This window comes from Nitrosopumilus sp. S4 (genome assembly GCF_054515835.1).
In genome coordinates this window covers 1,077,895-1,190,951 of the sequence record NZ_CM137258.1, presented here as the reverse complement: position 1 = coordinate 1,190,951, position 113,057 = coordinate 1,077,895, and the positions used below count along the sequence as shown (strand labels likewise).

Here is a 113,057-nt window from a genome sequence, read left to right as displayed (position 1 = left end):
GAAATTTGTTTAGAATTTATAAGAACAAAAAAGACAGAATTAGTGCAAAAAAACTCAAACCCTTCTGAAATTATTCCTTCTGAATGGATGTTGATAAACCAATTTTTATATGAATTAAAACAAATTGATTCTCAATGCGTATCTGTTTACTATCCCTATGGAAAAGGAATTGAAACAATATCTTTACTTCAAGAAACAAAGAGAAATGAATTACTTGAAAAGATTGAATCAAAAATTGAAAAACGAATATCTGAACTCAAAGAAAAACCCCCATCAGCAGGAAAATTCACAAAAACTCTTTGTATTTTTGGATGGATAAAAAATGGCAAAGTAATCATCAAAGAAATTGGAACTTCAAAAAAATTACCATATGTCTACATGGCAAGTAAGAAACCTTTCGTTAAACCTTTTCGTGACATTCTGAAAATCAATCATGATGTTTTGCTGATTACACTGGATCAAAAAACTGCAAGAATACAAAAATTTCATGGGAATCAGATTATCCAAGAATCTAAACTACGAATCGATCTGCAGGGAAGACACCGAAAAGGAGGACAAAGTCAAGGGAGGTTCTTAAGAGCAAGACAGACAAAAATTCATGTTTTCTTTAAAAAAGTTGCAAACAAAGTAAGAATGATGGATTCAAATTCTGAGTTGATATTGTTAGGTGGCTCTGGGCATGCAAAAACTGAATTCTATAGTGAACTTGATTCGGAATTAATAAAAAAATGTAGGTTTGTAGAAAACTTGTCTTTTTCAACTCATCAAAAAGATATTGAAAAGAAGATAATTCATCATTTGTATCAACACCGGAAAAAATTTGTTGAAGATATTGTTGCAAAATATGAAAAACTTGTCAAAGAAGGATTGACTGCTAAAAGAAATGATGTAATTTACAAGGCATTGAAAATGGGTGCAGTAGACACGCTGATTGTTTCAACTGATTATCACTCTGATCCTAAATTCAAAAATATAATTAAAATGCTGGAGATTGCAAAAAATACTTCATCTAAAATTGAATTTGCAGCGTCTCAAAAAATTATCAAAAAACTGGAAATTGATGATTCAGTTTTAGCTATTCTTCGATATAAGATAAAATAAAAATAACTTGAAATTTTGGGAACTTTTTGTGGTTATCTGCTGGACCATTTAACTCCTTTTCATTTTGGAGAATTTACCGACATTATTTTTTATTACTTTCTTTACTATAAGATATGCATTGTAATAGTTCTTGTAAAAAATACATCGCCAAGAGTAATAGTGTGGAAGGTGGCAGATATGAGCAGGGTCAAAAACGATGTCCACAATGTGAAGTGTTTTTGAAATGGGAAGGGCTGTGGTGCCCTTGCTGTGGTAGATTATTAAGAACAAAGCCTCGGGCTAAAAAATCAAAAAATAAAATAGTATTGAGTCGTGTGAGATAATTTTCTTATTTTCTAGATTTTTGTTTTTTCTTTGGAACTGTGGTTTTTCCATGTTCTGCAATCACATTGACAATATCTGACTTTGTGATTATCCCCACTAATTTTTTTCCACTAACCACCGGAAGCCCACTAATACCGTGTCTTATCATAATTATTGCAGCAGTATACACGACATCATTTGGAGATGCAAAAAATGGTTGTTTTGACATAATGTCTTTAGCTAAAAATGTGAGCAGGTAACTCAGGTTGTTAACATTGAATTCGTTTAGCTGTGGATTCCAAACAACTTCGGTTCTTTCCTCAGGATCTGTAAATTCCTTATACAAATCAAAAGTCTTTGCAGGAATAAAATCACGATAAGTAATCATTCCTACAGGTGTTTTACCTTTAGTAACAACTACTCGCCTGATTTTGTTATTTAGAAGAATACTTTGCACTTCAAATATTGAATCACTGGGAGATACTGTGATTACTTTTTTTGTCATGATTTTTGATATTGGCAATGATGCAGTACTTTGAACAAGAAAAGTCGATACAAGATCTGTTTTTGTTACAACCCCTACCAAATGGCCCCTTGAATTCTTTACAATTACCGAGCTAATTCCGTTACTTTTCATCAATTTTGCACAATCATAAATTGATGCCTCTGACTGTACGGTTACAAGGTTCTTTGACATTATATCTCCAACAAGAATTTTTGCAATTGGTCTTCCACTAAAAACTGAAATGCTTTTTGAAATGTCCTTTTCTGTAATAATTCCGATTGGTTTTTTATTAAATTCAATAATTAATCGGCCTATTCTGTGCCTGATCAAAATATCTCTTGCATCTAGGATATTGGTATTTGGGGGAATTGAGATAGGGTGTTTGATAATTGATTTTAACTCAACTGGAATATTTACAAGAATTTCTGATTTCCTAGACTTCATTGGAAAATTTTGGTTTTTTTGTTATATCAACATCTTACAAAATATCAATCTTGAGAATATTATTGCTCCTTAAATTCAAAAACCCTTTTTTCATGCATGTTTTGACAAAAATCCCTATTTTTCATGTATTAATGTCAAAATACCTTCGGTAAAAGATCTTAAATCCCATTTAGTGATTATAACATCATGAAGCCTCAATCATGCAGAAATTGTGGTCAGGAATTATGGCAAAATCAGCGTATATGCCCCAAATGTGGAAAGGATAGTGGATATGATGACACTGATTAACTGATGCCAAGTGGGCATGAAAAAGTATAAAATTATTTTCTTGTTTCTTAAGAATTTTTTATTTTGATATTACTAAAATTGATTTTAATCAATACGCTTAATTTTACAATAGTTGTAGGAGATTTGTGATACATCCTGAATTAATGAAATTACTGGAGGCTAATGATGTATTGGAAATACTACATGATTCAGTCCAATACCAACTACAGAAAATTAATAATGTTCAAAAAACTAATGATGGGAAAGATTGGTATCAGGATCTACCTTTGATTGTAAAGCAAAAATTTGATAATTATAAAGTTGATTATGAAACGCTTTCTAGAATTTTAAAATTAGATCATGATCAAATCAAAAGTGAGATGAGTAAGGGTTACTATTATTGGCGACTCCTTAGATCCGCATGCAATACATACAGAAATGATTTGATAGAATATGATCAACAATTAAATCAAGAATTTAATTTACAAGAAACAGAAGCAATCTCTGATAATTCTGTACTAAATGAATGCATTGTTGTTTTAAATCAGCATGAAATTGAAAAATAAAATTATTTTAAAAATGCCATAGCTTTTACAATATCTGATTTGCTAATTATTCCAATGATGTTTCCATTACCCGATAGTACTCCAGCTCCGTTGATGTTTTTCTCTAGTAGTACTGTTCCTGCCTTTGCCAAATCTTCATCATAATCTACTGAAACAATGTTTTTACTCATTATATCACTAGCCTTTACACTCCCTCCAAATCCTGATTCAGAAATGAACCCTTTTCTAGGAAATATTACTGAAATTACTGGATCTGTGTTATCTAAAACATCCTCAAATTTTCCTTGTTTTAATGCTAATTCAAACAAATCTCTGAAAGTCACTATTCCTACTGGAATCTCTTCATGATCACGCAGTATTACTCTGGAAATCTTCTCATCAATCATTTTTGTAACTACTTTGTATAATGGAGTATCAGCATATTGCCAGGCATAATATGGTGACATGTATTCTCCTACTATTTTCTCACCGCCATGCGTTTTGGTAAAATATCTCACAAGGTCTGTCTTTGTGAGAATACCTACCACCTCATTGTCAGATTTTACAACTAGAGAACCAATTACTTTTTTTAGCATTATTTCTGCACATTCATCAAGACTGGCATTTTCATCAACTGAAATAATTTTTTTAACAATTTTTGATAATGGTATTTCATCTAGTTTTTGTTCTGTTTTTTCTGTTAATAGAAAAAATCCCAAATCTTTCTCAGATACTATTCCTGTAACTTTATCATTTTCAGTAACAAGTATTCTGCTCTTTTTTTCATCAATGATTTTTTTTAAGACATCAGCTAGACTTGAATCATGTTTAATTGTTCTAGGATTATTTTTGTAATCTTTGGCGTATTTCACAATTTTACAACTTCATTGTATAATAAATAAGACCAGATAATTACCATTAATGAAAATCAATACTTCAGATAATATCACTTGTGAAAATAACTTTCTCACTTAATATTGAAGAGATATTGAATTTTTTCATGGATTTAAATCGAATTTTAGTACCTATTGATGGTTCAAAAAAATCATTTGAGGCATTGGATAGGGCAATTACTCTTGCAGGATTCACTCATGGACAAGTAACTGCAATTCATGTGATTCCACATGTTTTGGAAGGTGGCACGAGAACCAAAGCTTTTGATAAACAACTTCAAGATGAAGGGAAAATCTTATTGCAAAAAGCATCTAAACGAGCAGGAAATAAGAATGTAAAATTTACCAGCAAGCTTCTGAGAGGCTCTCCAAGTCATGTTACATTACATACTGCAAAATCTGGAAAATTTGATCATATTGTGATGAGTAGCACTGGCGCTGGTTCTGCATCAAATGATATGATTGGAAGTGTTTCAAATTACATTTTACACAAATCAAAAATTCCAGTTTACCTGATAAGATAATTAGCACTAGTAAGAAAACTTACCCCTAGATTATATATCAAAAAAGCGTAATATCTGTGAGGAGAAATGCAACAAACAACTCAAAAACAAACACCACGGCTAAAATTTATAGCAATTTTGGCTGCTGCAACTTCAGTAATACTAGTACTTACACTGACTCCTTGGAATATAGTTCCAACTCTAGTAACTGAGGATGTGACAGTAATTGCTGTAACTAATGACGGCTGTGTTGCAGAATCTATTTTGGGACTCTCTGTTGTCGTTCCTGATTGTGGAGCAAGTGTTGGAGATGAAATATCTGCATCATTTTATGTTCCTGCAATGGAAGTCAACGGATACTATGATAGAATTCAGGATAAACTGGCAACAGTAAATCCCTAATCTATTTTTTTAAGATCCTTTAAATTTTGATTTACTCATTGATATTTAATGCAAAATAATTTTTATTTGCTCTCGTTGATTGCTTTACTATCTCTAGGATTTGCATCATTTTCAATGATTGATGCAGAACAAGGTTCTGGAAAACCTGCTTGGAATGTAATGTCTGATAAAGTATGTGGAGATAAACTGTGCTCTGAGACAGTACCTACAATGTCTGAAGATCCAACTATTGCTTATTTTCCACCCCCATTAAAACAAATTTCCCAAGGTACTGATCCAAATAACATCACATGTACAGAAGGCAAAGAACTAGTTTTGAAAAAATCAAATGGATTCCCAGCTTGCATTAATCATACAAGTGTTGAAAAATTAATTTCACGTGGATGGGCAATTCACATTCTTCCAGATTACACAAATAATGATAATAATTCTAAAATTTTTACAAAAGGAAACTATGATACTGCTTCAGAAATAGTGGTTTACTTTGATAACACTAGTGGATATTTGGCAAAACCTACAACTGATGGTGACTATCCTGGCATTGTGATGATTCATGAATGGTGGGGGTTAAATGATAATATCAAAGAGATGGCTGATAATCTTGCATCTCATGGATATGTTGTGTTAGCCGTTGACCTCTATGATGGTAAAGTTGGTACAACATCTGAACAAGCCAGAATGTTGGTAGGCAGTTATAATTTGGATGATGGACTTGATAATATGAATTCTGCAGTCTCATTTTTGACTAATAATTATTTCACTGATAAGATTGGTTCAATTGGTTGGTGTTTTGGGGGAGGACAATCTCTCAATCTTGCTTTGGGTAATGAAAACATGGATGCAACTGTGATTTATTATGGAAGTCTGATCACTGATTCTGAAAAATTATCTTCAATTAACTGGCCAGTACTTGGAATTTTTGCAGAACTTGATCAAGGAATTACGGTTGAAACCGTAAATAACTTTGAAAAAACACTTGATGATTTACAAATTCAAAATGAAATTCAAATTTATCCTGGAGTAAATCATGCCTTTGCAAATCCCTCAGGTGACCGATATGCCCCTGAAGAATCAAAGGATGCATGGTCTAAAACTATCTCATTTCTTGATTCTACCTTGAAGTAAAAAAGAATAATTTTTACTTTTATGGTAAGTTCTTAAATAATACTTTCACAAAAATTAGTGATGAGTCGTGAAGATTTCAATTCATCAGGTATTCTTGTAGAAGATATTATGGCCAAGGCCTTAATCACTGTAAATACTTCTACTACTTTATTGCAAATTGCAAAAATGATGGAACAGGGTGGGATTGGAGCAATAATTATCAAAAAAGATGATAACCCGATTGGAATAGTAACTGATAGAGATTTTGCAACAAAGGTTGCTGCAAACAAACTATCATTAGATACTCCCGTTGAAAAAATAATGTCCTCTCCACTAATTACCATTAACCATGATGAGCCAATTTCAGCAGCAGCTGATAGAATGACTGATAAAAAAATTAGAAAACTTGCAGTAACCAATAATGGAAAAATTGTAGGAATTATCACCTCTACTGATCTTGTAACGCAATTAGCAAAAAGCTAAAACGTTTTTGTTTTTCTGAGAAAAAGTGTCACTGCTGCCATATAGCATGCAGTAGCAATCACTTCAGAAACTAGTGATGCAATATATGGCTCTATTCCGATCTCTAAAAAATAATACAAAGATGGCCATCTGATTCCAAGATAAATTATTTCTCCTACGCCAAATGATGAAACTAACGCAATCAATTCCCTTTTGATAAGTTCACCTTTCATGGACTTGTATCGTGACTTGTTATCGTAATAGAATAAACATGAAAAAATTCCAAAGTAAATTACATACCCTATGATTATTGTAAATGTTGTATTGAGATAATTTTCTTGATCTGATAGTAGTTGGGCTGCCACTGCTGAAAGTGATGCTGATATTACAAAGCATATGAGAAAATTTCTGTTAATCTGAAGTAATTGCTGGTTTAGTTTCATATTTTGTCTTTGGTAACTAATATTTTGTATTGCTTGATAAACCAAACTATGAAGAACAGATGCGATTGGGCTAAAGAAGAACCAAACGTCTCTTATCATGATAATGAATGGGGGAGACCTGTTCATGACGATCAAAAATTATTTGAATTTTTAATCTTAGAGGGTGCACAAGCTGGGCTTTCTTGGACTACGATTCTGAAGCGAAGAGATGGCTATCGTAAGGCTTTTTCGAATTTTAAGCCTGAACTAGTTTCAAAATTTACTCAAAAAGATGTAAAAAAACTGTTGAATGACCCATCTATTATTAGAAATACACTCAAAATTAATTCAGCAATAAATAATGCCAGACAGTTTTTACAAATTCAAAAAGAATTTGGCTCTTTTGATTCTTACTTGTGGGGATTTGTAAATCATAAACCTATTAAAAATAATTTCAAAAAAATATCTGAACTTCCTGCATCCACTGAAATCTCAACTAAATTAAGTAATGATCTAAAACAACGGGGATTTACATTTGTTGGACCGACCATATGTTATGCCCTCATGCAGGCAGTTGGTTTGGTAAATGATCATATGTCTTATTGTTATTTGTTCAAAAAATGATTAGCTTGACTGGAATTTTTTCAGTGTGTCACTATACAAGTTCATAGGAACAATTTTCACTGTGCTTATTGCTGAAATCCCGACATCTATGCAAAGCTTCTCAATATCATGTGCATTAACTGCATCTATGATGATGGTCCATTCATGTTCTAATACGGACATGTAAAATTCTTTTATTTTGACATTTTCATATTTTTGACTTTCCGATTCTAATTTTTCCCCTAACTTCATGAATATTTTTCTACTGTTTTCATTGTTAATTGGACATGATTCAGGACTGTGAATTGCAGATACTCCAAAAAGCATAAAGGAATTATTTCCCACTGATATTTAAATCTGAATTTATTTTCAAACAGATGTTTTTCCAAATTTAGGTTATAAGCAAGATTTTTGAATATCCAAATTGTAATGAATAAAAAAATTTCAAGGTTCTCAAAAACTGCAGGACCTGGAATATTATTTGCAAGTACTGCAATTGGTGTGTCTCATCTAATCCAATCTACCAGAGCTGGTGCTGACTATGGTTTGTTAATACTTGGATTTGTAATTCTAGTTACATTGTTAAAATATCCTTTCTTTGAATATGGTTCTCGTTATGCAAACTCTACACAAACAAGTATAATTGACGGATACAAAAAACTTGGAAGACCTGCTTTATGGTTGTATTTTCTCTTAACTATCTCCTCGATGTTTTTTGTAACTGGTGCAGTAGGGTTTGTTACGGCTGGATTTTTTGAGAATCTTTTTGGAATTAATATTCTTGGTGATTGGACAGTTGTTATTCTGTTTGCCATGTGTGTTACAATTTTAGCAATTGGAAGATACAGTGCTTTGGATAGTTTGATTAAGATCATTGCTATTGTACTATTGATTTCAACAGTCTCTGCATTCTTGCTAACATTATGGAATGGACCCGTGGAATCAGTAGATCATTTTGAGCCTAAAGAATTGTTTGATATGGCTGGGATTTTTTTCCTACTGGCATTGATGGGATGGATGCCAACTGCACTTGATCTTTCTAGTTGGAACAGCTTGTGGACTTTGGAAAGAATTAGACAGACAAACTACAAACCAAAATTACAAGAGACGTTATTTGAATTCAGATTAGCATATCTTGTCACTGGAATTCTTGCAATTATGTTTGTAATCTTGGGAACCTTCATTTTCTTTGGATCTGGAGTTGAACTTCCAAACAATAATTCCCAATTTGCACACCATGTTGTAACGCTATATACTCATACTATTGGCAATTGGAGCTATATCCTAATTGCAGCTTCTGCATTTACCGTGATGTTTGGTACAATTATTGCTGTTTTTGATGGATACTCTAGATCCATGCAAAGGACAGTAGAATTAATTTTCTCTAAAAATGAATTTACAAAATACCCAAAATTCCGAAAATTCTATACTGTTTTTCTATTTATTTTGGCTATAGGTGCACTTTTAGTGATTTTCCAATTCCAAAGCAATTTCAAAGAATTAGTTGATTTTGCAACTGTTTTGTCCTTTGTTATAGCTCCTATTATTGCGATTTTTAATTTTAGACTAGTCACAGGTAAATTTCTTACAAAAGAACATCATCCGTCAGTACTACTAAAAATTCTAAGCTATATTGGAATTGTTTTTCTGAGTGGATTTGCTGTTTTCTTTTTAATAACTAAATTTATTCTATGAATGATTTGCTGCGTTTAAACTACTAGTTTTCGCAAGTTTTTTTAATAGAAAAGAACCAGTAACAATGAAAGCAATGAAACTCTCACCAAAAATAAAAAAGGCACTCAATGATCAAATCCTTCTAGAAGCTTCTGCATCGAATAGTTATCTTGCAATGGCTACATGGTGTGAAGTAACGGGATATCAAGGCGCTGCAAACTATTTTTACGCACAATCTGATGAAGAAAGAACTCATATGCTCAAAATAGTTCATTTTCTAAATGATCTTGGAGCCACTGCAACAATTCCTGCAATCAAAGCACCAGTCAGTTCTTACAAGTCACTAGAAAATTTAATCAAGACTGCATTAAAAAATGAACAAGCAGTTACACAAGCAATTCACAAAATTGTTGAGATGACTCAAAAAGAAAAAGATCATTCAACATATGCATTTCTAGAATGGTTTGTAAACGAGCAAGTACAAGAAGAAACAAAATTTGAAACCATATTACAAAAGTTTGATCTTCTTGGTAGAGACAAACTTGGAATCAATGAAATTGACAAGTATCTTGCATCAGAAGCTACAACACCGGATCAACCTGCAGCATAGATCTCTAAAATAATTAATACTCCCTCATTTTCTATTTTTTCATGACTGTTACAGTAACACGAAAACCCGGAGGTGTGACACAACTATTCAATACTGAAACCGGTAGAGTTACTTACAAATGCAAAGCAGATTCTGCCTATATGCTAATTGAGGCCTTTGGTGGAATTGTAAAGTTTAACAAAAAAGGTGCAATGGCCACAGTAACTGGCCACATCACATCACTTGATTCCTGTGATGTTCTCAAAAAAGGGCATCCAGAGTATAAAGACGCGTTATCTTCAATAATATCTTCACATAAAGAATTTGTAAAACAGGTCTCTGAATCTTACCAAAATGAAATTAATGATCTTGAAAATAAATTGTCTGGACTTTAACTCTGAAATTTTTCACATTTACATCCTTTAACAATACATTTGTCTTTTCCATTCAAGTGAATGGAGTTATCATGATAGCAACCGACTTTTTTATTATTGCATTTCATTTTTTAAGAAATTCTTTTTTATTCTACTCTCTGGGCATATCGTGAACTTTGCCAATATGGAGAGCCAACTCTACAACATCTTCTCCGAAATCTTGTCCACAAAACTTACAATGAAATGTATATTGATTTGACACGATCAACTAATAATATCATATAATATTAAAAACTACTGATCTATGCTTTTATTCAACCATAAATCATACAGTGCTCGCACTCACATACTTCTTGCTGTTTTGCTTTCTTCAAACATTTTTTGTGTTGACCAGCTTGACATTGTACACAAATCTCATCTAGATTATCAACACTTGTATATTTTTTAGATTGATCAAATCCAAACCCTCCATCTTTTGGTCCTACCATGTATTTAGATTATTGATGTAGTATTTTTACTTCTCTAATTGATTGATGATCTGATTGAATCTAATAATTCGTTTTTGTGTGTCTCTATGATTCCTCTAATTTCAAAAGTATCAACATATCCTCCAGCTGATGCACGAGTTGCTTTCAGCAGATAATGTAATGAACCTTCTTCAATTTTTCCAACATAATATCCGTAAAGAAAGTCTAATTCATTATCACACTTCCAAATTTTTTTAATGTTTGGAAAAGTTTGTTTTATTTCTGTTGGAATTTCTTGTATTCTTCGTTTAATGTATTGGTCTAGTGATTTTCTAATTGAAGAATTTTGAAGCATTACGATAATTATTCAAAACTTGCTTTTTAGTTCTTATCTTTTTTGTCCTTTTTTTCATCATCTGGATTATCCCACATGTGCATGGTCCCTCGAATCATAAAAGAGCCAACAATAATTGCAACTAATCCCCCAACAATAAACACAAAAAATTTACCAATATCTTTGATACTTGCCACTATTACTAGATCTATTGTCAGTCTAATTATAATTGTCTGGGAAAATTCAATTAGATTCAATAGTAAGATTGGATTTTTCTCATCAAATGTCTAAAATTAAACAGATACTAGCATGGATTGCAATAATTGGTGGCGGAATCGGATTCTTCTTTTTCTCTCAATTTATGGCAGAAGTCATGAGATAATTCTAAAAAGTAAATACATTGTAGTAATTTGTAGTAACATTAGATATGATCTCTGAAGAAATTAAAGAATTTTTGGGTCAACAGCGACTTGGATATGTTGCTACAGTAACTCCTGATGGCAAACCAAACCTGTCTCCAAAGGGAACGATCATTGGTTGGAACAATACCAGCTTGACTTTTGCAGACATTAGATCTCCTGACACCATTGCCAATTTAAAAAATAATTCTAATGTTGAGATTAATGTAATTGATCCTCTATTACGCAAGGGATATCTCTTCCAAGGTGAGGCTAGAATCATTACTGACGCTAATCTTTATGCTGAAATTCTTGCGCATTATAGAAGCATAGGAGTGAAAAGCCCAATTAATTCAATTGTGATGGTAAGTGTTTCTAATGTATCTGAGGTTACTTCCCCCCTATATGACCTAGGTATATCTGAGCAAGAAATAAAATCAAAGTGGAAAAAACATTTTGCTAATCTATAATGTTGATTTCTTTAGTTTTTCAAGTTCTTGTTTAGTTATTTCGTGTTCTTCTCTTTCTCTTTCTAATAATCCTTGTATAGTTTCTAATTCTTTTTGTGTCATGTTGAGTTTTGATTTTAAAGAACCTACTACTGCACTTGCAGCTTCAATAATGCCTGCTGAACTCTTTTGATTTGAATCGTGTCCTTGAATGAATTCTTTTTCTTTAGGTGTTAGTACACTTGTATCTTCGAATTGATCTTTTTTATCCAACTCTTCTTTAGCATTGTATAATCTAGCATTTGCCTCGTCTAATTCTTTTTGTGATTCTGCTTGTTGTTTTCTTATACTGCTAAGTGTTGCTTGTTCATTCGATATCTCTTCTTTTAATTCCTCATGTTTTTTTGTAATCTCCTCTAACTCTTCTTTCATTTTTGAAAGGTTTTCTTCTGTCTTGTTAAATTCACTAATTGTTTTTGAATCATTAATTTTTTGAGAGTTTTTAATTTTCTCTAGAAGTCCTCTGTGTTCTCGTTGAATTACGTCTAACTCCATCTTCTTTTGATTTAATTCTTTTTTAACTAACATCAAATTACTAACTGTGGTAGAATATTCTTCTTTTACAGTCTGAATTTTTTGTGTTACGTTTGTAATTTCTTCTTGTTTTTCTCTAAATTCTTTTTGTAAACTCTCTACTTCTGATTCTAATTGTTCTTTGAGAATGTATTCTTCACTCTTTTCAGAAATTTTTTCCTCTTCAACTTTCTTTTTACCAAAAAATCCCATATCTCTAAGCGTTATTCTCCAAAAGATGAACCTTTCTTATTATTGCTTTACCCGATTCCTAAAAAATTTCAGGTAGAATCCAATTGAGCCAATTATTAGTCCTCCAACCAAGGAAGTTGTGCCTAATTCAGGCATGGTTGGATAGATATTTGGAGCAAGAAATAGCAATAGTGCTCCAAAAATTATTAATGCAAATCCCCCACTGTTTCTTGTTTTATTGTGCTCTCCGTGAACCATACTTACACATACTCTGATAGTGTTTTTGATACTTGCTTTCTTCCAATGTCTGATATGAAAGGACCAATTTTTGGTCCTCTTGATGTTCCAAGAATTATTTGGTATAATACTTTAAAGAAATCTTTTGGTTGTACATCATTTGATTTTGCTATTTGATAAATTGTATTTTGAATGTCTTCAGGTTCCTCTTCAGCTCCCAATACCTCTACTAAAATTTTTAGTGCTTTTTTAGTTGTGTCATCAATTTCTACCTGAATTTTTTCTTGCTGATCAAACTCATCTGAAAAATTACCTGCAATTTTGATGATATTTTCAATTTCTGGTTCTGGATTTTTAATTACTCCGTAATCTAACAGCTTTTTCATTACTCTTTCTTCTCTATTTTCTTTGAAGATTTTTGCTAATTCAATTAAGAGTCTGTAATTAACATGAGTGCTAGATTGTTTTGGTGGATTTAGTAAATTTACATATTCATAAAGTCCTCTCATCTTGGTTAGTTTTGCAGGATTGTCTACTTTGATTTTTCCAAAGTAAATATCTTCCAACTCATTGTATTCGTTCATCAATGATGGTATGTCATCTAATCCGAGTTCTCTTGCACCTGTAATTCTCTTGTAAAGTAATAACAGAATTGATTTTGGGCTTCCAAACTCTAACCATCTTTGTGCAGTTAATACATTTCCTAATGACTTTGAAATCTTTTTTCCTCCTTTATCTAAAAACATCTCGTATTTTACATGGTGAGGATGTGGAAAATCTAAAATCTCATCGGCCACCCAATCATTCACTTTTACTGAATCCATTATGTCTTTTCCATATGCTTCAAATCTGATATCAAATGCTGACCACCTTGCCGCAAATTCTACTTTCCAGGCTAGCTTTCCAAGATCTTTTGCAATGTCTGCTTCTCCTTCATGATTGCATCCCTTGACAATCTTTCCACCAATTTCTGCATCATGGCATAGATACTTTACTTTCTTCTCATCTGCAATGTATTCTGTAGCCTCAGCAGTATACAATCGATTACAATTTGCACAAACTGGAAAATATGGTAGATATTTCTGATATTTCTCCTGTCCAACCAGTTCTGATATTTTTTCGCCTATCTTTGAACTATTTTGCAGGATTGTGTGAATCTGTTCTTTTAGTAATCCCTGCTTGTACGTGTCTTTTGCTCTTCTAAATTCATATTTTATTCCAACACTGTCTAGTCCATCAAGAAGAATACTGCTCATATGCATTCCATATGAGTCATGACAACCGAAAGGATCAGGTATCAGTGATACTGGTTTTGCCAGATGTTCTTCAAGTGAATCTGGAAACCCTGCTGGAATCTTTCTTAATCCATCAAGATCATCTGAATAAGCAATTAATTCAGATTTGTATCCAAAATTCTCTAATGCCAATTTAACACCATAAGCTCTCACTGCATCTCCCAAACTTCCAATATGTGGAACTCCTGATGCCCCAAGTCCACTTTCAACTCTTAAAATATCTAAATTTCTTCCAAGAGCTTTCTCTCTTTCAAGTAACTCTGAAGCTAATTTATCAATCCAAGTACCTTTACCGATAACTTCTTGCTCTGACATTTTTTCACTATCTCAACTGTTTGGACATGTATGGCCCATATAACGAATACCCAAGCTTTTGATAATACTCTCTAGTTCCTATTGCACTAATTACTAGGAGTTTCTTTGAATCAAATTCTTCTCTTGCAATTTTTTCTGCTTCTCTCATCAAATTCTTTCCTAGTCCTGAATGCTGAATTTCATTATCTTCTTTCTCACCTAGTTTCAATGATTTTCCATAAACATGGATTTCTCTTACAATGCATGAATCATTTCCTACTTCGTCTCTGTGTGCATCAGCACTTGGTTTTCTTAATCTTAAAAATCCATAAATTGATTCATTTTTATCTTCATATGACAGAAATACCTCTTTACCGCCTGAAGATTCATAATTGATTCTATTCATTTTGATATCCATACTTTCTGATTTTTTTTGAGATAATCCTGCCTCTCTGCATCTAATACATTTACATGATAATCCTTGTTTTGCTAAATTTTGGTGCACGATTTGTCTTAGATTTCCAGATTTTGGGCCAGCTAAGATCTCACTTGGGGATATCTCTCTCTGTATTCTCATAATTCTTACCCATTTTGGAATGTTCTTTTTTACCTCAGTTAGAACTTTGATCATATCTTCATCTGAGTATGGTTGGTATTTTCCTTGTTTGTATTCCTCATAGAGTGGTGTGTTCTCTATTACAAGAGATGGGTAAATCTTTAACATGTCTGGACGTAAAGCCGAATCTGAAAACAATTTTTTAAAATCTGCAATATCTCCTTCAGGTGTCATTGTTGGTAAACCTGGCATCATATGAGCAACTATTTTGTAACCCGCGTCTTTTGAAATTTGGAAAGATTCTATGACATCATTATAATCGTGACCTCTATTGACAATCTGGTATACTCTTTCTTGTAGAGATTGAACCCCAATCTCAATTCTTGTGATTCCATAGTTTAACATTAAATCAACATGTTCTTTTTTACAATAGTCTGGTTTTGTTTCAATTGTAAACCCGACATTTCTAATTGATGCATGTTCATTGTTTGATTTTGCTTCCTCTAGATTTTTTGATTCTGTTCCATTTAGTGCATCATAACATGATTTGATGAAATTTTCCTGATAATCTTTTGGCATAAATAGAAAAGTTCCTCCAACAATTACAATCTCCATTTTTGATGGATCATGGCCAAATGCTATCAGCTTATCAATTTTTGATGTGATTTGTAATTTTGGATCATATTCATTTTCAATTGCATTTAATGTGGATGGCTCTTTTCCTGTGTAGCTATTAGGCGAATTTGATTCAATACCTCCAGGACAATAGGTGCATCTACCATGTGGGCAAGCATATGGTTTAGGCATTAATGCTACAACAGATACTCCTGATGCTGTTTTTGTAGGTTTTTTTAACAATACTTTTCTTAATTTCTTAAAATCTGACTCATTTGCCATGGATAAAATTTCATAGTTTCTAGGAATTCTATCTAGAGAATATTTTAAGCAAATTTTTTTTATTTCTTCTTTGACTTGGCTCTTGTTAGGTTCAGAAATTGTTAGAAGATTCTGTGTAATTTCACTACATGCTTTAGAAAAATTTGAACTCATTTTATGCATGTTTATTCAAGTTCTTATTGACATAAATTCGTTAAATAATTTGGTTTTCTCTTATTTTACTTTCATCTTCTGATTTTTCTTTTTGGAGCTGGTTTTCTCTTGACTGTCTTTTTCTTGGCTGCAGTCTTTCTAGCTGGTTTTCTCTTGACTGTCTTTTTCTTGGCTGCAGTCTTTCTAGCTGGTTTTCTCTTGACTGTCTTTTTCTTGGCTGCAGTCTTTCTAGCTGGTTTTCTCTTGACTGTCTTTTTCTTGGCTGCAGTCTTTCTAGCTGGTTTTCTCTTGACTATCTTTTTCTTAATTTGTTTGAGGTTTTTTAATTTAGCAATTTCTTCTTGAATTGACTTGATTTCTTCACGAATATGATTTTTAGAATCTATCTTTGAGTAAACAAAATTAACAATTTTCATATAATCTACTCCTGTATGTGTTCTGATTAAAAATAATTCATTAGAGTTTAATGGAATGCTAATCAGTGCTGCTTTTTCAAATTCTGTAATGGCTGACCTTTCTTTTCCTATTTTATATGCCAAATTTGTATAAAGTTCTCTTTTCTGTATTGCGTAATGCATTGACATTTTTGATTCATCTTTAGTTAGTATTTGCTCAACGTTGTTTTTTGGTCCACCTGCAACCAATTCCCCTTTGATGTTTACCACTCCTGCAAATTTTACTTGAGGGTAAAGATTGAGAACTTGTTTTGATAATTCACTATAGTCTGTCAATTCATTTCTCCAGTTAATTTAATCTCTAAGAACATGATTCATCATTTGAAATTTTCTATATAATTTAACACTATTTGCTGATTTATTCTGGTTTTTGCTCAATACTCTGTTCCGTAGAACCCGTGCCCTTTTTTTGCTCTTTTCTATATTCCATTTTCAACCAAATTGGAGTGATGATAGTTGTTACTGCAACCATGATGACAATTGTGGAATACACTTCTGATGTTAGAATTCCTGCACCCACACCCACTCCTGCAACTATCAATCCTACTTCTCCTCTTGATATCATTCCAATTCCTACTCTCATTCCCTGAGCTCTGTTTTTCAAAAACAACATTGCTGGCAATCCACAACCCAACAATTTTGTTACAACTGCTACAGCGATTACCACTGAACTAATAAACAAAATATTCAAATCAACTGCTCTGAGATCTACTTGCGCTCCAATTATTGCAAAGAATAACGGTGCAAAGATTAACCCAATCTTTCCTATGTAATTTTCAACTTTTTCAAATACCTTGGTGGTTGATAATGCCATTCCGACTGCAAATGCTCCCACAATTGGCGACAATCCTATGGATCCTGCAAGTGCTGCTGCGCCAAAAAACGACGCTGTTGCAATTCCCTCCACACTGCCTTTGGCCTTCCATAATCTTGGGGTAATGATTCTTGGAATCACTACTACTGCAACAATTAACATTACTGCAAAGAATCCTAGTACTTGTAAAATTGTAATTACTACTTCTGTAATATCGATATTGTCTACTCCTCCTTCAGCACCTGCAATAGATGATACGACTGATAACACTGCAATGGCCAAAATATCGTCAACCACTGCAGCTCCTATGATTAATCTGGCTTCGGGAGTTTTTATTTTACCAAATTCGCTTAAGACTTGAATTGAAATAGCAATACTTGTTGCTGTAAGTGCCGTAGCGATTAACATTGATTGTAATGCATCAAAACCAAACATCTGAAAAACTGCTAGACCTGCAAAAAATGGAACGACTACTCCTAGTGTTCCTACCGTAAATGATGCTTTACCTCCTTTTAGAAATTCCTTGGGTGTCATCTCAAGTCCTGCCATAAACAATATGACAATAGCTCCCATTTCTCCTAGAATTTTTATTTCATCGTTAATCTGTAACAATTGTTTTCCATCTATTACGAAAAGTCCTCCTAATGCAAATGGGCCAACTATCATTCCTGCCAAAAGCTCTCCAAGAACAATTGGAAGTTTTAATCTAAGGAAAAGCTCTGCCATTAGTTTGGCTGCAAATAGCAGTATTCCTACGCCGATGATTGTTTGAATAAAATGTGCCTCTGCTGCCATCTCTATAATTGCTTTAGAAATGTGTCATATAAGGTGATACTGTCTGAAAAATTATTTTTTGCTTTATTATGCAATTTTTTTAGAATTTACAAACACTCCCTTCTTTGAAATAATTTCTCCTATTTCTTGACTTGAGATCTTATATTTTTTAAAAATTGATCTGATTATTGTAGAATTTTCTTTTGGTGCAATTACACAAAACCCTACGCCCATGTTGAAAGTCTTGTACATTTCCTCTGGTTTTACCCCCTGTTCCTCCACTAATCCCATTATTGGTGGTATTTTTGGCAGTGAGTCTATCTGATAACCTGTCTTTTTTAGGCGTAATAATTTGATAAACGCTCCTCCTGTAATGTGAGCCAATCCATTGACTTTGGTTTTTTGAATTATATCTAAAACTGGTTTTGTGTATATCTCAGTTGGTTTTAGTAAGGCCTCCCCTATCTTCCCCACTCCTTTGACTTTATCATTTATTGAATATTTTTTTAGTAATGCTTTTCTTGCAAGTGAATAGCCATTTGAATGAATTCCACTACTGCTTGCTCCTATGATCACATCTCCTGGTTTTATTTTGTTTCCAAGAACCATCTCTTTTTTTTCTACTAGTCCCACTACCATTCCTGCTAAATCAAATGCAAATCCTTTCCCTTCAATAACGTCTGGCATTATTGCAGTTTCTCCTCCAACTATTGGCATTGCCGATTTTTTTGCTCCTGTAACTAACCCTTCAACTATTTTTTTGAATATTTGTTGATCATTTTTGTTTGCTGCAATATAATCTACAAATGAAATTGGTGTTGCACCTATGCATATTATGTCATTTACATTCATTGCAACACAATCAATTCCTATTGTATTGTATTTTTTCATCATGTTCGCAATGACTACTTTGGTTCCTACTCCATCTGTATGCGTTGCCAAAAGCTTTCCTCCTGGAATTTCTACAATTCCTGCATAATGACCAAACCCGTGTGCTATCTTTGCTTTTTTCTGTAATTTGTGGGTTGATGAAATTAGTTTTCCGATTGCTAATTGACTCTGTTTTATTTTAGAAATATCTACACCTGCTTTCTTGTAAGTCAGAGTCATAGTTTGTTGCGCATCTGCTTTGAATAAAAGAATTTGCCTGCTATCTAGATCACATATACATTCCAGCTATCTCTTCTCTATGCTTTACATATTTTTGAGATAATTCACTGAATTCTGAGTTTATTCTATCTCTGTCTTCTTGAAGTTCTTTTGTATCTATGTTCATTTCATAAAACCTGTTTAGTGCCTCAATTAACGTAGCAGCAGCCGCAGAATCTGGTGCTGTGTTGTTTGCTTTTACTAGTAGAGTTACTCCTTGAATCTCCCTCATGAGGCATTCATTTAGTATGCCTCCTGGTATTCCCGTTATGAATCCCTGTGGAATCATGTTGATGTCTTTATCGGCCATTGTTCTAACTAGATCTTCTTCAGCTGCACAATATGCTTTTTTATCGTGTTCCTCACTTGCAACTCCATCTAAAATCACAATCTCTTTTGATCCTTTCACTGCTGCCCAATCTAAAATTGATGATACCAGAGAATAAAGTCCCTCCATTCTCAATGTTATCTCACAAATTATTGCACAAACGGTGCCTTTCTGATTTGCATAGAATCTGAATGGATGACGCAGTCTTCCCTTCATGAACACTGTTGATGGTGGAAGGTATTTTGATCTCATTAATCCAATTTCAACCATTTCTAATTTTTCTATGATGTGATTAATTGCAACTGGTCCTACTAATCCCGCACCTACAAACCCTGCAAATATTATTGGGCTTTTTAGTTCTACCTTCTTAATCTCATATACTTCTGCTTCTGGAAATTCACTTTGCACTGTTTACGTCGATTTCTTCTATCTAATTACTTTGCTGAGCGAGTATTTTGCACTCTTTTGGTTAGGTTGTTTTCAGTAATTTTTTCTGCTATGGTATTTTAATTACCTGCCTTGCTTTTCTTTCACTAGTTATCTTTTTGCATAAATAAACTCAGCATTACTCGCCCCTTGTCTGTAATTGTATAAATCACATTTGCTCCTACTGGCTCTTTTTTTATGAAGTTGTAATCTACACATAGATGTAGATAATTCAAAAATGATTTTTTCATTCTGATCTTTGATTTTGAATATAGATCTGAGAATGTCATTGGATTTCCTCTGAGTTGATATAGTAATTTCAAGAGCGATAGTGTACTGTAATCCTTTGTCCTTGCTTTTACTGCATCGAGAATTTGTTCATCTCTTTTTATGATAAAATCCCCAAATTGGTCTGCCACTTCTAGTGGTACATATGTTAATCTTGCTCGCATTATACCGTATAGTACGGTACATTACCTTATTAGTCTTTAACTTGAGCTTTGTTGATCTTCCTAGCTGATTTTTTTACACCTAAATTATGTATCTAGTATGAATTGAGCGATCAAATAATGGTGATTTTTGATTTAATATTTGATAACAAACAATTCTGATAAATAGCCCTCTAATGTGAAATTTTTCATGAAAAAAATTGAGGCTGTAATTAAACGAAAAAATTTTCCATCAATTAAGACAGTCTTGAGTACTGTTGGAACTTACATTATTGATAAACGAAATTTAGATGATAACCAAATTTATGATGAATCAAAAGGATCTCGAATTGGTTCTAGTGGATTACAGTCAATACCATTGGCAAAAATTGAGATGGTTGTATCCGATAAAGATGCAAGAAAAGTAGTTGAGATGATTTCCAAAAATTCTGGGTTGTCATCTAATCATGGAGGAAAAATCTTTGTTTCTGAAATGGAAGAAGTCGTGGATATGGATACTCTTGATGGAAACCAAGACCTTGAAATTGCTGAATTACCAAAAACTAAATCTCGTACATTGCCTAAACGTAGTAGGTTTGTCCCATTACAAAAATTTACTTTACATAAACTACAAGTAATCTATGAGGAAAATAAAGAAAAACTTAGAGATGATTATAGAATAAAATCATTTAGCGACTTTACAAATTATTGCATTATGAAATCTCTTCCTACATTAGAAAAACAATTGAAAAACCCTACGATGCTTTACGAAAATAATTTTGGTGATTTTTAACAATCACATTACTGGTAAAAATAAATACAATCCAATTAACGTCATACCTACTACGGCAAGTGATAATTTTGCTATGAAAATTTTTGATACTTTCATACTGCTAGGCCAACAAGTAAGGGTATGACAATGATTCCGATTATTGCTGCAACTTTAACATAGTCTCTAGAGTTAAGTGGTTTCATCTCTGCTCTTTGAAACAATTTGCTTTTGCGCAAAAAATCCATATTCATCTAGATTGTCACTTCGCCTTCATCATCTGTGACGATGTCTACTGCTCTTAGAATTTGTGATATGAAGATCTTGCCCATTCTGGAATTCTTTTTAATGATGCTGACCACTTCATCTTCTTTGGAATCTGGAATGATTACTTCGAGCTTGTATTTGTCACTGAATTGGGGAACAAAAATTTCACTTCCTTTTGAGGCATGAATTTCAGGACCGGGATTCTTTCCTCTACCTCTGACTTTGGAGACTGTTAGTCCTCCGACATTGATCTCTTTGAGACCCTCACTAATGTTCATGACATCATTATTTCCTAAAATTACTTCTACTTTGAGCATTTAGTAATAGATATGATAATTACACAAATATAATTTCTGATTTTGATGTCCAAATGATAATCAATTGAGCATCAATTTTAGACATTGTTATTAATTTTAAGATAATTTTTTCATTATGGTTTTGGACTCTGGGGATACAGCGTGGATGCTTGTTGCTGGAAGTCTTGTTCTACTAATGATCCCTGCATTGGGTCTTTTTGAATCTGGTTTACTTAGAAAAAAGAATGCTGCCTCAATTTTCATGCAGATCTTCTTTGGTTTGGCATTGTTAAGTGTGATGTGGTTTGTGTTTGGATTTAGTTTGTCATTTGGTCCTTCATCTCAAGGATTAGTTGGAAATATGGATTGGGTATTTTTGAAAGGTGTTCCGTCTGATGCGCCATTAGAACAATATGCTCCAACAATTCCAGGCGTACTCTTTGTTAAATTCCAATTAATGTTTGCTGCAATCACTCCTCTATTACTTACAGGAACTATTGCAGAGAGAATGAAATTTAGTTCATTTATCATATTTATTGCTGCATGGTCAATGCTGATCTATTATCCATTAGTTCATTGGGTTTGGGGTGGTGGTTGGTTAGCTCAACTTGGCGTGGTTGATTTTGCAGGTGGTATAGTAATTCACACTAGTGTGGGTATGGCAGCCTTAGCTGCTGCACTGGTACTTGGAAAGAGAAGACACTATGGTCCTGCTATAATGATTCCACATAGCATTCCACTTGCAGTTCTTGGCTCGTCATTGCTATGGCTTGGGTGGTTTGGTTTCAATGCAGGCAGTGCATTGTCTGCTTCAGGTGGAGTTGCTGGAAACACTGTAATTGTAACTCATATGGCATCTTCAGTTTCTGCTTTAATTTGGGCTGGACTTTCTTGGGTTCGAACAGGAAAACCTTCTGTTGTGGCAACAATTAATGGTGCAATTGCAGGATTGGCAGGAATTACCCCAGCTTCTGGATTTGTTAGTGCTGAGCATGCATTTGTAATTGGAATTGCAATCGGTGTGATATCTTACTCTGGTGTGGTACTGTTTAAAGAAAAATTAAAAATTGATGATGCACTTGATGTTAGCTCCGTTCACGGTGTTGCAGGAATAGTTGGTGCATTGGCAATTGGAATCTTTGCAAGTACTGCAATAAATCCTGGTGGTGTGGATGGATTGCTATTTGGAAATCCAGATCAATTATGGATTCAAGCTGTTGGAGTAGGCGTTGCAGCTGCCATGGGATTTGGTGGAACTTGGGTGATATTACAAGTGCTTAAACATCTAATCGGAATTAGAGTTTCACCTGAAGTAGAAGATATCGGATTAGATATTAGCGAGCATGCAGAATCTGCGTATTCAGAGGAAGAAGAATTCATGCTTGATATGGATACATATACTGACAATTTGAAAGAGAAAGATGAAATATTTAGAAAGAAAAAAACATCTGGGACAAAAAATTGACAATCAATTATGACGAGTTAACTAAACAAGTCCTTGATTTAGATACTAATGTAAGATTTGCAGGAATTGCAAATATCAAAGGAGAGATAGTAGCAGGTGGGCCAAAAGAAAATGTTGAGCAAATGCTATCTGGAGATCAAGTGAGCATGTCGATTCACTATGCAATCCAAAAAAGAGAACTTTATACAAATTTGGCATATAAAATAGGTAAAGAAAGATCATCAATTACTGAATATGAAAAAGTAACCATGATTACTATTCCAATAAATTCAAACGAGTTGTTTTTGATAAGTACTGAACCACGTTCTGATTATTTTAAAATCATTGATTACGTGCACTCAAAATTGAATATTGAGACTAAAACTGAATAGATAGATTTTTACAAATTTACTTGATATTTGTACCTAAATCTGCTCTTTATCCTTAATTGGAATTGCTAAAATTGTGAATTTTTAGTAAATCATCTCATTTAAACAATCATTATGTGAAATTATATTGTGGAAATTGTTCTTAATGCAATTCTGACAATTGTTGGATTAGTAATGTTGTGTTTTGGTGGTAATTGGTTAGTCAGTGGTGGTGTTGCAATTGCCAAAAAATTCCGAATTAGTAATTTGGTAATTGGGATGACTATTGTGGCTTACGGGACATCTACTCCTGAACTTGCAGCCAGTGTTGCAGCAGCAGGTGAACACAGTGCAATAATTTTAGGAAATATTATTGGAAGTAATATTGCTAATGTTGGGATGGTTATTGGTGTTGCAGCAATGATTGTACCTGTTGTGGTGAACAAATCTCTTTTACGAAAAGAAATTCCAATAATGTTAGCTGTCTCATTTTTACTTGTTTTGATTTCAATTGATGGTGAACTTTCTCAATATGATGGTATTTTACTATTGGCAGTATTGGGAATTTTTTCATATTATACAATTAAGGATGCACTAAAACATAGAGATGAAAAGGATGAAAATTCAGTTGAAGGAAAAAATAATGTATATCTCAAATCAATTGGACTGATTGGACTTGGTATTGCTTTGTTGTATGTTGGTGCAATTCTAACAGTTGACAATGCTGTCATTTTAGCAAAAGAATTTGGATTATCTGAAAAAATTATAGGATTAACTGTAATTGCTATTGGAACTTCTCTTCCAGAGTTAATCACTTCTTTGATAGCCATCAGAAAAGGTCACTCTGACATTGGAATTGGAAATATCATTGGAAGTAATATTTACAATATTTTGATGATTATGGGAGTTGGTGCTGCTCTTGGTGGGGTGATTATTAGTTCTGATGTCTATCTGGATTATGCAGTAATGATAATTTTTAGTGCATCATTACTTATTGCTATTAAGACTGGAATTGTCAATAGGGTTATGGGAGTTGGTCTTGCTATGGGGTATGTTGCCTATCTTGTCATCACTTTTTTCAAATAATTTGTGCCTAAATTTTGTATTAAATTGAATTTACTTCAATACTTTGAACTCTAATTGATGGAGTGATTGATGGAAGAGATGCCCATTGTATCACCCTGGTTTGATTATTTCCAATTCCAGAAATATTTTTTAACATTCTTGGAAGATTGTGAATTATTCTAACTGATTTTCCAGCACTTTTGATTTCTCCATTTTCAATTACTCGTATTCCGCTTCTTGCAGTGCAAGAAAAATCACCTTTAATTGGATTTACAGCATATGTATACCACAATCTTCCAACTACCAATCCATGTTTAGTATCTTTGATTAATTCATTTTGAGAAAAATCTCCCTTGGATACTGTAAGATTATGTGGTGCAGATATTGTAATTGGATCTGAACTTCTTCCCATAGGTGATCCTAACCTACATGCATTTCCTGTTGATTTCCTCCCTTCTTTGTAACTATCAAACAAATTAGAAAAAGTATTTTTAAAAACTCCCTTTTCAATGAAATTATTCTTTTCGGTCATCACACCTTCATCATCAGTACTCTTTGTTCCAACTCCCTCTGGAATATGAGGATCATCGCTTAGTGTTAATTCGTTAATTGCTATTTGATCATCATAATTATTTGAAAAACAACTTTTCTTTTCTGAAAATGTTTTTAAGTTAAAATTTGTTGCAACAACAAATGCTAACAGTTCACCTACAGAGTACGGTTCAAAAATAATATCGTATTTACCAGTATCTATTTTTTTAGGATTGATTGATTCAATGCACATAGATTTTGCTTCTTCGCCTATTTTTTCAGCAAAAAAATTTGCTAAGGTTCTACAACAATCATGTCCAATCCCTGATACTGGAGTTGTGCCTAATTCTGATTCAGCATTAATTATTCCTGAGATATATGTTGCTTTATCTTTAAAATTTAACTCATTAGAATTTTCTAATTCAAAATCTTCATAAACGATATTGAGTGATCCTGTAATAGTTTTAATTTTACTATTGCAGGCAGAATTTATCATATTTTGTGCTATGTCCGTAGCTGTTTTACCTGAAATATCTTCAAGTTTTTTATCATAGATGCCGTTGATTTTTTTTGTAGTTGTTTTGTGAGGTAACCCATTCCAAAAACCTCTTGGTTTTAAACTTGAAATTGTGAAAATTGCTTCATCGATTGATTTCTCAATTTCTTCTTGATTTGTCGTTTGAACAGATATTATTTTTTTATTTTGAATTAACCTTATTCCATAATTTTCATCAAAATTCTGTTTGATTTCTGCAATTTCAGAATCTGTAATTCTAACAGTGGTGATCTTTTTTTTAATCACAACTATTTCTGCTTCATCAATCCCTATTTTTTTAGAATGATTTAATGCCTTTTCTAAGGCAGACAATTACTCTCTCCTAGGATTTGTATATTTGAATTTGTTAATTTTGATTAATTCAATATATGATCCAAATTGTGATGTGTCTGTAACTTTATCTAATTCTTCTTCAAATTCATTTTCATTATCGAATTTTTTTAGAATTTCATATTGGGTATTTCTTTCAGCAGGAATTCTTCCGATTTCTTTAACCATTCTTCTAATCTCTTTTGGTTTTAGTAGTTGTCCATGTTCTGATCCAGCCGATGTAGAAATACTTTCGTTGATTAATGTACCGCCAAAGTCATTTGCTCCCCACATTAGTAATAACTGAGACATTTTTTGACCTTCTTTTACCCACGACATTTGTATGTTGTTGATAAAATTGTTTAACATTATTCTAGCAATGGCATGTGTTAACAATACATCATTACCGCTACCTCCTTTTCTAATTCCTTCATGTAACTGATGCTTATACATTGGAGCTTCAGTGTGAATGAAATTTAATGGTACAAATTCTGTAAAGCCTTTTGTTTCTTTTTGAATGTCTCTTAATTTTTCAATATGTTTGACTCTTTCTTCTAGAGTTTCTAAATGCCCAAACATCATTGTGGATGTGGTGTTTATTCCTAAATTATGAGCGGCTTTGATAACTTTCTCCCATTCTTTAACAGTGATTCTTCCTGGAGATATTTTGTCTCTTAATTTTTGATCAAGTATTTCAGCTGATGTACCTGGAAGTGTATTTACTCCTGCCTCTTTCATTCTTTTTAGAAATTCCTCAATTGATACTCCCGATCTTTTTGAACCGTATAGGATTTCTTCAGGCGAAAATCCATGAATATGGATATCTGGTATCTCTTTTTTTATCTCTTTGCAGATATTTTCATACAAACCTCCTTCCATATCTGGAGGCAAGCCAGCTTGAATGCAAACTTCTGTTGCTCCTAATTGATGTGCTTCCTTTGCTCTTCTTACAATTTCCTCTGTTGGAAGAAAATATCCTTCCTCTTCTCTAAAATCTCTGCTAAATGCACAAAAACCACATTGTTTTATGCAGACATTTGTAAAATTGATATTTCTATTAACTACATATGATACAATATCTCCTACTCTTCTCTTTCGTAATTCATTAGCTACAAATCCAACTAAATGAAAATCCACACCTTGTGTTTTGTAAAGTTCTAGTCCTTCCTCTGCCGATATCTCCTTTTCTGATAGCGCATTGTTTAGAATCTCTGCCACTATTGGGTCAGCATTTTTAAAAAGTGAGTCCATGTTTGTCATTTCCAATAATCCTCTCTTACCAACCCATCCTCATCTTCAATCAACGACATCTTATCTCTTAACTCTTTGCTAATAAGAGAAAAGAATTCTGGATATACTGGAAATCTACATTTTAGTTCAAATCCTGATTTCTTTGAATTTTTTTCTACCTTGTTGATTTCTGGCCATGCAAATTCTGGATTTACAAAATCTGGTGTTAAAGGAGATATCCCTCCCCAATCGTTTATTCCTACTGAAAGAAAACTTTGATAAGATTTTGGTGATAGGTTTGGGGGAATTTGTATATTCATTTTGGGCATTATAATTCTGGTTAATGCAACCACGGTTTTGAAATATTTTTCATCAGTTGATGGTGTGTTGCTCATGATTGTATCTGGTTTTGGTTGAAAATTTTGCAAAATTATTTCTTGAATATTCTCATATTTCTGATGTAGTTCTTTTATTGCAATTATTGAATCAATAATTTCTTCAATAGTTTCACCAATTCCTACAAGAATCCCAGTTGTCATTGGAATGCCTAGTCTACCAGAATTCTCCAAAACTTTCAATCTTTCTTTTGGTTTTTTACTTGATGCCAAATAATGTGGCATTCCTTTTTTTGTCAATCTGTCACTGACATTTTCAAGCATTATTCCCATTGAAACATTTGTTTTTTTCAATTCTTTCATTTCCTCAAAAGTTAGATTCCCTGCATTTGTATGTGGAAATAATCCTGCTTCTAATGCCTGCTCTGAAGAATGAATCAGATATTCACTTGTTGATTTGAATCCATTTTCTCTTAACCACTCACGTGCTTCTTGATATCTTTGCTCTGGTTTTTCTCCAGTAACAAAGAGTGCCTCAACACAATTGTATTTTTTTGCTAATTGTAAGAGCTCAGAAATTTGGTGTTTTGACATTAATGATAATTTTTCTTCTCCAGGTTCAGACTTGTATGTGCAATATGAACAAGTATCTTTACACAGATTTACAATATTGAAAAAAGCTTTTTTTGAGAATGTCACTGTGTTTTTTTTATATTTTGTTCTAAGTTTTTGTGCAGCAAAAAATAATTCCTCAGATTCGATTTTAGATTTTTCATAAATACTTAGAATATCTTGACGATTTATTGTCTTATTCTCTAATACGTTGTTTAAACTCTCAGAGTTTAAGACAAGATTATTCAACAGAAAGAATTCTTGTCTAGCTGTATTTATGCTTGTATTGGATTAATTCCCATTTGGTCTTTCTTGAAGTGTTATTGTGACATTAGTTGTTCTTCCATCTCTGAGTATTTCTAAAACCATTTCATCGCCTACTGATTTTGCTCTTTGAAGATGTATTAAAATATCATCAATTTTTCTTACTTCAATCCCATCTACTGATAAAATAATATCTCCACCAACTGGAAAATTAATTCCATCAACTTCAATTGTTTTATCTGAACCAATCAACCCTGCTTTTTCTGCAGGACTGTCTTTTACAACCGTAATTACCAAAAATCCCACTGCCTCAGTTAATTCTAAAACATTTGCTAAATCTGGATCAATATCGCGGCCTGCAATTCCAATCCAAGGATGTTTGTATTCTCCTTTTTCAATTAATGTTGGAACTATTTTTGCAACTGTCTGTGATGGAATGGCAAATCCTACACCTGTAAATTCTCCAGTTGTGGATTGAATTGCTGTGTTAATTCCTACAACACCTCCTCTCATGTTGATTAGTGGGCCTCCTGAATTCCCTGGATTTATAGCTGCATCTGTTTGAATTACATCTGGTATTGAATACCCTGCACCCGATGGGAGTAATCTTCCTAATTGACTTACTATGCCTGATGTCATTGAACCTGATAGCCCAAATGGGTTTCCAATTGCGGCAATTTGTTCTCCGACTTTGAGATTTGATGAATCTCCAAGAGATAAAGGATGTAATAATACTAAATCTGAATTTACTTTGATAACTGCAATGTCTGTAAATTTATCCACTCCGATTATTTCTGCATTATAAGAGCGACCATCAAGAAAAGTCACAATAACTTTTTTTGCATTATCCACTACGTGGGCATTTGTGATAATGTGTCCTTTTTTATCAAAAACAAAACCCGAACCCACTCCTCCTCTTTCGGATTCTTCTCCTCTTTGAACATTAACTCTTACGACTCCTGGTTCTGATTTTTCAAAAATTTCAACTAGAGATAATTTTTTTGAAAAAACATCTGTGGACTCTCCTATTGCATTTGGAATATGATTTTCATCTACTATGATTTCTGGATCAATTGATTCTGGTACTGTTGTAAAAACTACTAGAAAAATTCCAATTACTACAGCTGCTCCAATTCCCCCACCTACAAACAAACCTGACTTGTCCATGAGATTTTTTATTCTCTGTTTTCTATCTAAAAGGATTACTATACACTTAAGGAACTTTGAGTATGATCTTTCATAGAGTAACTCCTTCCTCTCCAAGATACTGAAGATGAACTCTTTGCCTGAAGTAAACCACTCAAAAATCCTAACACTACAACTAAACTACCAAGTGGTGCAAAAAATGCATATTTTAATTTCAACTTTAGACCCACTTTAATTTCCATAATTGCTCCTGTGTAAATCAATAATGATGCTATGGTAGATGATATGCATAATGCTTTTGATGATAATGATTCTACTGGTGATAACACTGAAATTGTAAATATTGGGAATGGAATAAATAACAAAAATACTATTGCAATAAAAATCCCAATTGCTATTTTTCCACTTTGAAGATATAATGGAATCATTAATCTTTTCAAGGCATTCCATAGTGTTTCTTTGTCTCTAGCCCAAACTGCTTGGATTAGATGCTCTCCTCTGACTAGTTTTATTTTGTATCCTAACTCTTTTACTTTTTTTCCTAGTGCTCCATCTTCTATAATTTCATGTTTTACGCCTTCATGCATGCCGACTTGTTCATATGCAGTTCTTTTAATTATGAAAAAACTTCCAAAAAAATAACCTGTTTTTTTTGCTGGATTATTGACATTTAATGCTGAGAATCTAGAATGAAGAAATGTTGATATCATTGGCAGTGTTACATTTGTCCAAAAATCAAATGTGAGCATTTTTGGAATTGCAGATAATGCATCCAAACTAGATGATGTTAAATGTGAAACTGCAAGACTCATTGTATTTTTTGCATGTGTGGTGTCTGCATCTGTAAATAACAAAAGTTCTCCTGTTGATTTTTTATAACCTTCCATGCATGCCCAATTCTTCCCCATCCATCCCTCAGGTTTGGGTCTTGCAATAACTGGAATTATTTTTGGATACTTTTTTGCATATTCTGAAATTATTTTACCTGTGTTATCATCTGATGAGTCATCTATTACAATAATTTCATAGTTTTGGTATTCTTGATTAATTAATGAATCCAAACACTTTCCAATAAATTCCTCTTCGTTTCTTGCTGGCAAAATTACAGAAACTTTTGGTGATGATTCTGAAATATTTTCAAATCTGTCTAAATATGGTGTAAGAGTAAATGAATTTGCCATTGATTTTATTAGAAAAACCCATGCCCCACAAATTCCTATTAGTATTCCAGTTAGTGAGTAATTGAAAAAATCTAGAATTATTTCCATAAATTCTATCTCTCAATTTCTAATTTGATACTCTGCATTGCCTGCTCTGTACCGCTTTTGATATGCTTTTTAATCATTCCAGTAAACATGCCCATCATACCTGTTAATTTTATATCCCAAAACGTTTTGAGAATTGTTTTATTCTCAGCGGGTCTTAATGATATTATTTTTACCCCGTCAATTATTCCCTTGGTAAATTTTGCCTCTATTCTCTCTTTAGGATACAACTTCACTTCTTGAAGACATTTTTGATCTCTGAAAGCAATTGTGACTTCTCTAATAACCTTGCTTTCTTCTTTTGATATGTTTTTGATCTCTTTTGTGCCCTTCCAAAATTTTGGTTCATTGTCAATATCAGATACGATATCCCAAACCTTGTCAATTGTCGAATTAATTTCAAGTTCTACCTCAATTGTAGCCATGCTCTATACTGAACATTCCGCATTAAATATATTAGAATCCTCTTACATGACAAATAGACTGTGATGGGCAACATGCCTAAAATCCAGAACAGTAACTCCAGTTCTAATGGCATTTGCCATTCTTCCGTCACAGTCAACTTAAACTTGAAAAAAATGAAACCCTCAAAATATATGCCAAAAATTGGAACGCTAGATGGATCTAGCTTTTGGAAAAATGCATATGCGCATCAACGTGGACAATTATTGAAAAAAGTTAATGTTCCCGAAGATCAAATTGTTATTCTGGTTAACAAAAAATACATGGAATTACCAGCTGCTCTTCGATATGAGATAGAAACTAGTGGAATTGACAAAAAGGAATTACTGTGATTTCGAAATTCATTTTAACCGGATAAATTATGATTTGTTATGACCAATATCACATATGATGATTTTGCAAAATTAGACATTAGAGTTGCAAAGATTATTTCAACAGCGCCTATTGAGGGAAAATCCAGAATAATAAAAGGTAGGATAGATTTAGGCCAAGATGATCAACGTGATGTGATTATTGGCGGTGCTCAATATTATGATCCTGGAGATATTGTTGGTAAAACTGTAATTGTCATTGCAAATCTTGAACCAAAAAAAATGGCAGGAGTTGAATCTAATGCAATGTTACTTGCAGCTGACGTTGATGATAAACCGTATTGGTTAACAGTAAATGAAGAAGTTCCATTGGGAAGTCCTATAAAATAGATATTTTGAAAGGGAGTCCAAGTTATCTCCCCCTCATCCCAATTTTTAATGTAGGTTCTTTGGGAACCATATTTTCTGAATCGGATGCTTTATGTTACAAAATTTGTATAAAAATTTGATTGTCTTTATAAGTAAAAATTAAAGAAATTAATGAAAATAAGTTTGATCTATGACTAGTCATAAATCATAAGATCTTTTTCTTCTAGTAATGCATGCAAGTTGTTAACCGACCTGTATACATCTGGCTCTTGCTTTGCACCCGTACAGACAAGTTTTCCTGAGGAAAATAACAATATGACTGTTTTAGGGTCTAACATTCTATGGATAAGTCCTGGAAATTGTTCTGGTTCATACATGCTTCTTGGAAGAGTTCTTGCTGCTTGTTCTAAATGGATTTTTCCACCCAAGTTAATTGAAGCAACAATATTTTGAATTGTAACTGTTGCATCTTTTTTTACTTTGATTCCTCCTTTACGAAGTTTTTGTACAACAGTCTTAACGGCTTTTCTTGCCATCTCTTCTGATTTAGAACCTGTACATACCATTTTACCTGAAGTGAAAATCAATGTTGCAGTTTTTGGAACCTTTAATCTAAATACCAATCCTGGAAATTGATCTGGATGGTATTCTACATCTGGAAATGTTCTAGTGATTTCATTCAAGTCCATTTTTTGCCCAACATCTGCTGAGGCTACAACGTTTTCCACACTTACGATAGGTTTTGTTTGTGGCATATTCAGATTTTTTTGTATTTTAACTATAATAAAAGGACTCGCCAAATTTTTGTGCTTCTGTGCGTGATATTTGCAAATTTTTAAGTAAAATTGGCTACAGATAATACGAATGATTTAATTTAGATCCGACGATCGCAGAGTCTAGTGAATTTTACAAATTTTGATTTTAATCAATTATTCTCAATGGGTGATGATACTAATCCATTAATGATGCTTATTTGGATTATCCCGATCATTCTCTTTGTATTCTATGGTCAGAGAATTCAACTATACGTTACTTCTGGAGAAATAAAAAAAGGCATTGGTAAACTTGATGAGTATAGAAACGAATCTAAAAAAGAGTTAATTGATTACATTAACAAAAATCTAAATCCAAAAGAAGAACCTAGCAAAAAAATTGATAGATTTTTGGATTACTTTACTATAATGCCTGTAGATATGGATCCTAATGGAATTGTGGATAAAATCCAACACATGGTTAGACTACGAGAAGATTATACTAGGAATCACATCAAATCTCTTTCTCCTGAAATTTCTGAATTAGAATTAAACAAAGTACAAACTTTACTTGAAATTGCCTCATCACTACAGATGATTTACAAAATAATTAATCACATGTTCTTGACTGCAAAAAAGCAAAATAACTATCCCTTGATATTACCACTACAAATGATTCTTCCATTTATCATGGAACAAGCAGGGGCGATGAAAGATGCAATTCCTGCATTTAAAGCAGGCCAACCAGTTGGAGATGGTATTGGACCTATGATTGTAGGAAAGATGATGCTTGATTGTGATAAAGAGACAGTTGCATTTCAAACTGTTCTTGCAAAAACAGAATATAAAGAACGAAATCTATTTCTGTTAAAAGCTGAAGGACCTGGTTCTACTGTTGGACGACCTGCAGATGCATTAAAGGAAATCATCTCTAAAAATAAAATTAATACAATAATAATGATTGACGCTGCATTGAAGATGGAGGGAGAAGACTCGGCAACAATTGCACAAGGTTTTGGTGCAGCAATTGGTGGGATTGGAACAGAAAAATTCCATATTGAAGAAATTGCAACCACTAACAACATCCCATTATTTTCTATAGTCATTAAACAATCAGTAAAAGAGGCAATCACTTTGATGACTAAAGAAATTTCAGATCAAGCAGATAATGTTATGTCACAAGTTTATGAGATGATTGATGAAAATACAAATTCTGGTGATTCAGTATTGATTATAGGTGTTGGAAATACTTCTGGGGTGCCTCAATAATGTTTTCAAAGAAAAAAACCACTGTTGCTTATTCTGTTGAAAAATGTCAACAATGCAGTATGCTACGAAAAAGAAAATTCACTGAAGGAGATGTTTTATTTCAAACATCCTCAAAATGTTCATCATGCAATGGGTCAACTAGAATTGAAAAAATATTTGCTGAGACTCTAGAACAATAATTTTTTTATTTTGTTCTGAATTTTATATTGCACTTTGGACAAAACCATGATGCACTTTCACCATGTTCTTTAAACATAAAACCTGCACATTTTGGACAAGGGCTTATCTCATCACTCATTTTTACTCTAGTTAAATTGCCTTTGTAGTAATTGTTACTCCACTCTCATTTGGAATGAATGTGTGCTCTGCTTGGGCAACTCTTTGTTCATTTACTTCAATTAATACTGGATATGCCTGAACAGCTTTTTTCTTTATTAGAATTTCCAATAACTCTCTTGCTTTTTTCTCATCCCATTCTTTTGTTAACCATCTTAATGCAAATGGCAACATGTTAAAATTATTCCATATAAAATCCAGTAATTTATCTGCCTCATCATTTTTTGTTTTCTTTCTTGAGTTTAATGCAAAAATATTTTTTATTTGTCCATTTCTAACAAATCCTCCTCCCTGTTCTGTTGTAACAAAAGGCTCACAAGCATATGCTGAATTTGATGAGAGAGTGAAACCTCCAATTGACCAAATATTTGGAATTGATTTTCCTGCATGTATTGTGTATTGTTCTAATGAATGCCCACTAAGATTTGCAATTGGTTTGTATCCCATTTGTTTTATTGTAGTTTCAATAGTTCTTCCAACATCGCTAGCTTTTACCCCTTCTTTTATCATAGCCATTGCATTTCTTAATGCTTCTTCTGCAGCTTGTACCAAGCCGTCATATTGTGTATCATAACAAACAGTAACAGCTGTATCTGCAATGTATCCGTTAATTTGTGCACCTAGATCAATTTTTACTAAATCTGTATCTTTTATTGTAATTGGGTCGTTTGGTTCTGCAGTATAATGTGCTGCAATTTCATTAATACTTGCATTTACTGGAAATGCACATTTGGCTCCTCTTTTTTTAATTTCATTTTCTACTTCTTCACAAATATCATAAACTGATTTTCCAATCCAGTCTTTGACTCTGACGTTCTCTCTGACCTCTGCTGCAATTTTTCCTGCTTTGATATAGTCTTCAGATTGCACGTTTTTGATCCTTTGACTGCCTTTAAAATGATTATCTGTGAAGCTTAAATTGGGCGAGTTTCTGGGCTTACTGGGATTGTGGTCTAGCTTGGTATGATTCTGCGTTTGGGACGCAGAGATCGAGTGTTCAAATCACTCCAATCCCACCACTAATTATTTTATAAATAAAATCAATCTAAACTAATTGCCGAGCAATGAAGATGAGTTAGAGAATTGACTTTGATATGAAGTAAACTAATGGCACTGAGCTCCGGCATCTTTTTATCAATTCTTAGATTTCTTGATTTTATTGAAATTTGAAAAACGAGATATTGTATTGATTGTTGGATTGTTTCTTTTTATGATTGGGTTGATGCCATTTATGGCTCCCATTTATGCTGCCATTATTGTTACTCTGATGTATTTTGGTATCAAATTCTATGTAGGCAAGAGAAAGCAATCTATAACTCGTGAAATTGGTGAAGGTATCTGTCTGGAATGTGGTGCTAAAATTATTGAAAAGAAATGCCCCAACTGTGACTATGTTAAGGAATAATTCCTACGTATGCCTTAATACTGAAAAAATAGATATTTTTTCATGGTTTTAAGATATATCACTTTAACAACTAGCTCAACTTTTCCTCAATTTCATTCTAAAATGAGGCCTTTGGTCAATCAAATTAGGAAAATCCTATGAAAAGTGCCCTGTTGATTCTATTTTCAGTAGTCTTACTTGCTGGAGTGCTAATTCCCGTATATGCTCAAACAAGTCCTGATCATGTTGTGATAAATGAAGTTGAGATTAATCCTCCTGGAAATGATGCAACATCTGTTTCCGAGTGGGTAGAACTTTACAATCCTACAAACTCTGATGTGGATTTGAGCGGTTGGAAGATTGCATCTACTACCGTTTTGAAAAAAACTATGACTATTCCATCTGGAACAATAATTAAGCCAGGACAATTTTTAACATATTCATATCAAAGTTTGTGGTTCACTGATTCAAATGAATCTGTAGAACTTCGAGATGCAAGTGGCACTGTAGTTGATAAAACCCCTATACTATCTGACATCTTTAATGATTTAAAATCCTGGCAGAGAATCTATGATGGATATGATTTAGATAGTTCTGATGATTGGAAATTTACAACGTCTACTGCAGGTTCTTCTAATGGTAAACTTGTAGTAAATCAAGCCACAAACGAAGTAACAGTAACTGTTTCATCTGATAAACCCTCATATCTTTTTGGTGAAACTGCTGTCATAAAGGGAACTGTTTCTAAAGAAGTCTTTATTGTGAAACCCACATTTCAACCTGAACCAATTTTAGTTAAAATCTCTGGTCCTAATTATGATAAAACTGTGAGTTTGTATCCTGATCTTAATAGAAATTATAAAACAACAATTAGCCTGCATCAAGTTCTTGGAATTAATGAAGGTGTTTATAATGTCTCAGTAAGCTATGCTGGTGCAGAAGCAAAAACAAATTTTTCAGTTGGACATAAAATCATTGAACAGACTTTGAAGACTGATGCAGAACTCAGTATTTTTTCCGATAAATCCCAATACCTGCCAGGTCAACTAGTATCAATAACTGGTTTCACATCAAAAGTAATTCCATTTGAGGGAATGAAATTAACTGTAAAAGATTCTGAAGGCAATCTGGTGTCTGAAGGAAACCTATATCCTACTAAAGACAAATTTGCAACAAGTGTTTATCTAACTACTGTTAAACCTGTATATGGAACTTACCAAATTATTGCTGAATACTCTGGCAAATCGGCGGTTTCCACTTTTGATGTTGTTAAGGATATCAAAGAAGATGTCCCAATTTCATTGTGGACCGATAAAAAAGCATATGGTCTTGGGGAGCAAGTAAATATTTCAGGTAGAATAAACCACGTTTGGATTAGTACCTTAGATTTGGAAATAGTTCAGACTAAACAAACCACAATAACATCTGGAAGTGATTCGGGATTCAAAATTTTAGATAGTGCTCGAATAATGGGTGATGGCTCTTTTACATACACGTTCACTATTCCTGATAATAAGATTCGATTAGGTGATTACAAAATCAGTGTATCTAAATCAATTGGTTCAGCTACTACCATAATTCATGCCGTAACAAATCCTGGTGAATTTATTGCAACAAATGAATCTCTAACTGTTAATTCTGATAAAGAAGTTTATTCTTTTGGTGATAGCATAAAACTGAATGGATTCATTCGAGATCCTACTGCTAATTCAAGTTATGTTGCAGGTACTCCTGTAAAAATTTCAATTTCACATGAAGATGGATCTCCTCTTGAAATAATAGCATTAGCTCCTGGTGCAAAAACTAGAACAAACAATGGAGTTGTTGTAGCCTATGATTTCACTGCAATTCCTTCAGTTTCGGGTAGTTATTCGCTGGATATTACCGTCTCAAAAAATATTTTTACTGTTGGTAACTATGTTGTAAAATCTCAATATGCTGGACATACTGCAACCAAAACCTTCTCTATTATAGATCCTCTTTCTTTCAAAGATGGTCCTCAAATATCTCTAGACAAAGAGGTTTATGGTTTATCTCAAACAGTCACACTTTCTGGAGTTTTTCCTCCAACTGGAGATAATTCTGTTAAAATCACCTTGACTAAACCTGATGGTACTAAGGTATTATCTGGTGCAACAATAAACGCTCAAAAATTTGTATGGACATGGAATACTCCAATTGTAGACAAAGTTCAAAGCATAAAAGATGAAAGTTCTAAAAATACAATAAAAACAAATTATGGTGTCTATAAAATCAAAGTAGCTACCAATAGTTACAGCAAAGATCTTTTCTTCAAAGTTTCAGCAGATCCTGCAAATGATTCGTTATCTAATACTCCTCTGTTTGTAACTACTGAAAAATCACTTTACAAAGCAGGTGAAAAACTCAAAGTTCTTGGAAATGTGATAAAGCGTGTACAAGGCGATGAAGGATTAGTGGTTCCTGATAGAGTTACTATTAAAATCATTGATGGTGTTTTTCCTTTCAAACAAATTCTAGAATCTGCAGTTTACCCTAGTCAAGGTGGAGACTTTAGTAGTTTCTTTGATTTACCAATTACTGTATTTACTGAAGGGACATATTCTGTAAAGGCTGTTTACAATAATGCAAAAGCTGAATCTACATTTAGTGTAGCTAACGACTTTTCCTTTGGAAGTGATGCATCATTGACTCTCTTGTTGGAGAAAGACAAGTCAGAATACTATCCAGGTGATACTGTAGTTATTAATGGCAAACCTAACAAATTGATCTATCTTGAAAAATATGATGTAAGTGTGATTAAAAAATCTGCAACAGAGATTACGTGTGGGACATTTTATTGTGGTAAACATACAGGTCCGATAACTACAATTCGTCCAAGCCCATCTGGTTCATTTACCTATGAATACACAATACCTAACAAAGAATCCTCTCTTGGTTCCTATGAGGTTACAGTTGATGCTGACTTTGAAACAAAATCCCTCAAATTCAATGTAGTAGAAAAACCACTTGCACCAAAATTAGATACTGTTATTGAAAAAGAAAACCGAATATCTGAAAAAATGATATCTGTTGTTACTGCCACAAAAACTGTTGATAGTCAAATTTTGTCCCCTAGAGTCCTTTCAGGTTCTCTACTAACTCCAGCTATTGGAGATGAATCAAGTGTTAATCTACAAATAATGTCTTCAGATGGGACATGTATTATTGGGCAATTAGAGGAATGTCTAGTAAAAGAATCAACTCGAAAACAAGGCCAAATTTATGATGTTGTAGAAATTGACGGAATAAATTACAACGTCAGATACAGTGGCTCAGATGTCCGACTAGAAAAATTCACAATATTGCCTGAATCTTCAGATGGGTTCTTGCCTGATACTAATTGGAATATTGAGATTCTCAAAGATGATCAAATATCTAGATTTTACTACAAGATTACATACAAATCTGTAGAGTAAATACAAAATACCCTTTCATTATAACAATTAAAATGAAATTACAGGTTTTGATGTTTTATCAGGATGATCCAAAAAAATGTACAGCAGCTAAGATGGTCAAATTTGGATTAGCTCAAAGTATCAAAAAAATTGCTAACAAGGGAATGGTATTGGATCCTTTTTCAGAAAAATTTCTTTTACCTAAGGATAAGACTGTAATTAATTCTATAGTTGGAATTGATTGTTCATGGAATTTAGCTGATAAGGCTTTCTCTAAAAATTTCAATGGAATTAAAAGAAAACTTCCTCCACTATTTGCTGGAAATCCATTAAATTATTCAAAACTTAGTAAACTAACAACCGTTGAAGCACTTTCCGCTTCATTATTTATTTTGGGTTTTCAGGGTCAAGCTATGGAGTTGCTTGATAAATTCAAATGGGGACATACATTCTATGAACTAAATCAAAATCTCTTAAATGACTACTCGAAATTAGAATCAGAGGAACAAATAGAACAAATTCTAAAAGATTATCGTTTGATGTAATTTCTTTTTTTAAGAATAATAACAACTGCAAAAATTATAATTGGAATTATTAGAAATTCTAACCCTACTTTATCTTCTTCAAATTTCACACTATCTAATTCACTTGATGGTAATTCTTGACTGCTTTTAGTTACAAAAAAACTTGATTCAAAAAAATCAGGCTGCAAAATTGAATTTGAAATTGCAAATATTTTGATATTGTTTGCCCCAAGTCCTAATTTTTCAGAGTCTTCTGAAATAATTGTAATCAAAGTATTATTATCATCTATTTTGATGTTTTTTGATAAAATCCTGTTTCCTTCATTGTTAGTTAAGAAGAATAGAATTGAATCTGTATTTTCTGTTTGTATTTTTATTTCAAATTCTTTTCCCTGTTGAATTGAATTTTTAATATCTACATTATTTATGGTTGGAAATTCAACATTTTCAAATTCTGACCACTTTCCAATTTTAAATGGATATGATTCATCTACAAATGATTTCACAGTGATAGTTCTAGATTCGGGTGCATATGATTCTAAATAAAACGGTCCATTGCTAATTACTGCATGATTTTTACTTTCAATCCAATTAATTGATGATACATATCTTTGATTGAAACTTTCATTAGGTTGATTTCTGTCAATTAAGGAAATTGGAATAAAATCAGATTCTCTAAAACTACTTAGATATTCTTTGATCATTTTTGCATCATTTGGAATAATCAGAGATAACCAGCTGATATTTTTGCTTGTTGCCCCTGATCTTGAAAAAGATGCTTTTCCATCCAATACTGCCTGTTCCATTGCAGCAGTAATCTCCCATGGCATAGTATTCCATAAAATTGCCCAATCTGCAATTTCACCATCATCAAAATGCCAATAATCTACATATACTTCAATTGAATCTCGATCTACTTGTTTTACTCCTTTTATTGATTGAATACTTTGAGCAGCTCTTGGTGTAAATTCTGTATCAAAAGTTTTATCATTATCATCTGTTTTTGTTCCCCACTCTATCATAAAATAAAGAGAATGAAAAATATCATTCATATCCATTGGCTGACCATTATGCCAATTACTAAATTCAAAATCAAATGTAACCTTACTTGTCGCAACTACATCAGATCCTACCACCTCCCATTTCTGTAAATATGGATTCCAAAGAATCGCTTCTTGTGGAATCTGTATTTTGTTGTCTGGTCCTGCTGATTCTACCTTCCATGAAGCTCTAACGGGAAATGTCTCTCCCGTAAATGGATGCTTGAAGGCCCCTGGATCTGAAATTATTCCCCAAATTTGTCTACTATAACTATCTGTTAACCCCATAATGGGATTCCATGCTCCTTGGTAAATTTGCTTAACCCCGATTACTAGTTCATTATTTTCTCCTTTGGAATTAATTGGAGTAAACCTACTTGGTACTCCTGCCCCAAAATCATTTACCACCCCACTGATCTTCTCATTTGTTACATACTGATCAATTTTACTAGCTAGAAAAATTCTTACAGATTCATTGACTCCTTCAACGACTGCATCTTGAATTAGTTTTGATCTTTCTTCATAGGATTCAAAACTTCCTGTGTATATTTTCTGAGTTAAATCATCTATCTTTTCGTTTTTGTAATTCCAATATGAGGGATCATTGAATCCTGGCATGTTTGAAAACCATGGTGAATACATTTGTCCTAATCCCACAGAATCATATTTTACAAATGCTGAACGATTCCACCCCTCAGTGTATAAACTCCATTTCAAATCAGATGGGTTTGAACCATAAACAACCACAAATGCTTTATTCAAATCCCCAAAATCTTTTTTGACAATAAATCCCATTTTCTGCAATTCTACTGCCAAAATTTCTCCAATTGATTTTCTTACAGGATCATCGCTTCTAATGAATATTGTAATTTTAATTGGCTTTGCATCCATCTCCCATTTCCCCTCCTTCTTTACTGCTCCTTGATTCATCATCTCTTCAGAAATGATTTGCTCGGCAAGTGTTGGATTGTATTTGAAATTAAATCCTTCAAGCTGCTCAATTACTGTTAGATACTCTGGGTCTGTGGGACTATAGTATGAAATAATTGGGGCTCCATACCCTCCCATTAACTCATTTACAATTAATTTTCTATCCACTAAATAATTTAGTGCAAATCTAACTTCTTTTATTGAAAATGGGTTAAACTCTTCAGATTCAGCTGGATTTACAAGGATACTATAAGAGCCACCTGTAGAATCAAAAACTCTCAATCCTTCTCTGTCTTGAACATTCTCCAACCTGTCCGATGAAATTCTGAAATAGTATAGATCCAGATTTCCATTTCTTATTTCTTCTAAAGCTGTATTCTCATCAAGATACTGGATGAATTTCACCGATTCAAAAAATGTATTTTTTTCTGCAAATGATTCACTATACATCAAAGATACAATTGAAAGAGCTAGCATGAAAACTAGCAATTTTTTCATACTCATAATTTTAGATGGTTGTAATAAAACCTATATCATAATACCCTGATGTTATTAATTCTTAAAACCTATAATGACACAATGATTCAAGAAATTCATATGAAAATTCATCCAGGCATGATTGGTGGACTACAAGGAATTATCCAAGGTGGAGTATCAGTTGAGGATTTTTCTGCTGTCACTAAATTGTCTACATCTGAATCTGAGATAATTTTAGATGAATTAATTAAAAATAATATTGGTACAAAACAAGAAAATTTTTATTATTTTGAAGATGGTGATAAATTAAAAATTGCAATCTCTTTAATTGAGAAAGGATTTCCTATAGATGAAATCTCTATTGCATTAGATTGGAGAGACTTTGAGGGATTAACTGCAGAGATTCTTACTTCAAAAAATTTTGCTGTAATGAAAAATATGATGTTAGCAAAGCCTAGAATGGAGATAGATGTTGTAGGTATTCGTTTAGGGATTGCAATGCTAATTGACTGTAAACACTGGAAACGATATAGTAGATCTTCTCTAACTAGTGCTGTAAATAAACAGATTGAGAGAACAAAACAATATGTTGCAAAAACCCCTGGGGCCATTTCTGTGCCTGTAATTGTAACATTATATCAGGATAAAATTGATTTTATTGACAATGTTCCCATTGTACCTATCTTTCAATTTTCTTCTTTTGTAGATGAATTTTATGGCAATATTGAACAGATGAAAACTATAGAAACAGACTAGTGCTGAAAAAAATCACTCCGCCAATAACGAATCCCTTTGTAATTTTTAGTGAATTGTCTAATGCTTTGGAATAATCTTCATAGATTCCTGTTCCCATCACTTTTACTTTGGTTTCATTTTCAAGTATCTCAAATTTTGCTGAAGAAATATCTGATTCAGATTTTTTGGCTATCTCCAAAAACCAAGATGATAACTTGTCTGCACTAGTGATTAAACCTAATTGATAATACCCATTCCTGTTTCTAGCCTTAACTGGAGCAAAATGTGTATCTGATGTACATATCTCAAGTAACTGATAATCTCTTTTTGAAAAATTGTCTATTATTTTCTCTCTTACCCCATTTTCCATGTTGTTGGCATCGGCCCATCCTAGAAAATATTTCTTATCATTGATTTTCAAACAAACAATTCCTAGTCCGCCCATTCCAAGATCTTCTGTCCATACATCCATATCATCAGAATTTGCATATCCGAATTCTATTGGGTGACTCTCTTTTGTTATTAGAGTATCTAAACATGATTTTGCTGCCTTTAGCATATCTTCACCGTCTTCTTTTGAAATTTCTTCACCCATTGCATTATGGCAATCAACAATCATTGTTCTAGCATAATTTCGATTTTTTGCATATTGCTCAATCTCTGTTTTCATGTAACTTGGAATATCCTCCATACCATGTGGTGATAATGATAAAAACAATAATGGATTGTTTCCAAATAATAACCCGATAACTCTTGCTTTGTTAATTTGAACTGTTACTGGTTCTGTACAGTGAACTCCTTCTTCTTTTACCTCACTATTCTCTAAATTTTTTAGATAATTTTCCACCTCATTTCTTGATGGTAAATTTAATGCATGATCTGAAATGCTATGCATTACCATTGCTGAAGATGATAGGTTTTTGTAAATGAGATATGGGATGTTACTCCCACCTACGGGATGATATGGTCCTGGATGGATTTCAGGCAAAACCATTCTGAATTCTTTCTGTCCATTCGATGATGATAATCTAATTTGTGATGTCGATACTTTAGTTTCATTCGAGCGCTGCTCCATAATCTCTTCAGCCTCTCTGAAATCATTTCCTTGTGATGCAAGATATGCTTGAATTGTTTTATGTGTGCTCTCCATCCCTGGTCTTCCTGCTCTGTCTGTAAGATATGACCAAACACTTGCAATAATCATAAATGATACTCCATAGCCTAATGATAATGGATCAGTTAGCATTGGAATCCACAAATCTTGAGGGATTAAAACCAAAAACATTGCTAATGGCTGAACAAAACAAATTGCCCATGCTTTTCTAAGACTTACTCCAAGTGTTGTAGTGTATATCCCTATTCTAAAACTTGCAAATAGAAACATTCCAAATGTAACAAAAAACAACGAAGTTTCTTTTGATAATACAATACTTGCAAGTAATCCCATAAGAAGTGTAACAATCCAAAGCATTATTCCAAATAGTGACGAATGAAGAGACTTTGAGTACTCTTTCTTTTTTGAAAATCTTGTATCTAGTAATTGTGTAATTGCAAGCACCCCAATAATTATTGGAAGTCTGTACCATACATCTTCAGAGAAAATATCATTTAGATATCCAAAATATGTTGCAAGAAAAATCACAGCTGAAATTGATAGTGATCCGACTAGGGAAAAATAATGCGATGCTGGATTGATTAGAGTAAGGGAGAACCTGTTGTGTATGTTTGAAACATCATCTGAGGCTTTTTCCATTATTTTCTCACGTAGCTAGGAATATGTCAATTGCCCAAGATACAGCAATTAAACCAATAGGAATTGAAATGACAATTCTAGGATCCATCTTGAATCCCTTTGTCTCATCTTCAAAAAATCTCATGAGACCTCCACTTGATGCTGGAAGTGGAGCTGATTTCTTTTTACTACTCATTATAACTCGACATCGAGGATTTTAACATAAAAACTTTATTCATCAAGAGAAAACAATAAAATCCAAATTTTCATGCCTAAAGTGATGCATTTTTAACGATCAAATGGAATTTTAATTTAAGTTTTAATTTTTTCTAGAGCCTCTAAAATTGAATTAATTGATTTTAGAATTTCTTGTTGTTTCTCATGGTTTTTTTCATTTTCTAGTTCTTTGGAGAGTACCTCTAACTTATCATCCAAAGTCTGTTTCAATGATGATTTGAATGATTTTGGTGCTTTTTCAGTTGGGATGTCTTTTTTCTCAGGTTTTCTGCCACAATTAATACACAAAGCAAATCCGTCTTTCAATACTCTAACTCCTGCACAATATGGACAAGGTGCACTAAGCAAAGTGGCACCATTTAGTAACATTTCAGCTGCTTTTTTAGTTAGATCTTCTGTCATGGTTAATTCATTAATTTTCTATTTAAAAAATCCAATTATTCTAAATATTTTATAATTCAAACAAGGCTTAATAGTGCGTATAATAGAATTTACTTCGAACGAATGGCAGTAATTTGTAATACTTGTGGTCTCCCAGAAGATTTATGCGCATGTGGTGAACTGGCCAAAGATAGTACCAAAATTATTATTCGATTAGAAACTCGCCGTTTTAAGAAAAAGGGCACTATGATTGAAGGACTGGATCCAAAATTAAACAATTTGGAGACTGTTGCAAAAGAACTCAAAAACAAATATGCTTGTGGGGGTACTGCAAAAGAAGGCTACATCTTTTTACAAGGAGATCATAGAGATACCATTAAAGATACATTGATTCATTTGGGTTTTCCTGAAGAAAGTATTGAATTGCATTAGACAAATTGCCAAGCTCAAATAAACTTCTCCAAGCTTTTGGAATTCCATATACTGCTTTACTATCTGTGATTTTTGGATTACTGTTAGTTTCATTCCCTATTGGTATCTTTGTTGTTTTTGAAAGCGACATTGGCGCTGATATCAATTATGAATTTCCTGTAACTCATTTAGATTTATTTGAAAATACTTCCATTTACCAAGCTCCCATTGATCTTAGTATTGGCGATGTGTTTGTTGTACTGTGGTCATTTTATGCAATAATTTTCACTATAGCTATGCTTGGTCCAAAACAGGGATTTTTCAAATCAATCTCTCCATTGATTTCTTTTGGAAAATATGATCCTAAATCTAACTATATGATTGGTGTTACAAAATGGATTTCAATTTTAATTCTTATTTCAGCTTTGATAACTTTCACACAAGAAATATTTGGAATAGTTACAGTTCCTCCGCTTGGAGAAAACGATCTTACCCAATTTTTTTATGTAACATTGGCTCCATTAATTGAGGAAGTAGGATTTCGTTTAATATTATTGGGAATTCCATTGTTTGCACTTTATTCAAGAAAATCATCTGTAAAATACTTCATCAAATGTCTGTGGACTCCAAATTCTTTGGATATGTTTGATTCAAAGAAAGCAATTTTTCTAATAGTATTTGTTGGAATACTCTTTGGTTTTTCTCATATTGCATTTGGAGATTCTTGGAGTGAAGGTAAATTTGCACAAGCTACAGCAGGGGGAATTATTCTAGGTTGGGTTTATCTGAAATATGGTTTTGTTGCATCTCTTTTAATTCATTGGGCAACAAATTATTTTGTATTCTCGTATGGAAATTTTCTATCACAAATTAATTACATATCTCTTGAAGACGCTTTTTCACATTCTCTAATGTCTACATTGGAAATTTTGTTTTTAGTTGCAGGATTATTATCAATTTCTGTTTTATTTTTGACTAGATATTATTCAAAAAAAGAATCTACATTAAAGATTTAGGGCAACCTTTAACCCTTTGTATCTATTTCTAATTGTTACCTCAGTTACACCTGCGGCTTCTGCTACGTCTCTTTGAGTTTTATTTTCTCCATTTGTAACACACGCTACATAAAGTGCAGCAGCTGCTAACCCCATTGGATCTTTTCCAGCTGAAATTTTATTTTCTTCTGCAGTTTGTAAAATCTGACTTGCTTTACGTTTAGTTTTCTCTGAAAGCCCTGCTTTACTTGCAATCCTTGAGATACACTTGATTGGGTCAACAACTGGCATCTTCAAATTTAATTCTCTTAATAACAATCTATAGCATCTTGCAATATCTTTTCGTTTGATGTTGCTTGCTTGTCCTATATCTTTTAGAGTTCTTGGTGTTTCAGTGTCGCGACATGCAGCATAAAGTGCAGATGCTATTAATGCTGAAATGGAACGTCCTCTTACTAGTCCTTTCTCTAATGCTTTTCTGTAAATGTATGCAGCTTTTTCAATAACTGCATCACCTACTGCAAGCTTGTCTTTTAATCTATCAAGCTCACTGAATGCTTGTCTAAAGTTTCTATCCACTGGTTCATGAACTTGACTTCTACTATCCCAAGTTCTTAATCTTTCAATGGTACTTTTCATTGAAGCAGTTAGTGGCTTTCCTGTTGCATCTCTGTTTTGAGGATTGATTACGGTTGCTAATCCCATATCATGCATTGCAAGAGATGTTGGAACTCCTGCTCTGCTTTTATTTTCACCCTCATTAGAAAATGATCTCCATTCAGGACCTGATTCTTCTACCTTATCTGTAATAACAAATCCACATTTGCCACAAAAATTCTCTCCAGTATTTGCATCTGTTACTAGAGTACCTTGTCCACATCTTGGACATTTGTCCTTTGGATTTACTGTTTTAACCATTTTAATATCTCCCAAAACCTTTTATGATGATATTTAACATTTTCTGATTCATCATTAATAAGTCTGTTGTTGATCGAAACTACTTTTTTAGAGATAATTCATTTTTGACAAATTTCAGACGTATTTTCTGCTTATATGATGGTATGATGTTAAGTGGTTATGGCTAATCAAACCATAATTCGTGGTGGGATTAGTTTGATTTTCTTTGCGGGAATATTGATGATTTTAAATGATGTATCTCAGATTATTTCAGATTATATTCACATCTCTCTTGACTTATTTTACAACTTATTATGGGTCGCTGTTTTTTCTGGTGTTGCATTAATCCTTGTTGGTGCTAGGTCTAGAGAAAAATACTGATAACTTCTGTCACCTCTTTCTGAATCAGTTGATCATAAAGAAATTAAATCAAAAATATTATTTGTTTGAATAATATCTATTTTCACTCTAAGATTTTCTTGATTTTCTCAGCAATGTGTGGCTTTTCATTTTGTTCTAAAAGAAATTTCAAATCTTCTGTGTTATCTACATCCCACATAATTCTCTTGACAAAAACCATTGCCACATTTAATGTGTGCTCTTTTGCTGTATTCATATGAATTTTGTAACTATCTTCATCATAATGTGTTTTCATCAAATCTATTGGCATTCTGACAAGTGCATTTGTTCCATCAAACCTTCTTGATGGTACAATTATCGCAAAATTTGGATGAGTCTTGTATTGAAGCATAAAATCAATATCTTGTGTTTTGATATATGGTATGTCTTGAGGAAATACAATTGATGCATCAAATCCATTTTCTAAAAGGTATTTGTCTGCTAATGCAACTGCCCCATTTACACTCTCTTCATTCTCATCAATTATTACGGTAGCTTTGAATTTCTCTGCAATTTGAATCGCCTTCTCCTCTTTTGTTACTAGGATAATTTTATCAATTTGTGGTGATATTGATATTGTTTGCAAAATCTCTTCTAGCATTACTTTGCATAATCCTTCTATTTTTTGTGGAGATAAATCTAAACGTGTTTTTGCTTTAGAGAAAGTCTTTACAGGAATAATAACGGCTATTTTCAAATTATACGTGAACTTGTTTTAGTATAAAATTGGCTAATGCATCTTCAGCAATTTTGTTTTTCATGGTAATCTTTGTCTCAAATACTTTCATATCTAAACTCTGAATTTTCTTAATCAATAATCTGTCTTTGGTATCTACAATGATGTTAGAGCATACGTCTGAATACATCTTTGCCAAGCCATATGCGTTTGATTCTATTCCTGCAGCTTGCATGTATTTTGCCGCCGGGCCGCTAATTGCATTATCTCCAATCAATGGACTAACTGCAACAACTTTTTTCTTTATTTTTGATAATTCTTTTCTTATTCCTTTGATTTGTAGCATAGGTCCAATTGATGTTAATGGATTTCCAGGAGCCAAAATTATCATGTCTGCATCATGTATTGCATTAACTGCTTCTGGGTTTGGACGAGCTTTGTCTGCACCAATATACTGAATTCCTTCCACAGGATCTTTTCCTCTATGTTTTACCCAGTATTCTTGTAAATGTAATTCTCCTTTATCTGTGATGATTCTTGTTTCAATACTGTTATCTGTAACTGGAATAACATTTGCTCTTACAGCAAATTTATCACACATCCATTTTGTGATGTCGCTTAGATTTTTTCCATTCTTTAGCATATTGGTTCTAATCAAATGTGTTGCAGCATCTCTGTCTCCTACTCTAAACCATGTTTCTTCTCCAAACACTTCCATTTGACGTAAAAAATTGAATGTGTCTTTTTTAATTCCCCATCCTCTTTCTTGGTCAAGTAAATCTGCCAGTCCGTAAACTATGGTATCAATATCTGGACATACATAGAGTCCGTAGAGCCAATAATTATCACCCACATTGCTAATTACATTGACTTTGGATTCTTGAGAAACCAAACCTCGAACCAGCTTGACTGATCCTGTTCCACCTGCTAAGACTGTTATCATACCATTTTCCCCTAAAACTGCAAAGTCTACATTTGATACTACATATTACTTTTTCAAAAAATACCGATCCAGTTTATTGGGATAAGTTTATTACCTTAATTTCATGGATTTTACTCGTGTCTAGGGCTGTAATTCTCACCGTCTTACTTGCTGGCCTCATTGTTATGGGTACTAGTGCTCCTGCATGGGCTGCTCAATTAGATGCTAGAATTAATCCAAATAATGATTCATCTCCATTTAAGATGAGTTATCTCAAAACTGTGTTTTTAGAATATCCAAATGGTGGTGAACTATTTGATGTATTGCGTGACAAAGAATGGGTAGTATCTGGAACTGCTGATTCCTCAGATCCTGGTGTGGTTCAACTCATCAAAAAACTCAATGAGGGCATTAAAGCCGATGGTAGCCAAGCAAGAATTTCTGATATGACTGTGACTTATAATTTTCATCTTAATGCTAGAAACATAAACACATCAATTGATTATCGAGTAATATTAGAAGGTGAATTAACTGATTATGTAATTACTAAAGATTCTCAGAGAACTCTTGTTGATTTAGGATGGAGAGGACTTTCTGCAGATGGTGAAGTTGTCGTTGATGGAATTGATATTAACTTACCACTAAACATCTTAAGAGAGAAAGAACCAGCAGCTTTTGCAATTATTGATACACCTGAGGCTGAAAATGTGTTAAAGAAACCTCTAATCAACGCAGATTTTATTTTAGAACAACCAATTACAAACTGGCACTTTTTGTTTGACCCAACCGGAATCAATGTTGATGCTGGAACTTTTGGATTAGACCAAGAGATTGCAGGATTTGTAGTTTCTAGTTGGACTATGGGTGAGAGTAGTTTAAGAGAAGGAAGACAAGTAGAACGTGTCTTTGAAGCTGAGATTAATGCAGATCAAAAGTATGTTGTTAGAAGTGTACAGTCTGCAGATCAAGGTAACTTGTATACCATTGGATTTGGTGCTTTAGATAAATTAGATGGAGTTGAAATTGCTGGGGTTACACCAAAACCACCAGAGGGTTATGCAACAACATCTACTGGTGACTTTCCAATTATGATAGTTTATGGAATGGCAGGAGTTGCAGCCATTGCAGGAATTGCATTTTTCTTTGTAAGTAGCAGATCACTCAAAAATGAAAAAGTTGGACAACAGGGAATTGATCCAAGTAGATTGGTTGGTTATCAGACTAGTGCCTCATCTGGTGGTTATCAGACTAACAGGGGAGAAGCCCAACTAAAAGATGATGCTAATTATCAGCAAACTAGAAGTGTTTATGAAAATACTGTTCCTCAGGAAACCGTCACACCCCCTCCAACCACTGCAAATCGAGAAGAAGCAGCATGTGGATGTGCAGCCTCTGCTGAAATGGGTTCTGAATGTGACTGTGCAATGCAAGGTTCTTGTCTATGTGATGCAACTTGTCAGTGTACTGCAGACTTGTGCAAAGAACAAGCTCATTCGATGAGTTAGACATTTAAAAAATATTAAAAAATTATGTGTGCTGGGAGTAACCCTCCTTCTGTTTTCACGATATTACGCTTTGCAGCCTACCTGAACTTAGTACAGGATCTTTGAGTTCTGTTTGGCTTTACTCCATGTGGGTCGGCCTTTTTCATTCCTTCAATGGAAACCTCAGGTTTTCACCATCATAGTACGCCATATTGGATTCATTTCTGCTCCGTTGCCAATCATCTCTGATTATACATCTCCGTATCACATTTCCTGTATGGAGGGAGGAGTTTCCTCTGCCGTAGCAGCGTGTCGTGCTCCAGCTCACATAATTCTACTAGATCTTTATTGAATTTGAATATTACTTTGGCTTTGTGCCTATGATAAAGAGAGTTCCAAACTCTCTCTTCCATTTCTTTTTACTTTGTGAATCTTTGATGTGTTTTGTTTTAACAATAAATCCTGCATTTGTAAAAAACTCTTTCCATTCTTTTTCTGAATGCAAATGCATCTGAATCTTCATTATGCCTTTCCATCTTGCAGTTGCTTTGTTGTCTGAATAAAAGTCTGTACCACAATAAAATATTCCTCCTGGCGATAACAGATTATAGATTTTTTTCAATGATTTTTCTATAGAATCAACATAGTATAATGACTCCATTGAAAAGATATAATTGAATTTCCCTGAATACTTCCATGAATCAATGTCTGTATGAAAATACTTTTCCTTGTTACTAGTGATTTTCTTTTTTGCTTGGATGATCATCTTTTTACTTTTATCAATTCCAATTGCTTTTTTGCAATTTGTCTCTTCTGAAATCTTTCTTACTATCCAACCATTACCACAACCAAAATCTAAGAAAGTAAATGGTTTCTCAAACGAAATTTTATCTAAAAATTTGGAGACATTTTTTCCATGCTCAATTTCCATTAATTCTGCTCTTCCATTTTGTGCCCATTCATCAAATGTTTTTCTGACTCCATCAATTTTTTGTTGTTTTTTGTTTTGCAATTTAATAATCTCACTGATCTTTTGTATGAACGACTTCTACGTTCTGCTTATATCTATTTTTGATTTACTCCAATTGAATAGAATTGCCAGATGAATCATGTCGAAAATGTGGTGGAAAAATAAGAGAGAATACAAAATGTTCTCATTGTATGCAACCTAATAGCATGATTTGTTTGTCTTGTGCACATAGCACAACAGAGCAATTCCATTTCCTTTGCAAGTATAAATCGACCAACCAAACCAACGCTGTGCCAAAAGTCAAGTCTGGCAACTATCGTATGGTAGTTGCCATGGCTTGATTTTAATAAAAAAGGAGTAGTTTTAGGATCTTAGCTGCCTAAATTTTATTAAAGATGAACCGAGGCTTTGATCTCTATGGGGAAAATTCTGCTTGTTTTTAGCCTGATCGTGCTCCTCTTTATGCCTGTTTATGCTTCTGCTCAAAGTTCTGACAGAATTACAATTCTTGATAATTTTGGCACCTATGATAATGGTGAACCTTTATTCATTTTCGGAAAAGTCGCCAAAGTCTCAGATGATGCATTTCTGATAATGCAGATAATAAATCCCCAAGGAGACATGTGTCAAATTCAGCAACTTATTCCATTACCTGATGGAGATTTTATTACTGACATAATTCCCCTAAAGGGCCGAATCTGTGGAATTCCTGGAAACTATGAGGTAAAATTATTCTATGGTGATAATTCTAAAACTACCACTTTTCAAGTCTCTAACAACTCATTCACTGAACTTTCTGAAGGCCAAAAAATCATTCTAGCAAAACAATTACTAGAAAAACAATCCACAATTATTAATGATGTATTTGATTTGTCAAATCCTATAACAAACTCAACCGCAAATACTTTGCATGATTTAGAAAAAGAATATGTTGCTTTTTGGGATGAATTTTTCACAGATGAATTAATCTTTGAAATTAGTCCTATAATTAGACCCGCGGCCTCATCTTCGTTGGATGCAGTTGAGAAATTATTAGAACAGAGTGAAATATCATTTGATGTTGCAAAATCAATTGATAGAACTATCTTTACTGCAATATTTTATTATGAAATTGGTGATAAATCTAAAGCAATTGATTTACTAACTGACGCATTTGTTGATATCAGAAATGTAAATCCAGAAAAAATTACTCAAAGAACTGCAACATTTGATGAATTAGAAGACACACTTCTCAATTTAATGACAAAATCTGACACTGTAATGAGTAAACAAGTAAAGACTGAGGTTGGTTTTATCTTTGCAAGGGGAACTGCCCCTGTTTATGCCGATGAGATTTCACAACTTATTGATTTGCTTTCAAAGTCTAGATATCTAGATGTGATATCCAGAAAGCAAAGTGATCTTTATAGATTCATTCAAAACGATTGGGAATCTCTAAAGAATTCTATGATGGGCAAAGAATCCATTGAGAAGTTATTAGAGTCTCATTCTTTTGTATCTGAACTACATTCAGCATCACTGTTATTGCGAGAACTGGATACTGTTGAACGCTTTATTTCATCCAATTCCACTGATAATAGCGAATTAGCTAACATAATCATGCCTGACTGGCAGGACTTGGAAAATAATTTGGCATTGGCAACATCAGTTAATGATATTCTGGATGCAGAATCTGAAATCAATGTAATGTCTCAAGTAATTGATATTTCTGATAGAATAAACAAAAGCGTAGAGATTTCACAATCCACTGGTGTAAACTCTAGTCTTGTCTCTGATTGGAAGGAGTTGCTTGACAGAATAAAGAATGCTGATTCTATAGATGAGATTTTGGTTATTGTTTCTGAATTTGATAAATCAATGACAGAATTGAGAGAAAAACGTAATCCACTGATCGTTTTAGAGTATCAATATCAAGCAATGAAGGAAAAAGCTGAACTTCAAGCAGATTATCAAAACTTGTATTTGATTGATAATGCCCTTCAAATTCTTGACACTGCAAAACAAATGGAATCTGGAAATCCCTCAATTACTAGAATAGATAGAATTGAAGTTTTACTAACATGGGTTAGTGAGAAAGCCCCCGAAATAAAATCTGATCTTGACTCGTATGATAAGGATGCATTCAAAATACGTGCTAGCGATATTTTGCAAAGAGCAAAATCAATTGAGAACCTGGTAGAACTAAGTATTACAAAAAATAGATTCCTGCCAAATTATCTAGAATTTACAGAAACATTTAACGAAAAAATTGACAAAGTTAGAGATCTTGTAATCCAAAATGAATTAGAAGATGCTGATGATCTTGTTAGACAACTATTTGATGAATGGACTCAGGTTTCTGATGCATATGCAAAGGATCCATATGGCTCTGATGTAGGATATACTCCTGATGAAATAAAACGAATTGAATTCCGCAAGAAACTAGATGGATTCTCAAATATGGTCTCCACATTTTATAACGCTGAATTTTCCGAACATGTTGATGAGTATAATCGATTAATTGATGAGGCCTATCGATTAATTGAGATTGCAAATTTTGTTGATGCTGAGGCCAAAATTACACAAATCGGCAAATTTTTGAGTGAATATCTGGTGTTACGTAATCCTAGCATCATATATGATATATCGTTTGCACCTGAGAAAAATATCTGGGTGATAACTGGGGCAACTGAAAAATCTCTCTTTGATAGAAGAGAGAATCTTTATGTCACTGTTTACAACATGGATGGTTCAAAACATAGTAGTTTGGAATTTACTGATACTAGACAAGGTGACTTTTTCACACAGTGGATTGCGCCAACAGATCCTGGATTATATGTTGTAATGTTGCAGTACAAAAACTCAAAGGCCACACAAATTGTTCATATTGAAGAAAAATTTGACTTCAAATATGACAAAGATAATTTGAATATGGTAGATTTAGCTCGTGAATTTGAGGAGCTTGAATCCTTTGCAAAAAGATTTGGTGGTGAAAACCTAGATGAAAATCCTAGATTTGCAGATGTGATAAATGACATTGAGTCAGGATTTGCAAATAGAAATGCTGAAAATGTTGATGAAAAACTTGATGATCTAAAACATCTAATTGACAGATATCTTCCAATACGCTCTCGTGTTGGAGTAATTGAAGCAACCTATGATGATGATAAATTGTTGTTATCTGGAGCAGTTCAAAAGACCATTGCGTTTAGAGAGGATCTCTTTGTTGATGTTTATAATCAAAAAGGCGAACATGTAGAGGAAATTGCACTAAAGGATAATTCTTCGGGATTATTCAACGAAGTTTTACCTCGTTCATTTGATTCAGGCATGTATGTTGTACAATTGCAATACCATGATGTTATAGTAACTGACTTTTTTATTGTAAACTAGTTTTTTAAAACCTGGTTTCGTTTAACTGCACTACTTTCCTTTAACTAGATTGAACAACTGTCTCACTGCAAGCTTGGGATGATGCGTTGCCAGTTTTAACATATTCGATAACCCAAAATCTGCTTTTATAAAATCAAGAAATTCTTCTGGCTTTAGTTCTTTGATTATATCTAATTCCTTATCCCATTCTTTGTCTGATAACCCAATCCATCTGTTTTGAACTTTGCCTGCAGAATTTATTTTTGATTCAATGGCTTTTCTCCAATAATCTTCGTATGGATAAAGCGATTTTTCATCTGTGTTGTTGTTTTTTATTGCCTCTGATGCAACTTTACCTGCAATTCTTCCAAATCTGATTGCATATCTAATTCCTTCTAATACTAGTGGATTTGCTTGTCCTGCAGAATCCCCCACCAACATCAAATTGTTAAAAACTGTCTTTCTTGACAGCCCGTCATTTGGTATTAATCCATAATGAAACTCTATTGGTGTTATCTCTCCTAGTTTTTTTATTGGACCTAATTTTTTCTCTATGATTTTTTTTAATCTCTGTGTAGGATCTACATTTGATTCTGGTTTTCCAACACCAACCCCCACTCTTACAATGTTATTACCTAGTGGAAATATCCATGCATAACCTGCAGGAGAATACTCTTGTCCTACCATTAGCCACCATGTATCTGCATCAACACTTTCCACTTTGGCTTCGTATTCAGCACCTGCCCCGAATCTTTTCCACTGTGTTGCAAAACCCATTGATTTGCAAACAGTAGAAGGAAATCCACTTGCATCAATTACCACTTTGGAGTGAAAATTTACTTTTCCTTCCGGTGATACCCCGCTAACTCCTACAATGTCGCCGTGTTCATTTTTTATTACATCATTGATGTTTGTCTTTAGAAAAATTTCCACTCCTTCTTTTTTAGATTGCTCCGCTAACCATCTGTACGTTTTTCTAACATCTAAAACTGCAGCTCTTGGGATATAATCATTTATTGTAACTTCGTTATTAGGTGAGCAAAAGGAAAAATTCCTTATTGGATTATAGCAATCATCTGGAATGCCAAACTCCTTTATGCTCTGAATCCATGTAACTCCACTGGTTCTTACAGTCTCTGCAATTGAATTTTCCTTTTCTAATAATGCAACTTTGACTCCATTTTTTGCTGCAGCATATGCTGCTGATGACCCTGCGGGGCCACCGCCTACTACTACTAAATCATAATTATATTCAGAATTCATTTTAATTAAAATGAGAATTGTCTAGGATATAATTTTGAGGAAACCGATTAATTATTTTTTTAACACTGGATTGCCTGTAGAGTCGTTCTCTCTTTCTGAATCAAAGGTTTCCATATGTGCTGGATCTCGATGCATAAAACTATGTGTCTCTCCTTCTTTTTTCCTACAAAACTTTGAATGAATAGTTTCCTCTATCTTTAGGGTGACTTCATTCTCATGAAATAGACGCTTTCCGCAGTCTGGACATATAATTTCAGGCATAATTCGGGTTTGTATCAAATCTATTTAGATGTTTCAAACTAGAGGCATGTGATTTTCAAATAAACCAAACCCAAACTTTAGATGTTGAATAATCCATTATTTTTTATGGATGAATCTGAAATCTCATCTTTTTTGATCTGGTCTGGAATAACGGCAATCATAATGGTAGTGTCTGGAATAACCTATTGTGCATATTTGAGGAAAAAGAATCATGAGATCTCTTCATCTTGAAAAAAAGGGACTACGCGGTTTAGCAATTGCTGAGAGTTTTAAAGAAAATTCAAAAAAATCAATCTTTTCAGGCGTGGTAATGCGAAGAGATTTTTTAATTGATGGCTTTGTTTTTGGAAGTTCTACATTAGAAGGTGATGATGCAACAGATACAATTTTGAAAATGTATTATGATCTCAATAGACCTGACATTAGCTATGTTTTGATATCTGGATTAATTGTATCAATGTATAATATAATTAACATAAAAAAATTAGCAGATACTCTACAACTTCCAATAATTGGAATCTCCTTTAATGACTCAGATGGATTAGAGGATGCGATTAAACATCACTTTCCAAACTCTTATGAATCAAAAATAATTGCTTACAGAAAACTAGGAAATCGTGAAACAATTCTTTTAGATAATTCTCATGTATTGTATGTTCGAAAAGAAGGTTGCACTTTAAATGAAGTAAAACATCTTTTAAACAATTTAATCTTGCATGGTTCTGTACCTGAACCAATTCGTGTATCTCAATTACTTGCAAAAACTTTACTTCAGAAAGGATTATCCTTCTGAAGCTGTTTTACCACCATCTACATTTAGTATGGTGCCTGTTACCCAATTGGCCTCATCTGAAGCCAAGTAAAGTGCAGCATTTGCTACATCAATAGGTTCTCCTACTCTTGCAAGTGGTAATCTCTCTTCTAAGACTTTTCTTGCTTGAGGATCATCTAGATATGGTTTGATCATTCCCGAATTAATAATTCCTGGATTAACACAATTGCATCTGATGTTTTTTCTTGCATATTCAACTGCAATTGATTTTGTAAACATTGAGATTGCAGCCTTTGTTGCTGAATATACTGCCAGATGAACTCTTGGAATTGCTCTTTCACTTGATATTGAACCGATATTTACGATGGAACCATTTTTGACATCAGACATTTTTGTAAGTACTGCTTTTGTCATGTGAAAAACTCCGAATAGATTGATATCGATTAGTTTCTTAATCTCTGAATCTGACATATCATGAAAATGGACAGGATCATTGATTGCCCCTGCATTATTTACTAGGATGTCTATTTTTCCATATGTATCCATGATTTGATTTACTGTTTGTGATACTTGTGATTCATTTGTAAGATCACATGATATTGAGACTGTGGAATCCTCACTTCCTATCTCTTTTCTGGTCTTCTCTAGGACTTCTAAATTTCTTGCAATGAGAACAACCTTTGCACCTTCTTCTACAAATCTCTTAGCAATTCCTTTTCCGATGTCACTTGATGCACCTGTGACAATAGCAACTTTGTCATTTAATCGCATATTTTGATATAATTATCATAGCTTATAGAATTTTTGTTGAATTTCATTCGTAAAATTAATTTTAATTTGTTTTATTGATCTTTTTGAGATATTCAATAATCCCTGTATAATCAATTTCTCCAAACCCTTCTTTTACGGCATTCTCATAAACCCCTTCGGCACTTTTCAACATTGGTAATTCAATCCCCAAGGATTTTGCAGTGTTGGCCATAGTTGTGATATCTTTTTTTAGATTTGATAGTGTGAATGTGGTCTCATATCTTCCCTCAATCATCTTGTAAGCCTTTTTCTCACTCATGCCTGTTTTAAAATAAGTAGAGTTTAGAATTTCAAGGAAAATTTTTGGATCCACATCTGCCTTTTTCACCAAGGTGATTCCCTCTGCTAATGACAAAGCTAGCATTGTGATCTGAAGATTCATTGCAAGCTTTACTGTATTTGCAACTCCCTCTTCTCCTAGAAAGAATACTTTGTTTGCAATCTTTTCAAATAGATTTCTAAATGTTTCAAATGACTCTTTATTTCCAGAGGCCATCATTACCAAGTTTCCTGAAATTGCAACGTTAGGTCCGCCCATCACAGGAATGTCTAATTTAGAAATTCCGTGTTTTTTAAAATTATTTGAAATGTCTTTAGATTCGTTTGGAGAAATTGTACTCATATCTGCAACAATTATTTTTTGATTTTTCGCTTCAATAATACCGTCTTTTTCAAAAGATACTCTTTTTACTGCATCTGCATCTTTGACAATTGTAATTACAAGGTCTGAATTTTCAGCAACCTCTTTAGGTGTTGTTACAACCTTTGCACCTTTTCTCTCTGCTTGTAGAGTTTTTTCTTTTGTTCTATTGTAAACTGTCAATTCAAAACCTTCATCAAGTAAATGTAATGCAACAGCATTTCCAAGCATTCCAAGTCCAATTATTCCAACTTTCATTTCCATTATTCCTCTGAATTTGATTTTATATTAATGGCGTTCCTCATCTTGAATTTCCCATTGACTACTTCCAAATCTTGGAGCAGCAAATTCTATTTGTCCTATTGTTTTTTCTCCTCTCTTTACTTTTGCAAAATCAAATTTTTTCATTCTAAAGACTTTTTCTTTTGGTTTGTAACCTCCTTCTATTACTTTGATTTTGAAACGTTTACTTGCTTTGATAATCATCTTTCTTGCCATTTGAACATCTCCCATCCATGAAAACATTTCAAAATCTCCAAAATTTTTTGTTGAAATGGAATATCCGTACAGTCTGGCTTCTAATTTTGTGCCTGCTTTTTTTGATTGCTCATTTAGCCATTCTATTACTTCTTGACCGTACCCTTTCTCAACTCCAAATGTTTCAGAATCACGCATATTCTAAATTCATCATTTTAACAATAATAATCATTTTCAATTAATGTTAAACTAAAATAATGATTTTACTCTCAAAACCTTATGCTGACCATAGATTGCAAAGATGTCAAATCTATTCAAAATGAATTACTAGTCTATGTAGCTGATCAAGTTGCGGCAATTCCAACTCTGAAACATCACCAATTCACTTTATCTGAATTTGATGATGATCAAATAGTTGATAACACAACAGTGATTTCTGCGATCAAAGAATTTCTTGATTCTATTGGGGAGATTCATAATTTCGCGGTAATCTCTAACAATGATATGATCACCATAAAATCTATCTCTGGTAAAACAATTGAAAGAGAATCTTCCCCTCAAGATGAGATGTTTTCATGCACCCACTGTGGGTTTGTTACACGATACCAAGTAGAACTTACTACACATATGCGAATTCATTATCTTTGAATATTATCTTGATTTTAAAAAATGGATTTTAGACAGGATCTTTATAAGCACAGATGATACAAGTTATCTGTGGAAAAATACTCTAAACATAAAATAACAAAAGTCTATTGTGAAAAATGTAATATTGTCCTAGAATCAAGATCAAAATTTGAAAAGCATCTTCAAAGCCATTCATCTAGTGTAACATGTGAGGCATGTCCTATTGATACTGCCATTTCTAAATTTACAAGTCTGTTTAAAAGAAAATCTTCAAGGAATTTGGAATAAGTTTTTTTAACTGCTTCTTCAAGTTCGAGTATTGAAGAAATTACCTATAGTAGTCGGTGTAATTGTAATTGCAATTATTGTGGGCGTGGCTGCGTCATTATCTGCCTCCCCTGAAACTGTTAATTTGGATATGAGTAGGAGCCATGGAACAATTTCTACTGCAATGGGGTCTCCAATTCTAGGTGATCCATCAGCTCCGATAACTATTGTTGAATTTGGAGATTACCAGTGCCATCAATGCTATAATTGGTTTCACAATACAAAACCTGCTATAACTCGTGATTATATTGATACTGGAAAAGCAAATCTTGTTTTTGTTGACATGGCTTTCTTAGGTCGTGATTCTCCAAAAGCAGCTCAAGCAACATATTGTGCTGAAGAGCAAGGAATGTATTGGGAATATCATGACATGCTTTACAATTTACAAGAAGATAAAATAGATAATGGTTGGGCAAACTCTGAAAGACTCAAAGCAATTGCACTTAGCTTAGGCCTTGATGGCGAATTGTTTGATGGCTGTCTTGACTCTGGAAAATACTCTAAACGTGTTCAATACAACACTCAACAAGCAAGAGAACATGGCGTCAAAGGAACCCCTGGATTCTTTATTGTTGGTCCTAATGGACAGCAACAGATAGGCGGTGCACAACCATTCTCTGTGTTTAAGCAAGTATTGGATCAAATGATCTAAATGAATGAAGTAAAACTAGTATTTTCTAACGTCAACTATCTTGTTTTGGCAATAACCATTTTTGCAATTATGGTAACTGGACTGCTAATCATTTCAGAATACATCTTCTTGGAGCCTTATTTGGTTGGTCACGTTCCATCAGGAACTGAATTGGGATTTCTCTTAATTGTAATTCTTTCAGCTCTCTCTTCCTTGGTTGTTCCAATGAATATTTTTAGAATCAACATGTTGAAAAGATCTAAACGTAAAATGAGTGGGGGGATATTCGGATCCTTTATTGGTGCAGCTGCTGGTGCATGCAGTTGTGGCCCCATTGGATTTGCAGTAATATCGACTTTTGGCTCTGTAGGCGCTACAGCTACTGCGTTTCTAACAAATTATGAAATCCCCATTCGTATTGTTGCAATTGGTATCTTAGCAATTACCTATTTTACCACAATTAAATCCCTCAAGATTGAATGCAAATTAAATTCCAATGCCTAGGCAGAGAATCTTACTTTTTTGGGAATAAATTACAAAAATTTTGCTAAACTTTTCAGATCTTTACAAAAAATGATCTCTTTCAAAATTTTATTAATGAGAATTTGTAACTACAAGTGATTAAATGGCCAAAATAAGAGTAAGAAATGCAAGAGGTACGGGATATGTCTATGTTGACAGTGAGGATGGAAAATGGCAAGGAGAAGAATTCAAAAAAGATCAAGCTGCCCGAAAGGAAGCATCCAAAGACAAGTATATCACAGTAGGTCGTGGTACAAGCAAAATAAAATTTGGTGATATTCAAAGCACACCAACAAAATCCACAAAAGGTTTGTGGGTTAGTTCTGGACGAGGTACTGGAAAAAGAAAATTAAGTAAATAGATGTTGAGTTACCTCATCAAAATTTTTTAAAACAAATTAAATGACGATATTAATTATAGAAAAAATAAAAGAGGTCTGCTCACTTGAAAGAACGAACCTTTCTTACTACTTTGTTATGATCTAATGATGCAGTAGTAGTGACATACAAAATATGATTTTTTCCTGCTGGAATCACTATGCGTTTTACCTTGTCATATTCTGCAACTACGTATTTGCATGGTCCAAGAGATTTTAGAAGCTTCTTTCTTAAGCTCCAATCTTTTGCAGCAGCCTTCAATGATGCCAAACTTTGTTTTTTTGACACCAAAAGATTGACTTTCTTTGAACGTGCTGAAAATACCAATTTGCCTTTTAGATCGCACACACTGACAACTCTGACAGATGGGCTTACCTTCAAAACTTTTTCAACAGCTTCTTGAATTTCCATAATTAAAAGAAAAACAATCTAGGTGATAAGATTTTCTAAAGATCTTAAATATAATGTCATATTTTTCTCATTTTCATTTATTTTAAAAATTTCAAAATTTTTACAAAATAATTCAATTGATGGATTGACACTAGATTTTGATTCAATTATTTTTCTTAAAGAAAAAATGATGCCTGATTGACTATTTGTATAAATTATACACTAAAAGGGCAAACTTTTACAACCTTGGAATGTATCTTGTACCCTTTTGAAATGTTTTTGTGACCTACATTTACGTCCCAATAAGGCCAAGTAGAAGAGATCCTGATGATGAAGATCATGAAAACTCTGAAGACTAGACCTGATTTTGTATGATGTTTGCAAGTGATATATTTTAAAATTATAAGGTCGACCTATTTATTTACCATAATTCTGGTTAAATTAAATGCAAAACTGGAATTTGATATTTGGAATTTTGATAATATCTAGTCCAATTTTATTTTCAATGATTGCGTTTCCTGATTCTATTGCATGGAGTTGGAATGAAGGTCGAGGAGGGTATTTCTTTGCACTAGTTTTTATAATTGCTGAATTAGTTGGTCTAAAAATCGTTATTTCAAAAAAACGACTCTTATCAGTAATGCCAATGGCAATTGCAACAATTGGTTATCTTATTTCACTAGAGTATGGTTTGCGAGAATACATTATTGCATCTGCAGAATCTTTTGATGTACAATTAATTTTTTCATGGACTTGGATGTGGGACTTTGTAGTTATGGCTATTTTTACAGTGGCTGCCTTGAGTATATTTTTTGGAAAACGTTGGATTCGAATTGCACCTGCAGGTCCTATCTTTCTAACTGGTACTGCAATAATTTTATCCCTTGATGCATTTTTCCCATATGATACTTTAGGACCTCTTCAATATATTGTTCCATATTTTGTTCAAGCAAATGTTGGATTAATTACAATGCTAGAACTTGGAACTGCAGTAGCAAGAGATAACGTGATGTTTTTAAGAGGTGATCATGGCTCAATTGCACTTCAGGTTTTCTGGCCATCTGCTGGTGTTCATAGCATCATCATCTTCTCTTTAGTAATTGGGGCATTTATGCTGAAAATGAATATTCCTAGAAAAAGAAAAATCATTTATTTTATTTTGGGAATTATTGGAACAATTACTGTTAATTTAATCCGAATTTTTTCATTATCATGGTATGCTCTCAAAGTAACAACGGATCCTGTAGCGTGGGAGGAATATCATAAAATTGCAGGTGAGATTATGTTTTTGCCGTGGTTATTTGCCTTTATTTTGGTGGTAATTTTGATTGAATCAAGAAGACTCAAGAAGATTGAATCTCAAAAACCTGCCTAGAAAAAACTCGTAATATCTCTTTGACCTTGAATTTCTGAGAGTTCTGCAACTTTTACTCCTAACCTTCTAACTGTAATTGTTTGATTTTCCAACGCTTCTTTTAGCAATTGTACTGCATTTTTTTGCAATTCCTCAAAATGGGATGTGGGATTTCTTAGCATTCTTGATTTTGATTTGTTAGATAAATCCGATTGAACAAAATGAACTCCTACTGATTTGAAAGCTTTATTATTTTTAATTACAGCATCATGCACTTCCTTACATAACTCTATTAAATTCTCTAAAAGAAACTCATAGTCTTTGGAATCTTTTTTTAATGTGGTGATCTTGCTAAATTGAATACTTGACTCTCTCTCTTTTACTGGCTCGTTGTCTATTCCTCTGATTGCATTGTAAATGTAAGTGCCACTCTTTCTGCCAAATTCCTTGTGCAATGTAAAAACATCTAATTTTTTTAAATCCTCAATAGTCTCTAATTTCATTTCTGAAAATATCTGTTCTGTTTTCTTACCAATTCCAGGAATAGTCCTAATTGGCAATGTATCTAAAAAGACTTCAATCTTATCTGGAGGTACAACTGTAAGACCGTCAGGTTTTTTGTAATCGGAAGCAATTTTTGAAATTAATTTATTTGGAGAAATTCCAATAGAACAACTAAGTTTTACTTTGTCTCTGATTGTGTTTTTAATTTGTTGTGCCAAGTGCATGGCTTTATCAAAGTCACCATTACTTCTTTTTGTAACATCCAAGTATGCTTCATCTTTTCCAACATATTCAAAAATGTCTGCAAACTCTTTCATAATCTGCATTGCTTTATCTGAAATCTCAATATAGTAATCAAAATCTACAGGCAAAAAGACAGCATCACTTCTTTCCTCTAGTCTTTTTTTGGCAAAAGCAATTGGTATTCCTGATTTGACACCGAACTTTCTTGCAGTGTAATTTGCAGTAGCAATTGCTCCGCTGTCTCCCCCTCTATCTGAATACACACAAACACATACTGGTTTTGATTTTAACTCGGGATTTCTGATTTCTTCACACTGTGCAAAAAAATAATCAAAATCTATGTGGAAGACCACTCTTGATTCCAATATTAATCAAAATGTTTTTGATTATTACTATATTATGTGTTCATCTGCATTATTTTATTCCAAGAAATGTTCAAACCTCTACGGAATTGAATCTAAGATTATAACTCTTAAACAATAACCGTCCTTATGCCGAAAATCACTGTATACATTGCAACAAGTTTAGATGGATTTGTTGCAAAAGAGGATGGAAATATTGATTGGCTTCCAGAATCTTCTGAATCAAGTTATGATGCATTTTACAAATCTATTGACACTGTCATAATGGGTAAAACTACATATGATCAAGTGTTAACATTTGGAGAATATCCTTACAAGGATAAAAAATCATTTGTTTTTAGTAAAACCCAACAACACGATGATGAAAATGCAGAGTTTGTATCTGATGTTGAGAAATTTGTAAAAGATAACTTTCCTGGAGCAGGTAAAAACATTTGGCTAGTTGGCGGTGCAAAAATTATTGCATCCTTTTTGAAACAAGGAGTAGTTGATGAAGTAATCATAACTAAAATCCCTGTCATTTTGGGCAATGGAATTCCTTTATTTCAGAATATTGAAGACGAAACAAAACTTGAACTGATTAAAACTGAAAAATTTGGCCAGCTTGTTGATTTACACTACAAAGTTTTGAAATAATCCCAAAAATGATTCAGGCCTTTTTGGGCAATAAACTAAAATAATAATTCTATTTCGTTTATGATTCGTTCTCTCTTAACTGATTATAGTCTTGCATAACTTTTGGTAATTTATCATCAGGGTTTGAAACTATATTGTATTTTTTACAATATTCTATATAATTTGGCCAATTTTTTTTTGCTGTCTCCCTAAAATCCTCTCCAACCATTTCATTATACCAATCTACTATCACAAGACCATAAGCAAAAAACCTCTTTAGATAAGTTGCAATATGTGATGGGATTTTCCTGTTTAATTCTAAATAGGCAATTTCATCAACCGTATTCAAATAATCATTTGCATATCTTTGACAATCTTCAGTTGTTTTAAGAATAGTATTTTTATTTAATCTGTTAAGTAAATCTTCGTGAAAACTTCGTAGTAATTGTGAATGTGTAGCTCTTGTATTTTCTTTGATATTTCTCCAAGTAATTATCAAAGTAATTGCAAAAATGGTAGCTGTGATGGAACTTATTATTACTGGTATTGTCGAAAGATCAACTGCCATTCTACATTTTTTAGAATTTGGTATATCTAAACTTGTATCTCTCTATCTACAATTCCTAATCTTCTTCTGATGATAACCAGTTGTCAAATAGATGAGTCTGAGTAATCTTTCTCATTGTGATAATTGTGTCTAATAATAGTGGAATAGTAGCAATAAAACCGGCAGTAGAAATAATAATTTTTAGATCTTTGTCTTCCAAACTAACAAAACTGATGAAAATTGCTACTAACACCAATATCAGACCAACGAATAAAATATTTCTAATCACTCTGTGAATTGGTTTTTCTACTTGTTTTTTCCCTTCCTTTGGATAATTAACAGTAATCGCATTTGAGATCTTTGTAATGACTGACTCTGTTTTTCCAACAAGTGAGAAAACAGGATAAATCAAAATTATCATAGTTATGATGCCTAGAAAAATTGAGGGATCCATAAAAAATGGAACATTAGGATCTTCAAGTAAAGATATGATGACAGGAGAAAAATAATTCATCGCAATTAAAATCGAGATAATAATAATAAAGTGCACAAAAAAGATGGGCCCGTATTTCTTCAAATTAGCACGGCTTGTTTTTTTTGTCGAGTTTGGTTTTTGATCCAGTGAAGAACCCATCCTGATAAACCGTCCTGCCAGAAAAATTACATCGAGCAATTTTATTGGAATTATTGCTCTCTTGTCTGCTATTGTGGGAATTGCTCTTAAAAGTAAAGGCATGACAAGCATTGTACTGAGTGCCACCATGATTGTTACAGGATATATTGATTCATCTATGCTTCCACTATCCACACCAAGCTTTGCTATGATAAATGAAAACTCTCCTATTGGAATCATCATGACACCAATAGTTGATGAACTGATCAATGTGTTTCCAGATAAGGATGCGGCGAACATATTTCCTACAAACTTTCCCACTATTGCAACTATGACTATTGGAATTGCAATCCAAATTGCATTTGGAATTAATGTGATGTCGACTAACATGCCAATTGATACAAAAAATATTATTATGAAAAAGTCCTTCAGAGGTAATATTTTCTGTGTAACTGAATGTGAAAATTTAGAAGATGCGATAATCATTCCCATCAAAAATGCACCTACAGCACTACTTAGACCAAGAAAGTGTGCCAAAACAGATAATCCAAATGCAAGAGCTAAAGCCGTAACAAACTGTGCTTCCTCCATTCGAATTTTACTTACATGCTCTAAGAGTTTGGGTATTATCTTTATCCCAATAGCAAATGTTAGAATAAAAAATAATATACTTTGAATAATTATCCATGCAAAATCAGTCAACTCAAAACCAGATCCTTTAGATGCATTTCCCAAAAGAGTTAGAAGTAAAACTGCTGCAAGATCTTCAATAATTAGAATTGTAACTACTGTATTCCATTCTTTTGTGTTGACTAGATTAAGATCTCTTAAGAATCTAAGAGAAATAGCAGTACTGGTAATTGCTAAAATACTACCTAAAAATAAAGCCTCTAGATGTGTCCAACTTAATGCTATTCCTAAAATGTAACCTGCTGAAAAAACTATACCCAGCTGAACAGTGCCAATAATCACTCCATTTAATCCAACATTCTTTAGTTTCTGGATGCTGAACTCTAGTCCTACAACAAATAGTAAAATTATGATGCCAAACTCCGCCAAAAGATTAATGAGTTCAGTATCAGTTACTACTCCCAGCCCAAATGGGCCTGCAACAATACCAATCAAAATAAACCCGATTATGGTTGGGAATTTAATTTTGTGCATTAACCAAGCACAAATCATTCCACCCCCAAACAACACTGTAAGTAAGCTAAGAAATTCAGTTACGCCGGCTGAAACCACAATAGTGATTTAATTTTAGAATAATTAAACAGTTCAAAGATTGGATTTAAAATATTTCAAAAATCCCCAAATCTCAAATTCTAATTTTCATACCTACCTGTATCTATTTCTATCCTCAAAAAGGTATCTAGTACCCTTAGTTGAACCTAAATTATTATCAAAAAATACCGTAGAACAATTTGGATGATCCCTCTAAATATTGAGCAGTTTTACTATTCTCGTGGATTATCCGATTTCAGTCGACGATAAGGGGATAAATTTGAAGCCTGAAAAAATGGAAAAAGAAAAACTCTATCATTGTATTTTTAAAGAAAAAGCAATGTTAATTTTCAAAGATTCTCAGGATGTCTTGAATTGTTACGAAATTGAGGAAAAAGAACTGGTAGATAAAATTCGAATTTGCAATAATGAAGTCGATCTTGAAAAATTATTTGATGACTATCTCAAATCTCAGAACCTCAAAAATTAAATAAAAGCGAAAGAAAATTTTGTTATAACAGGAATTAAAAATTGAGCGACTCTAAAAAATCAAAAGATGCAGAAGATATTTTATCCGAATTTGATTCTAGAACTAAATCCGAGTCGCCTCCAGAATCTGAACCAGAACCACAATTAGATGCACCTGAACCAGAACCACAATTAGATGCACCTGAACCAGAACCACAATTAGATGCACCTGAACCAGAACCACAATTAGATGCACCTGAACCAGAACCACAATTAGATGCACCTGAAATCGAAAACTCTGAAGAATCTACAAAATCTAAATATGATAAAGCAAAATATTTCTCTGATTCACCACATTCCACTGAAGAACGTGATGTAATCTTTGTTGGTACCAAACCTATAATGACATATGTCTCAGCAACATTAACTCAATTATCTACACGACCAACTGTTACGATAAAAGCACGTGGAAAAAGAATTACCCAAGCTGTAGATGTTTCACAAATGATTGTTAAAAGAATGGATTCTGTTGGATATGTAATTAGTGATGTAAGAATTTCATCAGATTCTCTCACATCTCAAGATGGAAAACAAAGAAATGTCTCTACAATGGAAATTGACATTTCAAAAAACTAAATTAAGATATTTTGTTTTCCTTGCAATTGGAATATTTTTAGTCGGTGTTTCTGTGGGTTTTAGTGGATATACATGCGGCATTGAACATATGATGATTATCAATGAAATTTCATTGTATGAAAAATCATTAGATCCAAATTTTTGTGAAGCGATTGTTGAAAAAATTGATTTGTTTAATGATTCTTGTGAGCCTGAGATTGAAATTTTAGATTGTGGATGAAGAAAAAACATCCTGTAAGTATGTAATTCCAAAATAAATTAACATCGCACTAAGCCCTATCATTAAGATTTTGTAATTTTTATTTGAAATAATTTTTCTACTTTTTGATGCTAAATATGATACGGCTCCTAGCCAAACAAAATCCATCCAAATATGTATGATAAATAAAATAAAAATTCCCGCAAATGCCCAAATAAGCATTGAATCTGATATTAATTTGAATCCGATTGTTAGCCACCACATTATAAAAAATGGATTCAATGCACTAAGTGCAATTCCAACAATAAGTGGGTCTTTTTTTGATTCTGAAAAAAATGATTTATCTTTTTTAAATACTGTTTTAATTTGAAGAAACGCAAATACAAAAAGTGCTATTGCCCCAAAAATTGAAATCAAATCTCTGAAATTATTGCCGATTGAAAAATTTTCTAAAGAAAATACTCCAATTCCTAACAATACTACTAATGGTAGCTCTACAACTGTATGTCCGATTGCCATTTTTAGTCCTGTTTTGGTTCCTCCACGTAATCCGTATGACACATTTGCTGCAAACAGTGGACCTGGAGCCATTACTCCAGAAGCTGAAATTACTATAACCGTTAATGCAAATTGAAATATTTGCTCCATGACTGATTATTCATTTTGATTATGAAATAAACTTGATTGAAATAATTTACATGTACATTGAATCTTTAAGATTTCCTGCTTCGGCTTGAGTTGCTCTCATAATAAGCTCAGCTTTTTCTGCTTCACTTTGTAATGCCGATATATTGCATGATGCCCCTGGAATTAATTTAGACATTGCACTACAAAGATCTGCACTTGATTTAAAATCAGGCCCGCTTCCACTGGTGTGAAAAATAATCACAATAACATCTTGTCCTGTCATGATTCCCTCATTTAATAAAATACCTGGAATTCCTGGAATTGTCCCATGCTCTAATACCTTCAACCCTGCGTCTTTGATTTTTTTTCTTGCAGAGTCAGTGTTTCCGACTCCTATCATTTCTCCATTCCCGTCTTCTGATTTTATTGCAACACTGCTAATGATTAATCCTATTTTGTGTTTAGTTGCCCACTTTAACATTGTTTTAGCTGCAATTCTGTGAAATGATTGATCTAGTGTTAGATATGACAGAAACACACCAACCTTCAAATCATTATTGACAAAAATCCTTGTAGGATAACTTGGTGTTCCATTTTTAACAATGCTGATTGGTGGGAAAAAATCCGAATCAATCACTGCAGCTAACTCAAATTTTGATGTGTGAATCATTGATTCAGAAGCAATTGCACTACTAAACCCCACTGATGGAAATCCGTCAATTAGGTAACCTCCTTGTAAATTCACTGGTTTAGTTTCTCTTATTCTTATTTTGGGTAGCAATAAATTATTTTTACATCTGCTGCATAATAGCTTTTATCTAATTTCTAATCTGTTTTTAATTTTGATAGCAACCCTGCATAGATAAATGGCAAAATTGTAGTGACTTCTGCATGAAGTGTTGCTTGTTTAGCTTTCTGTGTGACTTTTCCCCATGATATTGCTTCTCTTACTAGGGCACCACTCAAACTTCCATCAAACTCTTGTGCTGTAGTTATGTAAAATGCATAATCCAATCCTTCTCTGTACTGATTCCACCATAATGTGTGGTGTTTTGAAATTCCACCTCCAATCATAAAAGCTCCTGATTTTTCTGCTTTGAAAATTAAACCTGATAGTAAATTAGCATCACCAGTCATGTTTAGTTTAAAATCACTGTGTTTTTGTGAGAATAACCAAATTTGACTTCCTACAGCACCATCCATTATTCCTGGAACTATTACATTGACATTGTTTTTGTATGCCCAATGCAGGAATGAATCTTCACCTAGATGTTTTCCAACCATCTTACATATTTCTGCAGTTGTCATTTCTTTGACTCCTTTTTGGTATTCTTCTTCTAAAAATGCCTGCATCTTTTCTTCAATTAATGGACCATAACTATCCATAGGAACTAGAACATTTCCTAATCTGTGAATGTTTTGATCAGCTAATTCCATATCATCCATTGTAAAGGATCCTTCTTTATAATTTGAAAAATGTCTTGCAATGTCATGGTCTAGTGCACCACATGTAGTAATTGCAACATCAAACCATTTGTTTTTAATCATATTTTTTATAATTCCACGTAATCCTGTAGATACCACTGCACCCACAAATGATACGAATCTAAGGCATTCTTTATCAGAAATCATTTCTGATAAAATTTCCAAGCCATCTGATAGATTGACTGATTCAAACCCACCTGATTGAGACAACTCATCAAAAATTTTTTCAATTGATGTGTTTGCATTTATCTCTATATCCTTTACAGGTCGGCCTGGTTCTACCATGAATTTTTAACGCAGCTTTCATGTATAAAATTCTGCCTTAATTTCAAGAATTTTTTTACGTACTAAGAAAACTTTAAACCCGCCTAATAACACCAAATTTCGAATGGTAGACCAAATTAAAGTTGGGTTGGTAGGAATTGGAAATTGTTTTTCTGGTTTGATACAGGGAATTGAATACTATAGACAAAATCCTTCTCAACAAGTTATTGGAATTATTCATGAAAAATTAGCTGGATATGGAATACACGATATTGATTTTGTTTGTGGATTTGATGTTGGTGAAAATAAAGTGGGCAAACCATTGATGGAAGCCATCTACGAATATCCAAACATGGTTGATTGGGTTCCTAAAGAAACAATGCCAAAAACAGATGCCAAAGTCTATGAAAGTCCTGTTTTAGATGGAGTTGGACTGTGGGTTGAAAACAGAGTCAAACCAATTCAAAGTAATAAAACTACTGAACAGATTGCTGAAGAAGTTAAAAAAATTCTAAAAGAAACTGGTACTGAAATTCTTGTATCCTACTTACCTGTAGGCTCTGATAAAGTAACTGAGTTTTGGGCTCAAATTTGTCTTGATACTAATACTGCATTTGTAAATTGCATTCCTTCCTTTATTGCATCTGATGAAAAATGGGCAAAGAAATTTGAAGAAAAAAATATTCCATGTATTGGTGATGATATTAAAGGACAAGTCGGAGCTACCATTGTTCATAGAACTTTAGCAAAATTGTGTAATGACAGAGGAACAAAAATTGAGAAAACTTACCAAATTAATGTAGGTGGAAATACTGACTTTCTCAATATGAAAGAACAAGATAGATTGGTTTCAAAGAAAATTTCTAAAACGGAAAGTGTTCAAAGTCAGCTTGATGAAAGACTTGACGATGATCAAATCTATGTTGGACCATCTGATTTTATTCCATTCTTAGGAAATACTAAACTGATGTTCATGAGAATTGAAGGTCGTCAATGGGCAAACATTCCATATAACATGGAAGTCCGTTTAGAGGTTGATGATAAAGCAAACTCTGCTGGTATTGTAATTGATGCAGTACGATTAGCAAAAATTGCACTTGATAGAGGCGTTGGTGGTCCAATAAAACCAGCTAGCGCATACTTGATGAAACATCCAATAGAGCAAACATCTGATGTTGCTGCAAAAATTGCTTGCGAGAAATTTGTTGCTGGCGAATAATTACTGAAACTTTTTTGCGTCACTAAATCTAGATTCTCTACTCTTCTCGTATTTGTCTAAATTGAATTCTTTAGAAATACCACCCTCGCCTTGAATTTTAGACATTTTTGTTGTTACTACTTTGTTGTTTTCTGTCAAATCAATTATGACGCTATTGCCGCCAAATCTATGATTTTTCACATTTGCTGCTAGGATTGGAATTCTGTTCTCAAGTGCTCTAACTTGGACATACATTTCCCATGGACCGATACCTCTTTTCACAATCCTGCTAGGTGAGAAAAGAACCTGGGCTCCCTTTTTTACTAGTGTATTTGCAACATTTGGAAAAACCATATCGTAACAAATTACTACTCCAAATTTACAGGCAGTATTGAATATTTTAGCCTCGTTTCCAGGCTTGACAGAATTTCGCTCATAGTCAAATGGATGTATTTTCTCTTGCTTGCCAATAATTTCACCCTCGGGCCCAATAATTGGTGATACAATAGACTTGGTATTTTTTTTAGACTCGTAAAATGCCCCAGGAATAATAGTCATGGAATAGTCCTTTGCAATTTTTTTAAAAACTGAAAATTCCTCTTCCCATGAAGTGATCTCATTTTGTTTTAACCATTGTTCTGGTAGGCACACAATATCTGTCTCTTTTCGCCCTAAATTTTTCAATACTTTGGAAATTCTCAAAATTCCTTCATTGTTAGTTTTACAAGATGAGGTTTGAACAATTCCTAACTTTACCATGAATTCATAACACCTGAATGGTAATTATAGGTAGGCACATTTTACGATCATTTTTTATCAATAATTTTAACATTGACCGCTACGAAAAATTTGATACTGAAACAAGAAAAATTATGCAATTCTGTCAACTAAACTTGTTAACCATCGATTATCCTACGTAATTAGAAAACAATCCTATTGGTTCATGTTAAAAAAGTAGAGATCTTCGGATTCAAGTCATTTGGCTTTAAGAACACTACAGTTCAGTTTGAACCTGGTCTTGTATCGATCTCTGGTCCTAATGGTTCTGGAAAAAGTAACATTTTGGATGCCATTATTTTTGCAATGGGTGAGAATAAACCCAAAGTCATGAGAGTTGACAAACTTAGATCATTAATTCATGATATTGAAGGAAATAGACGTGGACCTAAGATGGCAAGATCCAGTGTTCACTTTGATAATTCAGATAGAAAAATTCCAGTTGATTCAGACAATGTGGAAATCACAAGAGAGATGGATGAAAACGGAGAAAATAATTATTATCTTAACAAAAAGAAAACTAACCGAAGTCATATTTTAGATCTACTTGATATGGCAAATGCTGGACTAGGACAACTCAATGCTGTTCAACAGGGTACAGTTACAAGAATTTCTGAATTTACTTCTGAAGAAAAAAGAAAGACCATTGAAGATTTAATTGGATTATCTTATTTTGATGAAAAAAAGACAGAAGCTGTAAAACAACTAGATGAAGCAGATAGAAGATTAGAAATTGCACTTGCAAAAATGGGTGAAATCAAAAAACGAATTGATGAGCTAGAGGAAGAAAGAAACCAAAAATTAAGACATGATATCTTGGAGCGTGAGCTAAATAGGTACAAAGCAATCTCTGCTGCCAATAAAATGAGGATAATTTCTGGTCAAAAATCCATAAAAGAAGATAATTTGAAGACCATTACGACTGAAATCACCCAATTCGATACAGAACGTGATGCTATCAGAACAGAAATAGCTACCCTAGAATCTGAAAAATCCAAACTAATGGCAGAAGCAAATGATTACACTCAAGCAAAAGCATCCCTTGATGCAGAAATTAGTTCTGCAATGGAAAAATACGAAATCGACAATTCAGCAATTTCAGCTTCCAAGAAACGAATCGAGCAAATTGATTTGAGAATTCCTGAAATAAAATCTGAATTAGAAGATGTTAGTGCGGCAAGAACAGACATTGAAACACAAATTCAAAAAATTAAGGACTCTATTGAAGAAACCAATCAAAAGAAAAATAAAATCAATTCTGATTTAGAAATTGTTGATGCGCAAAGAAATAAGATTTTAACTGAACAATCCGAAGCCGCTGCAAAAAAATCCGAAGTTGATAATAAAATCAAAATACTTGTTGCACAGTTAAATGAAGCAAAATTAAAACTCTCTAAAGTTCAACATGAAAAAGATGAGTCTGCAATTAAAATAAAAACTAACACTACAAAATTTAATGAATTAGAACAAGATATTGAAAAACTAACTGGCTACAAAAATCAATTAGAAACTATGATGAAAAATCATAATGCATCAATTACTGAAATAAAATCTAGAATTTTAAAACTACAAGAAAGAAAATCCAAAATTAACAATGATATGGATGAGTTAGGATTGATATTGGAAAAATCTAGTACTGCTGCAACTCAGTATGAATCAAAAATAAATACTGTGAAAGGATTCATGCATGAAGATTATACTGTTGCTAAATTAAAAGAGGATGCAGAAAAACTTGGCATCGAAGGATTAGTTTATGAAATGATATCTTGGGATAAGCAATACGAGCGTTCTGTTCTTGCAGTAAGTTCTGATTGGATTAAAGCAATTGTTGTAAAAGATTTTGCAACATTGCTTACTATAGCTGAAGTCGCAAGAAGCAAAAAACTTCCCAAACTAAAGATTATCCCGCTAGATGCCATTCCAAAGTTTAAACTAACATTGCCAAAAGAAAAATGCGTTCTTGGAATCCTGGCAGATTATGTGGAATGCAATCCTACGTATTCTGCACTAAAGACGTTCCTATTTGGGAATATTGTGCTTACTGAGACGCGTGAATCTGCATATAATATATCGAATTTAGGCTACAAATCAGTCACCCTTGATGGTGAATTTTTCGAAGCCAAAGGCGGTACTGTCGTCATTGATATTAATTCAAAGATTTCAAAACTTACAAAATTAATTTCGATGAGCAGTGATATTGATGGTCTATTCCAATCAATTAACCTAATAAAAAAATACATTCAAAAGAAAAAACACACGTTAAAAAAACTTGAAGACTCTATCCAATCATATGCCGATAGATTATCAATTTCTGAAAATTCACTTACATCAACAAATGAAAACTATTCTAATTTGAAATCAAGAATAACTTCTGCAATAAGTATGAAAGAACAACTTACAAAAAGAATCTCTTCATTAACTGAAAGAAACTCTTCTATAGAATCTGAAATATCTACAAATGAATCTCACATAGAATCACTTAATCAGAGAATTTCTATAGTTGAAGAAAACTATGCTGGCGGAGAACAAGAACGCATTGCAAGTGAGTTATCTAGAATTAATAATAAGAAAGCAGAAGTTGAAAAGCTCTACACTACTATAATGAATGAGTACAGAGACAAATCATCACAATTAACTACATTACAAACACAAGATAATAGGGAAAAATCTCAGTCAAATAGACTCCGTGATGAAGAAAACTCCCTAACTCTTGAACGTCAAGAATTAGAAACCAAGATAGGCGAATTAGAAATTCAAAAGGAATCAAAAACTGAAATTCTTGTAAAACTAAGAGAACAAGAACAAGAACTGATCTCCACTTCTGGCTCTTCGATTGGACAACTCAAAGAATTTGATGATAAACTCAAAGTTTTAACTGAAAAGGACAGAGAACTTACTAAACAAATCAATATACTAGAGCGTCAATCTGACTCTCTTAATCGTGATTTGCATGATTTGATTGAAAATGAATCCAAACTACAACAAATTCTTTCCACTTTTGGATTTACAAAAGACATGGAGACATTTGATGTTGACTCTATCGTACAAGGATTAACTACTGAATTGAACTCACTTAACGCATTAAATGCAAAAGCACCTGAGACTTACCTTGAGGTTTCATACGGATACCGTTCTATGTCCACTAGAAAGAACTCTCTTGAAGAAGAACGAAACTCAATTGTTAAATTCATTGAAGATATCGAAAAAGACAAGCGTCAGACATTCTTAGATGCATTTGATAAAGTCGACAAAGAAATTAGATTAATCTTCAACAAAATGACTGGTGGCAATGCATGGTTAGAACTACAAAACGAAGATGATATATTTAATTCTGGAATTTCTTATCTGATTCAATTCCCAAACAAACCAAAAAGAGAATCTACCTCAATTAGTGGTGGTGAAAAAACATTAGCTGCTATCGTGTTTGTTCTCGCATTGCAAAAACTAAAACCATCTCCATTCTATCTCTTTGATGAAGTTGATGCGCATCTTGACGCACCCAACTCTGAGAGATTGGCAAATATTTTAGAAGAACGTTCTAAAGAAAGTCAATTCATTATGGTATCTCTAAAAGACTCAGTAGTACAACGTGCAAAACTCATCTATGGGGTATTTCCAAAAAATGGAGTTTCAAATGTTGTTACATACAAAGATAAACGAATGCCTTCTGTTCGAACTAGCTAATCTAATTCTGCATAACATGCACAAAAATGACCATCGGCAATTTTTTCTAAATTTGGCTCCACATTGCATTTGTCCATAAGATAAGGACATCTTGATCTAAATCTGCATCCTTGATACACATCAATATCGATTGACTCATTAATTCTGATTTTCTTTTCTTTGTGAAGATTAGATGGGTCAGGCTCTGAAATTGCATCAATTAATGCCTGTGTGTATGGATGCCTTGGTTTCAATAACACGCTATTGATCGGACCTATCTCTACAATCTTCCCAAGATACAAAATGGCAATTCTTTGCCCAAAATATCTTGCAGTTGCCAAATCATGCGTGATGTAGATAAATGATATCTGGTATTTTTTCTGTAAATCATGCATTAATTCAAGCATCTCTGCCCTTATTGACATGTCAAGCATCGAGACAGGTTCATCGGCAATGATTATTTTGGGTTTGACTGATAGAGCCCTTGCTAAAACCACTCTCTGTCTTTGCCCTCCTGATAGCATATGTGGGTATTTTTTGATTATATCGTCAACTGGTTCTAATTTTACTTCCTGCAACACCGCTCTTACTCTTTGTAATCTCTCATCCTTGTTTCCTAAATTGTGAATTTCAAGAGGTTCTGCAACAATGTCCCCGATTTTCATTCTAGGATTGATAGAGTCATAGGGATCTTGATGTATCATTTGACAGTTCATTCTAATTTTTTTAAGATTTTTTTCATCATCGTCTATCTCTTGATTCTCAAAAATTATTTTACCTGAATCTGGTTGAATTGATTTTAAAATTAATTTTGCAATAGTTGATTTTCCTGAACCTGATTCTCCAGCCAAAACAAATACCTCTCCTTTATTTAGTGAAAATGTTATGTCGTCTGCTGCTTTGACAGTAGTCGTTTTTGAACCAAAAATTCCTTTTTTGCTAAAATATTTTTTTAAATGCTCTACTTTGAGTAATTCACTCATCAATAATTAATGAATAACGAACTATATCAAGAAATATGATCTATGCGTAAAATTTAGGATAAAGCATTTATGTAAAAGGATGACGGATTTAATACTTGACTGATACTATTCAAAAAAATCTCAATTATAAAAAATATGTAATCGATTCTAGATTACAATATTTTAAACCTCATTCAACAAACATTGAAAAGACTTTTGCTGAGGACATTTCTTCAAGTTTGGATGGTGATTCTAAGTTTATTAATCCAAAATACTTTTACGATAAAAAAGGCTCTGAATTATTTGAAAAAATATGTACATTGCCTGAATATTACCCTACGCGTACAGAAATTTCCATACTCAAAAATTTGCAAGATGAATTACCTGACTTTCTTGATCATAATTTCCGCTTAGTTGAATTAGGTAGTGGCTCTTCAACTAAAACTCGTTTACTGCTAGATATTTTTACTAATTTTCAGAAAAAAATTGAATATTTCCCTATTGACATTTCTGAAATACTTACAGAAAGCTCTGAATTACTATTGCACGATTATGAAAATTTGCACATCACCGGCATTATTGATACGTACGAGGGCGGTCTAGAGTTTCTTAAAACATATGATGACAAGAAAAATCTAATTATTTTCTTAGGTTCAAGCTTTGGAAATTTTACACCAAAAGATGGTTACAAATTTTTACAGAAAATCAATTCTACGATGAAGTCTGGTGATCTATTTTTGATTGGATTGGATTTAGTAAAAGACAAAGATCTTTTAGAATCTGCTTATGATGACTCACAAGGTATCACGGCTGAATTCAATCTTAATGTCTTATCACGAATCAATGATGAACTTGATGCAGATTTTGATTTGAATAAATTTGCCCATCATGCAATTTACAACGACAAAGATCAAAGAATAGAGATGTATCTTGAGTCTTTAGTTAATCAATCCGTAATCATATCAAAATCTAATCTATCCTTGAATTTACAAAAGAACGAACTAATCCATACTGAATACTCACACAAATATCGCATATCTCAAATTCATGATTTTCTAACTAAAACGGGATTTGAAATAAAACATACTTGGTTAGATGAAAATGATCACTTTTCAATAACTCTGGTCTCAAAAAATTAAATATCTTCTACACATCTAAACCCTGAAAATAACCATCTTTCATCTAATCTGAAAAAATTCCTGTAACTTGCTCTAATTGACATTTGAGGTGTTGCAAATGACCCTCCTCTCAGAACTTTTTGATTTGTAAACCATTTGTCATTGTATTCATCAAAACCAGACTTGAATCCTGGATACCCCATAAATTCTGATGATGTCCATTCCCAAACATCTCCGATCATTTGATAGCATCCTGCAGGACTTGTTCCATTTGGATATGTGCCAATCTCTGTGCACCCCCAATTGTATGACTCTAGTAAGTTGCATCTCTCTTTTGTTGGAAGATCATTTCCCCAAGGGTAGATTGTTTTTTCTTGTTTTTCCTCATTCCAGCAAGCAGCTTTTTCCCATTCAACCTCTGTTGGTAGTCTTTTGCCGGCCCATTTACAAAAAGCATCTGCTTCGTAATAACTAACATGACAAACTGGTTCTTTTGGATTTATTTTTCTTATTCCTAAGAAATCCCTAATGTGCCACTGACCATCGATTTTCTCCCAATACATTGGAGCTTTCCATTTCTCGCTCTTGACTTTCTCCCAGCCATCTGATAACCAATACTTGTAAGTCTCGTATCCTCCATCATCGATAAATTTTAGATATTCTTCATTCGTAATTGGAAAAATATCTATTTTAAAATCATTCAGATAGACTTTATGCTCTGGCAATTCTATGTCATAGCAAAAGTCTTCTCCATTGTAACCCATTTTGTATAGACCGCCTTTGATAGTAACTGATTTCTTTTCAAGATGATTTGGTTTGGGAATTGAATTTTTAGTTACAGGTTTGTATTGCTCTGCAAGAAGATGTTGCAGATCATATACTAAAAGTTCTTGATGTTGGCATTCATGATGAAAACCCATTATGATTAGTCTAATTGCTTCTTGACTAAGCATCTGAGAATCTATGAATCGTTCTACTCTTTGGTTGATTGTGTTAAAGTATTGGAATATCTGATCTACTGTTGGTCTTGAAACGACTCCTCGTAATCCTTTGTCATGAGGCTTTCCAAATTGTTGGTAATACGAATTAAGATATTCTGAAAATTCTTTTGAATAAAATTCATAATTTTTATCTAATTTGCTCATTATTGCTTCATAAATCCAACTTACGTGGCCAATATGCCACTTTGGAGGACTCATAAACGATGCAGTCTGAACAACAAAATCATCTTTTTCCAAAGTTTTTACTAGTTCCAATGTTCTACTTCTTGTTTCTCTGAATTGCTCTAACAGTGGTTTCTTTTCTTCTAATTCAGGATTTGTTGTCAATGTAGACAATCATGTTTTTCCACTTTTATATCTGACCCTAATTCCAATCTTGAAAATCTATAAATTGTTTTTATCCTCTGTTAATGGCGATTAATTATGTCTCTTGATTCATTGAATAAAAAATGTGAATTACTGCTAAAGGAACCTGAAATTCGTTTTGCAGGATTTTTAGATATGATGGGAAATTTGGTTGTAGGTGAGTTTAGAGAAGGAGTTGAACCACTCAAAAATGAAATGGATCGTAAAAAAATGTTCATTGAAGCTGTATTGAGAATTAGAACAAGACAAGAATTTGATGAAAACCTTGGACCTGTGGCTTATGCTGCTGCAAGAAGAACAAATATTGTAACTATGACTTTTTTAATTGATGACAAGGTTCTCTTTATCTCAGCAGATCCTGATGTTGATATAGATAAAACTGCAAACAAAATTATCGGTATTTGTTCCTGAAGAAAATTAACTAGTAGCCTCTAGCAAAAATTGGTATTGACATACTTTGTTGCTGACAATAAATGCATTTTTTATCTGAATTTTCACTATCGAATGGAATTAATCTGATATCTGCTCCTGTCTCTTCTTTGATTTTTTCTTCACATTCTAATTTACCACACCAAGGGGAATTGATGAATCCGCCTTTTTCTATTTTTGATTTAAACTCAGAATAATCTGAAATCTCTATGGTGTTTTGTTTTGCTTGTACTTTGGCATTTTTTAGCATTTCATCTTGAATTTCATCTAGAATTGATGGAATCTTTTCAATCTCAGAAAAACTCAGGCTTGATTTTTCTCGGTTATGGCGTTTTGCTATTACAATGCTTTGTTTTTCAATATCTTTAGGACCAATCTCAATACGTAATGGAACTCCTTTTAATTCCCAATCGTTGAATTTGAAACCTGGGGATAACTCTTCTCTTTCATCAACATGAATTCTGATTTCTTTTAATTCTAAACCTGATTTGATCTCTTGTACTTTTTCTAAAACTTTCTTTTTTCCATCATCATTTTTGTAAATTGGCACAATTACTACTTGTGTTGGCGCAACTTTTGGTGGTAAAACTAGACCCTTGTCATCTCCATGGACCATGATCATTGCTCCAATTAATCTCCATGAAACTCCCCAAGACGTCTGCCATGCAAAATGCTCTACATTGTCTTTGTCTGCAAACTTTACTTCAAATGGTTTTGAAAAGTTCTGTCCTAGAAAATGAGATGTTCCCATTTGTAGAGCCTTACCGTCTGGCATGATTGACTCCATTGTAGTTGTGTATACTGCACCTACAAATTTCTCTTTTTCACTTTTTTTACCTGTAATTACTGGAATGGCAAGCTCTTCTTCAACTGTGTTTTTGTATATGTCTAGAATTTTTATTACTTCTTTTTCTGCTTCCTCTTGAGTTGTATGGACTGTATGTCCTTCTTGCCACAAAAATTCTGATGTTCTAAGAAATGGTTTTGTAGCTTTGATTTCTGCTCTAAGTGCTGTATTCCAAAAATTAATTTTTAATGGTAAATCTCTCCAACTCTGAATCCATTTTGAATACAATGTATATGCTAATGTCTCAGATGTTGGTCGTAGTGCTAATCTGTCCCCTACTTCGTTTGTACCTGAATGAGTTACCCAAAAGACTTCTGGATTAAAACCTGCAAAATGTTTCTGTTCTTTACCTAATAGTGACTCTGGAATTAAAATTGGAAGAAAACCATTTCTAATGCCATTTTTGCTAAATTTTGAATCAAATGTACTTCGTAATGATTCCCATATGGAATACCCGTCAGGTCTTAGAGCAATTAATCCCTTAACAGGTGCATAATCTGCAAGTTTTGCCTTTAGCACAACCTGGGTATACCATTCACTAAAATCCTCATTTTTTGAAACTGTAATGCCTACCTCTTCTTTACTCAAACTAAATTTCAAAAACTAATTTAACTAATGAGCCTTTCGTGACTAATTTTGTTTTAAAATTATTTTAATGGATCCCCTTTACAGAGAACTTTTCCCATTACCCTACTTTGAAAATTTGGACAAACAAAACATTGGATAAAATGAATATCTTCTTTCAAAACTGGACATTCTACAAATTCCTGTTTCATTTTTTTGAGCATTTTTGGACTAACACCTTTTAACTTCAATTTACCTTTTTCATCCATCATTCCTGATGCTTTTAGTTCGTCTTTTACATCGTCTGGGAGTTTTTGCCTTCCCTCTCTTTCTTTAATCTCTACTTCATATTTGTGTTCCAATTCTGCCATAAGTTATACAATAACACTCGGTGATTTATTACTAGCGTTTTTTGGATCTCAAATCGGTTTAAACTTTAATATAATTAGCAATTTTTTTGCAAATTAGATTTCAATTGCTAATAATTTTTGATGTTGAGGGGGTTTTATATGATGAAGAATACCTCCCCATTCTTGCTGAGAAACTCAAAAAAGAAGATGAGATTTGGGAAATAACAAAACAAGGTATTCAAGGAAAAATTAACTGGGAAGAAGGATTGAGAACTAGAGTCGCAGCTCTGAAGGGTTTAGATGAGAAAGTTTGTCAAGATGTAGCTGATTCTCTACCTATAATGACTGGTGCAAAAGAAGCATGTCGTGTTCTAAAAGCAGCTGGATGGAAACTCATGGCTGTTTCTGGTGGCTTTACTTTGATGATGGATAGATTAAAACAAGAATTGGGCCTGGATCATGTATATTCAAACGAATTAATTTTCAAAGATGGAAAATTGGATGGAGTTAAAATTAATGTTGATTCTGATAAATCAAAATCTGCAAAAATCAAAATCGCTGAGTGGGGCGAAGAAAAAGAAGACATTGTTTGTGTTGTAGATGGCGCAAATGATGTAAAACTATTTGATATTTGTGGACTAGGCATTGCGTATAGAGCACAAGACATTGTAAAAGATTTGGCAACTACAACCCTTGAGGAAAAAGATCTGTCAAAGATATTAGATATTATCAATAGACACTACAAATTAGAGTTAGAAACTCCAGCTGCAACATAAACAATTTTTTACTCCCACACTTGAGATAAGTAGTTTGCAAATTACCCCAATTCATTTTGATAAAGAAATTGATACCTCTGATGATTTATCGGAGATTATTCTTAATCATTCAGAAATTAGTGATGGCGATATTTTGGTCATTGCACAAAAAATTGTCTCAAAACAGGAAGGGCGTATTGTAAATTTGGATAGTGTATCTCCTTCTTTGTTGGCAAGTGGAATTGGTTCTCAATATCAAAAAGATCCTAGAATAATTGAGTTGATTTTATCTGAAACAAAACGTATTGTTCGAATGAAAAGTGGGATTATTATTGTAAGAACAAATAATGATTTTATTTGCGCCAACGCTGGTATTGATGAAAGTAATGTAAAGAATGGTTTTGCTACATTACTTCCTCTTAATTCAGATGAATCTGCACATCGTATAAGAAAGAAAATTTATGAAAAAACTCAAAAAAATGTAGGAGTGATAATCTCTGATACATTTGGACGCCCATTCCGTATGGGACAGACTAACTGTGCAATAGGAACTTCTGGATTATTGCCAATCCTTGATTATGCTGGAATGAATGATTCCTTTGGAAAAACTATGCGTGTTTCTGCAATTGCTGTTGCTGATGAAATTTCTTCTGCAGCAGAATTGGTAATGGGTAAAGTTTCAAAATGCCCAGTTGCTATTGTTCGTGGTTACTCTTTTAGTGAATCTGATAATTCTTCTAGAGATTTGATACGATCAGAAAATGAAGATCTTTTTAGATAATTTTTCATTTTTCAATAGGATTATAATCTAAAGACAAAAATTTCATGTGAAAATGCCAATTAAAGCTGAATTACACTGTCATAACTCTTTTTCAAATTTCCATGTGGGTGATGATGAACCTCCATATGATTGCAATATTTCAATAAGAGATCAACTTGAAAGATCATATAATTTAGGATTAGATGCAATTTTTGTTACAAATCATAACACACTTGATGGATACCGTCAGTTATTAGAATACAAAAATGATCACCATAAATTCAAAAACATTGATGTTTATCCTGCAGAAGAAATCACAACAAATACTGGCGCACATGTGCTAGCTTATGGAATCCATGAAGCTATTTCCCCTGGACTCTCACTTGATGAAATAATAGATGATGTAAGACAACAGGGCGGTGTTTCATCTGCCCCACATCCGTTTAGCCTCCTTGACGCTCTAAGAAATGATGCAAAAAAATGCGACATGGTTGAAGTTTTCAATAGCAATAATGTTGATATTCTCTCAAATGCTAAAGCCACAGAATTTGCATTGGATAATAACATGATTCAAGTGGCTGGAAGTGACTCTCATGTTTTGTCTACTTTAGGTAGGTGTGTAAATGTAATTGATTCTGAAAATGATCTAGATGATATTTTACATTCCATGAAGCGAGGAAAAATTGAAATTTCTCAGACTGGATATGCTTTACAGAATGAAACTCTTGATCATCTCAAATACAAAATAAATAATTCTAAAGAATATCTTGTAGACTATATTTCTGAGCATTATCCAAATGCTAAATGGCTTTTGACATTGATGTTGAGAATATATGATTCTAATCAAAACAGTCATGTCTGGTCTTTGTTTTATAAAATTGCAATTTATTTGATGAAACGAATTTCTCAAAAAATAAATTTCCAAAACCAAGATCCTAGTTTTATGAAAGACAGAAATTTAGCTACAATGTTTAAAATGGCTTTGTAATTACAAATAGGAAAGATGAGTCCCCTGAACCTACTCTTTAACAGACATTAGTAATTTTCAAATCATAAGTTAGTTTGTTTTTCTAAAACCAACTCGCATTTATTTTAGCAAAGATATTGTTTTTCTACTTTGCGTATTCGAAAATTAAAAAACAACTTGATGGCAGCTTCTTTGTATTTTGACAAAATTCATGTTTTCCCCTGAATTTAAAAAAGGACTTAGTTTTACTACTTTTACTCTAATTTTAGTATTATTTTTTGGTCTAATCAACATTGAACATTCTGCATTAGGGATACCTGAACCATTATTCAAAATCACAGAACAAGTCAAAATTTTCTTTGATGTATTATTTTGGATAATTGTTGGTTTACTGATACTTGAATTACTTGTTGCATACCTTGAAATAAGAAATACTAAATCTTTCATAAGAAAATATTGGCTTGAAATAATCTTACTTGTGTTTATGCCAGTATTTGTTGGATTCAAAGTACTAAAGATATCATTTAAAATTCTAAAACAGATCAAGGTATCAAAAACTGGATTTAAAATATTTCAAAAACTATCAAAAAAATCAAAAATCAAGTGAAATTTTCATTAGGATAATTATTTCAAACGCTTGTAAATCTCTTTAAACTCGAGAGAAATATTGTATGAAATATTCAGAATATGTGTTAGCTGATTCATAGATGTCATGCCATTACCTATCTGTCTTAGAATTGTCAGTGCTTTTTGCGGAGATGTTGTAGATGGTGATTTTTGACCTGACCATGTCTTAAAAGAGTCTTGTACGTCTAGACAAAAATTCAACACAAACTCTTTCCATTCTGTGTTTTGGTTCAACTTTTCTTTTCCTAGAAATGCTTCTGCAATGACACGAAATTCGTTTTGCCTGTCAGCATATAGTAGTTTAAGAGATTCCTGAATTTTTTCATCAGTGTATTTCGGATCTTTTAGCATATACAAACCTCTGAGTTCCATGATCCAACACCTCCAAATTTACAATTAAATCCCTCTGAAATTCTCATGTTTGAAAATACCTTCCTCATTTTGTCTAAAAATAAAAAATTATTGCTAGCCTAATAATCCACTAGCAACAAGATAGGCACCTGCACCCATTCCTATTACTACACCTATTCCGATGCAGATAAGATCGAATTTTACAACCTTTTTGAAAGGGGCATGAACCATTTTATCCCAGGTTGATTTTTGTTGTGATTCCATGATTGTAATCACTCATAGTTGGAGATAGACAGTGGTAAGCTCTTTAGCTTACTGTATCTTATCATCAAGAGAGTAGTATCTATCTCATGCGAGAACAACAATTCCCTAGACAAGAAAACAATTGTGAGTTTTTTTCACAATGTTCTCGCTTTATTCTGTTGGTGATGGTACGATGAATTTAGCGATTAAACAAAAAGTGAAACTTGCTATACCACGTCACAAAAAGGCATTTTATGGATTCTATATCTTTGCAGCTGTTTCTATAGTGATATTATCATTAGTGTTATAGGAAAATAAAGCCAAAATTTGCCTATAGGAAGTAGGATAAGCTAATTTGTTCTAGAAATTCTTTCACAAGTAAAATAGCTTTTAATATGACAAAACGGCCTTCTTGAATTAGATATCATGTCTGAATCAGCTGAAAAAAAATTAGATGCAACAGGATTGTTTTGTCCTGAGCCTGTGTTTAGAACAAAAATTGAAATTGAACGAATGCAAGTTGGTGAAACACTTACTGTGTCTGCAGATGATCCAGCTGCTGAAGATGATATTTCAAGATGGGTTACAAGAAATGGTCATGAGTTACTTGATATGTCAAAAAGTGGTAAAGTGATCACATTCAAAATTAAAAAGGTGAGATAGTCTACATTATGACTACTGTTACTGATACTGATGTTTTAAATCGCGTTGGAAATACTCCTTTGGTAAAATTAGATTCTTTATCACACAATTCTACTGACTACTTTGCAAAATTGGAAGGACACAATCCATTTGGTTCTGTTAAAGATAGAGCCGCATATTGGATGATTAAAGATGGTGAAGAAAGAGGAATTTTAACCAAAGGTAAAAGCATCATAATTGAACCAACATCTGGAAACACAGGAATTGCATTAACTGGAATTGCCAATGTACTAGGATACAAAGTTGAGATAGTAATCCCTGAAAAAGCAAGTAATGAAACTAAAGATATCATTAGAAATCTTGGTGCAAAAGTTTTTGAAACAAGTGATGACTTATGTCCCAAAGTTGGTGCAGGAACTGATCAGAGCATAGCATTGGCTACATCAATTGCATCATCAAGACCTGACACATATTATTCTCCAAACCAGTATGCAAATGAGGCAAACTTCAAAGGCCATTATGTTGGAACTGGTCCTGAGATATGGAAGCAAACAGAAGGTAAAGTAACTCACTTTTTTACTGGGGTTGGTACTGGAGGAACCATAACTGGAATTGGGACTTTTCTAAAAGAAAAAAATCCAAATATCAAAATAATTGGATGTCAACCACAACAAAACCACCTCATTCAAGGTTGGAGGAATTTTGAAGAATCTGCAAAACCAGATCTATTTCTAAAAAGAGAATCTGTTGTTGATGATTGGATCTCTGTAGATAATTCCGAAGCATTTTCAGTTGTTAAGGAAGTTTTTGATAAAGACAGATTATTGATTAGTCCTTCTTCTGCAGCAGTATATGCATGCATGAAAAAGTATCCAATAGATGGGGATGCATGTGTGGTGGGAATTTTTGCCGATGATGGAAGGAAATTCAAAAGTGTCTATGCTACACAAAATATCATGTCTGAAGACGAATTTGAAAATGCTCTAAAAGAAGCAAAATACATGTCTGAGTTGGCCTATTAATTCTCAATTAATTTTTTAAGATTTTTTTCATAAAATTCTCTAAAAAATGTATTCATGTCCATTTCATGATGAAGACATTTGTTACTCCGTTCTTGGATTTGATTTCTCATTTCTTTGCTCCATTGACTCTGTTGTTTGTCTTTGGAATTTATCACAGATGGGGTTTCCTTGACTTTTTCCATTATTTCTATTAATGATAATCCCAATTGTCGAAATTTACTTGTACGTAACAAGAAAACCTGTGATTCTTCTTTATTTACTAAATTCATTAGAGCATATACTTGATTATAGTACTCCATTCCTTTTTCATTATATTTTTTAAAATCTTGAATTCTTTTCTCCCAGTATTCTTTGGATGTTTTCTCTTCTACCCTGTAACTGAATTGAATTTCCCCTAGTTCCATTCCCAATTTGGCAAGTTTTTCACTATATTTTCTAGCCTCTTTTTTTAACTCATTAGGATCTTGGCTCACAATTTCTAATTTCTTATCTAACAATAAAGAGTTTAGATTTGTGATTTCTCCCAAAAATCTAATGATTTTTCTCCAAGTTCATTAATGCATTTCTCACATAGTGAATCCCATTCATCTATTCCAATATTTTTAAAATAATCTAATGACCACTTGTAAGTAGGATTTTTTCTGTATTGGAATTGTTGGATTGTATAGATTTCTTTTTCTTTAAAATTTCTCAGACATTTTTTGCATTGTGCATTATTCATTCTTTCTTGTCTGAACTTTCAGTAAGATACTTGTCTAGATCAATTGCTGCCATACATCCATACCCTGCTGCAGTAATTGCCTGTCTGTAATTTCTATCATGAACGTCTCCTGCTGCAAAAACACCTTCTACATTTGTATGGGTTTTATTTTTTAGAACAATGTATCCTTCATCATCTAAGTCAATTTGACTTTTGAATAATTTTGTGTTTGGTTCATGACCAATGGCTACAAACAATCCTCCTACATCAAGAGTTGATTCTTCATTGGTTTTTAGATTCTTTAAAACTGCCTTTTGCATTTTTTGATCTCCTTTGATATCTACTACTGCTGAATCCCAGTGAAATTTTATTTTTTCATTATTGAATGCTCTTTCTTGCATCACTTTACTTGCTCTTAATTCATTTCTTCTATGGACTAGATGAACTGTGGTTGCAAACTTTGTAAGAAATGTTGCTTCTTCAATTGCAGAATCTCCTCCGCCAACTACAACTAACTCTTGATTTCTAAAAAATGGACCATCACATGTGGCACAATAAGAAACTCCTTTTCCTGCAAATGTTTTCTCACCTTCTAAACCAATTTTTCGAGGATTTGCACCAGTTGCAATAATTATTGCACGCCCTTCATACTCTTCTGAAGCTGTTAACACTTTGAATGGCTTGTGTCTAAAATCAACATCTACTGCCTCATCATCAACAATTGTTGTTCCCATTCTTTGGCATTGCTTTCGCATCTCAATCATTAAATCTGGACCCATAATCCCTTGCTCAAATCCGGGATAATTTTCAACTTCAGTTGTGTTTACTAATTGACCTCCTGGTAGTATTCCTGATAAAATCAAAGTGTCATATCCTGCTCTTGAACAATAAATTCCTGCAGTGTACCCTGCCGGTCCTGCACCAATAATCACAACATCGAATTTTGTTTTCTTTTTATCTGGCATTTTTGGGTTATCATCATTAGTTTCAAGAACTGTTGCTCCACTGTCTGCTGCCATCATGATGATAAATCTTTTAAACTCAATAATTTAAGTGAATATCTTTTTAATCACTTGTCTTTCATTCTCAAAAGTATCTGATCACAGACTCTTCGCATTTGTGAATCTGATCCTAGACTAGAAATTCTTACAATATCTGTTGTAGTAATTATTCCTATTATTTCTCCATCCTCTAATACTGGAAGCTTATGAATAGTTTTTTCTTTCATCATTTCAGATGCTTCCCAAATAGTTTCTTCTTGTTCAATTGTTATTAATGGAGATGACATTACCTCGGAAATTTCAGTAAATAATGGCCTTCCTTCAGCAGCCACTTTAGTTACAAAATCTCTTTCTGTAACAATTCCTACTGGTTTTGAGTCCTCAGTGACAATTACACATCCTACATTGGACTTGTGCATCTTTTCTGCTGCTTCTTGAATTGATGTTGATTTGTCTACAGTAATTACATTTTTACTCATAACTTGATTAACAAACGTGCTATCCATGAATACTGTCTGGAATTCAATTATTTGAGATAAATTCTAAATTATCACTGGTGAAAATCAATTAAGATAATCATTGTATACTTTAAAGTCAAAAACTGATTAATCAACACATGGCAATTAAAACTAAAAAAATTCTGGTCCCTCTAGATGGTTCAAAAAATTGTCTAAGGGGATTGGATATGGCTATTCATATTGCAAGGCAATCTCAAGGTGTAATTGTAGGATTATCAGTAAAATCAATGCCTGGGATCTATGCTCTTCATCCGCTTGGTTTTCTTGATTTTAACTCCATGAAGGAAATCAAAAAAATAATCGAGCAGGCAAAAGTGAAGGCTGCAAAAAAAGGAATTAAACTTACAGGAAAAGTAGTAGCTGGAGATCCTGGATATGATATCGCTAGATTTGCAAATAATTCTAAGAACGGGATAGATATGATAGTTATTGGCGCTAGAGGGCGAGGAGCTGCAAAAGAGTTTTTCCTGGGGAGTGTATCAAACTATGTTATACACAAATCTAAAAAACCAGTATTGGTTGTAAAATGAATAATTCCTCAAAAAATTCTTTTAAAAAAATATTAGTTCCTCTTGATGGCTCAAAATATTCTATAAAGGCATTAGAGCATGCATGTAATATTGTAAATTCCTTTGATTGCAAACTAGTTTTGATTTATGTTGTAGAAAAGTCATTACCCATTAATTTGCTGGATAGAAAAGAATACCTTGAAATTCTAAGAAAATTTGGAAAAAAAACACTTGATCATGCAAATGAAATTGTATTGAAAAAAGGAATATCTGCTAAATCTGTCTTAAAAGAAGGAAATATCTCAAATGAAATTGACAAAGTTGCAAAAAATGAAAAATGTGATTTGATTGTAGTTGGAAATAAAGGATTGGGCTCTGTAAGTAGATTCTTCTTAGGAAGTGTTTCAAATAAACTTGCACAATCATCATCAGTTTCTGTTCTGATTGTAAAGTAATTTTATTCAGCTAATGATCTTACAATGTCTGATTTTGTGATTATTCCTACAAGTTTTGAATTTTTCACAACTGGCAACCCACTGATATTATTTTTGAGCATTAATGTTACTGCCTTTCTTACATCATCGTCTGTCTCTACGGTAATTGGATTAGATGACATAATGTCTGTGGCATGAAATGGAAACAGGTAACTCATTTGATTAGCATGAGATTCTTCTAATCCTTTTTTGAATTTGTAATTTTGTACTTCTTTAGGATCTGCTGAATCTGCTATCCATTGAGGAATTTTTGCAGGCACAAAATCTCTAAAAGTTATGATTCCGACAGGTTTTTGATTTCTTTTGATAATTACCCTTGATATTCCATATTTTAGCAGTAAATTCTCAACTAATAGGACTGGATCACTGGGTTCTGCTGTGATTAATTTTGTTTGCATTAATTTTGAGACTTTGTTTGTCTGAACCTTTTTTGTAATGAAAATTCTCACAAGGTCTGTCTCAGTTACGATGCCTTCAAGTGTTTTATCCTTGTTCAAAATTATTACAAGGCTAATCCTATGTTTTTTCATCATTTTTGCGCATTCTTGTACCGTATTGTCTCTAGATAGTGAGTACAGTCTTTTTTGAACAAAGTTTTTTGCTTTTACAGATTTAATGGGGGCTGTTCCTAATTCATAAATTTTTTTTGCAATGTCTTTTTCTGTAATGACTCCAATTGGTATCTTTTTTTCTACAATGACTACCCGTTTGACTTTATTTTTTAACAAAATCTCACGTGTTTTTAAAAGTGATGTATTGGGACCGACTGTAATTGGGAATGTGATCAATTCTGATATTTTTGAATCCTTAAAATCCACAAAAATTCTATATTATTGTCTGATAAATATATCCTTAGTAATCTCATTGTTGAAAATCATGTTTGGTAATTGTTGTGTTGCTTTTTAATTCAAATTTTTTATAATTACATTATGGTTGAGAAAATCCCTTTGTATGTTATTGGTTTGAAAAATGATGAGCCTTATGGTGAATATTTGATGTCAAAAATCGGTTCAGTATTAGAAAAAGCCCAAAAAAAAATTCCAAATATCATAGAGGCTAAAGTCTCAGCAGAGTCGCAAAATACAGAAGGAACAAGAACCAATTATGATGTAACTGTTAACATTAACACCTCAAAACATCATCTGATTTTTACAGAGTCTGGATGGGATATTTTTAAAATCACTGATGAATTATGTCGAAAAATTGAACGTGAACTTTTTCAAGATGATAATAAACGTCAAAGAGATAGCATTCGTAAAAAAGGGGAGTTCTAAAATTGTTTCAAAATATTCTGGTGCCTTTTAATTTATCAACTCAATCCACACGTGCTTTCAAAGTAGCCTTGGATGTTGCAAAAAAATATGGTTCTAAAGTTACTACTCTAACTTGTCTTGAGGGTGATTCTTGGCATCACAAATATTATGATTCTCGAGCAGATGCTGAACTTATAAAAAAACAATCCCAGGCTACCAAAAAACACATTGAGCAACTAGAATCTCTTGCTAGTAAATACAACATTTCAATGAAATCCCACATTATAAAATCTGAATCAGTTGTAAATGATATTATTATTTTTGCAAAATCTAGAAAGCATGACCTTATAGTGATAGGCTCTCATGGAAGAACAGGTTTTGATAAAGTGCTGTTGGGAAGTGTTGCAAACGGTGTTTCTCAAAAATCTAAATGTCCTGTTCTTATTGTAAAATAAGTAAAATGTGGTCTTCTTGATTTCAATTGTGGGTAGCGGTCAGGTTGGATCATCTATTGCATTTTTGTGCATGTCAAATGAAATTGATGATGTGTTGCTGATTAATAGAACCGAAGAAAAAGCAATTGGTGAGGCATTAGATATATCAAATTCAATCCCTTCCAGTTCAAAATTCTCTATTCGTGGTACTTGTGATTATTCAAAATTGATAGGTTCTGATATTGTAGTTGTTACCGCTAGTGTTGACATCTATCAAAAAGATAGAACAGAAAACATTAGATCTCAGGTAAGTATGATCAAAGAAATTGCAAAAAATGTTAAAGAGTTTTGCCCTTCTGCAATTGTTCTTATTGTTTCCAATCCCTTGGATGTTTTAACATATTATTTTCAAGTCGAATCTGGTTTTTCCCGATTCCGTGTTATTGGTATTGCATCAAGTCTTGATTCAAGTCGGTTTAGATATTTAATTTCAGAAAAATTCTCCATTCCTCAATCCTTAATTAGCAATGCCTTGGTTCTTGGTGAACATGGTGATACAATGGTGCCCATTTTTTCTAGAGCTAAAGTTGATGGCTGTAATTTGCTAGAGCAAATAGATGACTCTGAAAGATCAATTATTGCTGATAATGTGAGAAATTATTGGAAACTATTGAGAAATTACAAGTGTAGATCTCAATTTGGAATAGCCAAAAACACCTATGATGTCCTATCTGCAATAACTCGAAAAAATGAATTAGAAATCCCTGCATCCGTCGTCTTAGAAGGAGAGTATGGGGTAAATAATGTTGCAATGGGAATTCCAGTAAAAATTAATCATACCGGAGTTGTTGAAATCGAAAAGATTTCACTTGATGATTCTGAATCTGACCTGCTAACACTTTCTGCTAAAAAAATTCAGAGTGATATTGAATCAGTTAAAATCTAGTTTTGAAATTTTTTAAGAATATCTTGATGTTTTGCACAAAGCTGTTTGTTCTCTATCTGTGAGTGCAGAAGGTCTTTTTGCCAATGCGCATTAAATAGCCTACAGTCATTTTGATTACAAAATGCTTCTCCAGTTTCATGATAGAAAATTGCTTGCAATAAATATCCCTCTACAATTTCCGATAAGCGTAAATCATGATATTCCAAAAATTCTCCTGCGTACTTTTTCTTTATTTCATCAACTTTATCTTTTGAAAAATTAGTCATTAATTCTAAATAGTATTTTTTTGGTTTTGCCGGAGCTTCAATTATTCCTGTAGTTGAAATTATGGATGGATTTGATCCGATTAATGCTCTTGCATGATATCTAAAATCACTCTCATCGAAGGTACATGTTAGTTTGTTTGTTAAAATAATGTGCAAAGTATTAAAATTGATTTCTTCTATGGGGATTTGTTCTAAAACAATTTTTTGTAATTCGTATCCGTCATACAATGTCATCTCTTCTAAATTTGACATATCTTTATTTTGAATTTCAACAAGTATGTCCTTTCTCTCTGGAGTGTGTGGTAGAAATGGTTTTTTTAAATCAAAAATTCTTGTACCTGCTATTTTTTCATATGTCTTTTCATTCAAACCATCAAAGAAATTTTTTCTAATTTCAATGGTTATGGGAAAAGTCTCTTTGAGGAATTTTTTGAGTGATTCTAGTTTGATTTCTGGAACTGTAGGCTCTTCATATAATATGATTTTTGAAATTTGCACAGTAAAATTATGATATTATTGCTTATCTTTCTAACTCTTTGATTTTAGCTGCTGCAATTTCAGCTGCTCTTTTTCCAGAGTACAACATTGAACCAAATGTTGGTCCCATTCTTGCAAGTCCATGTGTTTCTGTAACTGACATTCCTGCTGCAATTAATCCTGGGTAGATTTCTCCAGTTTTGTGAACTACGTGCTCTTCGCCATCATTTACAAACATTGGCTCCATTCCTTTCCATTTTGCCAATCCTCTATCTACTAGTCTTTTAACTGCAACAGAATCGTGACCTGAAGCATCAATGATAATTTTTGCTTCAAATGCAACTGGATCAACACATGTAATGTTTCGTGGTAATGCTGAAACTGGCATCCAATTAACAACAATTCCTGCTACTCTGTTATTTTTTAAAACCAAATCATCAAATTTTGTAAGTTGTAAAAATTTTACTCCTGCATCACATGCTGCTGCAATTAATTTTGAAACTGCATGTGGTCCTGGTGTCAAGTACAATCCTTCTGCTACTTTTTTGTAAGGAACTCCCAACTCATCCCAAATTTTTTGAGCTGGCTCTCTTACAGTAACTGGATTCATCATATATCCGCCTAACCAATAACCTCCACCGAGGTAGTTGTTTTGCTCAATAACTAAAACTTTGTAACCCATGTTTGAAAGCTCTCTGCTGGCTGTCAAACCTGCTGGTCCAGCACCGATAATTATAACATCTGATTCTGCCCTATCAATTAAGACATCGTGAAACTCGTTTGCAATTGCTCTTGTGATTTCTACTTCGCGTACATCGGTAAATATTTTAGATGATTGTTCGGCAACTGTTGCTTCTTGCATGCCGATAATGTTTTTCTGAATAATTAATACTTTCCCACAAATTTTTTAAAAAATTAGCTGATGCTAATTATTTGATGATATTCCTTACTAATATGTAGGAAAATTTAGTTCATTCCTGAAATTATTTCTCCTAAAACATCCCAATATCATAAATTTATAACCAAACAAAACCAAATTACAACGTATCAACAGTGTCTGAATTAAAACAATCCTCTCCTGAATCTGTAAAACCTAAAATTAATTGGGCAAGAATAGAAGAGGCCGATAATTTTGCCAAAACAGTAAAACTCTTCCGTCAAGGCTGGTATGATGCAGACAGTTTTAGACGTTTTAGACTCCAAAATGGAGCATATGGAACCAGAATGACTGGTGACTATGCTATGGTTAGAATTAAACTCCCAGCTGGAGAAATTTATCCTCAACAACTCGAAAAAATATCTCAACTAAGTGAGCAATACTCTATTGGCAGTGCTCATTTCTCAACAAGAGAAAACATCCAACTTCATTGGGTAATTCTTGAAGATGTTTCAGAAATTATGCGCGGTCTTGCTGATGTTGGATTGACATCACGTGAAGCATGTGGCAATTCTGTTCGAAATGTAATGTGCAGTCCTTTATCTGGCGTTTGTTCTGATGAAGAATTTGATGCAACACCATATGCATTAGCTACTGCAAAATTCTTTTTGAGAAATCCAATGGCTCAAAATCTTCCAAGAAAATTCAAATTCAATTTTACATGTTGTGAAAAACATGGAATGGTAAGGATGGTTGATGTTGGATTAATCCCTCAAACAAGAGAACTTGATGGTTCTACTCAAAGAGGATTCAAAGTATTTCTTGGCGGTGGATTGGGAAACAGATCTTTTGTTGGTCATCAATTAGAAGAATTTACTCCAGAGGAAGACTTGCTCTATACTTCTATTGCAGTAATGAGAATATTTGATAGATTAGGTGATAGAAAGAATCTTGCACGAAACAGAATGCGTTATCTTGTAAATGATATGGGCTGGGAAAAATTCCAAAACCTAGTTCTTAAAGAGCGAGCAATTGTCCGTGCAACACAATCTATTGTTACACAACTAGATCTTGATACAACCCAAGATGAAATTAAACGACCAATCAGGATCACTGATGAGAGTGGAAGTTCATTGCCTGATGGATATGCACGATGGCTCAAAACAACTACTGTAAAACAAAAACAATCAGACTATCGTACAGTCTTTATCACTTTAGAAGCTGGCGATATAACCTCAAATCAATTACATGTGTTAGCAGATATCGTCAAGAACTTTTCCTCAGAAGGTAAAGCACGCGCAGGATTTGTCCAAAATCTAGCATTACGTTATGTTCATGAAGATGATTTGCCAAGTTTGTACTCTAAACTCCTAGAGGTAGGATTGGCAAAGTCAGGCTCATTGACAATGACTGCACCAATTGGATGCTCTGGAACCACATCTTGTAATCTTGCATTGACAAACTCTCATAGATTAGCCAAAGAAATTCAACGAAAATTCCTTGAACTAAAACTAGATGAAGATGAGGATTTGACAGATTCTTCTATTAAGATTAGTGGTTGCCCCAATTCCTGTGGACAACATGGTATTGCAACTATAGGATTCTTTGGAGGTGGAGCTCGTGTTGGTAAAGACATGTATCCGAATTACCAAATGTCTTTGGGTGGACGTTCTGATGGTGATACAATGTTGGGACTAACCTGCTTGAGAGTTCCTGCAAAAAGAGTAATTCCTGTAATTCTAAAAATAATAGAAATCTTCAAACAAAACAAAAAACCTGATGATACCCTAAAGTCATGGATTCATCGTGTTGTAAACAACAGTGAGGATTCAGAAATTAAATCAATTAATGATATCAAAAAAGTTTTGGAAACTATGGTAGTTCCTCCAACAAAAGAAGAAGATCCAGATTTCTATCTTGATTATGGCAGCGATACTAGTTATCATACCAAAACTGGTAAGGGTGAATGTGCTGCTTGACAAAGTCTGGTAAAATAACAACTGATGTGGAGACTCTACGATCAGAAGTTCGAGACAAAAGTGTCAGAGTAATTGATGTTAGACGAGAAGATGATTACAAGCAAGATCACATTCCGACTGCAGTTAACTTGCCATTGGCAACTTTGTTATCTGATGATAGTCCCGAAAGAGTTTTGAAACTTGTAAATTCAATGGGAATTGATAATGAAACTCCTGTTGTAGTTTATGATGATACATTTGGTGCTCTTGCATCTAGGGTTGCTTGGACACTAGAATACATTGGACACTCAGATGTGACTTTACTTGAAACAACTTATGGTAACTGGAAATCACTAGGTCTAGAATCTGATTCTCAAATTCCTGAAATTCAAAATAAGGAACACTCTCTTAATTTGCAACCTGAAATATTGGCAACCTCTGATTATTTGGAGAGTGCAAAATCAAGAGATGATGTAATCTTGATTGACAATAGAGAGAGATTGAACTATCTTGAGCAGCATATTCCTGGAGCAATTAGTTTGCCCTATAGAACTCTGGCATCAAATGATAAAATTTTACGCTCCAAAGAGGATATGAAACGTCTCCTTGATAATAGGGGAGTCACTGGAAACTCTGAAATCATTACCTACTGTGGAAGTGTGGGTACTCTTTCTGGCTTGGCATACTATGCACTAAAATCAGCTGATTTACCAAATACAAAATTATACGTACGCTCCTTTAAGGAGTGGAAAAACCTCAACAAGCCTACTGAAAAACAACCTGATGCAAACTATTGGGATTTATCTGCAGAATAATTAAGAAATCTCGTTTCTAAGTTTCTTTGTAATTGTTACTTCGACATTATCAAACAATACCAACATCTTATCTTTATTTTCAATAAGATAATCTTGGCCTCTGTCTTTTAGTCTAATCTTCCATAATCTTATTTCTCTATGCTCATCAAAGAAGTTCTCAATCATTTGTTCTCCTGATTTGCTAGGATCAATGAATTCATCAAAAATTTCAATTGTTTTATCTACATCTTCTTCTTCAATTGCTTCTCTAACAGATTGAATGGCTTGACTCAATTCTTTCAAGTTCTTTACTGGTTTTGGTAATCTCTTCTTTGTAATTCCAAACAATCCCTTCTTTTCTGTTCCCATTTTTTCTGCAATGTTTGGTGCAAGATCATAAATTGGAATTTTACTTAAACCATCACGCTTTTCATTTTGAATAATCAATCCTTTCTCTAGTAATTTTCTTAATGCGGTTTCTGCATCTGCTTTATCAAGAAATGTTGTCCATACAATTGCACCTAAAGTATGGTATCCTTGTCTTATTGATTCTAAAACAACCACTTCTTGAATTCTCTTGAATCCTTCTTCGATTCGAACATTTGCAAAGTCTTTGTCTCTGATTGACTTTCTTGCATTTTTTACATCAATCTCTATAGAACGTCTAAGTGCCTCAAGTGATTCTGGAACTTGATTAAGCAAAGAAAGAAAACATGCTTTGTTATACCATGCCATTCCATAAGTTGGATCTGACTCTATTGCTTTTTCTACTGAATCTAATGCTTTTGAATAATTTTTTTGTTCATAATGGACTAATCCTTTAAGATTCCAAGCTTCTGGATTTGTAACGTCTATGTCTAAAATTCTATCATAAATTTTTAGAGCCTCTCCATGATCATCAATATGGAATCTGGCATATCCTAATTTCATCAAAGTCTCAACATTATTTGGATCAATTCTTAATGCTTGCTCAAAGACAATAATTGCATCTTCTAATTTTTCATCTGCCATCAAATTGATGCCTTTTTTAAATAATTTTTTACGATTATAATCAGAATCAACAATACTTGTCTCTTCAAACTCCTCATCTTTTGGGGCTGATTCTTTTGGTTCCTTTGATTTTCTACTGAAAGGCTTCTTCACTAGCTCAAAATGCAATTTTATCTAGATAAATACTATCCCCAACGAGCCTACTGGTTCCCTTGCGTGAATTACTGATAGTATTGTGCGATCTAAATACAGAAATACTTGGAATATACACAAACGTTTGTGTCATCTCAGTCACGATTAGAAATTCAAGGACAGGCACCATTCAAACAATCAGGTGTTTATGAAGTTCAAATTGCAATTACTGATAGTAAACCATCTGATGAATCTGTTAGAACTAAACAATTTCAATCATTATGGCGAGGAAACTTCCATCTTAGAGTAAAAGATGGAGTTTTTACTGAAACAATTGGTTCTCCTGAAAATCCACTTCCATCATCAATTGAATCATTAGATAAAATTTGGATTGTCGTAACTGATCTTTTCTCTTCATTACATTCTGTTTTTGATGTTTCATTGGGAAGACCAAAAAGAACTACAAAACCTGAATCTGATACTGAAACAGATTCTGAAACTATTTCTGAAACACCAACAAAGCGTTCAACTAGATCTCGTTCTAGTTCTGATGATTATCAAGGTTCATCTGGATTACAAGGAAACAAAGGTCCTGATGGTCCACGTGGTCCTCCTGGTGATAAGGGTCCTATGGGTCCACCAGGTCCACAAGGTCCACCCGGAGGTAAAGGTCCTGATGGTCCACCAGGACCAACTGGTGACAAAGGACCAACTGGTGACAAAGGACCAACTGGTGACAAAGGACTTTCAGGAGAAAGAGGGCTTACTGGAGAAAAAGGAATTACTGGTGATAAAGGTGACAAAGGTGACAAAGGACCACAAGGTCCACCTGGCGATAAAGGTGACAAAGGTTCTACTGGCCCAATTGGAGATAAGGGACCTACTGGATTAAAAGGTCCAATAGGTCCACCCGGAGAAAAAGGTCCAACAGGAAGTTCTGGTGACAAAGGTTCTACTGGACTTAGAGGTCCACCCGGAGAAAAAGGTGACAAAGGTGCACAAGGACCAACTGGCGATAAAGGATTAACCGGACCAACAGGTCCACCCGGAGAAAAAGGTCCAACAGGTCTTAGTGGTGTACAAGGTGAAAAAGGAATTCAGGGTCCACCAGGTCCCGTTGGAGAAAAAGGTCCAATAGGTCCACCCGGAGAAAAAGGTCCAATAGGTCCACCAGGTCCACATGGTGATAAAGGATTAACAGGACCAACAGGTCCATTAGGTGACAAAGGTCCAATAGGTCCACCAGGTCCCGTTGGAGAAAAAGGAAGTAAAGGTCCTGAAGGTCCCGTTGGAGAAAAAGGTCCACAAGGTCCACAAGGTCCAGCTGGGTCTAAGGGATTAACCGGAGTTCCAGGTCCACAAGGTGAAAAAGGAGAAAAAGGTCCAACTGGTCCAATTGGAGAAAAAGGTCAGACTGGTTCCACAGGTCCACCCGGTGACAAAGGTCCACAAGGTCCACAAGGTCCACAAGGTGAACGCGGTACAACTGGTCCTGCAGGAGAAAAAGGTCCACAAGGTCCACAAGGAATTCAAGGTCCACAAGGAGAAAGAGGACCAACTGGTCCAATTGGTTCTGTTGGTGAACAAGGTCCACCAGGAGGACAAGGTCCCGTAGGTCCACCAGGTCCTAGAGGTCCACCCGGTCCACCAGGAGAAAAAGGTCCATCTGGAGGAATGTCTTCAGAACAAAAAGCAATCTTCAAAGATTTGTTAGAGATCTTAACAAACAAAAATATCATAACAACTGAAGAACAAATTAAATTGATGAGTTATCTCTACTAGTTTTTAATTTAAAATTTTTAAAAATAATTTTTAGTTTTCACTGATTGTATATTTGAAAAAGAGAAAACATTCGCCGTCTAGATGACGATTGTTAATTTGTTGACGATCTTATCGTCTTTTCTTTGCTGCCTTTCTCTTAGGAGCTGCTTTCTTTGCTGCAGTTTTTCTCTTAGGAGCGGCTTTGCGTTTTGCTGCCTTTCTCTTAGGAGCTGCTTTCTTTGCTGCAGTTTTTCTCTTAGGAGCGGCTTTGCGTTTTGCTGCCTTTCTCTTAGGAGCTGCTTTCTTTGCTGCAGTTTTTCTCTTAGGAGCGGCTTTGCGTTTTGCTGCCTTTCTCTTAGGAGCTGCTTTCTTTGCTGATTTTCGTTTAGTTGCAGCTTTTCTTTTTGTAGCCATTACTCCAACGACATTTTCATAGTTTTTCAGTGGTTAGGCTAAAGAAAATTACACAAATTGATAACAATTAGTGAAGTAAAATATTTTGTAAAATATTTTTTCTGATCGATTATTTTTTAATAAACACTTTCTGCAGATGGTCTTTTCCCTTGCAACCAACTTGATTTGCCACAAATAGTACATCTGTATTTTCGTCTACGCTTGTATGTTGCCATATTTGGCAGAAAAACTAATTCTTGTTTTGTTTTTGTGATGCAAAACTTGCACCATCTCTGTTCTGTTTCATGTTCCATGATTTTCTTTACTAGACACCACGTCTCTTTATTATTGTCAAAACATCCTCATCAAGCAAAACATGATTCAATCCTACTCTCTGACCGCCAAACTTTACACTTTTGCCCCAGACTAGACCATATCGAAACTCTCTTTTCATTCTACGATGTAATTTGTTACAAATATCCTCAACAGTATCTCCTTCCCTTGCAATTAATGGTTCTTTGAAATCTGTCTCTCCTCCTTTTGGTCTCATGTAGATTCTGATGAACTTTAATTTCTCATAGATCTTTTCTTTTAGTAATTCAATATTGATATCAGAGTTTGCAGAGACCTCTACTACATCTGATTTTATTTTTTTCTTTAACTCTGTTAGGAATTTCTCATCGACTAAATCGATTTTATTTAAAACTGTAAGTGCTTTTGAATAACTGATATTTCCTGCAATGTGATCTGCAAGTTGCTCTGATGTAATGTCTTCTCTAATCACAACTCTGGCACTGACCAATCCATACAGATGCAAAATATCCTTGAGGTGTTTTTCAGTAATTTTTGTTAATTTTACTTGTTGTGCAACTGCAATTCCTCCCATTGAGGCTTTTTCTATTGTAATGTTTGGTGGTAATTGGTTTAGCCTAATGCCAATGTTTCCCAATTCATTTACTAGAACATCTTCATGATATGGCTGAAATACATCTAAAATTAAAAGAACCAAATCTGCAGTTCTTGCAACTGACAAAATCCTTTTTCCTAAACCCTTTCCTGTGGATGCGCCTTTGATAATTCCTGGCAAATCTAGGACTTGAATTTTGGCTCCTCTGTATTCCATCATCCCCGGAACTACGGTTAATGTGGTAAATTGAAAAGCACCAACTGTGGAATTTGCCCCTGTCATTTTGTTTAGAAGGGTAGATTTTCCTACACTTGGCAATCCAATAAAAACAACAGTTGCATCTCCGCTCCTTCTGACATCAAACCCATCTTGTTTTGCACCTGATTTTTTAGCAATCTCTGATTCTTGTTCTCTTTTTAATTTTGCAATCTTTGCTTTGAGTAACCCTATGTGATGCTCAGTAGCTTTGTTGATTTGCGTTTTTGCCATTTCATCTTGAATGGCCTTGATTTTTTCTGGAATTCCCACTAGACTTCAACTCTTGATGTATTTCTTTCAAATAAAATCGTACTATTTCTCTTTATTTTGTTGTTTGATATGGGTGGAAATATTGAGCACATGATCATCTTATCGTTTTTTAACAGTATCTTGTAGATAATTCATGTGAAAAAATTATTTATTTTGCCAGTTATTGGATTTTTTCTAGTTGTTTATTTTTTGATGACTATTGTTGTGTTGCCTGAAATTTTTCTATCAAATGAAATGCTAGTTCCTCAACCTTACTTTGAGGTAAAATTATCTGATTCTCAAATTAGTTTAGGTGATTCGTTTCGTTTAGAGATTGAATCTGAAAATAGGGGCCAATATGGCGATATCCATATTGTTTCAGTTGCATTTCCTGATCTAACAGAAATTGGTGATGTTGTGGATATTGTACGATATGATTTCACTCAATCTCCTGATTACATTGTAGTTGGTGAAGAAATTGGTGCAAACTATAGTGGAGGATTAGAATCTGTTACTGCAAAATACCCTTCAATTGAGGCAAAGAGTAGACCTATTCATTCTGGCGATCTGTATTTTATTGACATTGAAGTTACTCCAGAACAATCTGGCGTTTTTAGAATTTATGTAAAATCTGTAGACATTCCACACGCCAGTGATCTGTCTCATTATCCAGAGTCTGGATTACTAGATCATCAAAATGAATATGTTCAAGTGTATGAGGTAAATGTTAATCCTTGATATTCTGTGAGTGATAATTGAAATCATGACTATTTCCCAATCTGAACAATCAAAGAAATTCGTTAAAGTACAATCTGAAAAAATTTTTTTGATTGGGAGTATTCTGACCAGTTTTGGAATTTTACTTGTTACTGTTGGTGGTAGTTGGGATATAACTAATCATTTACTCAGCAAACCTGAGACATTTTTCTCACCTCCTCACGCACTCATGTATTGTGGTGTGGCCATTTCTCTAATTGGTACTGTCGTGTCATTTATTGGATGGAAAAACTTGCAAAAATTCTCTGATTCTTATTTTCTTCCATTAAAGATCAAACTAATTGGAATTTTGTTATTGGTAGGGGCTGGCCCTTTTGATTTTATTTGGCATTCTAATTTTGGATTGGATGGATTGCTTAGTCCTCCGCACCTTACTTTGATCATGGGTATGTTTCTTTGTAGCATTGGTGGAATGATTGGAATTGCACGCCATTTGAAAATCAATAATTACAAAAACTCTTTGCCATCATTTCTAATTCTACTTGGAGTGATTCCTGTATGGCTTTCTTGTTCTGGAATTATCTCTTCTCTTTCTTTGCCTTTCTCCAACACTGATTACTTTCAACTAAATCCTGAACCTCACTTTGCATTTGTTGTGGCAACTCTGGCATATCCGATGTTAATCTCAATGTCGATGTTTCTAGTATATCGATTATCAAATGAGAAATTTGGAATGATGAGTATTCTTGGAGGGTTGTTTTTGCTAATTTACAGCACTACTGCAATAGTTCCTAATTTTGCAATATTTGATTCAGTTCAATTCTACTCTCTTAACCTAATTCCGTTTGTAATCTCTGATGTTGTCTTATTATTTTACAAATCAAGAAAATCGATGATTTTTGTAGGGGGCTTGCTTGGCTCTGTTTTTTACATGGTTTACTATCCTTATGTAATGTATACTTTCAATGAAGTCCTACTTGGCAGACTGGTATCTCCAAGTTTGATCTATTTTGTTTATTTTGAATTAATTGGTGATGTGATGATGATTGCTATCATTCCCTCAGTAATTATGGGTGTTTTGGCTGTTTTTCTATCCAAGAGATTCTCTAGAGTAATATTGATGAATAATTGATTTTTTTTCGTAGCAAATATTATCCTGAATAAAAAGCAAAAATCATGAAAAAGAAAACTTTTGCAGTCGATATTGATGGAACAATAACTGAAAATGGCGGCGGAAGAATTCACCTTGAGGCTTTGGAGGCTTTGAGGAGACTAACTAACATGGGACACAATGTAATATTTGTCACAGGTCGTTCTTCTGTTGAAGGCTTTTTACTTTCTGTATTTGGCGGAACTACAAAAATTGCAGTTGGTGAAAATGGCGGGTGCATTACACTTGATACAAATGATCATATTTTGTTAGGTGATATCAAGGAATGTCAAAATGCTCTCAAAATTATTCAAAACAATATTTCTGATGTAAAAGAAAAACCCGTTTTTCCTAGAATGACTGAGGTTGTATTGCAGAGGACCTTTGATTTGGATCTTGCAAGAAAAGTTCTTAGTGAAAACAATATCGATGTTGAACTTTCAGATAGTCAATACGCTTACCATATCAACTCATCAGGAATTGACAAAGGAAGAGGGTTTTCTGAAATTATGAAAAAACTTTCTATTTTACGAGATGATGTTATTGCAATAGGTGATAGTGCCACAGATGTTCCATTGTTTAAGATGGCAAAAACTAGCATTGCATTGGGTAATGCATCTGATCAAGTAAAATCTGAGGCTACAATGGTCACTGGTGCAAAAGCAGGCGATGGAGTTATTGAAGCACTAGATAAATTAGCACCCAAATTCTCTGAGATGTAAGATGACATTCAAATCTATAATTGATGAAATTGAAAATAACATCAAGAAGATTCTCTTAGAACTTGATATTTCTGATGTCCAATTTACAGTAGAGCCTGCAAAACCTGGATTTGGTGATGTAAGCTCAAATGTGTCATTTCTCTTATCAAAACAACTCAAAAAAAGCCCTAGAGACATTGCTCAAATGCTATTTGAAAAATACCAAAAATGCACCTCCACTCTTGTCTTAAAATCTGAAGCTCACCCATCTGGATATCTTAATTTTTCAGCTGATTGGGATAATCTAAGCCAACTGATTCTATCTGAATCAAACCTGCCTGAATTTGGTGATGTTGATATTGGAAAAAATTCCACAATCGTTGTAGAGCACACTAGTGTTAATCCTAACAAAGCACTTCACATAGGACACATTAGAAATATCATAATTGGAGATATTTTGTCTCGAATTTTAGAAAAGGCAAACTACAAAGTAAATATCTTAAACTACATTGATGACTCTGGTTTGCAAGTAGCCGACATTATTGTCGGGTTTAATCATTTTGGATTTTCACAAGAGCCACCCAATGGTAAGAAATTTGATCATTATTGCGGTGATGATGTTTATGTCAAGACCACCGAAAAATATGAACAAGATCCTTCCCTTGAAGAGATTCGAAAAAATGTTCTAAAGGAGCTTGAAGATGGAACCTCTGATACTGCAAAATTTGCTGACAAAATTACGCGAAGAGTTTTGGCAGGACAACTTGAGACTTGCTGGAACCTGTCAGTATTTTATGATTGTTTGAATTTTGAATCTCAAATAATTCGCTCTGGATTGTGGAGTAAAATCTTTGAGAAACTCAAAGAGATGAATCTTATTGAATTTGAAAAAGAAGGAAAAAATGCTGGTTGTTGGGTAATACGTGGTGAGGGCAAAGAAGAAGATAAGGTAATAGTTCGAAGTAATGGCACTGCCACATACATTGCAAAAGATATTCCATATGCTGCATGGAAATTGGGACTCTTAGATGATCCGTTCAACTATGAAAAATATGACAAAGATCAACCATCAAGGGAATTGTGGCAAACTACACTAAATCATGATAATCCTGTCTCTAAGAATTACACTGGTGAGAAGGTAGTAACTGTAATTGATTCACGTCAGGAGAGATTACAAAAAATCATCACTAATCTAATGGGCAAATTCAAATCTGTTTCTGATGCATATGTTCATCTTGGGTATGAATCAGTCACGCTAAGTTCTGAGACTGCCAAAATCCTTGGATTGGATACTGAGGGAAAACAGACACAAATGTCTGGCAGAAAAGGGCTCTATGTTAATGCTGATTCAGTTTATGATATTTTGAAGCAAAAAACAATCGATGAGACAAAAAAGAGACATCCTGAAATGGATGATTCAGAAATTTCAGAGATTGCTCACAATGTCTCAGTTGGTACACTTCGTTATGAGATGATAAAACAAGACCTTGATAAAATCATCACATTTGATTTGACAAAATCTCTTAGTTTGGAAGGTGATACTGCACCATACATCCAGTACACTCATGCAAGGGCATCTCGAATAATTGAAAGGTCAGGACGTATTCCTTCAATTGATGTTGATTTTTCATTACTAAAAGATCCATCTGAAATTGAGCTAATCAAGACCATTGGACTTTTTGATATTCAAGTCAGAGATGCCGCAAATAACTTCTCCCCCAAAGTCATCGCAAGATATTGTCATGATCTAGCAGTTTCATTCAATTCCTTTTATGAGAAAGTCAAAGTATTGGAATTGGGCGATGAACACCTTGAGAACTCTAGACTTTGCCTTGTTTCCTCATTTAAGATTACTATTGAAAAAGTATTGGGTCTGTTGGGAATTGTTGCGCCAAATAGAATGTAATATTTTGAAAATAAAATAAAAAGAAAATATCAGTCACACTATAATTTCTGTGTGAATGATGTTGTCCATAATTGGACGATATTTTTATTCAATTCAGCAAATGCATCGATGTTAGTACTTAATGCTTTGATGTTTTGTACGCTAGTATCAATTGCTGTTTTTGCTAATTGATTGTTGACAGTGCTTGCTTGAACAATTTGCTTGTTAATGTCTACCATTGCAGTTCTTGCAGCTTCTGGGATATCTGATGTGATACCTGCTTTCTTTGCAAATTCTTGCTGCACAGAGACTGAAGCATTGATTGTTTTCTCAACTGTCTTCATACATTCATCTTGCAATTGTGTAACTTCTTGGAAATACTGTGGAGTAATTTTTGAAATGTTCTCAAAGTATTTTTGCACATTTTGCTTGTACATTGAATATACATTGTTTGTTTGAGTTTGTGAGCTCATGTCCTCATAAAGCCCTCCCACTATATATAGTATTGGTAATGATTACCAATTAAAACCTATGAGTGACAATATATGACATAAGTATAAATGCCTGTTCAAAATTGCAAACTCAGAATGAATCTCGAAAAATCAGCACATTGGAAGACTGAAAAATCTCAAAAGAAACTAGAGAAAATTGGTGTTACCGTTGGGCTTGCCTTGTTTGCTGCAAGCTGCTGTTCGTACTTTATCATTGATGTATTTGGCTAATAATAGGGAAAACCCGAAAATAACATCCATTTTAGAGAGAAATAGTTAGCCGAATATCTGCCAAAGCCTATATCCGACCAACATATGTTGGCGTGCAAACCAATTATTGATGTAAAATAGTATAACTCCAATAAACCTTGCTTTTGATGAGTGAGAAATATCTGTCTAATACACCGGTATATATCACAGAGAAACAATATAGAGTATGTTAAAACAAATTATTGAAAAACTGAAATTTGGTACTTGTAAAACCAAAAACACTAGTAAAGAAACTTCACCTGCAGAATCTGAGAAAAAGAAATCAGAGGATATAGAAAAATAAATGACCTATCATTGTAAACACTGCAATTATACTTGGGATTCCTCTCAAGGAGATATACAAAAATTACTTCTCCATGAAAAAACTCATCAAACGAAGGCATCTGGCTAAATGTTAACTTGTAACAAATGCTACAATGGGCATCATGATCAATGTATGGGAAAAGCCGGAATGTATGATTGCGGCTGTACATGTTTTAAAAAATGAAATACCAGTGCACAAAATGTGACTTTCATTGGATTGGAACAGCATATACTTTTGATGAGGTACGTAAACATGAAGCAACACATAAGAAAAAGAAAGTGGCAAAAAGGACTTCTCAAAAATAATTGATTGGAATGGATTTATTTTATGATTAAGACAAAATGTGATAGATGTGGGTCTCTTTTAGGGACTGAAAGTAGGAAAACTAAACAGCGATTTTGTGGTAACTGTAAAAAGAAATTCCAATTGTATAGAGACAAATGAATTTTTGATTAAATCTCAATTTTAATTCTTAGCTTATTTTCAATACTTTCGATTACTTTTGAAATTACTAAAGGTCCATAGGAGAAGAATCCTCTGTATTGACCATCTCCAAGATCTTCGGCAACCAAACCAAACGGTCCATCAGGGCCACGAGTTACTACAATCCACATATCTGAGATGTTTGTTCCATCACAACTAACTACCTCTGTTCCTTCTGGAGGTTGTGGTGCCAACGATGGGTTGTTGAAATTAGCAATTACCCATGATTTTGGAACTTTACATAAAATTTCAGTGTAACGTTCTTGAACATACTTGTACCTCTCAGCAGTCTCAAATGTTGCCAACAAAGGAGCATTGTATTTTACAGCATAATTTTCTAGCAAAATACTAAGGCGATAAAGCTCTTTTCTTCCCGTTTTAAAATTAACATATCCTGCATTGATGTATTCAGTTAATTTCCATAAAATATTATGATCAGTAATGTCTGTGATTTTTGTTTCTCTTAACGCTGGAAATTGATTCCATATGTCGTCTATGAAACTGTCGTATTGCTGATTCATAAAATAATGCGATCTTTTTGATATATAAGATAGTGATAAAAATATAGTCTAGTGGTAATTTTTTTGTTTATTTGAAAATTATTGTATTGAAAATTTTGTACCTAGTGTTTTACCCATAATTTGTAATGCATATCTGCAAACATTTGGATTTAATGTGAAAAATCCTCTGAATTTTCCATCTTCATATTCTTCGGCAATTAGACCAAATGGCCCATATGGGCCCCTGGTAATTACACTCCAAATATTGCTAATTTCTGAACCTTTACAATTAATCACATTAATTTTTTCAGGAGTATCTATCTTAGTTTTATCATAATCTGCAACAACCCATATTTTTGGAATCTGCTCAATTAATTTCTGATATCTTCTTTCTACAAATTTGTATCTGGCAATTTTTTCAAAAGTTGCAAGCAGTGGCTGACCATTTTCTTGAGCATGTTTTTCAATTAATTTACTAATATGGTAAAGTTGTTTTCTTTCTGCATGGAAATTATGATATCCTGCCTCGATGAATTTATCCATACTCCACATTTGGAGTTTTGAAGGATCATCATCATGCCATTCTGCAAGCTGTGGAAATTCTTCCCAAACTTTACCAACAAAACCTGCATATGGAATAACCATAAGTAATTAAAATTCAAAATCAGATATAAGTTAATCTTTACTACCACTACTGTTTTTTACAAATTGTTTTTATTGAGTCAAGTAATAGTAAATCTATGGGACGATATGAAAAAGTTCTCAACATGCTCATGGATTATGATGAGTCTATAAGACTAGCAGCAATTAGCAATACCTCTGGAGAAATCTTGTGGCATTCTAAAAGAAATGATGCAAAGCTTCAAGTCCCATTATCTGAAACAAAGAAAGCCCTTAAACGCGAATCAGAAGATTGGATTGATAGATGTAAAGTTGCAGATAGATCTGCATTAGGACATGCTCTTTATCATATAACTTCCTTTGAAAAAACTAAACGAGTTACACTTCCAATTGATGCATTTCATCTTTTGTTTATGAGTATTGATAACACTCCTATGAAAAATACAAAAAAGAAAAGCTATGGAAAACTAGTCGAAATGGGAAAAATTTTATCCATTGTTGATTTTGTTAATACTTTTGAATAGAAATTCTCATTTTTACAATTGGCATTTGATTTAATTTTGGACACTAGAATAATTATTTGGAATATTTATTAACACAAATTCGTTATACTACTTGTGGATAAATACGAAAAACTTCTCAATATGTTGATGGATTTTAATGATACGATTAGATATGCTGCTGTCTCTGATAGTGATGGTAAAATTTTGTGGAATAGTCAAAGAAAAGGACTAAAAAATATTGTTCCTATAGAAGAAACAAAACAAACACTGATGAGAGCATTGCATGCTTGGAAAGAAAATAAAAACATGAAAAATTATATTGGTTCAGGACTATATTCAATCTCATCTTATGAAAAAATAAAAAGAATTTCAGTTCCTCTGGATAATGGCAAATTACTATTTTGTACAGTAAGTAATGAACCACTAAAAAATTCTACTGACAGAAAAAAAAGTTATGGGCATCTTGCAGAAATGGGAAAAATTTTATCCATTGTTGATTTTATAAAATCCCAAAAATAGTCGAAAATTCTCAATTATCCGTACATGGACTTGTCTGTAGTTTCAGCTCCTGAATTGATAGCTGATGCAAATCCGCTGAAATTTGAGCGCAATATTTTCTGAACATGGCTTGATACTCTAGAGACATTATCCCAGGTATTGTGAAATGTCACTCTATCTAGAACTTGTTCATCAACATGAGAGAATATTGCCAATCCCACAACATCGTCTTTTTCTTTTATCCATTGATGCCCAACTCCTACAATTGTACATATCTCACTAATCTCCATTACAGCTTTTGAAAATGATGGGTTTTTGATTACAAGTAACTTTGAATCATTTGGTGGAAATCTCATATTTACATTCAGATGAATTCTGTCTGGTCTGTTGGCATTTTTGCTTACAATAACGTTTGTTCCTAAATGGAATTGCCATTCAATTAGATTGCTTTTTTCTCTAATCTTCTCTGTTTGATCTTCGTATTTGACATTTGTAATTTTTATAAATTCTTCAACTAGTTTTTTCATCTCTTCTGATGTTTTTGTCATGAGTAAAATAATCCAATGTTCAATATATGCCTGTTAGTAAAAAAAGAAGTTAATGGCTGTGTCCACAACCGCAGGAATCATGACCGCCATGTCCTTCTGATTCCTTTCCTGCACATCTGGAACATTTGTCTGAACCCATTGGGGAAAAGAAACTAATTCCACATGATACACATTTCATATTTGACATGCTATATGTGAAAAATGGTTATATTTATTGAATACGCATAAAGTTTCTAAAATTATTCTGAAGGTCTTGCCTTGCCAATATCTCCTGTCTCATCGTTTTTCTTAAAGACACGATATTCTCCAATGATTCCATTGCATTTCTCACAAGTGTATTGCCCTCTCTCTACTAGGATCAAATTGTCTGCAACCTCTTCGTTTGTATTTTCTTCCAGATGGATTTTTGGTGGATTATCAAATTCAGTTTCACATACATTGCAATAATGCTTGAACATTTTCTTAGTCTCTAGTTTTCCAATAGGTGCTAAGAATAATTTCCCAACTCCTAGATCAGCTTTCTTTGCCTGCTCTTCAGTCAAATCAGCTATGACATATCCTCCAGATCCTTGAACTTTGAATTCTGCCATCTTCACATTCATGTATTTTTTGGGATTAAAATACTATCTGGATGCAAGTTGTATTATTTGATTTTTGAAACGAAAATTAAGAAATATTCTCCTTGATTCTTATGTAGGCAAATATCCCATATTGTATGTCAGAAGATAGAAAAATGTATCCTATGAAATGCTCCGATTGTGGTGCAGCATCAGAGGTACCTTTTGAACCAAAACCAGACAGACCCGTATATTGCAAAGAATGTCTACCAAAACATAGAACTCGAAGCTTTTAAGCTAGTTTTGTTTAATTAATTTTGAACTCAATTATCTCTCAAGAATTCTAAAAATCTCTTTTCTTTTTCATTTTCCTAATTTTACGACTACATTGGGTTACTCAGTTTAAATTATACGTAATACCTAATGCAATATGTTAAACAATACAAGAGATACAATTTTCATTGGTAAGAAACCATTGATGACTTATGTCACTTCTGCTATTATTCAATTAGCAACACTTCCACTAGTTACTGTCAAAGCTAGAGGATTGACAATTGCACATGCTGTTGATGTGGTCCAGATAGTTCTCCAAAAAACCAACCCTGCATTTGTTGTAGGTGAAGTAAAAATTGGATCAGAATCATTAGAATCCCAAGACGGTAGAACTCGAAATGTTTCCACAATAGAAATCTCTATTAAAAGGAAGAC

Annotated in this window: 136 protein-coding genes, 1 tRNA gene and 1 other RNA gene (1 of these 138 running past the window's edge); 68 read left to right on the top strand and 70 right to left on the bottom strand. The window is 33.4% G+C overall.

Annotation, left to right across the window (positions count from 1 at the left end):
• Positions 1-42: 42 nt before the first annotated feature.
• Positions 43-1,101, top strand: a complete 1,059-nt coding sequence (locus ACX119_RS06970; RefSeq protein WP_459350566.1) for a baeRF10 domain-containing protein — start codon at positions 43-45, stop codon at positions 1,099-1,101.
• A gap of 328 nt (positions 1,102-1,429) precedes the next feature.
• Here ACX119_RS06970 and ACX119_RS06965 read toward each other — a convergent pair whose 3' ends face one another.
• The gene (locus ACX119_RS06965; protein WP_459350565.1) at positions 1,430-2,353 is read right to left on the bottom strand and encodes a CBS domain-containing protein; all 924 of its coding nucleotides are present in this window, start codon (positions 2,351-2,353) and stop codon (positions 1,430-1,432) included.
• A gap of 186 nt (positions 2,354-2,539) precedes the next feature.
• Between ACX119_RS06965 and ACX119_RS06960 the strand changes: the two genes are divergently transcribed.
• Positions 2,540-2,641, top strand: a complete 102-nt coding sequence (locus tag ACX119_RS06960; RefSeq protein WP_459350564.1) for a zinc-ribbon domain-containing protein — start codon at positions 2,540-2,542, stop codon at positions 2,639-2,641.
• Positions 2,642-2,784: 143 nt separating this feature from the next.
• Positions 2,785-3,186: a hypothetical protein gene (locus ACX119_RS06955; protein WP_459350563.1), complete on the top strand. Its 402-nt coding sequence runs from the start codon at positions 2,785-2,787 to the stop codon at positions 3,184-3,186.
• A 2-nt stretch (positions 3,187-3,188) separates the two neighbouring features.
• Here the strand turns inward: ACX119_RS06955 and ACX119_RS06950 are convergent, their stop codons facing one another.
• A complete protein-coding gene (locus ACX119_RS06950) occupies positions 3,189-4,037 on the bottom strand; it encodes a CBS domain-containing protein (protein WP_459350562.1) in 849 nt (282 codons plus the stop codon).
• A 128-nt stretch (positions 4,038-4,165) separates the two neighbouring features.
• Between ACX119_RS06950 and ACX119_RS06945 the strand changes: the two genes are divergently transcribed.
• From ACX119_RS06945 to ACX119_RS06930, 4 genes are all read left to right on the top strand, one after another.
• Positions 4,166-4,582, top strand: a complete 417-nt coding sequence (locus ACX119_RS06945; protein ID WP_459350561.1) for a universal stress protein — start codon at positions 4,166-4,168, stop codon at positions 4,580-4,582.
• Between the two features lie 66 nt (positions 4,583-4,648).
• Complete coding sequence (locus tag ACX119_RS06940; protein WP_459350560.1) at positions 4,649-4,963, top strand: hypothetical protein; 315 nt, start codon at positions 4,649-4,651, stop codon at positions 4,961-4,963.
• Between the two features lie 48 nt (positions 4,964-5,011).
• Entirely contained in the window at positions 5,012-6,088 is a 1,077-nt protein-coding gene (locus ACX119_RS06935; RefSeq protein WP_459350559.1) for a dienelactone hydrolase family protein, read from the top strand.
• Between the two features lie 60 nt (positions 6,089-6,148).
• Positions 6,149-6,550, top strand: a complete 402-nt coding sequence (locus tag ACX119_RS06930) for a CBS domain-containing protein (protein ID WP_459350558.1) — start codon at positions 6,149-6,151, stop codon at positions 6,548-6,550.
• On the opposite strand, the gene ACX119_RS06925 is transcribed toward ACX119_RS06930, so the two are convergent.
• Positions 6,547-6,972, bottom strand: a complete 426-nt coding sequence (locus tag ACX119_RS06925; RefSeq protein ID WP_459350557.1) for a hypothetical protein — start codon at positions 6,970-6,972, stop codon at positions 6,547-6,549. The two genes, ACX119_RS06930 and ACX119_RS06925, sit on opposite strands and share 4 nt — an antisense overlap.
• A gap of 48 nt (positions 6,973-7,020) precedes the next feature.
• Between ACX119_RS06925 and ACX119_RS06920 the strand changes: the two genes are divergently transcribed.
• Positions 7,021-7,575, top strand: coding sequence for a DNA-3-methyladenine glycosylase I (locus tag ACX119_RS06920; protein ID WP_459350556.1), 555 nt, complete (start codon positions 7,021-7,023; stop codon positions 7,573-7,575).
• Here ACX119_RS06920 and ACX119_RS06915 read toward each other — a convergent pair whose 3' ends face one another.
• The gene (locus ACX119_RS06915; protein ID WP_459350555.1) at positions 7,576-7,881 is read right to left on the bottom strand and encodes a hypothetical protein; all 306 of its coding nucleotides are present in this window, start codon (positions 7,879-7,881) and stop codon (positions 7,576-7,578) included.
• A 102-nt stretch (positions 7,882-7,983) separates the two neighbouring features.
• Here ACX119_RS06915 and ACX119_RS06910 point away from each other — a divergent pair, with 102 nt between their 5' ends.
• The 3 genes from ACX119_RS06910 (at position 7,984) to ACX119_RS06900 (ending at position 10,212) form a co-directional block, all read left to right on the top strand.
• On the top strand, positions 7,984-9,249 hold the full coding sequence (locus tag ACX119_RS06910; protein WP_459350554.1) for an NRAMP family divalent metal transporter: 1,266 nt from the start codon (positions 7,984-7,986) through the stop codon (positions 9,247-9,249).
• A gap of 73 nt (positions 9,250-9,322) precedes the next feature.
• On the top strand, positions 9,323-9,838 hold the full coding sequence (locus ACX119_RS06905) for a ferritin (protein ID WP_459352011.1): 516 nt from the start codon (positions 9,323-9,325) through the stop codon (positions 9,836-9,838).
• A 41-nt stretch (positions 9,839-9,879) separates the two neighbouring features.
• Complete coding sequence (locus ACX119_RS06900) at positions 9,880-10,212, top strand: hypothetical protein (protein WP_459350553.1); 333 nt, start codon at positions 9,880-9,882, stop codon at positions 10,210-10,212.
• 293 nt (positions 10,213-10,505) lie between these two features.
• Here the strand turns inward: ACX119_RS06900 and ACX119_RS06895 are convergent, their stop codons facing one another.
• The 3 genes from ACX119_RS06895 to ACX119_RS06885 are packed head-to-tail and all read right to left on the bottom strand — an operon-like array spanning position 10,506 to position 11,189.
• Positions 10,506-10,679, bottom strand: coding sequence for a hypothetical protein (locus ACX119_RS06895; RefSeq protein WP_316505515.1), 174 nt, complete (start codon positions 10,677-10,679; stop codon positions 10,506-10,508).
• A 34-nt stretch (positions 10,680-10,713) separates the two neighbouring features.
• Positions 10,714-11,013: a hypothetical protein gene (locus tag ACX119_RS06890; protein ID WP_459350552.1), complete on the bottom strand. Its 300-nt coding sequence runs from the start codon at positions 11,011-11,013 to the stop codon at positions 10,714-10,716.
• A gap of 26 nt (positions 11,014-11,039) precedes the next feature.
• Complete coding sequence (locus ACX119_RS06885) at positions 11,040-11,189, bottom strand: hypothetical protein (RefSeq protein WP_459350551.1); 150 nt, start codon at positions 11,187-11,189, stop codon at positions 11,040-11,042.
• A 230-nt stretch (positions 11,190-11,419) separates the two neighbouring features.
• On the opposite strand from ACX119_RS06885, the gene ACX119_RS06880 reads away from it, so the two are divergent.
• Entirely contained in the window at positions 11,420-11,860 is a 441-nt protein-coding gene (locus ACX119_RS06880) for a pyridoxamine 5'-phosphate oxidase family protein (RefSeq protein ID WP_459350550.1), read from the top strand.
• Here ACX119_RS06880 and ACX119_RS06875 read toward each other — a convergent pair.
• The 9 genes from ACX119_RS06875 to ACX119_RS06835 form a co-directional block, all read right to left on the bottom strand.
• Positions 11,855-12,625: a DNA repair protein gene (locus tag ACX119_RS06875; protein ID WP_459350549.1), complete on the bottom strand. Its 771-nt coding sequence runs from the start codon at positions 12,623-12,625 to the stop codon at positions 11,855-11,857. The genes ACX119_RS06880 and ACX119_RS06875 overlap by 6 nt on opposite strands.
• A gap of 39 nt (positions 12,626-12,664) precedes the next feature.
• Positions 12,665-12,862: a hypothetical protein gene (locus tag ACX119_RS06870; RefSeq protein WP_459350548.1), complete on the bottom strand. Its 198-nt coding sequence runs from the start codon at positions 12,860-12,862 to the stop codon at positions 12,665-12,667.
• A gap of 2 nt (positions 12,863-12,864) precedes the next feature.
• Positions 12,865-14,451, bottom strand: a complete 1,587-nt coding sequence (gene lysS / locus ACX119_RS06865; protein WP_459350547.1) for a lysine--tRNA ligase — start codon at positions 14,449-14,451, stop codon at positions 12,865-12,867.
• A gap of 7 nt (positions 14,452-14,458) precedes the next feature.
• Positions 14,459-16,045 carry an elongator complex protein 3 gene (locus ACX119_RS06860; RefSeq protein WP_459350546.1) on the bottom strand — a complete coding sequence of 529 codons (1,587 nt, stop codon included), beginning with the start codon at positions 16,043-16,045 and terminating at the stop codon, positions 14,459-14,461.
• Between the two features lie 62 nt (positions 16,046-16,107).
• Entirely contained in the window at positions 16,108-16,767 is a 660-nt protein-coding gene (locus ACX119_RS06855) for a hypothetical protein (protein ID WP_459350545.1), read from the bottom strand.
• 82 nt (positions 16,768-16,849) lie between these two features.
• On the bottom strand, positions 16,850-18,100 hold the full coding sequence (locus tag ACX119_RS06850; RefSeq protein ID WP_459350544.1) for a cation:proton antiporter: 1,251 nt from the start codon (positions 18,098-18,100) through the stop codon (positions 16,850-16,852).
• 66 nt (positions 18,101-18,166) lie between these two features.
• On the bottom strand, positions 18,167-19,189 hold the full coding sequence (gene purM / locus ACX119_RS06845; RefSeq protein WP_459350543.1) for a phosphoribosylformylglycinamidine cyclo-ligase: 1,023 nt from the start codon (positions 19,187-19,189) through the stop codon (positions 18,167-18,169).
• Positions 19,190-19,238: 49 nt separating this feature from the next.
• Positions 19,239-19,964: a proteasome assembly chaperone family protein gene (locus ACX119_RS06840; protein ID WP_459350542.1), complete on the bottom strand. Its 726-nt coding sequence runs from the start codon at positions 19,962-19,964 to the stop codon at positions 19,239-19,241.
• 125 nt (positions 19,965-20,089) lie between these two features.
• Entirely contained in the window at positions 20,090-20,437 is a 348-nt protein-coding gene (locus tag ACX119_RS06835; RefSeq protein WP_459352010.1) for a hypothetical protein, read from the bottom strand.
• A 184-nt stretch (positions 20,438-20,621) separates the two neighbouring features.
• Between ACX119_RS06835 and ACX119_RS06830 the strand changes: the two genes are divergently transcribed.
• A complete protein-coding gene (locus tag ACX119_RS06830) occupies positions 20,622-21,203 on the top strand; it encodes a P-II family nitrogen regulator (RefSeq protein ID WP_459350541.1) in 582 nt (193 codons plus the stop codon).
• Positions 21,204-21,433: 230 nt separating this feature from the next.
• Here ACX119_RS06830 and ACX119_RS06825 read toward each other — a convergent pair whose 3' ends face one another.
• A complete protein-coding gene (locus ACX119_RS06825) occupies positions 21,434-21,763 on the bottom strand; it encodes a P-II family nitrogen regulator (protein ID WP_459350540.1) in 330 nt (109 codons plus the stop codon).
• Positions 21,764-21,878: 115 nt separating this feature from the next.
• Here ACX119_RS06825 and ACX119_RS06820 point away from each other — a divergent pair, with 115 nt between their 5' ends.
• The 3 genes from ACX119_RS06820 to ACX119_RS06810 all read left to right on the top strand — a co-directional run bounded on the left by ACX119_RS06820 (position 21,879) and on the right by ACX119_RS06810 (position 24,640).
• A complete protein-coding gene (locus ACX119_RS06820) occupies positions 21,879-23,207 on the top strand; it encodes an ammonium transporter (protein WP_459350539.1) in 1,329 nt (442 codons plus the stop codon).
• The gene (locus ACX119_RS06815) at positions 23,204-23,578 is read left to right on the top strand and encodes a DUF6659 family protein (protein ID WP_459350538.1); all 375 of its coding nucleotides are present in this window, start codon (positions 23,204-23,206) and stop codon (positions 23,576-23,578) included. The genes ACX119_RS06820 and ACX119_RS06815 overlap by 4 nt, the downstream gene beginning before the upstream one ends.
• A gap of 126 nt (positions 23,579-23,704) precedes the next feature.
• Entirely contained in the window at positions 23,705-24,640 is a 936-nt protein-coding gene (locus ACX119_RS06810) for a calcium/sodium antiporter (RefSeq protein WP_459350537.1), read from the top strand.
• Positions 24,641-24,659: 19 nt separating this feature from the next.
• On the opposite strand, the gene ACX119_RS06805 is transcribed toward ACX119_RS06810, so the two are convergent.
• From ACX119_RS06805 to ACX119_RS06780, 6 genes are read right to left on the bottom strand one after another with little or no spacing between them, the layout of a single operon-like run.
• Complete coding sequence (locus ACX119_RS06805) at positions 24,660-26,018, bottom strand: TldD/PmbA family protein (RefSeq protein ID WP_459350536.1); 1,359 nt, start codon at positions 26,016-26,018, stop codon at positions 24,660-24,662.
• Complete coding sequence (gene cofH, locus ACX119_RS06800) at positions 26,019-27,275, bottom strand: 5-amino-6-(D-ribitylamino)uracil--L-tyrosine 4-hydroxyphenyl transferase CofH (protein WP_459350535.1); 1,257 nt, start codon at positions 27,273-27,275, stop codon at positions 26,019-26,021. It lies immediately after the preceding gene.
• Positions 27,272-28,441, bottom strand: a complete 1,170-nt coding sequence (gene cofG, locus ACX119_RS06795) for a 7,8-didemethyl-8-hydroxy-5-deazariboflavin synthase subunit CofG (RefSeq protein ID WP_459350534.1) — start codon at positions 28,439-28,441, stop codon at positions 27,272-27,274. Before cofG ends, cofH begins: the two co-directional genes overlap by 4 nt.
• 42 nt (positions 28,442-28,483) lie before the next feature.
• Positions 28,484-29,623 carry a S1C family serine protease gene (locus ACX119_RS06790; RefSeq protein ID WP_459350533.1) on the bottom strand — a complete coding sequence of 380 codons (1,140 nt, stop codon included), beginning with the start codon at positions 29,621-29,623 and terminating at the stop codon, positions 28,484-28,486.
• Between the two features lie 38 nt (positions 29,624-29,661).
• Entirely contained in the window at positions 29,662-30,870 is a 1,209-nt protein-coding gene (locus tag ACX119_RS06785; protein WP_459350532.1) for a glycosyltransferase family 2 protein, read from the bottom strand.
• A gap of 5 nt (positions 30,871-30,875) precedes the next feature.
• Positions 30,876-31,292 (bottom strand): type II toxin-antitoxin system RatA family toxin, encoded by a 417-nt coding sequence (locus ACX119_RS06780; RefSeq protein WP_459350531.1) that lies wholly within the window; start codon positions 31,290-31,292, stop codon positions 30,876-30,878.
• Between the two features lie 153 nt (positions 31,293-31,445).
• On the opposite strand from ACX119_RS06780, the gene ACX119_RS06775 reads away from it, so the two are divergent.
• Positions 31,446-31,661 carry a hypothetical protein gene (locus ACX119_RS06775; RefSeq protein WP_459350530.1) on the top strand — a complete coding sequence of 72 codons (216 nt, stop codon included), beginning with the start codon at positions 31,446-31,448 and terminating at the stop codon, positions 31,659-31,661.
• Between the two features lie 39 nt (positions 31,662-31,700).
• Positions 31,701-32,030, top strand: a complete 330-nt coding sequence (locus ACX119_RS06770; protein WP_459350529.1) for a tRNA-binding protein — start codon at positions 31,701-31,703, stop codon at positions 32,028-32,030.
• A 173-nt stretch (positions 32,031-32,203) separates the two neighbouring features.
• Here ACX119_RS06770 and ACX119_RS06765 read toward each other — a convergent pair whose 3' ends face one another.
• Complete coding sequence (locus ACX119_RS06765; RefSeq protein ID WP_297591879.1) at positions 32,204-32,764, bottom strand: TATA-box-binding protein; 561 nt, start codon at positions 32,762-32,764, stop codon at positions 32,204-32,206.
• A gap of 144 nt (positions 32,765-32,908) precedes the next feature.
• Here ACX119_RS06765 and ACX119_RS06760 point away from each other — a divergent pair, with 144 nt between their 5' ends.
• Together ACX119_RS06760 and ACX119_RS06755 are read left to right on the top strand one after the other, a co-directional pair.
• Positions 32,909-34,030, top strand: coding sequence for a DUF1512 domain-containing protein (locus ACX119_RS06760; RefSeq protein WP_459350528.1), 1,122 nt, complete (start codon positions 32,909-32,911; stop codon positions 34,028-34,030).
• Positions 34,030-34,209: a hypothetical protein gene (locus tag ACX119_RS06755; protein WP_459350527.1), complete on the top strand. Its 180-nt coding sequence runs from the start codon at positions 34,030-34,032 to the stop codon at positions 34,207-34,209. The genes ACX119_RS06760 and ACX119_RS06755 overlap by 1 nt, the downstream gene beginning before the upstream one ends.
• Before the next feature lie 130 nt (positions 34,210-34,339).
• Here ACX119_RS06755 and map read toward each other — a convergent pair whose 3' ends face one another.
• Positions 34,340-35,236: a type II methionyl aminopeptidase gene (map, locus tag ACX119_RS06750; protein ID WP_459350526.1), complete on the bottom strand. Its 897-nt coding sequence runs from the start codon at positions 35,234-35,236 to the stop codon at positions 34,340-34,342.
• Positions 35,237-35,308: 72 nt separating this feature from the next.
• Between map and ACX119_RS06745 the strand changes: the two genes are divergently transcribed.
• The 4 genes from ACX119_RS06745 to ACX119_RS06730 all read left to right on the top strand — a co-directional run bounded on the left by ACX119_RS06745 (position 35,309) and on the right by ACX119_RS06730 (position 39,711).
• A tRNA-Pro gene (locus ACX119_RS06745) sits at positions 35,309-35,385 on the top strand.
• A 140-nt stretch (positions 35,386-35,525) separates the two neighbouring features.
• On the top strand, positions 35,526-35,771 hold the full coding sequence (locus tag ACX119_RS06740; RefSeq protein ID WP_459350525.1) for a hypothetical protein: 246 nt from the start codon (positions 35,526-35,528) through the stop codon (positions 35,769-35,771).
• A 137-nt stretch (positions 35,772-35,908) separates the two neighbouring features.
• Positions 35,909-39,187: a lamin tail domain-containing protein gene (locus tag ACX119_RS06735; protein WP_459350524.1), complete on the top strand. Its 3,279-nt coding sequence runs from the start codon at positions 35,909-35,911 to the stop codon at positions 39,185-39,187.
• Between the two features lie 32 nt (positions 39,188-39,219).
• A complete protein-coding gene (locus ACX119_RS06730; RefSeq protein ID WP_459350523.1) occupies positions 39,220-39,711 on the top strand; it encodes a DUF367 family protein in 492 nt (163 codons plus the stop codon).
• On the opposite strand, the gene ACX119_RS06725 is transcribed toward ACX119_RS06730, so the two are convergent.
• Positions 39,696-42,158, bottom strand: coding sequence for an ABC transporter substrate-binding protein (locus tag ACX119_RS06725; protein WP_459350522.1), 2,463 nt, complete (start codon positions 42,156-42,158; stop codon positions 39,696-39,698). The two genes, ACX119_RS06730 and ACX119_RS06725, sit on opposite strands and share 16 nt — an antisense overlap.
• An 81-nt stretch (positions 42,159-42,239) precedes the next feature.
• Between ACX119_RS06725 and ACX119_RS06720 the strand changes: the two genes are divergently transcribed.
• Positions 42,240-42,893: a hypothetical protein gene (locus tag ACX119_RS06720; RefSeq protein WP_459352009.1), complete on the top strand. Its 654-nt coding sequence runs from the start codon at positions 42,240-42,242 to the stop codon at positions 42,891-42,893.
• On the opposite strand, the gene ACX119_RS06715 is transcribed toward ACX119_RS06720, so the two are convergent.
• The 3 genes from ACX119_RS06715 to ACX119_RS06705 all read right to left on the bottom strand — a co-directional run bounded on the left by ACX119_RS06715 (position 42,877) and on the right by ACX119_RS06705 (position 45,243).
• The gene (locus ACX119_RS06715; RefSeq protein WP_459350521.1) at positions 42,877-44,625 is read right to left on the bottom strand and encodes a DUF2070 family protein; all 1,749 of its coding nucleotides are present in this window, start codon (positions 44,623-44,625) and stop codon (positions 42,877-42,879) included. The two genes, ACX119_RS06720 and ACX119_RS06715, sit on opposite strands and share 17 nt — an antisense overlap.
• A gap of 7 nt (positions 44,626-44,632) precedes the next feature.
• Positions 44,633-44,800 carry a preprotein translocase subunit Sec61beta gene (locus tag ACX119_RS06710; RefSeq protein WP_297591888.1) on the bottom strand — a complete coding sequence of 56 codons (168 nt, stop codon included), beginning with the start codon at positions 44,798-44,800 and terminating at the stop codon, positions 44,633-44,635.
• A 116-nt stretch (positions 44,801-44,916) separates the two neighbouring features.
• On the bottom strand, positions 44,917-45,243 hold the full coding sequence (locus tag ACX119_RS06705; protein WP_459350520.1) for an Sjogren's syndrome/scleroderma autoantigen 1 family protein: 327 nt from the start codon (positions 45,241-45,243) through the stop codon (positions 44,917-44,919).
• A 102-nt stretch (positions 45,244-45,345) separates the two neighbouring features.
• On the opposite strand from ACX119_RS06705, the gene yciH reads away from it, so the two are divergent.
• Both yciH and ACX119_RS06695 read left to right on the top strand, forming a co-directional pair.
• Entirely contained in the window at positions 45,346-45,654 is a 309-nt protein-coding gene (yciH, locus tag ACX119_RS06700; RefSeq protein ID WP_297591890.1) for a stress response translation initiation inhibitor YciH, read from the top strand.
• Positions 45,655-45,659: 5 nt separating this feature from the next.
• Entirely contained in the window at positions 45,660-46,649 is a 990-nt protein-coding gene (locus tag ACX119_RS06695) for a CPBP family intramembrane glutamic endopeptidase (protein WP_459350519.1), read from the top strand.
• On the opposite strand, the gene ACX119_RS06690 is transcribed toward ACX119_RS06695, so the two are convergent.
• Positions 46,638-47,546 (bottom strand): transcription initiation factor IIB, encoded by a 909-nt coding sequence (locus ACX119_RS06690; protein WP_459350518.1) that lies wholly within the window; start codon positions 47,544-47,546, stop codon positions 46,638-46,640. The two genes, ACX119_RS06695 and ACX119_RS06690, sit on opposite strands and share 12 nt — an antisense overlap.
• 159 nt (positions 47,547-47,705) lie before the next feature.
• Here ACX119_RS06690 and ACX119_RS06685 point away from each other — a divergent pair, with 159 nt between their 5' ends.
• Positions 47,706-47,906: a hypothetical protein gene (locus ACX119_RS06685; RefSeq protein ID WP_459350517.1), complete on the top strand. Its 201-nt coding sequence runs from the start codon at positions 47,706-47,708 to the stop codon at positions 47,904-47,906.
• 82 nt (positions 47,907-47,988) lie between these two features.
• On the opposite strand, the gene cofC is transcribed toward ACX119_RS06685, so the two are convergent.
• Both cofC and cofD read right to left on the bottom strand, forming a co-directional pair.
• Positions 47,989-48,621, bottom strand: a complete 633-nt coding sequence (gene cofC / locus ACX119_RS06680) for a 2-phospho-L-lactate guanylyltransferase (RefSeq protein WP_459350516.1) — start codon at positions 48,619-48,621, stop codon at positions 47,989-47,991.
• 1 nt (position 48,622) lies between these two features.
• Complete coding sequence (cofD, locus tag ACX119_RS06675) at positions 48,623-49,543, bottom strand: 2-phospho-L-lactate transferase (protein WP_459350515.1); 921 nt, start codon at positions 49,541-49,543, stop codon at positions 48,623-48,625.
• Between the two features lie 116 nt (positions 49,544-49,659).
• On the opposite strand from cofD, the gene ACX119_RS06670 reads away from it, so the two are divergent.
• Complete coding sequence (locus tag ACX119_RS06670; protein WP_459350514.1) at positions 49,660-51,027, top strand: hypothetical protein; 1,368 nt, start codon at positions 49,660-49,662, stop codon at positions 51,025-51,027.
• A 26-nt stretch (positions 51,028-51,053) separates the two neighbouring features.
• Here the strand turns inward: ACX119_RS06670 and rnpB are convergent.
• Both rnpB and ACX119_RS06660 read right to left on the bottom strand, forming a co-directional pair.
• An RNA gene (rnpB, locus tag ACX119_RS06665) (RNase P RNA component) lies at positions 51,054-51,334 on the bottom strand.
• A gap of 33 nt (positions 51,335-51,367) precedes the next feature.
• Positions 51,368-51,994, bottom strand: coding sequence for a class I SAM-dependent methyltransferase (locus ACX119_RS06660; protein WP_459352008.1), 627 nt, complete (start codon positions 51,992-51,994; stop codon positions 51,368-51,370).
• A gap of 444 nt (positions 51,995-52,438) precedes the next feature.
• Here ACX119_RS06660 and ACX119_RS06655 point away from each other — a divergent pair, with 444 nt between their 5' ends.
• Entirely contained in the window at positions 52,439-55,348 is a 2,910-nt protein-coding gene (locus ACX119_RS06655) for a hypothetical protein (protein ID WP_459350513.1), read from the top strand.
• A gap of 30 nt (positions 55,349-55,378) precedes the next feature.
• On the opposite strand, the gene ACX119_RS06650 is transcribed toward ACX119_RS06655, so the two are convergent.
• Positions 55,379-56,590, bottom strand: coding sequence for an NAD(P)/FAD-dependent oxidoreductase (locus ACX119_RS06650; protein ID WP_459350512.1), 1,212 nt, complete (start codon positions 56,588-56,590; stop codon positions 55,379-55,381).
• Positions 56,591-56,641: 51 nt separating this feature from the next.
• Positions 56,642-56,851: a hypothetical protein gene (locus ACX119_RS06645; RefSeq protein ID WP_459350511.1), complete on the bottom strand. Its 210-nt coding sequence runs from the start codon at positions 56,849-56,851 to the stop codon at positions 56,642-56,644.
• A 105-nt stretch (positions 56,852-56,956) separates the two neighbouring features.
• Between ACX119_RS06645 and ACX119_RS06640 the strand changes: the two genes are divergently transcribed.
• Positions 56,957-57,082 (top strand): hypothetical protein, encoded by a 126-nt coding sequence (locus ACX119_RS06640; protein ID WP_459350510.1) that lies wholly within the window; start codon positions 56,957-56,959, stop codon positions 57,080-57,082.
• Positions 57,063-57,644, top strand: a complete 582-nt coding sequence (locus ACX119_RS06635; protein WP_459350509.1) for an endonuclease dU — start codon at positions 57,063-57,065, stop codon at positions 57,642-57,644. The genes ACX119_RS06640 and ACX119_RS06635 overlap by 20 nt, the downstream gene beginning before the upstream one ends.
• Here the strand turns inward: ACX119_RS06635 and ACX119_RS06630 are convergent.
• The 3 genes from ACX119_RS06630 to ACX119_RS06620 all read right to left on the bottom strand — a co-directional run bounded on the left by ACX119_RS06630 (position 57,633) and on the right by ACX119_RS06620 (position 59,748).
• A complete protein-coding gene (locus ACX119_RS06630; RefSeq protein WP_459350508.1) occupies positions 57,633-58,394 on the bottom strand; it encodes an SDR family NAD(P)-dependent oxidoreductase in 762 nt (253 codons plus the stop codon). The genes ACX119_RS06635 and ACX119_RS06630 overlap by 12 nt on opposite strands.
• A 61-nt stretch (positions 58,395-58,455) precedes the next feature.
• Entirely contained in the window at positions 58,456-59,331 is an 876-nt protein-coding gene (locus ACX119_RS06625; protein ID WP_459350507.1) for an NAD(P)-dependent oxidoreductase, read from the bottom strand.
• A gap of 30 nt (positions 59,332-59,361) precedes the next feature.
• Positions 59,362-59,748 carry a hypothetical protein gene (locus tag ACX119_RS06620; RefSeq protein ID WP_459350506.1) on the bottom strand — a complete coding sequence of 129 codons (387 nt, stop codon included), beginning with the start codon at positions 59,746-59,748 and terminating at the stop codon, positions 59,362-59,364.
• Between the two features lie 81 nt (positions 59,749-59,829).
• On the opposite strand from ACX119_RS06620, the gene ACX119_RS06615 reads away from it, so the two are divergent.
• The 4 genes from ACX119_RS06615 to ACX119_RS06600 all read left to right on the top strand — a co-directional run bounded on the left by ACX119_RS06615 (position 59,830) and on the right by ACX119_RS06600 (position 62,018).
• Entirely contained in the window at positions 59,830-60,198 is a 369-nt protein-coding gene (locus ACX119_RS06615; protein ID WP_459350505.1) for a C2H2-type zinc finger protein, read from the top strand.
• A gap of 298 nt (positions 60,199-60,496) precedes the next feature.
• Positions 60,497-61,156, top strand: a complete 660-nt coding sequence (locus ACX119_RS06610) for a DsbA family protein (protein WP_459350504.1) — start codon at positions 60,497-60,499, stop codon at positions 61,154-61,156.
• Complete coding sequence (locus ACX119_RS06605) at positions 61,157-61,639, top strand: hypothetical protein (protein ID WP_459350503.1); 483 nt, start codon at positions 61,157-61,159, stop codon at positions 61,637-61,639.
• Between the two features lie 121 nt (positions 61,640-61,760).
• Positions 61,761-62,018 (top strand): hypothetical protein, encoded by a 258-nt coding sequence (locus ACX119_RS06600; RefSeq protein WP_459350502.1) that lies wholly within the window; start codon positions 61,761-61,763, stop codon positions 62,016-62,018.
• Positions 62,019-62,097: 79 nt separating this feature from the next.
• Here the strand turns inward: ACX119_RS06600 and ACX119_RS06595 are convergent, their stop codons facing one another.
• The gene (locus tag ACX119_RS06595) at positions 62,098-62,445 is read right to left on the bottom strand and encodes a hypothetical protein (protein ID WP_297591907.1); all 348 of its coding nucleotides are present in this window, start codon (positions 62,443-62,445) and stop codon (positions 62,098-62,100) included.
• A 424-nt stretch (positions 62,446-62,869) separates the two neighbouring features.
• On the opposite strand from ACX119_RS06595, the gene artG reads away from it, so the two are divergent.
• A complete protein-coding gene (artG, locus tag ACX119_RS06590) occupies positions 62,870-63,799 on the top strand; it encodes a thaumarchaeosortase (protein WP_459350501.1) in 930 nt (309 codons plus the stop codon).
• Here artG and dinB read toward each other — a convergent pair.
• Entirely contained in the window at positions 63,796-64,890 is a 1,095-nt protein-coding gene (gene dinB, locus ACX119_RS06585) for a DNA polymerase IV (RefSeq protein ID WP_459350500.1), read from the bottom strand. The genes artG and dinB overlap by 4 nt on opposite strands.
• A 126-nt stretch (positions 64,891-65,016) precedes the next feature.
• Between dinB and ACX119_RS06580 the strand changes: the two genes are divergently transcribed.
• Positions 65,017-65,523, top strand: coding sequence for a dihydrofolate reductase family protein (locus ACX119_RS06580; protein ID WP_459350499.1), 507 nt, complete (start codon positions 65,017-65,019; stop codon positions 65,521-65,523).
• 58 nt (positions 65,524-65,581) lie between these two features.
• On the opposite strand, the gene ACX119_RS06575 is transcribed toward ACX119_RS06580, so the two are convergent.
• Together ACX119_RS06575 and ACX119_RS06570 are read right to left on the bottom strand one after the other, a co-directional pair.
• Positions 65,582-66,070, bottom strand: a complete 489-nt coding sequence (locus ACX119_RS06575) for a hypothetical protein (RefSeq protein WP_459350498.1) — start codon at positions 66,068-66,070, stop codon at positions 65,582-65,584.
• 55 nt (positions 66,071-66,125) lie between these two features.
• Entirely contained in the window at positions 66,126-67,904 is a 1,779-nt protein-coding gene (locus ACX119_RS06570) for a cation:proton antiporter domain-containing protein (protein ID WP_459350497.1), read from the bottom strand.
• A gap of 220 nt (positions 67,905-68,124) precedes the next feature.
• Here ACX119_RS06570 and ACX119_RS06565 point away from each other — a divergent pair, with 220 nt between their 5' ends.
• The 3 genes from ACX119_RS06565 to ACX119_RS06555 are packed head-to-tail and all read left to right on the top strand — an operon-like array spanning position 68,125 to position 69,207.
• The gene (locus tag ACX119_RS06565) at positions 68,125-68,373 is read left to right on the top strand and encodes a hypothetical protein (protein WP_459350496.1); all 249 of its coding nucleotides are present in this window, start codon (positions 68,125-68,127) and stop codon (positions 68,371-68,373) included.
• Between the two features lie 41 nt (positions 68,374-68,414).
• Entirely contained in the window at positions 68,415-68,987 is a 573-nt protein-coding gene (locus tag ACX119_RS06560; RefSeq protein WP_459350495.1) for a DNA-binding protein, read from the top strand.
• A complete protein-coding gene (locus ACX119_RS06555) occupies positions 68,968-69,207 on the top strand; it encodes a hypothetical protein (RefSeq protein WP_459350494.1) in 240 nt (79 codons plus the stop codon). Before ACX119_RS06560 ends, ACX119_RS06555 begins: the two co-directional genes overlap by 20 nt.
• On the opposite strand, the gene ACX119_RS06550 is transcribed toward ACX119_RS06555, so the two are convergent.
• Genes ACX119_RS06550 through ACX119_RS06540 form a run of 3 tightly spaced genes read right to left on the bottom strand, consistent with a single transcriptional unit; the run spans position 69,193 to position 71,583 of the window.
• A complete protein-coding gene (locus ACX119_RS06550) occupies positions 69,193-69,834 on the bottom strand; it encodes a LysE family transporter (RefSeq protein WP_459350493.1) in 642 nt (213 codons plus the stop codon). The genes ACX119_RS06555 and ACX119_RS06550 overlap by 15 nt on opposite strands.
• A gap of 46 nt (positions 69,835-69,880) precedes the next feature.
• Positions 69,881-70,594: a proteasome assembly chaperone family protein gene (locus ACX119_RS06545; RefSeq protein WP_459350492.1), complete on the bottom strand. Its 714-nt coding sequence runs from the start codon at positions 70,592-70,594 to the stop codon at positions 69,881-69,883.
• Positions 70,595-70,638: 44 nt separating this feature from the next.
• Complete coding sequence (locus tag ACX119_RS06540; protein WP_459350491.1) at positions 70,639-71,583, bottom strand: deoxyhypusine synthase; 945 nt, start codon at positions 71,581-71,583, stop codon at positions 70,639-70,641.
• Between the two features lie 103 nt (positions 71,584-71,686).
• Here ACX119_RS06540 and ACX119_RS06535 point away from each other — a divergent pair, with 103 nt between their 5' ends.
• Positions 71,687-72,781, top strand: coding sequence for an inositol-3-phosphate synthase (locus ACX119_RS06535; protein WP_459350490.1), 1,095 nt, complete (start codon positions 71,687-71,689; stop codon positions 72,779-72,781).
• Here the strand turns inward: ACX119_RS06535 and ACX119_RS06530 are convergent, their stop codons facing one another.
• Positions 72,782-73,519, bottom strand: coding sequence for a carbon-nitrogen hydrolase family protein (locus tag ACX119_RS06530; RefSeq protein WP_459350489.1), 738 nt, complete (start codon positions 73,517-73,519; stop codon positions 72,782-72,784).
• Positions 73,520-73,696: 177 nt separating this feature from the next.
• Between ACX119_RS06530 and ACX119_RS06525 the strand changes: the two genes are divergently transcribed.
• Positions 73,697-77,221 (top strand): AAA family ATPase, encoded by a 3,525-nt coding sequence (locus tag ACX119_RS06525; RefSeq protein WP_459350488.1) that lies wholly within the window; start codon positions 73,697-73,699, stop codon positions 77,219-77,221.
• Here the strand turns inward: ACX119_RS06525 and ACX119_RS06520 are convergent.
• The gene (locus ACX119_RS06520; protein WP_459350487.1) at positions 77,218-78,183 is read right to left on the bottom strand and encodes an oligopeptide/dipeptide ABC transporter ATP-binding protein; all 966 of its coding nucleotides are present in this window, start codon (positions 78,181-78,183) and stop codon (positions 77,218-77,220) included. The two genes, ACX119_RS06525 and ACX119_RS06520, sit on opposite strands and share 4 nt — an antisense overlap.
• A gap of 95 nt (positions 78,184-78,278) precedes the next feature.
• Here ACX119_RS06520 and egtD point away from each other — a divergent pair, with 95 nt between their 5' ends.
• Complete coding sequence (gene egtD, locus ACX119_RS06515; protein WP_459350486.1) at positions 78,279-79,301, top strand: L-histidine N(alpha)-methyltransferase; 1,023 nt, start codon at positions 78,279-78,281, stop codon at positions 79,299-79,301.
• On the opposite strand, the gene egtB is transcribed toward egtD, so the two are convergent.
• Complete coding sequence (egtB, locus tag ACX119_RS06510; protein ID WP_459350485.1) at positions 79,298-80,608, bottom strand: ergothioneine biosynthesis protein EgtB; 1,311 nt, start codon at positions 80,606-80,608, stop codon at positions 79,298-79,300. The genes egtD and egtB overlap by 4 nt on opposite strands.
• A 96-nt stretch (positions 80,609-80,704) precedes the next feature.
• On the opposite strand from egtB, the gene ACX119_RS06505 reads away from it, so the two are divergent.
• Entirely contained in the window at positions 80,705-81,058 is a 354-nt protein-coding gene (locus ACX119_RS06505; RefSeq protein ID WP_459350484.1) for a DUF6659 family protein, read from the top strand.
• Between the two features lie 10 nt (positions 81,059-81,068).
• Here ACX119_RS06505 and proS read toward each other — a convergent pair whose 3' ends face one another.
• On the bottom strand, positions 81,069-82,511 hold the full coding sequence (gene proS, locus ACX119_RS06500; protein ID WP_459350483.1) for a proline--tRNA ligase: 1,443 nt from the start codon (positions 82,509-82,511) through the stop codon (positions 81,069-81,071).
• A gap of 59 nt (positions 82,512-82,570) precedes the next feature.
• Positions 82,571-82,858: a hypothetical protein gene (locus tag ACX119_RS06495; protein ID WP_297591923.1), complete on the bottom strand. Its 288-nt coding sequence runs from the start codon at positions 82,856-82,858 to the stop codon at positions 82,571-82,573.
• A 104-nt stretch (positions 82,859-82,962) separates the two neighbouring features.
• Here ACX119_RS06495 and serB point away from each other — a divergent pair, with 104 nt between their 5' ends.
• From serB to ACX119_RS06475, 4 genes are all read left to right on the top strand, one after another.
• Positions 82,963-83,613 carry a phosphoserine phosphatase SerB gene (serB, locus tag ACX119_RS06490; RefSeq protein ID WP_459352007.1) on the top strand — a complete coding sequence of 217 codons (651 nt, stop codon included), beginning with the start codon at positions 82,963-82,965 and terminating at the stop codon, positions 83,611-83,613.
• A gap of 34 nt (positions 83,614-83,647) precedes the next feature.
• Positions 83,648-84,373 (top strand): coenzyme F420-0:L-glutamate ligase, encoded by a 726-nt coding sequence (gene cofE, locus ACX119_RS06485; protein ID WP_459350482.1) that lies wholly within the window; start codon positions 83,648-83,650, stop codon positions 84,371-84,373.
• 52 nt (positions 84,374-84,425) lie between these two features.
• Positions 84,426-85,340, top strand: a complete 915-nt coding sequence (locus ACX119_RS06480; protein WP_459350481.1) for a PHP-associated domain-containing protein — start codon at positions 84,426-84,428, stop codon at positions 85,338-85,340.
• A 178-nt stretch (positions 85,341-85,518) separates the two neighbouring features.
• A complete protein-coding gene (locus tag ACX119_RS06475; protein WP_459350480.1) occupies positions 85,519-85,926 on the top strand; it encodes a hypothetical protein in 408 nt (135 codons plus the stop codon).
• Positions 85,927-85,943: 17 nt separating this feature from the next.
• Here the strand turns inward: ACX119_RS06475 and ACX119_RS06470 are convergent, their stop codons facing one another.
• Together ACX119_RS06470 and ACX119_RS06465 are read right to left on the bottom strand one after the other, a co-directional pair.
• On the bottom strand, positions 85,944-86,318 hold the full coding sequence (locus tag ACX119_RS06470) for a hypothetical protein (protein ID WP_459350479.1): 375 nt from the start codon (positions 86,316-86,318) through the stop codon (positions 85,944-85,946).
• A gap of 93 nt (positions 86,319-86,411) precedes the next feature.
• Complete coding sequence (locus ACX119_RS06465; RefSeq protein WP_459350478.1) at positions 86,412-86,561, bottom strand: hypothetical protein; 150 nt, start codon at positions 86,559-86,561, stop codon at positions 86,412-86,414.
• Between the two features lie 405 nt (positions 86,562-86,966).
• Here ACX119_RS06465 and ACX119_RS06460 point away from each other — a divergent pair, with 405 nt between their 5' ends.
• On the top strand, positions 86,967-87,203 hold the full coding sequence (locus tag ACX119_RS06460) for a sulfurtransferase TusA family protein (protein ID WP_459350477.1): 237 nt from the start codon (positions 86,967-86,969) through the stop codon (positions 87,201-87,203).
• A gap of 8 nt (positions 87,204-87,211) precedes the next feature.
• Positions 87,212-88,204, top strand: coding sequence for a cysteine synthase family protein (locus ACX119_RS06455; RefSeq protein ID WP_459350476.1), 993 nt, complete (start codon positions 87,212-87,214; stop codon positions 88,202-88,204).
• On the opposite strand, the gene ACX119_RS06450 is transcribed toward ACX119_RS06455, so the two are convergent.
• From ACX119_RS06450 to ACX119_RS06435, 4 genes are read right to left on the bottom strand one after another with little or no spacing between them, the layout of a single operon-like run.
• Complete coding sequence (locus tag ACX119_RS06450; RefSeq protein WP_459350475.1) at positions 88,201-88,731, bottom strand: hypothetical protein; 531 nt, start codon at positions 88,729-88,731, stop codon at positions 88,201-88,203. The two genes, ACX119_RS06455 and ACX119_RS06450, sit on opposite strands and share 4 nt — an antisense overlap.
• Complete coding sequence (locus tag ACX119_RS06445; protein ID WP_459350474.1) at positions 88,710-88,925, bottom strand: hypothetical protein; 216 nt, start codon at positions 88,923-88,925, stop codon at positions 88,710-88,712. The genes ACX119_RS06450 and ACX119_RS06445 overlap by 22 nt, the downstream gene beginning before the upstream one ends.
• Complete coding sequence (gene trxB / locus ACX119_RS06440; protein WP_459350473.1) at positions 88,922-89,926, bottom strand: thioredoxin-disulfide reductase; 1,005 nt, start codon at positions 89,924-89,926, stop codon at positions 88,922-88,924. The genes ACX119_RS06445 and trxB overlap by 4 nt, the downstream gene beginning before the upstream one ends.
• Positions 89,927-89,973: 47 nt before the next feature.
• Positions 89,974-90,411: a CBS domain-containing protein gene (locus tag ACX119_RS06435; protein ID WP_459350472.1), complete on the bottom strand. Its 438-nt coding sequence runs from the start codon at positions 90,409-90,411 to the stop codon at positions 89,974-89,976.
• 110 nt (positions 90,412-90,521) lie between these two features.
• Here ACX119_RS06435 and ACX119_RS06430 point away from each other — a divergent pair, with 110 nt between their 5' ends.
• Together ACX119_RS06430 and ACX119_RS06425 are read left to right on the top strand one after the other, a co-directional pair.
• Positions 90,522-90,953, top strand: a complete 432-nt coding sequence (locus ACX119_RS06430; protein ID WP_459350471.1) for a universal stress protein — start codon at positions 90,522-90,524, stop codon at positions 90,951-90,953.
• Positions 90,950-91,387 (top strand): universal stress protein, encoded by a 438-nt coding sequence (locus ACX119_RS06425; protein WP_459350470.1) that lies wholly within the window; start codon positions 90,950-90,952, stop codon positions 91,385-91,387. Before ACX119_RS06430 ends, ACX119_RS06425 begins: the two co-directional genes overlap by 4 nt.
• A 2-nt stretch (positions 91,388-91,389) precedes the next feature.
• On the opposite strand, the gene ACX119_RS06420 is transcribed toward ACX119_RS06425, so the two are convergent.
• On the bottom strand, positions 91,390-92,244 hold the full coding sequence (locus ACX119_RS06420) for a CBS domain-containing protein (protein WP_459350469.1): 855 nt from the start codon (positions 92,242-92,244) through the stop codon (positions 91,390-91,392).
• Between the two features lie 111 nt (positions 92,245-92,355).
• Here ACX119_RS06420 and ACX119_RS06415 point away from each other — a divergent pair, with 111 nt between their 5' ends.
• The 3 genes from ACX119_RS06415 to ACX119_RS06405 are packed head-to-tail and all read left to right on the top strand — an operon-like array spanning position 92,356 to position 94,059.
• Positions 92,356-92,700, top strand: a complete 345-nt coding sequence (locus ACX119_RS06415) for an HPF/RaiA family ribosome-associated protein (RefSeq protein WP_459350468.1) — start codon at positions 92,356-92,358, stop codon at positions 92,698-92,700.
• 2 nt (positions 92,701-92,702) lie between these two features.
• Entirely contained in the window at positions 92,703-93,134 is a 432-nt protein-coding gene (locus ACX119_RS06410) for a universal stress protein (RefSeq protein ID WP_459350467.1), read from the top strand.
• A gap of 16 nt (positions 93,135-93,150) precedes the next feature.
• Positions 93,151-94,059, top strand: a complete 909-nt coding sequence (locus ACX119_RS06405) for a malate dehydrogenase (RefSeq protein WP_459350466.1) — start codon at positions 93,151-93,153, stop codon at positions 94,057-94,059.
• On the opposite strand, the gene ACX119_RS06400 is transcribed toward ACX119_RS06405, so the two are convergent.
• Together ACX119_RS06400 and ACX119_RS06395 are read right to left on the bottom strand one after the other, a co-directional pair.
• The gene (locus tag ACX119_RS06400) at positions 94,056-94,823 is read right to left on the bottom strand and encodes a DUF6775 family putative metallopeptidase (protein ID WP_459350465.1); all 768 of its coding nucleotides are present in this window, start codon (positions 94,821-94,823) and stop codon (positions 94,056-94,058) included. The genes ACX119_RS06405 and ACX119_RS06400 overlap by 4 nt on opposite strands.
• 22 nt (positions 94,824-94,845) lie before the next feature.
• Positions 94,846-95,664, bottom strand: a complete 819-nt coding sequence (locus ACX119_RS06395; protein ID WP_459350464.1) for a sulfide-dependent adenosine diphosphate thiazole synthase — start codon at positions 95,662-95,664, stop codon at positions 94,846-94,848.
• A 191-nt stretch (positions 95,665-95,855) separates the two neighbouring features.
• Here ACX119_RS06395 and ACX119_RS06390 point away from each other — a divergent pair, with 191 nt between their 5' ends.
• Both ACX119_RS06390 and ACX119_RS06385 read left to right on the top strand, forming a co-directional pair.
• On the top strand, positions 95,856-97,658 hold the full coding sequence (locus ACX119_RS06390; protein WP_459350463.1) for a nitrite/sulfite reductase: 1,803 nt from the start codon (positions 95,856-95,858) through the stop codon (positions 97,656-97,658).
• Positions 97,655-98,452 (top strand): sulfurtransferase, encoded by a 798-nt coding sequence (locus ACX119_RS06385; RefSeq protein ID WP_459350462.1) that lies wholly within the window; start codon positions 97,655-97,657, stop codon positions 98,450-98,452. The genes ACX119_RS06390 and ACX119_RS06385 overlap by 4 nt, the downstream gene beginning before the upstream one ends.
• Here ACX119_RS06385 and ACX119_RS06380 read toward each other — a convergent pair whose 3' ends face one another.
• Positions 98,453-99,574: a tetratricopeptide repeat protein gene (locus ACX119_RS06380; RefSeq protein WP_459350461.1), complete on the bottom strand. Its 1,122-nt coding sequence runs from the start codon at positions 99,572-99,574 to the stop codon at positions 98,453-98,455.
• Positions 99,575-99,700: 126 nt separating this feature from the next.
• On the opposite strand from ACX119_RS06380, the gene ACX119_RS06375 reads away from it, so the two are divergent.
• On the top strand, positions 99,701-101,335 hold the full coding sequence (locus tag ACX119_RS06375; protein ID WP_459350460.1) for a collagen-like domain-containing protein: 1,635 nt from the start codon (positions 99,701-99,703) through the stop codon (positions 101,333-101,335).
• A gap of 108 nt (positions 101,336-101,443) precedes the next feature.
• Here the strand turns inward: ACX119_RS06375 and ACX119_RS06370 are convergent, their stop codons facing one another.
• The 3 genes from ACX119_RS06370 to ACX119_RS06360 form a co-directional block, all read right to left on the bottom strand.
• Positions 101,444-101,728 (bottom strand): hypothetical protein, encoded by a 285-nt coding sequence (locus ACX119_RS06370; RefSeq protein ID WP_459350459.1) that lies wholly within the window; start codon positions 101,726-101,728, stop codon positions 101,444-101,446.
• A gap of 116 nt (positions 101,729-101,844) precedes the next feature.
• Positions 101,845-102,021: a hypothetical protein gene (locus ACX119_RS06365; RefSeq protein ID WP_459350458.1), complete on the bottom strand. Its 177-nt coding sequence runs from the start codon at positions 102,019-102,021 to the stop codon at positions 101,845-101,847.
• 11 nt (positions 102,022-102,032) lie between these two features.
• A complete protein-coding gene (locus tag ACX119_RS06360) occupies positions 102,033-103,142 on the bottom strand; it encodes an OBG GTPase family GTP-binding protein (protein ID WP_459350457.1) in 1,110 nt (369 codons plus the stop codon).
• A 135-nt stretch (positions 103,143-103,277) separates the two neighbouring features.
• Between ACX119_RS06360 and ACX119_RS06355 the strand changes: the two genes are divergently transcribed.
• The 4 genes from ACX119_RS06355 to ACX119_RS06340 are packed head-to-tail and all read left to right on the top strand — an operon-like array spanning position 103,278 to position 107,595.
• The gene (locus ACX119_RS06355) at positions 103,278-103,859 is read left to right on the top strand and encodes a hypothetical protein (protein ID WP_459350456.1); all 582 of its coding nucleotides are present in this window, start codon (positions 103,278-103,280) and stop codon (positions 103,857-103,859) included.
• Between the two features lie 25 nt (positions 103,860-103,884).
• On the top strand, positions 103,885-104,970 hold the full coding sequence (locus ACX119_RS06350) for a hypothetical protein (protein WP_459350455.1): 1,086 nt from the start codon (positions 103,885-103,887) through the stop codon (positions 104,968-104,970).
• Positions 104,971-105,014: 44 nt separating this feature from the next.
• Positions 105,015-105,710 carry a phosphoglycolate phosphatase gene (locus tag ACX119_RS06345; protein WP_459350454.1) on the top strand — a complete coding sequence of 232 codons (696 nt, stop codon included), beginning with the start codon at positions 105,015-105,017 and terminating at the stop codon, positions 105,708-105,710.
• Between the two features lies 1 nt (position 105,711).
• Positions 105,712-107,595, top strand: a complete 1,884-nt coding sequence (locus ACX119_RS06340) for an arginine--tRNA ligase (RefSeq protein ID WP_459350453.1) — start codon at positions 105,712-105,714, stop codon at positions 107,593-107,595.
• A 38-nt stretch (positions 107,596-107,633) separates the two neighbouring features.
• Here the strand turns inward: ACX119_RS06340 and ACX119_RS06335 are convergent, their stop codons facing one another.
• A complete protein-coding gene (locus tag ACX119_RS06335; protein WP_459350452.1) occupies positions 107,634-108,047 on the bottom strand; it encodes a hypothetical protein in 414 nt (137 codons plus the stop codon).
• A gap of 114 nt (positions 108,048-108,161) precedes the next feature.
• Between ACX119_RS06335 and ACX119_RS06330 the strand changes: the two genes are divergently transcribed.
• The gene (locus ACX119_RS06330) at positions 108,162-108,296 is read left to right on the top strand and encodes a hypothetical protein (protein WP_459350451.1); all 135 of its coding nucleotides are present in this window, start codon (positions 108,162-108,164) and stop codon (positions 108,294-108,296) included.
• Positions 108,297-109,091: 795 nt separating this feature from the next.
• Here ACX119_RS06330 and ACX119_RS06325 read toward each other — a convergent pair.
• Both ACX119_RS06325 and ACX119_RS06320 read right to left on the bottom strand, forming a co-directional pair.
• Positions 109,092-109,643: a hypothetical protein gene (locus ACX119_RS06325; RefSeq protein ID WP_459350450.1), complete on the bottom strand. Its 552-nt coding sequence runs from the start codon at positions 109,641-109,643 to the stop codon at positions 109,092-109,094.
• Between the two features lie 78 nt (positions 109,644-109,721).
• Positions 109,722-110,267, bottom strand: coding sequence for a hypothetical protein (locus ACX119_RS06320; RefSeq protein ID WP_459350449.1), 546 nt, complete (start codon positions 110,265-110,267; stop codon positions 109,722-109,724).
• Between the two features lie 95 nt (positions 110,268-110,362).
• Here ACX119_RS06320 and ACX119_RS06315 point away from each other — a divergent pair, with 95 nt between their 5' ends.
• Together ACX119_RS06315 and ACX119_RS06310 are read left to right on the top strand one after the other, a co-directional pair.
• Complete coding sequence (locus tag ACX119_RS06315) at positions 110,363-110,767, top strand: hypothetical protein (protein WP_459350448.1); 405 nt, start codon at positions 110,363-110,365, stop codon at positions 110,765-110,767.
• 93 nt (positions 110,768-110,860) lie between these two features.
• Positions 110,861-111,265, top strand: a complete 405-nt coding sequence (locus ACX119_RS06310; RefSeq protein WP_459350447.1) for a hypothetical protein — start codon at positions 110,861-110,863, stop codon at positions 111,263-111,265.
• A 14-nt stretch (positions 111,266-111,279) separates the two neighbouring features.
• Here ACX119_RS06310 and ACX119_RS06305 read toward each other — a convergent pair whose 3' ends face one another.
• From ACX119_RS06305 to ACX119_RS06295, 3 genes are read right to left on the bottom strand one after another with little or no spacing between them, the layout of a single operon-like run.
• Complete coding sequence (locus ACX119_RS06305; protein ID WP_459350446.1) at positions 111,280-111,792, bottom strand: hypothetical protein; 513 nt, start codon at positions 111,790-111,792, stop codon at positions 111,280-111,282.
• A gap of 49 nt (positions 111,793-111,841) precedes the next feature.
• Positions 111,842-111,979, bottom strand: coding sequence for a hypothetical protein (locus ACX119_RS06300; protein ID WP_297592031.1), 138 nt, complete (start codon positions 111,977-111,979; stop codon positions 111,842-111,844).
• A 52-nt stretch (positions 111,980-112,031) separates the two neighbouring features.
• Positions 112,032-112,382 carry a hypothetical protein gene (locus ACX119_RS06295; protein ID WP_459350445.1) on the bottom strand — a complete coding sequence of 117 codons (351 nt, stop codon included), beginning with the start codon at positions 112,380-112,382 and terminating at the stop codon, positions 112,032-112,034.
• Between the two features lie 125 nt (positions 112,383-112,507).
• Here ACX119_RS06295 and ACX119_RS06290 point away from each other — a divergent pair, with 125 nt between their 5' ends.
• Positions 112,508-112,645, top strand: coding sequence for a CxxC-x17-CxxC domain-containing protein (locus ACX119_RS06290; protein ID WP_297592033.1), 138 nt, complete (start codon positions 112,508-112,510; stop codon positions 112,643-112,645).
• A gap of 134 nt (positions 112,646-112,779) precedes the next feature.
• On the top strand, positions 112,780-113,057 hold the 5' portion of the coding sequence (locus ACX119_RS06285; RefSeq protein ID WP_459350444.1) for a DNA-binding protein. 7 nt of this gene lie beyond the right edge of the window; only the first 278 of its 285 coding nucleotides appear in the window; the start codon lies at positions 112,780-112,782; its stop codon lies beyond the right edge, outside the window.

Bases quoted from the DNA above. Each gene is read 5' to 3' on its own strand.
- ACX119_RS06785 (WP_459350532.1), bottom strand. From the start codon at position 30,870: ATGGAAATAATTCTAGATTTTTTCAATTACTCACTAACTGGAATACTA.
- ACX119_RS06900 (WP_459350553.1), top strand. From the start codon at position 9,880: ATGACTGTTACAGTAACACGAAAACCCGGAGGTGTGACACAACTATTC.
- ACX119_RS06825 (WP_459350540.1), bottom strand. From the start codon at position 21,763: ATGCTCAAAGTAGAAGTAATTTTAGGAAATAATGATGTCATGAACATT.
- ACX119_RS06870 (WP_459350548.1), bottom strand. From the start codon at position 12,862: ATGGTTCACGGAGAGCACAATAAAACAAGAAACAGTGGGGGATTTGCA.
- ACX119_RS06425 (WP_459350470.1), top strand. From the start codon at position 90,950: ATGAATAATTCCTCAAAAAATTCTTTTAAAAAAATATTAGTTCCTCTT.
- ACX119_RS06710 (WP_297591888.1), bottom strand. From the start codon at position 44,800: ATGAGTAGTAAAAAGAAATCAGCTCCACTTCCAGCATCAAGTGGAGGT.
- ACX119_RS06725 (WP_459350522.1), bottom strand. From the start codon at position 42,158: ATGAAAAAATTGCTAGTTTTCATGCTAGCTCTTTCAATTGTATCTTTG.
- ACX119_RS06715 (WP_459350521.1), bottom strand. From the start codon at position 44,625: ATGGAAAAAGCCTCAGATGATGTTTCAAACATACACAACAGGTTCTCC.
- ACX119_RS06655 (WP_459350513.1), top strand. From the start codon at position 52,439: ATGCCTGTTTATGCTTCTGCTCAAAGTTCTGACAGAATTACAATTCTT.
- ACX119_RS06630 (WP_459350508.1), bottom strand. From the start codon at position 58,394: ATGCGATTAAATGACAAAGTTGCTATTGTCACAGGTGCATCAAGTGAC.
- ACX119_RS06340 (WP_459350453.1), top strand. From the start codon at position 105,712: ATGACATTCAAATCTATAATTGATGAAATTGAAAATAACATCAAGAAG.
- ACX119_RS06920 (WP_459350556.1), top strand. From the start codon at position 7,021: ATGAAGAACAGATGCGATTGGGCTAAAGAAGAACCAAACGTCTCTTAT.
- ACX119_RS06780 (WP_459350531.1), bottom strand. From the start codon at position 31,292: ATGGCTACAATTGAGGTAGAACTTGAAATTAATTCGACAATTGACAAG.
- ACX119_RS06580 (WP_459350499.1), top strand. From the start codon at position 65,017: ATGCCGAAAATCACTGTATACATTGCAACAAGTTTAGATGGATTTGTT.
- ACX119_RS06905 (WP_459352011.1), top strand. From the start codon at position 9,323: ATGAAACTCTCACCAAAAATAAAAAAGGCACTCAATGATCAAATCCTT.
- ACX119_RS06650 (WP_459350512.1), bottom strand. From the start codon at position 56,590: ATGAATTCTGAATATAATTATGATTTAGTAGTAGTAGGCGGTGGCCCC.
- ACX119_RS06595 (WP_297591907.1), bottom strand. From the start codon at position 62,445: ATGGAAATTCAAGAAGCTGTTGAAAAAGTTTTGAAGGTAAGCCCATCT.
- ACX119_RS06535 (WP_459350490.1), top strand. From the start codon at position 71,687: ATGGTAGACCAAATTAAAGTTGGGTTGGTAGGAATTGGAAATTGTTTT.
- ACX119_RS06295 (WP_459350445.1), bottom strand. From the start codon at position 112,382: ATGGCAGAATTCAAAGTTCAAGGATCTGGAGGATATGTCATAGCTGAT.
- ACX119_RS06705 (WP_459350520.1), bottom strand. From the start codon at position 45,243: ATGACAGAAGATCTAACTAAAAAAGCAGCTGAAATGTTACTAAATGGT.
- ACX119_RS06550 (WP_459350493.1), bottom strand. From the start codon at position 69,834: ATGGAGCAAATATTTCAATTTGCATTAACGGTTATAGTAATTTCAGCT.
- yciH (WP_297591890.1), top strand. From the start codon at position 45,346: ATGGCAGTAATTTGTAATACTTGTGGTCTCCCAGAAGATTTATGCGCA.
- ACX119_RS06465 (WP_459350478.1), bottom strand. From the start codon at position 86,561: ATGGAATCACAACAAAAATCAACCTGGGATAAAATGGTTCATGCCCCT.
- ACX119_RS06960 (WP_459350564.1), top strand. From the start codon at position 2,540: ATGAAGCCTCAATCATGCAGAAATTGTGGTCAGGAATTATGGCAAAAT.
- ACX119_RS06875 (WP_459350549.1), bottom strand. From the start codon at position 12,625: ATGGGATTTTTTGGTAAAAAGAAAGTTGAAGAGGAAAAAATTTCTGAA.
- ACX119_RS06940 (WP_459350560.1), top strand. From the start codon at position 4,649: ATGCAACAAACAACTCAAAAACAAACACCACGGCTAAAATTTATAGCA.
- ACX119_RS06910 (WP_459350554.1), top strand. From the start codon at position 7,984: ATGAATAAAAAAATTTCAAGGTTCTCAAAAACTGCAGGACCTGGAATA.
- ACX119_RS06370 (WP_459350459.1), bottom strand. From the start codon at position 101,728: ATGGCTACAAAAAGAAAAGCTGCAACTAAACGAAAATCAGCAAAGAAA.
- ACX119_RS06445 (WP_459350474.1), bottom strand. From the start codon at position 88,925: ATGAATAATGCACAATGCAAAAAATGTCTGAGAAATTTTAAAGAAAAA.
- ACX119_RS06730 (WP_459350523.1), top strand. From the start codon at position 39,220: ATGAAATTACAGGTTTTGATGTTTTATCAGGATGATCCAAAAAAATGT.
- ACX119_RS06620 (WP_459350506.1), bottom strand. From the start codon at position 59,748: ATGCGTGATTCTGAAACATTTGGAGTTGAGAAAGGGTACGGTCAAGAA.
- ACX119_RS06320 (WP_459350449.1), bottom strand. From the start codon at position 110,267: ATGGTTATTCCATATGCAGGTTTTGTTGGTAAAGTTTGGGAAGAATTT.
- ACX119_RS06305 (WP_459350446.1), bottom strand. From the start codon at position 111,792: ATGACAAAAACATCAGAAGAGATGAAAAAACTAGTTGAAGAATTTATA.
- ACX119_RS06915 (WP_459350555.1), bottom strand. From the start codon at position 7,881: ATGCTTTTTGGAGTATCTGCAATTCACAGTCCTGAATCATGTCCAATT.
- ACX119_RS06325 (WP_459350450.1), bottom strand. From the start codon at position 109,643: ATGAATCAGCAATACGACAGTTTCATAGACGACATATGGAATCAATTT.
- ACX119_RS06955 (WP_459350563.1), top strand. From the start codon at position 2,785: ATGAAATTACTGGAGGCTAATGATGTATTGGAAATACTACATGATTCA.
- purM (WP_459350543.1), bottom strand. From the start codon at position 19,189: ATGACTCTGACTTACAAGAAAGCAGGTGTAGATATTTCTAAAATAAAA.
- ACX119_RS06895 (WP_316505515.1), bottom strand. From the start codon at position 10,679: ATGGTAGGACCAAAAGATGGAGGGTTTGGATTTGATCAATCTAAAAAA.
- ACX119_RS06350 (WP_459350455.1), top strand. From the start codon at position 103,885: ATGACTATTTCCCAATCTGAACAATCAAAGAAATTCGTTAAAGTACAA.
- ACX119_RS06830 (WP_459350541.1), top strand. From the start codon at position 20,622: ATGAAAAAAATTGAGGCTGTAATTAAACGAAAAAATTTTCCATCAATT.
- ACX119_RS06925 (WP_459350557.1), bottom strand. From the start codon at position 6,972: ATGAAACTAAACCAGCAATTACTTCAGATTAACAGAAATTTTCTCATA.
- ACX119_RS06790 (WP_459350533.1), bottom strand. From the start codon at position 29,623: ATGGACAAGTCAGGTTTGTTTGTAGGTGGGGGAATTGGAGCAGCTGTA.
- ACX119_RS06635 (WP_459350509.1), top strand. From the start codon at position 57,063: ATGAGATCTCTTCATCTTGAAAAAAAGGGACTACGCGGTTTAGCAATT.
- ACX119_RS06345 (WP_459350454.1), top strand. From the start codon at position 105,015: ATGAAAAAGAAAACTTTTGCAGTCGATATTGATGGAACAATAACTGAA.
- ACX119_RS06850 (WP_459350544.1), bottom strand. From the start codon at position 18,100: ATGGCAGCAGAGGCACATTTTATTCAAACAATCATCGGCGTAGGAATA.
- ACX119_RS06685 (WP_459350517.1), top strand. From the start codon at position 47,706: ATGGCTAATCAAACCATAATTCGTGGTGGGATTAGTTTGATTTTCTTT.
- ACX119_RS06430 (WP_459350471.1), top strand. From the start codon at position 90,522: ATGGCAATTAAAACTAAAAAAATTCTGGTCCCTCTAGATGGTTCAAAA.
- cofD (WP_459350515.1), bottom strand. From the start codon at position 49,543: ATGATAACAGTCTTAGCAGGTGGAACAGGATCAGTCAAGCTGGTTCGA.
- ACX119_RS06860 (WP_459350546.1), bottom strand. From the start codon at position 16,045: ATGCATAAAATGAGTTCAAATTTTTCTAAAGCATGTAGTGAAATTACA.
- ACX119_RS06470 (WP_459350479.1), bottom strand. From the start codon at position 86,318: ATGGAACTCAGAGGTTTGTATATGCTAAAAGATCCGAAATACACTGAT.
- ACX119_RS06335 (WP_459350452.1), bottom strand. From the start codon at position 108,047: ATGAGCTCACAAACTCAAACAAACAATGTATATTCAATGTACAAGCAA.
- ACX119_RS06330 (WP_459350451.1), top strand. From the start codon at position 108,162: ATGAATCTCGAAAAATCAGCACATTGGAAGACTGAAAAATCTCAAAAG.
- trxB (WP_459350473.1), bottom strand. From the start codon at position 89,926: ATGATGGCAGCAGACAGTGGAGCAACAGTTCTTGAAACTAATGATGAT.
- ACX119_RS06640 (WP_459350510.1), top strand. From the start codon at position 56,957: ATGGATGAATCTGAAATCTCATCTTTTTTGATCTGGTCTGGAATAACG.
- ACX119_RS06770 (WP_459350529.1), top strand. From the start codon at position 31,701: ATGACCAATATCACATATGATGATTTTGCAAAATTAGACATTAGAGTT.
- ACX119_RS06540 (WP_459350491.1), bottom strand. From the start codon at position 71,583: ATGGTAGAACCAGGCCGACCTGTAAAGGATATAGAGATAAATGCAAAC.
- ACX119_RS06505 (WP_459350484.1), top strand. From the start codon at position 80,705: ATGTCTCTTGATTCATTGAATAAAAAATGTGAATTACTGCTAAAGGAA.
- ACX119_RS06460 (WP_459350477.1), top strand. From the start codon at position 86,967: ATGTCTGAATCAGCTGAAAAAAAATTAGATGCAACAGGATTGTTTTGT.
- ACX119_RS06435 (WP_459350472.1), bottom strand. From the start codon at position 90,411: ATGGATAGCACGTTTGTTAATCAAGTTATGAGTAAAAATGTAATTACT.
- ACX119_RS06720 (WP_459352009.1), top strand. From the start codon at position 42,240: ATGATTCAAGAAATTCATATGAAAATTCATCCAGGCATGATTGGTGGA.
- ACX119_RS06615 (WP_459350505.1), top strand. From the start codon at position 59,830: ATGCTGACCATAGATTGCAAAGATGTCAAATCTATTCAAAATGAATTA.
- ACX119_RS06415 (WP_459350468.1), top strand. From the start codon at position 92,356: ATGGTTGAGAAAATCCCTTTGTATGTTATTGGTTTGAAAAATGATGAG.
- ACX119_RS06605 (WP_459350503.1), top strand. From the start codon at position 61,157: ATGAATGAAGTAAAACTAGTATTTTCTAACGTCAACTATCTTGTTTTG.
- ACX119_RS06820 (WP_459350539.1), top strand. From the start codon at position 21,879: ATGGTTTTGGACTCTGGGGATACAGCGTGGATGCTTGTTGCTGGAAGT.
- ACX119_RS06600 (WP_459350502.1), top strand. From the start codon at position 61,761: ATGGCCAAAATAAGAGTAAGAAATGCAAGAGGTACGGGATATGTCTAT.
- ACX119_RS06530 (WP_459350489.1), bottom strand. From the start codon at position 73,519: ATGGTAAAGTTAGGAATTGTTCAAACCTCATCTTGTAAAACTAACAAT.
- ACX119_RS06290 (WP_297592033.1), top strand. From the start codon at position 112,508: ATGTCAGAAGATAGAAAAATGTATCCTATGAAATGCTCCGATTGTGGT.
- ACX119_RS06520 (WP_459350487.1), bottom strand. From the start codon at position 78,183: ATGAGTGAATTACTCAAAGTAGAGCATTTAAAAAAATATTTTAGCAAA.
- ACX119_RS06930 (WP_459350558.1), top strand. From the start codon at position 6,149: ATGAGTCGTGAAGATTTCAATTCATCAGGTATTCTTGTAGAAGATATT.
- ACX119_RS06765 (WP_297591879.1), bottom strand. From the start codon at position 32,764: ATGCCACAAACAAAACCTATCGTAAGTGTGGAAAACGTTGTAGCCTCA.
- ACX119_RS06365 (WP_459350458.1), bottom strand. From the start codon at position 102,021: ATGGAACATGAAACAGAACAGAGATGGTGCAAGTTTTGCATCACAAAA.
- ACX119_RS06455 (WP_459350476.1), top strand. From the start codon at position 87,212: ATGACTACTGTTACTGATACTGATGTTTTAAATCGCGTTGGAAATACT.
- ACX119_RS06735 (WP_459350524.1), top strand. From the start codon at position 35,909: ATGAAAAGTGCCCTGTTGATTCTATTTTCAGTAGTCTTACTTGCTGGA.
- ACX119_RS06645 (WP_459350511.1), bottom strand. From the start codon at position 56,851: ATGCCTGAAATTATATGTCCAGACTGCGGAAAGCGTCTATTTCATGAG.
- ACX119_RS06495 (WP_297591923.1), bottom strand. From the start codon at position 82,858: ATGGCAGAATTGGAACACAAATATGAAGTAGAGATTAAAGAAAGAGAG.
- ACX119_RS06625 (WP_459350507.1), bottom strand. From the start codon at position 59,331: ATGAAAGTTGGAATAATTGGACTTGGAATGCTTGGAAATGCTGTTGCA.
- ACX119_RS06395 (WP_459350464.1), bottom strand. From the start codon at position 95,664: ATGCAAGAAGCAACAGTTGCCGAACAATCATCTAAAATATTTACCGAT.
- ACX119_RS06755 (WP_459350527.1), top strand. From the start codon at position 34,030: ATGTTTTCAAAGAAAAAAACCACTGTTGCTTATTCTGTTGAAAAATGT.
- ACX119_RS06575 (WP_459350498.1), bottom strand. From the start codon at position 66,070: ATGGCAGTTGATCTTTCGACAATACCAGTAATAATAAGTTCCATCACA.
- ACX119_RS06480 (WP_459350481.1), top strand. From the start codon at position 84,426: ATGCCAATTAAAGCTGAATTACACTGTCATAACTCTTTTTCAAATTTC.
- ACX119_RS06945 (WP_459350561.1), top strand. From the start codon at position 4,166: ATGGATTTAAATCGAATTTTAGTACCTATTGATGGTTCAAAAAAATCA.
- ACX119_RS06880 (WP_459350550.1), top strand. From the start codon at position 11,420: ATGATCTCTGAAGAAATTAAAGAATTTTTGGGTCAACAGCGACTTGGA.
- ACX119_RS06775 (WP_459350530.1), top strand. From the start codon at position 31,446: ATGAAACCCTCAAAATATATGCCAAAAATTGGAACGCTAGATGGATCT.
- lysS (WP_459350547.1), bottom strand. From the start codon at position 14,451: ATGTCAGAGCAAGAAGTTATCGGTAAAGGTACTTGGATTGATAAATTA.
- ACX119_RS06690 (WP_459350518.1), bottom strand. From the start codon at position 47,546: ATGGTTAAAACAGTAAATCCAAAGGACAAATGTCCAAGATGTGGACAA.
- ACX119_RS06890 (WP_459350552.1), bottom strand. From the start codon at position 11,013: ATGCTTCAAAATTCTTCAATTAGAAAATCACTAGACCAATACATTAAA.
- artG (WP_459350501.1), top strand. From the start codon at position 62,870: ATGCAAAACTGGAATTTGATATTTGGAATTTTGATAATATCTAGTCCA.
- ACX119_RS06965 (WP_459350565.1), bottom strand. From the start codon at position 2,353: ATGAAGTCTAGGAAATCAGAAATTCTTGTAAATATTCCAGTTGAGTTA.
- ACX119_RS06315 (WP_459350448.1), top strand. From the start codon at position 110,363: ATGGGACGATATGAAAAAGTTCTCAACATGCTCATGGATTATGATGAG.
- cofH (WP_459350535.1), bottom strand. From the start codon at position 27,275: ATGACAAACATGGACTCACTTTTTAAAAATGCTGACCCAATAGTGGCA.
- ACX119_RS06935 (WP_459350559.1), top strand. From the start codon at position 5,012: ATGCAAAATAATTTTTATTTGCTCTCGTTGATTGCTTTACTATCTCTA.
- ACX119_RS06300 (WP_297592031.1), bottom strand. From the start codon at position 111,979: ATGTCAAATATGAAATGTGTATCATGTGGAATTAGTTTCTTTTCCCCA.